Genomic DNA, 114,395 nt, shown 5'->3' on the forward strand with positions numbered 1-114,395 from the left:
ACGGCTCGACCTCGAAGTGGAGCCGTACGTGGGTGGTCCCCTCCGGCAGGGCCGGGAGGTCCTTGCACCGCCCGTCCGCGTCGGTCGCGGAGCCGCCGAGCGCCTGCCAGTCCGCGTCCCTGCCGCTGCGGGCGGAGAGGTGGACGGCGACGCCCTCGGCGGGGCGGCCCACGCTGGTGTCCAGGATGTGCGTGGACACGGAGGCGGTGGTCTCGGTGCTCATGGTTTCCTCTTCGGGCGTCTTCGAGCCGTGGGGCTCAGGCGTCGTCGAGCAGTCGGGCGAGCCGGATACGGTTGATCTTGCCCAGCTCGACGCGGACGATCTCCCGCTCCTGCTCCGGCGGGTTGCCGATCCGCTCCAGAGCCGCGTCCCGCATCTGCTCGCCGGTCCTGCCGGTGGCGCAGATGAGGAAGACATGGCCGAACTTCTCCTGGTAGGCCAGGTTCAGTTCGAGCATCTCCGCCCTGAGGTCCTCGGAGGCGCCGGCCATGCCGCTCTGTTCGCGGGCCGAGGCCGGGTCCCCGGGCTTGGGGCGGCCGATCGGCGGGTGGCCGGCCATCGCCTCCTCCAGGTCGGCCGTGGTCAGCTCGGCCATGGCGGCGTCACTGGCGGCGTAGAGGTCCTCGGGTCCGGCGCAGGGGCGGGCGGCGAGCAGCCGCTCCGCCCACGCCGTGGAGGCGCACGCCTCCAGGAGCGCGGCGCGGGCCGCGTCCTTGGGGAGGGCGTTGAAACGGGCGAGGCCCGACGGCGTGGAACTCGTAGTCACGGGAGCCTCCGTGGCCGCGAACGGCCTGTGTGCTGAACGGGCTGCGGATAGCTAACGCCCTCCGAAACGACACGTCAACACTTTGTTGAAAATTCTGGGTAAACCCAGGAGCCCCCGGGGACGGCACCGCTGCGGGCGGCTCAGGCCCCCTTCTCCCGGTTGAGGTAGTTGTAAACGGTGAAGCGGCTGACGCCCAGCGCGCCCGCCACGGTCTCCACCCCGTGCCGCACGGAGAAGGCGCCACGCGCCTCGAGGACCCGTACGACCTCCTGCTTGGCCTTGCGGTCCAGGTCCGCGAGCGGCATGCCCCGGCGCCGCTCCATGGCGGCCAGGATGTGGTCGAGGGAGTCGGCGAGCTGCGGCAGGCGCACGGCGACGGCGTCCATGCCCTCCCAGGCGAGCACGACGTCGTCGGGACCGGCCTCGTCGGGCGGGAGCAGCTCGCCGCCGATCGCGTCGACCAGCGGTTTCACGGCCGCGATGAAGGGCTCCTCCCCGGTCACCGCCCGTCCTCCCCGATCACGTTGACCTGGAGCGAGATCCGGGTGGCGCCGGCCTTCAGGGTCTTGCGCAGCAGCGCGTCCACGGCCGTCAGCACGGCGTCGGCGCCCCCTTCCGCGGTGTTGCCGAACGGGCCGACGTCCACGGCGTCCAGCTCGGCGGCCTCGACGACCTCGCGCGCCACCACCGCGTGCGCGGGCGCCTCGTCCAGGTCGAAGGGTTCGGTCGTGAACTCCACTCTCAATCGCACGCGCTCAACCTAACGCGCGGGGCCGGATTCCGGGCGGCCTCGGCCGGCCCGGAGCCCGCCGGCCACCGCCCCCTCTTGACAAGCCGCGACGCCCGACGGCAGTCTTCCATTACGCAGAAATAAACTTCCGTAATACGGAATACGAGAAACGGAAGGGAGCGCGGCCCTGATGCCGGCTTTTGAATCGAGCACAGCCGCAGACCAGCGCTTCAACGTGAACCTGTCGATCCTCTTCACGGAACTCCCGCTCCTGGAGCGCCCCGCGGCCGCCGCCGCGGCCGGCTTCACCGCGGTCGAGCTGTGGTGGCCCTGGATCGACACGCCCACCCCCGAGCGGTCCGAGCTCGGCGCCCTGAAGAAGGCGATCGAGGACGCGGGCGTCCGGCTCACGGGCCTGAACTTCTACGCCGGACGGCTGCCCGGCCCCGACCGCGGCGCCCTGTCCGTCCCCGGTGAGGAGTCGGAGAGGTTCCGCGCCAACATCGACGTGGCCGCCGACTTCGCCCGGTCCCTTGGCTGCACGGCGCTCAACGCGCTGTACGGCAACCGTGTGGAGGGGGTCGACCCGGCCGAGCAGGACGCGCTGGCCCTGGAGAACCTGGTGCTCGCGGCCCGCGCCGCCGACCGGATCGGCGCGATCCTGCTGATCGAGGCGCTGAACCAGCCCGAGTCGCCGCTGTACCCCCTGGTCAGCGCGCCGGCCGCGATCGGCGTCGTGGACAAGGTCAACCAGGCGACCGGCCTCGGGAACGCGAAGTTCCTCATGGACCTGTACCACCTGTCCATGAACGGCGAGGACCTGCCGTCGGTGATCGAGCGGTACGCCGCGAAGACCGGCCACGTGCAGATCGCCGACAACCCCGGCCGCGGCGCCCCCGGGACGGGTTCACTCCCGCTGGAGGAGCTGCTCGGCCTGCTGCGGAAGGCCGGTTACGACGGCTGGGTCGGCCTGGAGTACAAGCCGGGCGACCGCCCGAGCGCGGAGGCCTTCGAGTGGCTGCCGCGCGAAGCACGCGCGGCGCGCTGAACACCCCTGACTTGCACGGCAGCTGAGAGAGGCACCCTCACATGAGCAATCTTCCCGATTCCTCCCACCCGACCCGCCCGGCGATTGCATGGATCGGCCTCGGCATCATGGGCTCCCCCATGTCCGAGAACCTGATCAAGGCGGGCTACCAGGTCACCGGCTTCACCCTGGAGCAGGAGAAGCTGGACCGCCTGGCCGCCGCCGGCGGCACCGCGGCCGGCTCGATCGCCGAGGCCGTCAAGGACGCCGACGTGGTCATCACGATGGTGCCCGCCTCCCCGCAGGTCGAGGCGATCGCCTACGGCCCGGACGGCATCCTGGAGAACGCCAGGTCCGGCGCGCTGCTGATCGACATGTCCTCGATCACCCCGCAGACCTCGGTCGACCTGGCCAAGGCCGCGAAGGACAAGGGCGTCCGCGTCCTCGACGCCCCGGTCTCCGGCGGGGAGGCCGGCGCCGTCGAGGCCGTACTGTCGATCATGGTCGGCGGCGAGCAGGCCGACTTCGACGAGGCCAGGCCGGTCTTCGAGGCTCTCGGCAAGACCATCGTGCTGTGCGGTCCGCACGGCTCGGGCCAGACCGTGAAGGCCGCCAACCAGCTGATCGTGGCCGTGAACATCCAGGCGTGCGCCGAGGCCGTGGTCTTCCTGGAGAAGTCGGGCGTGGACCTCCAGGCGGCCCTGGACGTGCTGGGCGGCGGCCTGGCCGGCTCCACCGTGCTGACCCGCAAGAAGGACAACTTCCTCAACCGGGACTTCAAGCCGGGCTTCCGTATCGACCTGCACCACAAGGACATGGGCATCGTCACCGACGCCGCCCGCAACGTCGGCGCGGCCCTGCCGGTCGGCGCCGTGGTCGCCCAACTGGTCGCGTCGTTGCGCGCCCAGGGCGACGGCGGGCTGGACCACTCGGCACTGCTGCGGGCGGTCGAGCGCCTCTCGGGCGCCCGGCTGTAGAGACTTCCGGGCCGCGGCGCCGCTGACACCTGTTCTGTCGCGCCCAGGCGGCGCCGCGGCCCGGAATCCACTTCAACAAACTGTTGACGCACTGATCGCCCACTTCTAGGCTCCACGAAGCGGAAACAAGTTTCCGCTGCCCCTCGTACGGAAGGTCCCCGATGTCGAAGCGCGTGCTCACGACAGAGTCCGGCGCCCCGATCGCCGACAACCAGAATTCCGCCTCCGCCGGCATCGGCGGCCCGCTCCTCCTCCAGGACCAGCACCTCCTGGAGAAGCTGGCGCGCTTCAACCGCGAGCGCATCCCGGAGCGTGTGGTGCACGCCCGCGGTTCCGGCGCCTTCGGCCGCTTCGAGGTGACCGACGACGTCACGGGCTTCACCCACGCCGGCTTCCTCTGCGAGATCGGCAAGCGCACCGAGGTGTTCGTGCGCTTCTCCACCGTGGCCGACTCCCTGGGCGGCGCGGACGCGGTGCGCGACCCGCGCGGCTTCGCGGTGAAGTTCTACACCGAGGAGGGCAACTACGACCTCGTCGGCAACAACACCCCGGTGTTCTTCATCAAGGACCCGATCAAGTTCCCCGACTTCATCCACTCGCAGAAGCGCGACCCGTTCACCGGCCGCACCGAGCCGGACAACGTCTGGGACTTCTGGGCCCACTCCCCCGAGGCCACGCACCAGGTGACCTGGCTGATGGGCGACCGCGGCATCCCGGCGTCGTACCGCCACATGAACGGCTACGGCTCGCACACCTACCAGTGGACGAACGCCCAGGGCGAGGCCTTCTTCGTCAAGTACCACTTCAAGACGGACCAGGGCATCCGCTGCCTGACCGGCGAGCAGGCCGCTGAGCTCGCGGGCAAGGACCCCGACTCGCACCAGACCGACCTGCTCCAGGCGATCGAGCGCGGTGTGCACCCGTCCTGGACCCTGTACGTCCAGATCATGCCGGCGGCCGAGGCGGCGGACTACCGCTTCAACCCGTTCGACCTGACCAAGGTCTGGTCGCACAAGGACTACCCGCTCAAGCGGGTCGGGCGCCTGGTCCTGGACCGCAACCCGGACAACGTGTTCGCCGAGGTCGAGCAGGCCGCGTTCTCCCCGAACAACTTCGTGCCGGGCATCGGCCCGTCGCCGGACAAGATGCTCCAGGGCCGGCTCTTCGCCTACGCCGACGCCCACCGCTACCGGCTGGGTGTCAACCACACCCAGCTCGCGGTGAACGCCCCGAAGGCCGTGCCGGGCGGCGCGCACAACTACGGCCGCGACGGTCTCATGGCGTCCAACTCCCGGGGCCGGCACGCCAAGAACTACGAGCCGAACTCCTACGACGGCCCGGTCGAGACCGGCCGCCCGCTGTCCGCCCCGCTGGCCGTCACCGGCCACACGGGCACCCACGAGGCTCCGCCGCACACCAAGGACGACGACTTCGTCCAGGCCGGCGAGCTGTACCGGCTGATGTCCGAGGAGGAGAAGCAGCGCCTGGTCGCGAACATCGCCGGCGGCCTGTCCCAGGTCTCCCGCAACGACGTGATCGAGAAGAACCTCGCACACTTCCACGCCGCCGACCCCGAGTACGGCAAGCGCGTGGCGGAGGCGGTCCGCGCCCTGCGCGAGGACTGACCCGGCAAGCCGCGTCCGGCGCCCTGACGGGGAGGTCGGGCACCGGACGCGTACGCCCCGCGCGGGCGCCGGCCAACCCGGATGAGGGGTGGCCGGCCGGCGACGCGCGGTCAGGCGAGGACCGCGGCGGCGTGTGAGCCAGTGCGGTGGTGAAGGTCCCGGGGACCGCCTTCTCGACCAGAGGGAAGGCCTCCCGGCACCGTCGCACCCGCCGCGGTCCCAGCCGAACCACCTCGCGCAGCTAGGCACCCCCTCCCCGGCTCCATCCGGCGGCGCGAACGTCCTGTCGCGCCCAGCCTCGCGCCGTCGGACGGTCTCAGCAACCACATAGTTCACCGGGCCGAGGGGCGCCGGATGCGGACGGTCCCCGCATCCGGCGCCCCTCGCTTCGCTGCCGCGGTTCTTGCCGCCTCCGGGGTGCGGACGGGCCCCGCACGCAGGACGCTGAAGGCATGGACCACCTCACGCAGCATCCGCACATCGTGGTGCACGCGCCGGCCCTGGACGGCTCCCGGCGGGTCACCGAGGGCGACGTGACCCTCGGGCTGGCGTCGCACCTGGACGACGTCGTCGAGATCCTCCGGCTGGCCGACCTGGACCGTATCGAGGTCGAGGAGAGCGACCTCATCGAGTGGCAGGGCGGCGGCCCGGACGACTGGCCGGGCCTGTCGGAGCACGAGGACCGCTGAGCGGCGCCTACGACAAGGGACGTAGGGCCGCTACGGCATGCTCAAATCAAGCTCTGAAACCGGCTCGGGAGGTATCGAGCGTCCCCGCTCGCGGGCAGATTCCCTCACACGGGGCCCGCCGGCACGGGGGCGGCGGGCCCCGTCGGACGGCGGGGGCTCGCTCATGGACAGTGCCGACAGTGCCGCGACGGACCGGCCGGCGCCGCACGAGATCGCGTTCCTGCGCGGTGGTCGCCGCGCCGCCCTCACCGTCGCCGTCCTCACCCTGCGACTGAGCGGAAGCATCGGCCCCGGGCGTGGGGGCACGTTGCGCACCAGGAGACCGCTCGACGACACGGAAGCGGACCTCCCCGCCCTGACGCGGGCGGTGCACGCCTCCCTCCTCCACCAGCCAGCACACCTGCGGCAGTTGCTGGTCCGGGAGGCCGTCGCCCTCGCCCTCATCGATCTGCGGTACCAGCTCACGGTCGCCGGACTGGCGCCCGTCTTCCTGCCCGGCCGCACCCGGGCCGGCCGGCGCGTCCTGAGGACCCTGCGGGCCCGGCACCCGCTGCCCGGGAGCCGCAGGGGCCTGTCGGCCGAGGACCGGCTGCTCGCCGTGGCCCTGTACGGCGACCGAGCGCTGACCACGCTCATGCCCCGCTTCGCGCGGGAGGGCCGGCCGGTCGGGCGGCGCGGGAAGGCCACCGAGCAGAGGCGGGAGTACGGGCAGTCCTGGGGCAGCGGCGGCGGCTTCAGTTGCGGCGCCGTGTGACGCTCCGCGGACCGGCGCGGCGAAGCGACGAACAGCGGCACGACAAGGGGTGGCCCGTCCCTCGGACGGGCCACCCCTTGCCGGCGTTCCGGTGTGTCAGGCCTTCAGCGTCCTGATCGCCGTCGGCGCGTGGCCGGGCTCGGTGGCCAGTTCCTCGAACTCGACGACGTTGCCGATGTCGTTGGTGCCCGACATGGAGATGTTGGTGACCCGCTCCAGGATCGCCTCGACGACGACCGGCACCTGGAACTCGGCGGCGAGCTTCTTGGCCTCCTCGAAGGCGGCGCCCAGCTCGTTCGGGTCGGTCACCCGGATCGCCTTGCAGCCCAGGCCCTCGGCGACCTTGACGTGGTCGACGCCGTAGACGCCCAGCTCCGGCGAGTTGATGTTCTCGAACTCCAGCTTGACCTGGAAGTCGATGTCGAACGCCCGCTGCGCCTGGCGGATCAGGCCCAGGTAGGAGTTGTTGACGAGGACATGGACATAGGGGATCTTGTGCTGCGCGCCCACGGCCAGCTCCTCCAGCATGAACTGGAAGTCGTAGTCGCCGGAGAGGGCGACGACCGGGGACTCCGGGTCGGCCTTGGCGACGCCCAGGGCGGCCGGGATGGTCCAGCCGAGCGGGCCGGCCTGGCCGCAGTTGATCCAGTGCCGCGGCCGGTAGACGTGCAGCATCTGGGCGCCGGCGATCTGCGAGAGGCCGATGGTGGAGACGTAGCGCGTCTCGGGACCGAAGGCCTTGTTCATCTCCTCGTAGACGCGCTGCGGCTTGATCGGGATGTCGTCGAAGTGCGTACGGCGCTGGAGCGTGGCTTTCTTCTCCTGCGCGGCGGCGGCCCAGGCGGAGCGGTCGGGCAGCCGGCCGGCCGCCTTCAGCTCCGTGGCCACCTCGACGAACAGCTCCAGGGCGGCCCTGGCGTCGGAGGCGATGCCGTAGTCGGGGGCGAAGATCTTGCCGATCTGGGTGGGTTCGATGTCCACGTGGACGAACGTGCGGCCGGCCGTGTAGACGTCGAGCTTGCCGGTGTGGCGGTTGGCCCAGCGGTTGCCGATGCCGAGGACGAAGTCGGAATCCAGGAAGGTCGCGTTGCCGTAGCGGTGCGAGGTCTGCAGGCCCACCATGCCGGCGTTCAGCTCGTGGTCGTCGGGCAGGACGCCCCAGCCCATCAGGGTCGGCACGACCGGTGTGCCGGTCAGCTCGGCGAACTCGACGAGCAGATCGGCGGCGTCGGCGTTGATGACACCGCCGCCGGCCACGATCAGCGGCCGCTCGGAGGCGGTCAGCAGGGCGATCGCCTTCTCGATCTGGGCGCGGGTCGCGGCCGGCCTGTAGACGGGCAGCGGCTCGTAGGTCTCGGGGTCGAACTCGATCTCCGTCATCTGGACGTCGATCGGCAGGTCGATAAGGACCGGGCCGGGGCGGCCGGAGCGCATCAGGTGGAAGGCCTGCTGGAAGACGCCGGGGACCTGCGCGGCCTCCAGGACGGTGACCGCCATCTTGGTCACCGGCTTGGCGATGGAGGCGATGTCGACCGCCTGGAAGTCCTCCTTGTGGATCACGGCGGTCGGGGCCTGGCCGGTGATGCACAGGATCGGGATGGAGTCACCGGTGGCCGAGTACAGGCCGGTGATCATGTCGGTGCCGGCCGGGCCGGAGGTGCCGATGCAGACGCCGATGTTGCCGGGGTGCGTCCGGGTGTAGCCCTCGGCCATGTGCGAGGCGCCCTCGACATGGCGGGCGAGGGTGTGGGTGATGCCTCCGGAGGCCTTGAGCGCCACGTAGAAGGGGTTGATCGCCGCGCCCGGCACACCGAACGCGTCGGTGACGCCCTCACGCTTGAGGATCTCAACTGCCGCTCGGGCAGCGGTCATACGAGCCATCGAGTACTCCTGCTTCGGCTGTCTTCTGCTGTCTCGGCTGCCGGATTCGCACTCCCGTCGCGCCCTGCGGTGAGCTCTTCCGTACTTCCGTATAGCGGAAAGTAATTTCTACGATCTGGAAGCAATGTAGGGGGGTGCGTGAAACGCGTCAAGAGAGGGCAAGGGGCAGCCCGCCACGCGGAGAAGCAGCGGACAGCCGGGGGCCCGCCGGAGCACCATGGGACGGCTTCCTCGACGGCCGGCCCTGGGGCGGCCTCGAACGCGACCTCGATGCGACGCCTTGGAGTTGGGTCATGCCCGAGAGCGTGCCGGTGCGCTGCCCGGTCTGCCGACGCGAACTGGTCCGCGGCGGCCACGACCAGTGGCCCCGGCCGGAACTGGCCTGCCCCTGCGGCACGGCCCTGCGCATCCCGCCGGGCGGGTCCGACACGGAGGAGACCAGGGACCGGGCGGGGAAGGGGAGCGCGGTGCGGTCCGGGGACGGCATCCCCGGACGCGGCGACCGCGGGCGGCGGGGAGGAGAGGGGACGCAGCACGGCGACAACGGGATGCGCGCGCCCGGGACGGCGCACCCCTTCGGCCCCGGGAGCCGGGACGCGGCCGGGCGGCGCCCTCGTACCGGGGGGCGCGGGGTGTTCCGTCCCGTGGTGATCCGCACGGCGCGGGACGCGGTGACCGATGCCGTGCTCTATCTGCGGTGGCTGGGCTACGAGGACATCCGGCGCGCGGACCAGCGGCCGCCGTCCGGTATCGGGCTGGCCGCCCGGGGGCTGGTGGCGCAGGTGGACCCCGCGGCGCGGCGGGCCTCGCTGCGGGACGTGGAGTGCCTGTGGCTGACGGCGATGACGGAGTCCGCCGGCTGCGTGTACTTCTCGCTCACCGGCTACAGCGGCCAGGCCCGTACCCGCGCGGACGAGCTGGGCATCGCGTTGTTCGTCCCCGCGCCGGACGGCGTCCCGCGGCCGGTGAACGGCCCGGCCCACGCGCTCGGCGGCGCCCCCGGCGCCTGACGGGTCCTCGCACTATGCCCGCCCGGGTCGCGCGGCCTGGCACCGCACCTCGCCGCGTTGCCGAAACGCCCAGGTAGCTCCGCTACCAGGGCGCTCCGGCGCCTTGCGATGCTCCCCCGCTGCCTGAACGGCGCGGGAGGTACCCCCACCACCGGACCACGCGACCTGATCGGACGCTCATAGTGCGAGGACCCCTGAGACCGGGCGGCCGCCGCCGGCGCGGAGGTTCACGTCCCGTCAGGCACCGTACCTCTCGCGCAGCTCCACCTTGCGGACCTTCCCGGACACCGTCATCGGGAAGGAGTCGAGGATCCGCAGCCGGCTCGGGATCTTGTAGTGCGCCAACCGGCCCGCGCAGAAGGCCCGCAGCTCATCCAGCGTCAGCCGTTCCTCCGCGTCGAGCGGGATGACACAGGCGAGCACCTCCTCGCCGTACGTCTCGTGCGGTACGCCGACGACCTGGACGTCACGGATCTTCGGGTGGCCGTGGAGGAACTCCTCTATCTCGCGCGGGTAGATATTCTCCCCGCCGCGGATGATCATGTCCTTGATACGGCCGACGATCTCGACGTACCCGTCCTCGCGCATCACCGCGAGGTCCCCGGTGTGCATCCAGCGGCCGGGGTCGATGGCCTCGGCGGTCTTCTCGGGCTCCTCCCAGTAGCCGAGCATCACGCTGTAGCCGCGGGTGCACAACTCGCCCGCCGTGCCGCGGGGCCGGGTCGTCCCGGTGGCCGGGTCGATCACCTTCACCTCGATGTGCGGCAGCACCCGGCCGACCGTGCCGGTGCGGTGTTCGAGGTCGTCGTCCATCCGGGTCTGCAGGGAGACCGGGGAGGTCTCGGTCATGCCGTAGCAGATGGAGACCTGCTCCATGTGCATCTCGGCGACCACCCGCTTCATCACCTCCACCGGGCAGGGCGAGCCCGCCATGATGCCGGTGCGCAGGCTGGACAGGTCGTAGGCCGCGAAGCCGGGGAGGCCCAGCTCGGCGATGAACATCGTCGGGACGCCGTACAGCGACGTGCACCGCTCCTGCTGGACGGCGTCCAGGGTGGCCTTCGCGTCGAAGGACGGTGCCGGGATGACCGTGCAGGCGCCGTGCGAGGTGGCCGCCAGATTGCCCATCACCATGCCGAAGCAGTGGTAGAAGGGGACCGGGACGCAGATCCGGTCCTGCTCGGTGTAGGCGATCGACTCACCCACGAAATAGCCGTTGTTGAGGATGTTGTGATGGGAGAGGGTGGCCCCCTTGGGGAAGCCCGTCGTGCCCGAGGTGTACTGGATGTTGATGGGGTCGTCGCAGGACAGGGCCTCGTAGGAGACGTCCGGGGTGGCACGGGAGAGCAGTGCCTCCCAGCTCGGGTCGCCGATGTACACGACCTCGCGCAGCGCGGGGCACCTCCCGCGGACCTGGTCGACCATCGCCCGGTAGTCGCTCGTCTTGTGGCCGAGGGAGGCGAAGAGCAGCGAGATGCCGGACTGGTTGAGGACGTACTCGACCTCGTGGGTGCGGTAGGCCGGGTTGATGTTGACCATGATCGCGCCGATGCGGGCGGTGGCGTACTGGACCAGGACCCACTCCGGGCAGTTGATCGCCCAGATGCCGACCCGGTCCCCCTTGCCGACCCCGCTCGCGGCCAGCGCCCGCGCCAGCTCCTCGACGTCCGCCCCGAACCGGGCGTACGTCCAGCGCCTCCCGGACGGCACGTCGACGAGTGCCTCACGGTCCGGCCAGGCCGCGACGGCCCGGTCGAGGTTGGCGCCGATGGTGTCCCCGAGCAGGACGGTCCCGCTCGTTCCGTGCGTGTACGACAGCTCGGCGGTCACCGGAAATCCTCCTCGCGGTACTCGTTGTCCGACCCCGTGGCCGTGGCCTCGCGCAGCTCGATGCGGCGGATCTTGCCGGAGACGGTCTTGGGCAGATCTCCGAACTCCAGGCGGCGGACGCGCTTGTAGGGGGCGAGGACCTGGCGGGAGTGCTCGAAGAGCACCTTCGCGGTGTCGGGACCGGGCTCCCAGCCCTCCGCGAGCACGATGTACGCCTTCGGCACGGCCAGACGCAGCTCGTCCGGCGCGGGCACCACCGCGGCCTCGGCCACCGCCTCGTGCTCGAGCAGCGCGCTCTCCAGTTCGAACGGGCTGATCTTGTAGTCGGAGGCCTTGAAGACATCATCGGAGCGTCCGATATAGGTCAGATATCCGTCTTCGTCCCGTGCGGCGACGTCTCCGGTGCGGTAGTAGCCGCCGGCCATCGCCTCCGCCGTGCGGTCGGCGTCGCCGTGGTAGCCGGCCATCAGGCCGACGGGCCGTACGGACAGGTCGAGCGCGATCTCGCCCTCCGTCGCTCCCGGGGCGCCGGTCACCGGGTCGAGCAGTTCCACCCGGAAGCCGGGGCTGGGCCGTCCCATGGAGCCCGTCTTCAGCGGCTGGCCGGGGCTGTTGGAGACCTGGACGGCCGTCTCGGTCTGCCCGAAGCCGTCCCGGACGGTCACGCCCCAGGCCCGGCGGACCTGCTCGATGACCTCGGGGTTGAGCGGCTCGCCGGCGGCGACGGCCTCGCGCGGCGGGGTGGCGAGCCGGTTCAGGTCGGACTGGATGAGCATGCGCCACACCGTCGGCGGGGCGCAGAAGGTGGTGACGCCGGCGCGGTCCATCTCGGCCATCAGCCGGGCCGCGTCGAAGCGGGTGTAGTTGTGGATGAAGACGGTCGCCTCCGCGTTCCACGGGGCGAACAGGTTGGACCAGGCGTGCTTGGCCCAGCCGGGCGAGGAGATGTTCAGGTGCACGTCTCCTGGCCTCAGGCCGATCCAGTACATGGTGGCCAGGTGCCCGACCGGGTACGAGGTGTGGGTGTGCTCGACCAGTTTGGGGCGGGCGGTGGTGCCCGAGGTGAAGTAGAGCATCAGCGGGTCGTCGGCGAGGGTGGGGCCGTCGGGGACGAACGCGGCCGGGGCGGCGTAGGCGTCCTCGTACGGCTCCCAGCCCTGCTCGGGCGTGCCTCCGACGCAGATCCGGGTGTAGGAGCCTGGCACGTCCGCGAACTTGGCGGTGTCCTCGGCGCGAACGATCACGTGCCTGACCCGGCCGCGCTCGACGCGGTCGCGCAGGTCGGCGGGGCCGAGCAGCGGGGTGGCGGGGATGACGACGGCGCGCAGCTTCATCGCGGCGAGCGCGGTCTCCCACAGCTCGGCCTGGTTGCCGAGCATGACGAGGATGCGGTCCTCGGCGGCGATGCCGCGTGCGCGCAGCCAGTTGGCGGCCCGGTCGGAGCGCTCGGACATCTCGGCGAAGGAGAGCCGGGTCTCGGTGCCGTCCTCCTCGACGATGTGCAGGGCGGTGCGGTCGTTCCCGTCGGCGACGACGTCGAACCAGTCCAGCGCCCAGTTGAAGTGCTCCGGCCGGGGCCACTCGAAGTCGGCGCAGGCGGTGGCGTAGTCCTCACGGTGTTCCAGCAGGAAGTCCCGGGCCCTGCGGAAGCTCTCCGTCGCCGTCGTCATCTGTCCTCCATGGGTGGTCCCGGGTTGGCTCCGGACCATTGCGGGGCGGCTCTGTCACATCGTGTAATCCGTGATGCGGGTCTCACCACCCCCGAACGGGGGTGTGGTGGGCACAGGTCCGTGACGAAAGGGCGAGCAGGTGACGGCGAACGCGTCCGGGGCGGCGGAGATTCGGGGTGCGCTGGTGCGGCTGCGGCGCGCGACGGGCCTTCCGGTCGCCTTCGGCGGCCTGGTCGAGCCGGGCCGGCCGCGGATACGGATCAGCGAACTGACGGGCACGGCGACGCTCGCGCTCAGCGCGCTGGCGGTGACCTCCGGCAACGGGCTCGGCGGCAAGGCGGTCGCGCTGGCCCGGCCGTGCGCGGTGACGGACTACTCGCTGTCCCGGCAGATCAGCCACGAGTACGACGCGGCGGTGGCGGCCGAGGGGCTGCGGTCGGTACTGGCGGTGCCGGTGGTGGTGCGGCGCCGGGTGCGCGGTGTGCTGTACGGCGCCCTGCGCACGGCCCTGCCGCTCGGTGACCGGGCGCTCGGCGCGGCGGTGGCGGTGGCGCGGGACGTGGAGCAGGCGCTGGTGGTGCGGGAGGAGGCGCGGGACCTGCTGGCGGCTGCCCGTCCGGAGCCGGCGGACGGGGACGCGGCGGGCGGCGCGGCCTGGGAGCGGGTCCGCGAGGCCCACGCGGCGCTGCGCGCGCTGGCCCCCCGGATCGCGGACCCCGCCCTGCGCGCGGAACTCCTGGACGCGTGCGGCCTGCTCACCGCCGCCGCGGCCCCGGCCCGGGCCCCGGTCGCGGCGGAGGGCGTGACCCTGGCCCCTCGGGAGCTGGACGTCCTGACGTGCGTGGCCGCGGGCGCCACGAACGCGACGGCCGCCGCCCGCCTGGGCCTCAGCCCGGAAACGGTGAAGAGCTACCTTCGTTCGGCCATGCGCAAACTCGGCGCCCACACCCGCGGCGAAGCGGTGGCGACGGCCCGCCGGGCGGGCGTGCTGCCGTAGGGCCGCGGCCGCACGGCGTCCTGGTGCGGGGGCCGGGGGCCGGGCGGCCGCTGCAGTGGGTTCCCGTGAGCGGCAGTGGGGTCCCGTGATCGGCAGGCGGGAGGCCTCCCGGGTGCCGTGGGGCGCGGTACCTTCGAGGGGGCGCGCTTGCGGGTTGTCTATTCAATCCGGTGTGGTTTGAATTCGGTTCTGCCGGGAGTGCTGTTATTTCCCTCACCATGCCGGGAGTCCGAAATTCAGGGGCGCGTTGCCTAGAATTTGGCCAGAACACGACACGAGGGGAGCGGTGACCGTGCGACGGGACTTCAAGGGCCCTGCGGGCCGCCGCTCAGACCTGGTCATCGGCCAGGAGGAGCCGTCCGCGGCGGCGCGCGAGCAGCTCGGCCGCGGCGGCAGTGTGCTGCTGCACGGGCCGGCCGGAATAGGAAAGTCGACCGTGCTGCGGGCATTGGCCGCCGAATATGCCCCGCCGGGCCGCACCGTGTTGCGCTGCTCCGCCACCGAGTCCGAATCCCACCTGCCCTTCCTGGCACTGGCCGACCTCTTCGGTCTGGTCGTGGACGAGGTGGCCGGCAGCCTGCCCGCCGCGCAGCGCACCGCGCTGGAGTCGGCGCTCACCGGCCGCGGCGAGTCCACCCTCCAGCGCGACGGCCTCGCGCTGCGCCTGGCGGTGCTGTCGGTGCTGCGCGCGCTCGCGGCGAAGGGCCCCGTCCTGATCGTCGCCGACGACCTCCAGTGGCTGGACTCGGCCAGCTCGGAGCTGCTCGGCTTCGCCGCCCGCCGGCTGGGCGACACCCCCGTGCAGATGCTGTGCGCGGTGCGCACCGAGGACGAGGAGTACGACCGCCACCTGCGCGCCTGCCCGCCGGACACCCTCTCGGTGCGCCTCGGCCCGCTCTCGCGCGCCCAGGTCTCCACCCTGCTCGACCAGCGCGGCTACACCGGCCTGCCGCGTTCCACGGTCCGTGAGATCCACCGCACCAGCGGCGGCAACCCCCTGTTCGCCCAGGAGCTGGGCCGTGCCCTGGCCGAGAACCCCACTCCGCCCCGGCCGGGCGAGCCGCTGCCGGTGCCCACCTCGCTGCGCGCCCTGGTGCTCAGCCGCCTGGAGATGCTCTCCGCCGACGCCCGCCGCACCCTCCTCGTGGCCAGCGCCGGCGCCCGCCCCACCCCGGCCCTGCTGCACGCGGCCGGCCGGGAGAACGCCGAGGCCGAGTGCGCCCAGGCCGCCGAACTCGGGCTGCTGGCCACCGAACCGGAGGGTCCGGCCGTACGCTTCGCGCACCCGCTGATCTCGGCCGCGCTGTACGCGGAGGCGCCCGCGCAGGAGCGCCGCGCCGCGCACGCCGCCCTGTCCACCGCCGCCTCCGACCCCATCGAGCGCGCCCGCCATCTGGCCCTGGCCACCACCGGCACCGACCCGGACGTGGCCGCGCGGCTCGCCGGAGCCGCCGTGCTGGCCCGGGACCGCGGCGCCCCCTCGGTGGCGGCCTCGCTGGGACTGCTCGCCGCCCGGCACACCCCGGCCGACGGCGCGCCGGGCCCGGACGAGCGCCGGCTCAGGGCGGCCGAGGACGCCATCACGGCCGGCGAGGTGGACCTCGCCCGGGACATCGCCCGTGAGGTGCTGACCCGGGCCACCGTGCCCGCGCAGCGGGTGCGGGCCTGGATGGTGGTGATCGAGGCGGCCGGGCAGGCACTCGGCGACGTGGACACCGCCTTCCCGCAGGCGCTGGCCGACGCCGGCGACGACCCGGGGCTGCTCGCCCTGGTCCGCTACCAGCTGGCCTGGCGCGCCCTGGTCGTGCAGGGCGACTTCGCCGAGGCCCGCCAGGAGGCCGCGCACGCCGCCGAACTGGCCGCGCGCGGCCGGGACCGGCGCACCGAACTGATGGCGCTGGCCTTCCAGGCCTCCACCGAGACCCTGATGGGGCACCCCGACGCCCCCGCCACCATCGGACGCGCGCTGAAGGAGCCTCAGGACCCCTACGTCGCCTGCCACCACAACGGCGTCGGCTCCGCCCGCTTCCGCTGGCTGCTGATGAGCGACCAGCTGACCGAGGCGCGGGCGACCATCACCGCCCTGCTGCGCGAGGTGCGGCGGCGCGGCATGGTCGAGAGCGAGGTGCACTTCCTGCGTCTGCTCGCCGAGACCGAACTGCGCGCCGGGCACTGCGGCCGGGCCCTGGACCTGGCCCGGGAGAGCCTGCGGCTGGCCCGGGACACCGGCATCGGCGAGGGTCCCACCGCGATGCTGGCCTGCTTCGCCGAGGCCTCCGGCGGCGACACCGGGCGGGCGCTGGCACTGGCCCAGGAGGCCGTCCGGCACGCCGAGGAGGACGGCGACCAGATGTACCTCTCGCGCGCCCTGGCCGCCCTGGGCCACGCCCAGTTCGTGGCCGGTGACGCCCAGGCCGCCGTGGCGTCGCTGAGCCGGGTGCGGGAGCTGGAGCAGGGACTCGGCGTCACCGACCCCGCGCGCGGCCGCTGGCACGGCGACCTGGCCGAGGCACTGGTCCTGGTCGGCCGTCCGGACGAGGCCCAGCAGGTCGTCGACGCCGCCCGGAAGCACGCGCGGCGGCTGGGCCGGGAGAGCGTGCTGGCCGTCCTCGACCGGTCCGAGGCGCTGGTGCGCGCGGCCCGGGGCGAGACCGAGGCCGCCGTCACCCAGCTGACGTCCGCACAGGACCGGCTGGCGAGACTGGGCACCGGCCTGGAGGAGGCGCGGGCCGCCTTCGCGCTGGCCCGGCTGCGCACCCGGCGTCCGGGCCCGACCTCGTACGAGGAGGCGGCGCGGCTGTTCCGGCGCTGCAGGGCGCTGCCCTGGCTGCGCCGGGTGGAGGCCGCCGCCACCCGTCCGGCGCAGCCGGACGCCGCCCCGGCGGGACCGGAGGGGCCGGCCGTGCTGGACGGACTGGCGGCGATGGAGCGTCAGGTCGCCGCGCTCGTCATGGAGGGCGCGACCAACCGGGAGATCGCAGGACGGCTGTTCGTCAGTGTGAAGACGGTCGAAGCCACCCTGACCCGGGTCTACCGCAAACTGGGGATCCGTTCGCGGGTCGACATCGTCCGATTGGCGGCGGGCCGGCGCGCGAAGTGAGCGCGGCCCGGGTTGACTTACCGCGTGCATCCAGTGAGGGCCCCGGCCGGGGCGACCGAGGGTTTTCCCTGCCCAACTCCCCTAGGGGGTTCCCTCATTGGAGGCGGGTGCGCCGGACCCTAGCGTGAGGGACGTGCCGCTCGCCCGGGCACACGGGAGTCCGCGCACCGGATCCTTGGACTTCCGTGCTCCACCCCACCCGTGCGAACCCCCACCGGCCGGCCCCCGAGGAGACGCATGTTCGGCCCCACCCGCGCCAGACGGGCGCGCGGCAGACGGACCGCCGCCCCGCTCGCGGCCTGCGCCGCCGGCGCCGCGACCGTGCTGCTCACCGCCCCCGGCGCCGACGCGGCCTCCCGCCCCGCCCACGACGTCCCCCTGCCGGTCGTCGGCGGCACGCCCACCACGACCACCGCGTACCCCTTCGTCATGCAGGTCACGGACGCGTCCGGCAGTCAGTTCTGCGGCGGCACCCTGGTGGCGGCCAGGAAGGTGGTCACCGCGGCGCACTGCGTGGCCGGCGAGTCCGCCGCCGGTGTGCGGGTGGTCGGCGGGCGCACCTACCGCGACGGCACCGACGGCACGGTGAGCGAGGTCAGCGGCATCTGGACCGACCCGGGCTACACGGACGCCGCGAGCGGGGACGACGTGGCCGTCCTGACGCTGTCGACGGCGATGCCGTACGCCACGGCGCCGTACGTCTCCCCCACCGACACGGGCGCGTACGCGGCCGGCACCACCGCCCGCGTCCTCGGCTGGGGCACCACCTCGGAAAGCGGCAGCTCGTCCGACCAGCTGCGGACCGCGACCGTGCCGGTCGTGTCCGACGCCGACTGCGCGAGCGCCTACGGCTCCGACTTCGTCGCGAGCGACATGGTTTGCGCCGGATACTCCTCCGGCGGCACAGACACCTGCCAGGGCGACAGCGGCGGTCCCCTGCTAGTCGGGGGCGTCCTGGCAGGGATCACTTCCTGGGGCAACGGCTGTGCCAAGGCGGGTTATCCGGGTGTGTACACCCGGCTGACCACCTTCTCCCCGCTGGTCACGGCACAGATCGGCTCCTGAAGGCCCCCGAGGACCCCTCGGGTGAATGCCAGGGGGCGTTGCGAGCCACCACGAGCGGCCCGCAACGCCCCCTCTCCACGCCGGTGTTCCGCGCTCAGCGGCCGGCGGCGGACCTCCCGGTCCCGGCGGGGGCCGCGGCTCGCCCCACGACGGTGCCGAACCGGATGTCGTACGACGCACCCGGGTGCATGACGGACAGCGTCCGCCGCCCCTCCTCGGTCACGTCCCGGCGCTGGGCCGGTGTCAGCTCGCCGAAGGCCTCGACGACCAGCGCGTCGTCCGTCAGCTGCCACAACCCGGCCAGGAAGCCGTCGACGAGGAGGGTGCGGTGGGCCTGGTTGCCCGTCGCGGCGCGACCCTTGTACCCGTGCGGGACGACGCGGGTGCGGTCGGCGTGGGAGAGGAGCAGGTCGTCGTACTCGGGCAGGAAGCGGGGCGGGGCCGGGGTGCCGGGGTCGGGGCGGGGCGCGTCGGGGAGGTCGAACAGCTCGGTGCCTGCCTCGTCGCGAAAGGTGACCAGCCGCGGGCGCAGGCGTTCGAAGGCGTCGCGCAGCCGGGTCAGGCCCGCCCAGGTCTGCGTGTCCTTCACCGAGGCCGGGCCGAACGCGCCGAGGTAGCGCAGGACGGCGTCGTCGATGGTGGGTGTGTCCCCGGGGGACCGGCCGAACCAGTGTTCGGCGGTGGTCAGGGCCACCTGGCCGCTGCGGCCCCACAGTCCGCGCGGGGTGACCTGGACGAGCGGCAGCAGGCAGCGGGCGGCGACGCCGAGGGCCCGCGGGTCGGCGTCCGGCCAGGTCGCCGACAGCGCCTCGCGCAGTTGCCTCATGGTGCGCGGCTCGGCCTCGACGAGGTCGCGGGCGAGCGCGGCGAGCCGGTCGAGGTCGACGCCCGCGAGACCCCGGCGGAACAGGGCGAGTTCACGCTCGCGGGCGGGCTGGACGAGGGAACGCAGGGAGAGGCAGTCGTCGGCGGTGTGGGTGTGGATGGTCGAGCGCAGGGTGACGATGCGGGCGACCTCGCGGCCGGCCATCAGCCGCGACAGCTCCTCGGGTGCGAAGCCGTCGAGCCGGGCGGCCAGGGCGTAGTACGGCGGCCTGACGTTCTGCGCCTGGAGGCCGACGAGGTGCCGCACGGCGGCGCCGGCGTCCAGCGCGGAGCGGCGCAGCAGCAGCTGCCGGGCCAGGGTGGCCCGGTTGAGCGCGCGCACCCCGAGCACGGGGGCCGTCGGGGAGGTCTTCGTACGGCTCGTCGCAGTGGTCGTCGCCCTCTTGGTCATGCCCGGCACGGTAGCGCTGATCGAGGACAGGTTCTGTCCGCTTGTATCCGCCTCGTATCCGCTTGTCGGGCGTCACGGCGTCGGCGACTCCGGTCGGTCCGCCGTGCCGTCGAACTGTGGGTCCGCCGCGCCGCCGTGCCGCCGTGCCGTCGTGCCGTGGATGTGCCGTCAGTCCGCCTTCCGGATGTCCGCCAGGGTCGACTCCGGTTCCTCCGTGGCGGCGAGGTCGCCGAGGCTCACCATGCCGACGGGGCAGCCGCCGTGTTCGACGACGGGCAGCCGGCGCACGGCGTACTGGCGCATCAGCTCGGCCGCGCGGTCGGTGGTGTCGTCGGGCGACAGGGTGACGACCGGGGGCCTGGTGCAGACCGATCCGGCGGTGGTGGTGTGCGGGTCGCTGCCGTAAGCCACGGCCCGGATCACGATGTCGCGGTCGGTGAGGACGCCGAACAGGTCGCAGTCGTACACCACCAGGACGTCCCCCACGTGCTGCTCGCGCATCGCGCGGGCGGCGTCCTCCAGCGTGGCCATCGGCTCGACGGCCACCGCGCCGGGGGACATCACATCGCGTACTCGGTGGGTCATGGGGCACCTCCCGCAACGGGTCCACGGACGGCCTGCTGCCCGCCGCGTAGCCAGAAAGGACGGTCCCAAACCGGCCGCCGGCGCCATGAAGCCGTGCGGGCAAGCCCCCTGGGCCTTCCCTCGCGGGCGCCCCGGCGGCACGCCTCATCCCCCCGGGTCCGGCTCCGGTGCGGGGCCCGCCCGCCAGCCGGTCCAGTGGTGGACGGCGACCGCGATCACCGGTCCGTCCGGCGGGGCCTGCCGGTACTGCGGGTACTTGCGTCGCAGCCCGGCGAGGGCGGCCTCGTACTGCTCCCGGGTCCCGGCGTCCGGTGCGTCCGGCGGCAGGATCCGGGCGTCGCCGTCGGCGCGGGACCACCACAGGCGGTCCCAGTCCTCGTCGAAGGCGTCGGCGAGCAGGCAGACGGCCGGGTTGGCCTCGATGTTGCGCAGCCGTCTGAGGTGGGTCGTGCGCTTCGGCTTGCGGTCGACCGCCGTCACGATGCCGTCGGCGCCGTCGGTGGCGAACACCACCGGCACCAGGTGCGGGCGGCCCGTCTCGTCCACCGTAGCCAGCCGGGCCACGCGGGCGGCCGCGAACCGGCGCCGCGCCTGGTCGGGATCCATCCGTGGCACGGGCCTCACCTACGTCCTCGCCGCCGTGTCGGTGTCGGTGACCGTGTCGGTGTCACCGAACCGTGTCCGTGTCCGTGTCCGTGTCCGTGTCCGTCCGCCGCGCCGGGTACCCGTCCCGGAGCCGGTCGGCCACACAAGGGTCGGCGGAGGCCGGTGGGACCCCCCGACGAAGGGAGAGGCATGCCGTGACTTGCGGTTCCGCTGTGGGACGTGGCCAACGGTCAGGGTCTGCGCCAGCTGGCCGAGCTCGGGCCCGCGCTGCTGCTGTCGAGCCTGATCGGCTGGGAGAGGGAGGCACAGCAGAAGAGCGCGGGCCTGCGCACCCACACACTGGTCGGGGTCGCCAGCGCGCTGATGATGGAGGTGTCGCAGCACGGCTTCACCCATGTGCTCGGCCTGCCGAACGTGTCCTTCGGCCCGTCCCGCGTGGCCGCCCAGATCGTCTCCGGCATCGGCTTCATCGGCGGCGGTCTGATCTTCGTACGGCGCAGCGCGGTGCGCGGGCTGACCACCGCCGCCACCATCTGGCTGACCTGCGCGGTCGGCATGGCCTGCGGGGGCGGACTGCCGATCCTGGCCCTGGCGACGACCGCGCTGCACTTCCCCGTCGTACGCGGCTATCCCCATATCGCGAGGCGGTTCACCGGCGGCGGGGTGCCCGGCACGGTCGAGGTGCGGCTGACCCAGCGGGGTTTCCGCATCCTGCAGGTAAAGGCCGACCGGCTGCCCGGCCGCACGGACGCCGCCGCCCGCGTGCTGCTGCGTCTGGAGGGCACCGCCGACGCCGGACAGCCGGCCTCCGAACTGTTCCACGACGAGGGGGTCACGACGTGCGACTCGCTCTGGGCGAGGAGGACGACACGTAGGGGGTGGGTTCCGCCCGAGCGAGCGTGCGCGGTGCACGCGGTGCATGGCACCGGGCTCGGGAGGGCACCCGGGGCGCACTGTGCACCGGCGACAGGACGAGCCGCGGACTCTGCTGACGGGGTGGTTCAGCTTCCCGGACGGGGAGGCGACCGCCGGGGACGTGCTGGCGCTGCACCGGGTGGAGGACGTGCTGCGGCGGTCCGGGCCGGCGTACGACGTCGCCTGGAGCCCCGGGTTCCGGGCCGGCGGCCTGCATCTGGAGGACGTACGGCCCGAGCGGTACGGGTGGCTGGTGTTCGTGTGCGGACCACTGCACGGGCCGCAGATCGAGCGGCTGCACCGCAGGTTCGCGCACTGTGTGCGGATCGCGGTGGGCGTCTCGGTGATCGACCCCGGCAGCCCGGCCGTCACCGGCTTCCACCGTGTGCTCGCCCGCGACGCCCCGGCGGCCGAACCCGCCCTGGACCTGGCGGCGGGCGCCCCCGCCCTGCCGGCGCGGCCGGTGGTCGGTGTGGTCCTCACGCACGGGCAGCACGAGTACGGGCGGGCCCGCCGGCACGACGTGGTCGCCCGGGAGGTGACCGCCTGGCTGCACGGCAGGGACTGTGCGCGCCTGGAGCTGGAGACCCGGCTCGACACCCGCGACTGGCGGCTGTGCGCCACCCCCGCCCAACTCCAGTCGGTGCTGGCCCGCCTGGACCTGGTGGTCACCGACCGGCTGCACGGGATGGTGCTCGCGCTTCGGGCCGGTACGCCCGCGCTGGCCGTGGACCCCGTCGCGGGCGGCGCGAAGGTGACCGCTCAGGCGCGTGCCTGCGGCTGGCCCGCGCTGGTGCCCGCGGAGCGGCTGGCCACGGCAGAACTGGACCGCTGGTGGGACTGGTGCCTGACGTCGGGCCGGGCGGCGGCGCGGCGGCTGTGCGACGCGTTCGCGGCGGACGCCGGGCGGGACGGCGCCGAGGGCCTGCCGGCGGCACTGCGGCCGCCGCGCACCGGTTAGCACGAGGGCGTGCGGGCACTCGGAGCAGGACGCGGCAGGTAGCTCGGTCCCTGTAGGAGCAACAGTGTCGACAAGCCGACTCCCCGATCACGAACAGCGGATACTGGACGAGATAGAGCGCGCCCTGAGCCGTGACCGCCGGCTGGTCCGGCGGCTGCGCGTCTCGCGCCGCCGGGGCCCGGACCTCGCCAGAGTGGTCTCCCGGGTGGCGCGGTACGCGCCCCGGCCGTGGACGGTGGTGGCCCTGCTGGCCGTCTCCGTCGCCCTGATGACGGCGGGCATCGTCACCTCGGACCCCGGGGTGATCTGGGCCTTCGCCGTGGTGTGGCCGGTGGCGCTGTACGCCGTCCTCCGGCTGCTGTGCCGGCGAACGCGAACATCCTGAACGAGCCCGCCCCGGGCTCGTCAGCCTTGTTCGACCCGTTTGTCCACCGAGGTCGGGGGGGGACCCGCGTGGGCAGGAGGTGATGGTCGTGCCCGAGCCCGGAAGCAAGAAGTACGACGTCAAGCGCGCGAGGATGCGCAAGGAGGCGGAGCAGTCGGGTATCTCCGACCAGGACGCCGACAAGGCCGCGAACGAGGAACTCCAGCAGGACCCGAAGCTGCGCAGCAGCGGCCCGCGCACGGAACGCGGCCGGGGCCCGAAGAGCGAACGCTCCGGAAGGTCCGGCCGGTCCGGGAGGACGGGCTGAGTCCACGGTCGGCGCCGCGACGCCGAGTCCAGTGCTGTGGCCGGAAAGGCTTGCCGGGCGTCGCGAGCCGGTGAACCTTTCCGGTCGCAGCACCAGCGGCGCTGAGCCTTCGGTCCGCACCGCGGCGGGGCTTCCCGTCCCGGTGCGGACCGTCCCCTCCACACCCCGTCCGGCACACCCCGTCCGACCTACCCGCTTCAGCCCGTGTAGCGGCGGGCCTTCGACCGGCGCTGGCTGTCCTCCAGGAGCCGCAGCCGCCCCTCCACCTCGGGCGGCAGCACGCGCCGCTCGCGCAGCACCCAGGGCAGCGCGGCCGCCGCCGCGGCGAAGGCGCGCAGGGACGCCGTGTCGCGGGGCACCGTACGGGCCAGATGCAGGGTGCGGCGCAGCGCGGGCCCGGCCGGGCGGCGCAGCCAGGTGAACCACAGGGTGTTGCGGATGCCGTCCCGTCGGCGGCGGGTGGAGTCCCTTACAGGCGAGGGACGATGATGGGTCGTCAGCTGCTCGGCGTACGTCAGCCACCAGCCGTCGGCGGCCAGGTCCGCGGCCAGCAGTTCCTCCTCGCCGCCGAGCCACAGCCGTGGGTGGAAGCCGCCCGCGCGCCGGAACGCGTCGGTGCGCAGCACGGTCGCCGCGGCGAGGAACGAGCCGAGCGCCGGGCCGGGCAGCCAAGACGGCCCCGGGACGGGCGAGTTGCGCAGCTCCTCGACGATCGGGTCCTCGGTGCCGCCGGGTTCGACGAGGATCCGGGCGGTGACGGAGCCGAGCGCGGCGTGCCGGTCCAGGAGGTCGGCGGCGCCCGAGAGCGCGCCGGGCGCCCACCAGGAGTCGTCGTCGCAGAAGGCCACATACGGGGTGTGGACCTGACGCACGGCCAGGTTGCGGCCGACGGCGCCGAGGTTGCGGCCGGGGCGCAGCAGCCGTACCTGCGGGTGGTGGTGGGCCACGGCGGCGGAGGTGCCGTCGGTGGAGCCGTTGTCGGTGACGATCACCTCGGGCTGTTCGGGGAGCCGGGCGAGGTGGTCGAGGGTGCGCAGGAGTTCGGGACGCCGGTTGTGGGTGATGACCACGACGGTGGTGCGGGGATCGGTCACCGGGTGCCTCCGCGGTCCGTGTCCAGCAGACGGGCGGCGCGCTCGATGTGCGGGGGCAGGGCGCGGCGGGCGCGGAGGGCGGCGGGCAGCCGGGTGAGCGCCTCGTGCAGGGCACGCCGGGCCTGCGGGTCGCGGCGGGCGTCGGCGGCCAGGGCGCGGGTGCGGGCGAGGGCGTGCGGCAGGGGCCGGCGCAGCCAGGCGGTGAGGAGTTCGTTGCGGCGCATGACCGCGGGGCGGTCGGGGCGCGGGCCGGATGCCGGATGGTGGTGGGCGACCACGTCGGGGCAGTGGGTGACGCCCCAGCCGCGCGCGGCGAGGTCGTAGGCGAGCAGGGTCTCCTCGGCACCGAAGAAGAGCACGGGGTGGAAGCCGCCGGCGTCGAGGTAGGCGGTGCGGCGGACGACCGAGGCGCAGGCGAGGAAGCCGAGGACCTGGGTGCCGGGCAGGTCGGTGGCCTCGCCGAGCGGGGAGTCGGCGAACACCTTGTTCAGCGGGTCGGGTTCCTGCTCGGGGCCGACGAGGGTGCGGGCGGCGATCAGGCCGAGCCGAGGATGGTCGTCGAAGAGGCGGGCGGCCCGCGCCAGTGCGCCGGGGGCCCACCAGGAGTCGTCGTCGCTGAAGGCCACGTACGGGGTGTGCAGGGCGCGGACGCCGTGCGTGCGGGCGAGGGCGCCGCGGTTGAACGGCAGCGACAGGACCCGCACCTGCGGGAACTCCCGGGCGAGCAGGGCGCGGGTGTCGTCGGTGGAGGCGTTGTCCGCGACGACGATCTCGGGGTGTTCGGGGAGGGCGAGCAGGTGGCGGAGGGTGACGGCGAGGCCTGCGGAGCGGTTGCGGGTGGCGATGACCACGCCGACGGGTGCGTGTTCCATGGGTCTGGTCCACCTCGGTCAGCCCGGCGGCTCGGGGAGCGCGTCGAAGGCGTCCAGGACCTCTTCGGTGCCGATCCTGAGCAGCGCGGGGTCGGGGCCGCGGCCGTGCGGGTCGCCCTCCGGGCCGTGCCACAGGGCGCGGTGGCGGGGGTCGTCCGGGGGCGGTCCCCAGCGGCTGGGCGGGACGGGGCCGCACAGGGTGAGCGACGGGGTGGCGTGGGCGACGGCGAGGTGTGCGATGCCGGTGTCGCCGCTGACGACGGCGCGGGCGTGGGCGACCAGCGCGGAGAACCGTGCGAGGGGCAGACCGCCGCCGAAGACGTCGGTGTCGGCGAGGCGGGCCCTCTTGGCGAGGGTGGCGACCAGGTCGCCCTCGTCCGCTCCCCCGGTGACGACGACGCGGTGGCCGCGGGCGCGCAGGGCCTCGGCGGCGGCGGCGAACCGTCGTACGGGCCAGCGGCGGGCCGGTGATCCGGCGCCGGGGTGCAGCACGACCGCGCCGGGGGCCGGGGAGTGGGCGGTGGGCGGCGGGAGCCGCAGGTCGGTGGGGTCCGCGGAGACGCCGTACCACCGCAGCAGCCTGCACCAGCGGTCCCGCTCGTGCTCGTCGGCGTACCAGGGCGGCCCCTCGATGCCGGGTGTCTCCGGATGGGCGAAGGCGAACAGCCGCCCAGGGCCCAGGTCCGCGAGGAGCCGGTGGCTGGGCGGCCCGTTGCCGTGCAGGTCGACGGCGACCTGCGGGGGCGGGCCGGTCCAGTCGAGGGCGCTCGGTACGGCCCGTCCGGGCGCGGAGGCGGGAAGCAACCGGTCCACGGCCCCCGTCGCCGCCGCGAGCGGCCCGAGTCCGGCGGGCGCGGCCAGCACGATCTCATGCCCGGGAAACCCCCGACGCAGCCCCCGCAACGCCGGAACCCCGGCCAGCAGATCCCCGAGCCCGAGCGCCCGGAGCACCAGCAGCCGCCGCGCGCCGACCGCCCGGGTCCCAGCCCCCACCGCGGGCTCCCTCTCACCGGACCCGCTCGCAGGACCACCACCGACCACCGACCACCCGGCGCCGACCACCCGAGTCCCGACCCCCACCCCGGCTTCCCCCTCACCGGACCCACTCACAGGACCACCACCGACCACCGACCACCCGGCGCCGCGCGCACCCACCGACCCGCGGGCGCCGGACCCGCCCGTGGATCCGCGGCCACCGGCCACCGGCCCGCGTGCGCCGGCCGCGCCCGCGGGTGCCAGGCCCCCGGCGCCGGGCCGGTCGCCGAGGGATGTCCGGGGCCTCCCGGCACCGCGCACATCTCCGGCCCGAGGACCTTCCCCGGCTGCCGTCCGGGCCGTGGGTGGCCGCTTCCGGCGCACTCCCCCGGCGGGCACCCGGCCGCCTGTGCCGGGGGACCCGGCCGCACGGCCGCAGGCCGCACACAGCGCGCCGCGCACGTCTCCGGGCTCCGCACGCCCGAGGCCGGCCGCGCCCCCGGACCCGGACCCCGAGCCCATGGCGCCCGCGGGTGCCGAGGGCCCGGCTGCCGGGCTCGCCAGGGCGCCCACGCCTCCCCGCCCGGCCGCCGGGCGCCGCAGGCCGTCCCCGGCCCCGGTGCGGGCCGCCGCGGCCCGGGCCCCGGGCGTGTCCTCGGGCGTGGGTCGCGCGGGGCCGCGCAGGTGCCCACGCGGCCCCGTCGGCGCGTGTGCCGCCACGGGCCGCTCGGAAGGGATTCGGGTCATCGCGCGCCCTCCGCAGCCCTGGCCATCAGGGCCGTCGAGGAGCGGCCGTCGAGGTAGGGGAGCAGGACGGCCTGGCCGCCCCATTCGTCCAGGAGGGCCGCTTCGGGGAGTTCGGCGCCGGCGTAGTCGCCGCCCTTGACCCAGACGTCGGGGCGGAGTTCGGCCAGGAGGCGTTCGGGGGTGTCCTCGTCGAAGACGGCGACGGCGTCTACACAGGCCAGGGCGCGCAGCACCCGGACGCGGTCGGCGAGCGGGTTGACCGGCCGGCCCTCGCCCTTGCGGCGGCGTACGGAGGCGTCGGAGTTGACGCAGACGACCAGGCAGTCGCCGATCCTCCGCGCGGCCTGGAGCAGGCCGACGTGTCCGGCGTGCAGCAGGTCGAAGCAGCCGCCCGCGGCGACGACGGTGCCGCCGGTCGCCCGGACCTTGGCGACCAGGCCGGCCGGGTCGTCAGGGTCGTCCGGGTCGTCCGGGTCGTCCGCCGAGGGCGCGGTGCCGGCGGCGCGCGGGGGGCCGAGCAGGCCGGCCGCCCCGCCGGCGCCCACGAAGGCGGTCGCCGCGGTGACGGCGCCCTCCACGGCCTCCCCGACGAGCACGCCGTCCGCGAGCTGTCCCGCCGCCGTGGCGGCGAAGCGGTCGCCGGCGCCGCACGGGTCGCCGTGATGGGCGGCCGACACCGGCACCAGAAGGGGGTGTTCGCCGTACGACAGCAGGGCGCCGCGCGCGCCCAGGGTCACCGTGACCGCGGCGACCCGCCAGTGCCGTACGAGCGCGCAGGCCTCGTGGGCGACGGCGCGCAGGTCGCTGCGGGGCGCGTCACCGCCGCCCCGGTTCCGGTCCGCGGGCAGTGCGGCCGCGAAGCCGTGGGCCTCCGCGCGGGCCGGGGTGACCAGGCGGGTGCCCGCCACCGGCGGGCCGCCGCGCGGGTGCGGGTCCCAGACCTCCGGGGGGCGCCCGTGCAGCTCGGCCCGCAGGGTGTCCGCCGCGCCCCGGCCGTAGTCCGAGACGAGGACGGCGGAGGCGGCGGCGAGCGCGGCGCGGGCCTCGTCGGTGGCCTCGCGGGCGTGGCCGGCGCCGTGGTCGAGGCGGACGACCGGGCGGCCCTGGGCCAGGACCCGGGTCTTCTGCGGTACCTCGCCGCTCATCGGGAGCGGGACGACGGTGAGAAAGGGGTCGAGGAGCCGGCGCAGCTCCCGGCCGGCCGGGCCGTCGTCCAGGGCGGTGATCAGGGTGACGTCGCGGCCGTCGCGGGCGGCCAGGTACGCGGCGAGGGCGGCGCCGCCCGGCCGTACCCGCTCCGCGCAGTCGGCGACGACCGGGACGGGCGCGTCGGGCGCCAGCCGGTCCGCGTGTCCGGTCAGGTCGCGGTCGAGCAGGGCGTCGCCGACCACGACCAGGGGTGCCTTGCCCGTCATGTCACCTCCCGCCCCGTGCCAGCGCCGCGTCGAACGCCGCGCAGATCATGTGCACCGCGACCAGGTGGAGTTCCTGCACGGTGGCCGTGGAGGCGCCGGCCGCGCAGAGCGCCTCGTCGCTGCCCGCGCTCAGGGGGTTGGGCGCCGGCCCGGTCAGCGCCCACACACGCAGGCCGGCGGCCCGGCCCACGTCGGCGGCGGACAGCAGATTGGCGCTGGCACCACTGGTGGACAGCAGCATCAGGACGTCGCCGGGGCGGCCGTGGGCGCGCACCTGACGGGCGAACACCTCGTCCACGCCGTAGTCGTTGGCGATGGCGGTCGTGCTGGAGGTGTCGGCGTGCAGGGCGATCGCGGAGAACGGTGGCCGGTCGTCGCGGTAGCGGCCCACGAGTTCGGCGGTGAGGTGCTGGGCCTGGGCGGCGCTGCCGCCGTTGCCCGCGGCCAGCAGCCGTCCCCCGCCGCCGAGGACGGCGGCGAGCCCTTCGCCCCAGCGCTGGGTGATGTGCGCGCAGCCGCGGAACCGTCCGAGGGCGGTGAGGAGTTCGTCGCAGTGCCCGGCGACGGCCGGTGTGTCGACGCTCATGACGTCACCTCCGGGGAGTCGGTGCTCATCACGCCACCTCCGAGTCCAGTGCACCGTCGGCGGTGCCACTGGCCCGCCGGTAGACCTGTTCCACGCCGTCGGCGACGCGCCGCCAGGTGAAGCGGGCGAGGACGCGTTCCCGCCCGGCCGTTCCGCAGCGGCGGCGCAGCCGGTCGCTGCCGAGCAGTTCGCGGGCCGCGGCGGCGACGGTGACGGGGTCGGCCGCCCTGACCAGCCGGCCGGTGCGCCCGTCGGCCACCGAGTCGCGGTGGCCGCCGACGTCCGTGGCGAGAACGGGCACCGCGCACGCCATCGCCTCCAGCGGCACGATCCCGAACGGCTCGTACACCGGGGTGCACAGCACCAGGTCGGCGCCGCGCATCAGCGCGGGCATGGCGGCCGGGTCGACGGCGCCGAGGAGCCGTACCCGGTCGGCGACGCCCTCGGCCACGGCCAGTTTCAGCAGCCGTTCGGCCTCGGGTTCGGTGTGCAGCAGCTCGGCCGGCGGGCCGCCGGCGACGAGGAGTTCGGTGTGCGGGATCCGGCTGAGGGCGCGGATCGCCTGGTCGTAGCCCTTGCGGGGGACCAGCCGGCCGCAGGAGAGCAGCCGGTGGCGCTGGGCGCGGGCGGGCGCGGGGGCCGTGGCGGGGTCGGCGCCGGGGTGGAAGTGGCCGGCGTCGACGCCGCAGGGCACGACGGACACCCGGCGCGGGGAGATGCCCATGTCGGCGAGTTCGTGGACCTCGTCGGTGCAGGTCGCCAGGACGCGCTCGCAGGTGCGTCCGATCTGCCGTTCCACGCCGATGCGTTCGACCGGGCTGGTGTCGGCGCGGCCCTGGTGGCGGCGCTTGACGGTGCCGAGGGCGTGGAAGGTCTGCACGACGGGGATGCCGTGCTGGGCGGCGCCGAGCAGCGAGGCCATGCCGGACATCCAGAAGTGGGCGTGCACCACGTCGGGCCGCTCGCGGCGCCAGACGCGCGCCAGGTACGCACCGAAGGACGGCATGTGCTCGAACAGGGCGTCCTTGGGAAGGGCTTCCGGCGGTCCGGCCGGTACGTGTTCGACGACGGCGCCGCCGGGCAGCGGCACCCGGTCGGGCAGGCCCGGGGCGTCGCGCCGGGTGTAGACGGTGACGTCGTGTCCGCGGCGCGCCAGTTCCTCGGTGAGCCGGGCGACGTACACGTTCTGGCCGCCGGCGTCGACCCCGCCGAGCGCGGCGAGCGGGCTCGCGTGCTCGGACACCATGGCGATCCTCATCGGGTCACCTCCTTCAGCAGCCGCTCCCAGTCGTCCAGGAAGCGGGTCAGCCCGTAGCGGGCGAGCGCGGCGGTCCGCGCCCGCTCGCCGGCCGCGCGGGCGTGCGCCGGGTCGGCGACGAAGTCCCGTACGGCGTCGGTCAGTACGTCGATGCGGTTGGAGACCACTCCGGCGCCCGGCGGCACCGCCTCGGTGACCTCGGTGGTGGCGAGGGCGACCACGGGCATGCCGAGGTGCATCGCCTCCAGCAGGGACAGCCCGAGGGAGGTCCAGCGGACCGGGTGGAGGTACAGGCGGCGCCGGGCCATCGCCGTGTGGAGCTCGCGCTGGACCAGTTCGTGCGAGCGGCAGCGCCCGGGCGGCAGGCCGAGGTGGCCGGCGAGCCCGTCGGTGCCCATGCCGAAGACGTCCAGCGAGGCGGCCCGCGCGAAGGCGGGCAGGAGGTCGGTGCCGGTCGTACGGCCGCGCCGGATCGGCTCGTTGACGACGACCGCCGCGTGCGGCAGCTCCCCGGTCCACAGCGGGCCGGGGTCGACGATGCCGTGCTCGATCACGGCGGTCTCGGCGCCCGCGGCGTCCCACATCAGCCGGTTGAAGTGGGTGACGTGCACGAGCGGGATGTCGCCGGGCAGGCCGGCGACGGGGTGCCGGGTGTCGGGGACGTCTCCGTGGGGGGCGTTGTGCTCCAGGTACACCATGGGCGGGCGGCGCCCCAGCCACCGCCGTACGAGGTCGTACTCGTGCGGGCGCTGCAGGACGACGAGGTCGACGTCGGCGTCCCGCAGACGCTCCGGCGGGAGTTCGATCACCGACTCGGGCCAGTCGAAGGTGCGGGCGCGGCCGAGGCCGTCGGGGCCGCGGCCGGGGGTGACGGGCACGAGATAGGTGTGCGGGCCCTGGACGAACGCGGTGGTCCAGGAGCCGTGCACGTGCCAGATGAGGATCATCACGTCGTCATCACCTTCTCCACGGCGGCGAGCACGTCGTGCACGGTCACCGACTCCAGGCATGGGTGCCCGGGCACCGGGCAGGTCCGGGCACGGCTGCCGGCGCAGGGCGCGTCCTGGTTGCCGAGCAGCACGTACGGCACTCCGTAGGGGCGCCAGCGCTCGGCGGGGACGACCGGCGCGAACAGGGAGACGACGGGGGTGCCGACCGCGGCGGCCAGGTGCGCGGGCCCGGTGTTGCCGGTGACGACCGCGCCCGCGCCCGCCAGGACACCGGAGAGTTCGGCGGCTCCGGTGCGTCCGCCGAGGTCGAGCCCGCGCCCGCAGGCCACGTGCGAAGTCAGGGCCTTCTCCCCGCGGCCGCCGGTGACCACCACCCGGTGTCCGGCCGCGGCGAGTTCGCGCACGGCCTGCGCGCAGCGCTCCGGGCTCCAGGCGCGCGCGGGGACGCTGGCGCCCGGGTGCAGCACGACGTACGGCTCGGGGCCGGTCAGGCCGGTGGTGTCCGGCGGGGGCAGCACCCGCAGCCGTCCGTCGTCGGCGCGCGGGAAGCCCGCTGCCCCGGCGAGGTCGAGCGCGGCCTCGGCCTCGTGGGCGTGCGGGGCACGCCGGTGGCGTACGTCGAGCAGGGAGCCCGGGTAGTCCACGCTGTCGGCGGCGATGTGCGGGACGCCGGCCAGGCGCAGCAGCAGCGCGGTGGGCAGCGGGGACTGGTGGTGCGAGGTCAGCACGAGGGCGGTCTCGGCGTCGAGGGAGGCGAGGGAGTCGAGCAGCTTGTCGGTCTCGGCGCGGTCGACGGGCGGCGGCTCGAAGGAGGCCCAGGGCGCGTCCCACACGAGGATCTCGTCGACGCCGGGCAGCAGCCGGGCGGCGGGTTCGCCGCGCGGCCCGCACAGGAGGGTGACCTGTTCGGCGCGGGCGGCCACGGCACGGACGGCGGGCCCGGCGAGCAGCACGTCGCCGAAGCTGTCGAGTCGGGTGACCAGAGCCTTCATCGCGGCCTCCGGGTCTTCATCGCCGCCTCCGGCCTGCTCGTCCGGGCGCGGGACGCCCGGGGGCGGTGGTGGCGGGGGCGGCCTCGGCGGGGTGCTCGCCGGTCAGGTCGCGGCCCCACGGCGGGCCGGTGAGCACGGCGCGCGCGGCCGTCAGCAGGTCCGGGGCCACATGGTCGGCGGCGGCCGTCTCCCGCGGGCGGGTGACCGGGGTGGGGACGAGGATGCCGTGGGCGCCCGCGCGGCGGGCGGCCTCCATGTCGGCGCCGATGTCGCCGATCACCACGACGGCGTCGGGCGGGGTGCCCATCCGCCGGGCCGCCCGGAGGATCAGACCCGGCTCCGGCTTGCGGCAGCGGCAGCCGTCGCCGGGGCCGTGCGGGCAGACGGCCCACGCGTCGAAGGGGCCGAGGAGTTCGTCGACACGCTCGTCGACACGACGGACGTCCGCGGTGGAGATCAGCCCACGGGCCACGCCGGACTGGTTGGTGACGACACCGGTACCGATGCCGCCCGCGCGCAGCAGCTCCACGGCCTCGCGGGCGCCCTCGACCGGGCGGACCCGTTCGGGGTCGCCGTTGTAGGGGACGTCCTCGACGAGGGTGCCGTCCCGGTCGAACAGCACGGCCCTGACCGGGTGCACGGACCCGCCTGGGTTCACGGGCCTGACCGGGTGCACGGCCCTGACCGGCTGCACACGCCCGACCGGGTTCACGGGGCCACCTCCTGCCAGGCGGGGGCGGCCCGGTGGCGCCACATCCCGCTCAGCCAGTGCCAGCTGGCGGCGGGCGGGATGAGGACGCTGGTGACGGCCATGGTGGTCACCTCGTACCGGGTGCGCGGGCCGGGCGCGATCCGCGCCCAGGCGAACTCCGCGGTGCCCGCCGCCCAGCCGAGCCCGGCGACGGCGGCGGCCCGCCGCCCCCCGGCCGCGGCCAGCGCGCAGGCGGCCACGCCCGCGGCGGTGACGGCGAGGTGGGAGCGGATGCGTCCGCGCGGGGCGACCGCCTTGTGCCACCAGTCGGGGCCGTGCAGACGCAGCATCAGCGCGTCGTCGGCGTTGCCGCGTTGGGCGCGCAGGGACACCCAGCGGTCGGCCGGGCGGACGGGGTGGCGGGTGGTGCGGCGGCCCTGGCGGATGCGCCAGCCCGCGTCGAGGACGCGCAGGGCCAGGTCGGCGTCCTCGCGGAAGGCGCGCCGGAAGCGTTCGTCGAAGCCGGCGACGTGCTTGAGGGCGTCGGTGCGGTAGGCCATGTCGGCGGTGATCCAGCGGGCGCGGGCGAGAGCCGCGGTGCCCCGTTCCCAGTCGGTGGGCCGGCGTTCCCCGGGCAGGGGGACGGCGATCACACCCTGGACGGCCGCGGTGTCGGGGCTCGCCTCGGCCAGGTCCTGGACCAGCTGGTCGCACCAGTGCGGGCCCACCTGCACGTCGTCGTCGAGGAAGGCCACCCAGGGCGTGGTGACCGCGCGCAGCCCGGCGTTGCGGGCGGCGGCCGGTCCCCGGCCGCCGCTGGTGAGCACGGTGGTGCGGGCGCCCAGGTCGCCGAGCACGCTCAAGGGGTGCTCCAGGGCGTCCGGTCCGGGCTCGGGCCGGTCGTCGACCAGCACGATCTCGTCCGGCTGGGGGCCGTGCGCGGCGGCCAGCGCGGCCAGGCAGTCGGCCAGGGTGTCCCGCGCCAGGGTGGGGATCACCACGGCGTAGGCGGGTCCGGTGGTGCGGGGGCCGGCGGAGCTGTCGGGGCGGCTCACCTGTACGCCCTTCCCCTGCGCACCGCGTACGGTCCGATCGCCAGCAGGTCGACGGGCGCGGAACCGAAGCACTCCAGCGCGTCGCGCGGGTCGTCGACCATGGGCCGGCCGGCGGTGTTGAGGCTGGTGTTGACGACGACGGGCAGCCCGGTGCGCCGCTCGAAGCCGCGCAGCATGCGGGCGACCAGCGGTTCCTGCCGCTCGTCGACGGTCTGGATGCGGGCGGTGCCGTCGACGTGCACCACGGCGGGGACACGGTCGCGCCAGTCGCGGTGGACGTCGTGCACGAAGAGCATGTACGGGCTGGGCAGCGGCCCTTGGAACAGTTCGTGGGCGCGTTCGGCGAGCACCATGGGTGCGACGGGCCGGAACTCCTCGCGGCCCTTGACCCCGTTGAGCCGTTCGAGGTTCTCGGCGCGGCCCGGGTGGGCGAGCAGGGAGCGGTGGCCGAGGGCGCGCGGGCCGTACTCGCTGCGCCCCTGGAACCAGGCGACGATCCCGTCGTGGGCCAGCTCCTCGGCGACCGCCTCGGCGATGTCGCCGGGCCGCTCGTAGGGTACGGCGGCCCGCTCCAGCCATCCGCGCAGCTCGTCGTCGCCCCAGCTCCGTCCGAGGTCCGCGCCGGGCATGGGGGCGGGGACGTCGCCCTCGCTCGCGGCCAGGTAGAGGGCGCCGCCGAGCGCGGTGCCGGCGTCCCCGGCGGCCGGCTGGACCCAGATGTGCCGGTAGGGGCCCCGGGCGGCGATCTTCGTGTTGGCCACGCAGTTGAGGGCGACCCCGCCGGCCATGGTGAGCGCGTCGCCGCCCGCCTCGCGGTGCAGCCAGTGGACGAGTTCGAGGAGCACCTCCTCCAGGACCGCCTGGCAACTGGCGGCGAGGTCGGCGTGCTCCTGGGTCCAGGGCTCGTGCGCGGCGCGCGGCGGGGCGAGGGCGGCCCAGTCGACCCCGTGGGCGCGGAAGCCGCCGTCGCCGGAGGCGTGGACGTGCGTGCGCAGCCGGGACAGGAACCGGGGCTTGCCGTAGGAGGCGAGCGCCATGACCTTGTACTCGTCGCTGCTGCGCAGGAAGCCGAGGTGGTCGGTGAGCTCCTCGTAGACCAGGCCGAGGGAGTCGGGCAGGGCCTGTGCGGCGAGCGTGTCGAGCTTGTCGTCGTGGAAGCGGCCGGCGAGGTGGGAGGCGGCCTCGCCGCGGCCGTCGAGGACGAGGACGGCGCTGTCGGGGTGCGGGGAGGCGGGCCCGGCGGAGGCGGCGTGCGCGATGTGGTGCGGCACGAAGACCACCTTGGCGGGGTCGAGTCCGGGCAGCGCCTCGGCGAGGAACTCGGGGGCGCGGCGCGCGTACTCCAGGCGCAGCGGGTCCCAGGGGTCGAACAGGCCCATGTCGGCGGCCGGACGGGCCAGGGCGGGGTCGAAGGAGTAGGTGACGGCGTCCAGTTCGCCGGGCCGGACGCCCGCGTGCTCCAGGCACCAGCGGGCGGAGCGTTCCGGCAGTTCCCACGCGGAGAACGGCACCGGGCGCTTGCCGTGCTTGCGTCGGCTGAAGCGCTCTTCCTCGGCGGCCGCGACCGTGCGGCCGTCGACGACGAGGGCGGCGGCCGGGTCGTGGAACAGGGCGTTGATACCAAGGATCCGCATGGGGGGGCTCCGTCCCGTTCGGCGATGGTTCAGCGAGGGGGACCGCTCGGTGCGCCGGGCACTTCGGGCTTCTGGGTGCCGCGGCTCAGCTGTCTCAAACACGTGAAACCAACTGATGCCGGGAGAAGCCGAATATTCGCACTATGTCAGCATTTACACACTCAAAGTGAAGGATGCTGGCCAGGAGGCGGCAGTACGGTTCGGGACACCGTGGTCTACTGCTGCCGCGAGTCTGCTGCTGCCGCGGCGGCCTCAGGCGGCGGCCGCGCGGGCGAACCAGCCGACGGTGCGTTCCAGCCCCGCGCTCCAGTCCACGCGCGGCTGCCAGCCGAGCCGCTCCCGGGCCAGCCGGGTGTCGGGCCGGCGCCGTGCGGGGTCGTCGACGGGGCGGTCGACGAACCGGATGCGGGAGGCGGAACCGGTCAGCTCCACGATCCGGCGGGCCAGCTCCAGCACAGTGATCTCCTCGCCGCCGCCGATGTTCACCGGGCCGGTCTCCGCGGAGGCGGCCAGCGCGAGGACGCCGTGCACCGTGTCGTCGACGTAGCACAGCGACCGGGTCTGGCTGCCGTCCCCGGCGACGGTGAGGGGCGCGCCCTCCAGGGCCTGCGCGATGAAGGTGGGTACGGCACGGCCGTCGCCGCTGCGCATCCGGGGGCCGTAGGTGTTGAAGATGCGGACGATGGCGGCGTCGGTGCCGCGGGCCGCCCGGTGCGCGGTGACCAGGGCCTCGGCGAAGCGCTTGGACTCGTCGTAGACGCTGCGCGGGCCGACCGGGTTGACGTTGCCCCAGTAGCTCTCTCGCTGCGGGTGCTCCAGCGGGTCGCCGTAGACCTCGGAGGTGGAGGCGAGCAGGAAGCGGGCGCCGTCGGCGCGGGCGCGCTCCAGGGCGTTGCGGGTGCCGCTGCTGCCGGCGTCGAGGGTCTGCAGCGGCAGCCGCAGATAGTCGGCGGGCGAGGCCGGGCAGGCGAAGTGCAGGACCAGGTCGAAACGCCCGGGCAGGCCGCGCAGGACGTCGGGGTCGGTGGCGTCCGCGCGGACGAAGCGGAAGCCGCGCCGCCGCTCCAGTTCGGCGATGTTGGCGTGGGCGCCGGTGGACAGGTCGTCCAGGCACAGCACGCCGGTGCCGGAGTCGAGCAGCCGCGCGCACAGATGGGATCCCACGAAGCCGGCTCCACCGGTCACCAGCGCCCGGCGCCAGTTGCGTCCGCTCACGGGGCTCTCCTCCCTCTCGCCTTCACTTGCGTGTCGGCTGAGTAACCGCGTGGCCGTACGGGCACACATCGACCCCCATGGGCCGGCCGGACGGCCATCGATTACTTGTTCGACTCCATGGGGTGCCGCGTCTGCTCGGTGGCGAGGTCGCGCCGGTAGCCGATTCCGGGCCGCAGCCGCTGAGGGGCCGGCATGGCCGCGAGCGTACGGCCGGGCGAGTGACCCGTGAACGAACCTGCCGGTGCGGGGCCCCGGTTGCCTACGATCATCGCGTGGTCGACTTCTTCCTCGAACGTACGGCACCGCTCCCCCTCGACGAGGCCTGGCGGCGGCTCACCCGATGGCACCGCCACGGCGACGGGGTCCCGCTGACCCGTGTCACGGTGGTCACACCCGGACCGACCCGTGAGGGCACACGGCTCGTGGCCCGTTCGGGGATCGGCCCGTTCGGTGTCGACGACCGCATGGAGGTGACGGTGTGGCAGCCGCCGACCGGGGACGAGCCGGGCCGGTGCCGCCTGGAGAAACGGGGCCGCGTGGTCCTGGGCTGGGCGGAACTGGAGGTACGGCCGGGCCCCGGCGGCCGCACCCGGGTGCGCTGGCACGAGGAACTACGGGTGCGTTTCCTGCCACCCCTCTTCGACCCGATCCTTCGGAGCGCGGGGCGTACGGTGTTCGGGCGGGCGGTCAACCGGCTGCTGCGAACGCCTTGAGCCGGGAGACAAGTGAAGGCTGTTGCAGCTCCTTGACCTCGGCTCTGACCGCGGTCCCGTGAAGCTCCAGGTCAGGACAAGCGACGAAACCACCCCCGGACGGCAACAGAGCGTTGGCCCGGAAGGGTCCGCTCCGCCCTTTGACCGGTCTTGGTCGCGACCGCCGAAGGACCGGGCGGACCCGCTTCACCTACAACAGCCGGCTCGCGGGCCGGGAACCATGGCCTGCCCGCACGGTCGGATCTCGGGGGCGGCGGTCGGTCTCCTTCCTGCCCCGCAGGCGTGCGGTGGGCCCGTGGCGGGCCGAGGGTGGTGTCGGGGTGGAGGGGGTCCGGGGCGAGCGGTGCCCGTACCAGGCGTTCCGGGTCGGTGACGTGGTGTGGGGCGTGCGGTTCCATCCCGAGACCGAGCCCGGAGCGCAGCTCCGGGTGTTACGGCGAACGCGTTGGCGCGCTACAGCGTCGACCGGGACGCGCCGCACCGCGCGGCGGTACGCGACGCCCCGTCCGCCGCGCCGGTACGGCAGGCGGTGGCGGGGCGGTTCGCCGGGATGGTCACCAAGGGTGGCCGTGCGCCCGGCGCCTGACCACAGTTCAGGCCACTGAACCGATCCGGGACGCCGGCGCCGTCGCCTGGTCGTGGTGGATCGGGGTGTGGGCGCCGGTGAGCGAGACGCCACTGCCGCCGCGCCGGGCGGCGACGATCTCCGCGGCGATGGACACGGCCGTCTCCTCCGGGGTGCGGGCGCCGAGGTCCAGGCCGATCGGGGACCGGAGGCGGGCCAGCTCCAGCTCGCTGACGCCGACCTCGCGCAGGCGTTCGTTGCGCTCGAGGTGGGTGCGGCGGGAGCCCATCGCGCCGACGTACGCCACCGGCAACCGCAGCGCCAGCTTCAGCAGGGGGACGTCGAACTTCGCGTCGTGGGTCAGGACGCAGAGGACCGTGCGGCCGTCCACGTCCGTGCGCTCCAGGTATCTGTGCGGCCACTCGACGACGATCTCGTCGGCCTCCGGGAAGCGCGCTCTGGTGGCGAAGACGGGGCGGGCGTCGCACACCGTGACGTGGTGGCCGAGGAACTTGCCGGTGCGCACCAGCGCCGAGGCGAAGTCGATCGCACCGAAGACGATCATCCGGGGCGGCGGCACCGAGGACTCGACGAGCACGGTGAGCGGGGCGCCGCAGCGGGAACCCTGCTCGCCGATCTGCAGGGTGCCGGTGCGCCCGGCGTCCAGGAAGGCGGCGGTCTCCGCGGCCACGGTGCGGTCGAGCTCCGGATGGGCGCCGAAACCGCCCTCGTGGGAGCCGTCCGGGCGCACCAGCAGGGCCCGGCCCATGAGTTCGGACGGGCCGGACACGATCCGCGCGACCGCCGCCGCCTCCCCTCGGGCGGCGGCGGCCAGCGCGGCCGCGAGCACCGGCCGGGCCGGAGAGCCGGCCCGTACCGGTGTGACCAGGATGTCGATGACGCCGCCGCAGGTCAGGCCGACGGCGAAGGCGTCCTCGTCGCTGTAGCCGAAGCGCTCCAGGACCGGCTCGCCGTCCTCGAGAGCCTGTTGGCACAGTTCGTACACCGCCCCCTCCACACAGCCGCCGGAGACCGAACCGATGGCCGTTCCGTCGCTGTCGACGGCGAGGGCCGCGCCCGGTTGCCGGGGCGCGCTGCCGCCGACCGTGACCACGGTCGCCACGGCGAAGTCACGGCCCTGCTCGACCCACCGGTTCAGCTCCTCGGCGATGTCCAGCATCTGTCGGTCTCCTTGGCATCACGTGAGCGGTCGGGTGAAGGGGGTTGCCGGACGGGTCAGTGCACGCCGAGCCAGCCCTCGACGGGATTCAGGGCGAAGTAGACGAGGAAGATCACCGACAGCCCCCACATGAAGGCGCCGATCTCCCGGGCCTTGCCCTGAGCGATCTTGATGATCGTGTACGAGACCACGCCGGCGGCGACGCCTGGCGTGATGGAGTACGTGAACGGCATGATCACCACGGTCAGGAACACCGGGACGGCCGTGGCGCGGTCGCCCCAGTCGACGTGCCGGGCGTTCATCATCATCATCGCGCCGATGACGACGAGGGCCGCGGAGGCGACCTCCGACGGGACGATCGCGGTGATCGGGGTGAAGAACAGGCAGGCCGCGAAGAACAGACCCGTGACGACGGAGGAGAAGCCCGTGCGCGCGCCTTCCCCGACGCCCGTCGCGGACTCGACGAAGACGGACTGGCCGGAGCCGCCCGCGACACCGCCGATCACACCGCCGGCGCCGTCGATGAACAGGGCCTTGGACAGGCCCGGCATACGGCCCTTGTCGTCGGCGAGGTTCGCCTCGGTGCCGACGCCGATGATGGTGGCCATGGCGTCGAAGAACCCGGCGAGGACGAGGGTGAAGACGATCACCGTGATCGTCATGACGCCCACGTCGCCCCAGCCGCTGAACGACACATGGCCGAAGAGCGAGAAGTCGGGCATCGACACGGGGCTGCCGTGCAGTTCGGGGGCGCCGTTCACCCACTGCTTGGCGTCGATGACACCGGCGGCGTTCAGGATCGCAGCGACGACGGTGCCGCCCACGATGCCGATGAGGATGGCGCCGGGGACGTTGCGGGCCTGGAGTGCGAAGATCAGCAGGAGCGTGGCCGCGAAGAGGAGGACCGGCCAGCCGGCCAGCTCACCGCCCGGGCCGAGGATGACGGGGCCGCCGCCGGGGGCCGGGTTGCGGCCGACGAAACCGGACTTGACCAGGCCGATGAAGGCGATGAACAGGCCGATGCCCATGGTGATGCCGTGCTTGAGCGGCAACGGGATCGCGTTCATGATCATCTCGCGCAGGCCGGTGACGACCAGCAGCATGATCACCACACCGTAGGCCACACACATGCCCATGGCCTGAGGCCACGTCATGTGGGGCACGACCTGGGTGGCGATGACACCCGACACGGAGAGTCCGGCGGCCAGGGCGAGCGGCACCTTGCCGGCGAACCCCATGAGCAGAGTGGTGAACGCCGCGCCGAGCGCGGTCGCGGTGATCAGGGCCTTCTGGCCCAGGGTGTCACCCGCCACGTCCTTGCCGGACAGGATGACGGGATTGAGCAGCAGGATGTACGCCATCGCCATGAAGGTGGTGACGCCACCGCGCACTTCACGCGCGACGGTGGATCCCCGCTGGGATATGTGGAAGTACCGGTCGAGCCAGGACCGTCCCGCCGGGACGCGGCTGCCCGCGCCCGCGTCTTCGGCGGTGGTCCTGGGCTCCACTGACTGCTGGGTCATGGGGCCATCTCCCAAGGTTCATAGGGGCACCCGTGTGGAAGCCTTCCGGGGCACGGGATTTGGGAATGGACGACCCGGGGGACGGCCCGAGACGAACCTCACTGCTGGTACTTCAAGACCGCGAGCGGAGCGGAGCTCGAAGAGGTGGGGGGTGCTCCGGGCGGCGTGGTGGAGTGTGACGTTCCGTGTGCCGCCCGGAGGGCTTTCAGCGTTCCTCGCTCACGCCTTGCCGGTGAGGTGCTCCGGACGGACGGGTGTGCGCGGGAGTTCCAGCCCGGTCGCGTTCCGGATCGCCGCGAGGACGGCCGGCGTGGACGACAGGGTGGGGGCCTCGCCGATGCCGCGCAGCCCGTAGGGGGCGTGCTCGTCGGCGAGTTCGAGCACGTCGACCGGGATGGTCGGCGTGTCGAGGATGGTGGGGAGCAGGTAGTCCGTGAAGGAGGGGTTGCGGACCTTCGCCGTCTGCGGGTCGACGATGATCTCCTCCATGACGGCGATGCCCATGCCCTGGGTGGTGCCGCCCTGGATCTGCCCGATGACGGAGAGCGGGTTCAGCGCCTTGCCGACGTCCTGGGCGCAGGCCAGTTCGACGACCTTCACCAGGCCGAGTTCGGTGTCGACCTCGACGACGGCGCGGTGCGCGGCGAAGGAGTACTGGACGTGGCCGTTGCCCTGGCCGGTGCGCAGGTCGAACGGCTCGGTCGGCCGGTGCCGCCACTCCTCCTCGACCTCCACGGCCTCGTCCTCCAGGACGTCCACCAGGTCGGCGAGGACCTCGCCGCCGTCGGTGACGACCTTGCCGTCCTCCAGGAGCAGTTCGGCGGTGGCCCAGGCGGGGTGGTACGTGCCGAACTTGCGGCGGCCGATCTCCAGCACCCGCTCGCGGACGAGTTCGCAGGCGTTCTTCACGGCGCCGCCGGTGACGTACGTCTGCCGGGAGGCGGAGGTCGAACCGGCCGAGCCCACCTGCGTGTCGGCGGGGTGGATGGTCACCTGCGCGACGCCCAGCTCGGTGCGGGCGATCTGCGCGTGGACGGTGACACCGCCCTGGCCGACCTCGGCCATGGCCGTGTGCACGGTGGCGACGGGCTCGCCGCCGACGACCTCCATGCGCACCTTGGCGGTGGAGTAGTCGTCGAAGCCCTCGGAGAAGCCGACGTTCTTGATGCCGACCGCGTAGCCGACACCCCGTACGACGCCCTCGCCGTGCGTGGTGTTGGACAGACCGCCGGGCAGCTGCCGTACGTCCGGGCCCTCGGAGCTCTCCCACTGGCGCTCCGGCGGCATGGGCATCGCCTTGACCCGGCGCAGGAGCTCGGCGACCGGGGCCGGGGAGTCCACCGGCTGCCCGGTCGGCATGATCGTGCCCTGGCTCATGGCGTTGACCTGGCGGAACTCCACCCGGTCCATGCCGACGGCGTCGGCGAGCTTGTCCATCTGCGCCTCGTAGGCGAAGCACGCCTGGACCGCGCCGAAGCCGCGCATGGCGCCGCAGGGCGGGTTGTTGCTGTAGAGGGCGATCGCCTCGATCTCGACGTCGTCGACCTCGTACGGGCCGATGGACAGCGAGGAGGCGTTGCCGACCACCGCCGGGGACGCGGAGGCGTACGCGCCGCCGTCCAGCACGATGCGGCACTTGACGTGGGTGAGCTTGCCGTCCTTGGTGGCGCCGTGCTCGTAGTGCAGCCGGGCCGGGTGGCGGTGGACGTGCCCGAAGAAGGACTCGAACCGGTTGTAGACGATCTTGACGGGCTTGCCGGTGCGCAGCGCCAGCAGACAGGCGTGGATCTGCATCGACAGGTCCTCGCGGCCGCCGAACGCGCCGCCGACGCCGGCCAGGGTCATCCGCACCTTGTCCTCGGGCAGGCCGAGCACGGGCGCGATCTGGCGCAGGTCGGAGTGGAGCCACTGGGTGGCGATGTAGAGGTGGACGCCGCCGTCCTCCTCGGGCACCGCGAGGCCGGACTCCGGGCCGAGGAAGGCCTGGTCCTGCATCCCGAAGTAGTAGTCGCCCGTGACGACGAAGTCGGCGCGCCTCGCGGCCGCGTCGGCGTTGCCGCGGATGATCGGCTGGCGGTGGACGATGTTGGGGTGCGGGACGTGACCGGCGTGGTGGTCGGTGCGGTTCTCGTGGACGAGGACCGCACCGGGGGCGGTCGCGGAGGCCTCGTCGGTGATGACGGGCAGCTCCCGGTACTCCACCTTGATCCTGGCGGCGGCGCGGCGCGCGGTCTCCGGGTGGTCGGCGGCGACGAGCGCGACCGGCTCGCCGTGGTGGCGGACCTTGCCGTGGGCGAGGACCGGGGTGTCCTGGATCTCCAGACCGTAGTGCTTGACCTCGGCCGGCAGGTCGTCGTACGTCATCACGGCGTAGACGCCGGCCGTGGCGAGCGCCTCGGAGGTGTCGATCGAGACGATCTCGGCGTGGGCGACGGTGGAGCGCAGGATCTGGCCCCACAGCATGTCCTCGTGCCACATGTCCGACGAGTACGCGAACTCGCCGGTGACCTTGAGGGTGCCGTCCGGGCGGAGCGTGGACTCGCCGATGCCGCCCTTGGTCTGCGAACCCTGTGTGATCTTCGTAGGTGCGCCGTTGGCCGGCATGTCAGACCCCCTCGGACTGCCGGGCGGCCGCCAGGCGGACCGCGTCCATGATCTTCTCGTAGCCCGTGCAGCGGCACAGGTTGCCCGACAGCGCCTCGCGGATGTCCGCGTCGGTCGGGTTCGGGTTGCGCTCCAGCATCTCGTCGGCGGCGACCAGCAGACCGGGGGTGCAGAAGCCGCACTGGACGGCGCCGGCGTCGATGAACGCCTGCTGGACGGGCGAGAGTTCGGTGCCCTCGCCGGTCTGCGAGTCGGTGCCCTGGGCCTGCCGGCGCCGCACCTCGTCGAGCGAGGCGCTCTTGGTGCCGCAGGAGTCCGTGCGGCACGCGCGCTGCTTGGCGTACTCCGCCAGCCCCTCGACGGTGACGACCTCGCGGCCCTCGACCTGGCCGGCCGCGACCAGGCAGGCGCAGACCGGCACGCCGTCCAGGCGGACCGTGCACGAGCCGCACTCGCCCTGCTCGCAGGCGTTCTTGGAGCCGGGCAGGCCGAGGCGCTCGCGCAGGACGTACAGCAGGGACTCGCCCTCCCAGACGTCGTCGGCCTCCTGCGGACGTCCGTTGACGGTGAAGTTGACGCGCATTACGCAGCTCCCTCCGAGGCGTTGCGGGTGCCGCGGTACGACTCCCAGGTCCAGGTCAGCGTCCGGCGGGCCATGACGCCGACCGCGTGGCGGCGGTAGCTCGCGGTGCCCCGGACGTCGTCGATCGGGTTGCATGCGGCGGAGCACAGCTCGGCGAACTGCTTGGCGACCGACGGGGCGATGATCTTTCCGTTGTCCCAGAAGCCGCCCTCTTCCAGGGCCGCGTTCAGGAACTCCTCGGCCGCGCGGGCGCGGACGGGGGTGGGGGCGGCCGAGCCGATCCCGGTGCGGACCGTGCGGGTGCCGGGGTGCAGGGCGAGGCCGAAGGCGCACACCGCGATCACCATGGCGTTGCGGGTGCCGACCTTGGAGTACTGCTGCGGGCCGTCGGCCTTCTTGATGTGCACGGCGCGGATCAGCTCGTCGGGCCGCAGCGCGTTGCGCTTCACACCGGTGTAGAAGTCGTCGACGGGGATCAGGCGGGAGCCGCGCGCCGCCGACTCGACCTCGACCTCGGCGCCCGCCGCCAGCAGGGCGGGGTGGGCGTCTCCGGCGGGAGAGGCCGTGCCGAGGTTGCCGCCGACGCCGCCGCGGTTGCGGATCTGCGGGGAGGCCACCGTGTGCGAGGCGAGCGCGAGACCCGGCAGCTCGGCACGGAGGTCTTCCATGATCCTGGTGTAGGGCACCGAGGCGCCCAGCCGCACGCTCTCCTCGCCCACCTCCCACTCGTAGAGGTCGCCGACGCGGTTCAGGTCGAGGAGGTACTCGGGCCGGCGGTGGTCGAAGTTGATCTCGACCATCACGTCGGTGCCACCCGCAATCGGCACAGCGGTGGGGTGCTCGGCCTTCGCGGCGAGCGCCTCCTCCCAGCTGGCGGGGCGAAGGAAGTCCATGACCGGCTCTCTTCTTCGTCTCGTGGGTCGTACAGATTGAGCCAATCCGTGTGCGGCGGGCCAGGCTCGTTCATGTGGTGGTAGGGACCTGCCCGGCAGATCCTGCCGGACACGCGGGGTCTGACACGCGCATCTGCGGCGTTGTCGTCAGTCGCCGACGCTCCGCGTCGACTCCCTCCTCCGCCTTGCATCTGCACGCGCCAGACCCCGCTCCCGTTGCTCGGCGGGAAGCCGTTTCCCTCCTCCGGCATGATCTGCCGGGCAGGCCCCTACGTGGAGTGGCCTCAGTAGACCGCCGACTGCTCCGCCGGAGTCAGTCACCGAAAACATGAAGGGTTTGGCTGGCCAGCGCGGACATCTTGTAGATTCGTATGAACGGAGGTCCTCGGCAACCTCTTGGTTTCCCCCTGGAAACAGAGGCCACGGCCCCACCCGCGGCGGAGCTGCCGTCCGGCCGTACGCCGGGTCGGTGACACCCGTCGTCCGGCCGCACGGGCCGGATCCTCGCCCACAAGATTCATCGTAGTTTTCGAGACAAAGAACGGCGGCGACGAGAATGCGGCTGCGCGCACTACTGGACACCGATGCGCTGGGCCTGAAGCTGCTCGGCGGCGAGGAGGAGCTCGACCGCACCGTCCGGGGCGTGATGACCACCGACCTGCGCGACCCCAGCCGCTATCTCTCCGGCGGTGAGCTGGTGCTGACCGGCCTGGCCTGGCGCCGTGGCCCGGCCGACTCGGAGCCGTTCGTACGGATCCTGGTGCAGGCCGGGGTCGCCGGGCTGGCATCCGGCACGGCGGAGCTCGGCTATGTTCCGGACGATCTGATCCTCGCCTGTGCGAAGCACCGGCTGCCGCTGTTCGCGGTGGACGAGTCGGTGGCGTTCGCGACGATCACCGAGCACGTCGTACGGCAGGTCTCCGGCGAGCGGGCCGGCGACCTCGCGGCCGTGGTGGACCGGCACCGCCGGATGATGACCTCCGGGCCGGCCGGCGGCGGCCCGGACGTGGTACTGGACCTGCTGGGCTCGGACCTGGACCTGCGGGCCTGGCTGCTCTCCCCCGCCGGCCGGCTGATCGCCGGTCCCAGGGTGGCCGGCCCCGCCCTGCCCCCGGGCGTGTGCGCCGAGCTCGCCGCCGAGCACCTGGCGGCCGGCCGTACCGGCCGGCGCGGCCCGCACCGCGTCGCGCTCGGCGGGACGACGTACTCCCTGTTCCCCATCCGCAGCAGCAGCCGCTCTCCGCAGACCGCGCCGGACCTGCGCGAGACGGTGCTGTCGGAGTGGCTGCTGGCGGTGGAGGCCGACGCGGGCGACTGGCCGGAGGAGCGGCTCGACCTGCTGCACGGCGTCACCCAGCTGATCGCGGTCGAACGGGACCGCAGGGACGCGGCCCGCACGGTGCGCCGCCGGCTGGCCCAGGAGGTCCTGGAGCTGGTCCAGACGGGCGCGCCGCCCGCCGAGATCGCCGCCCGTCTCAGGGTCGCGGCGCCCGTGCTGCTGCCCGGCCTCGGCGCGGCCCCGCACTGGCAGGTGGTGGTGGCCCGCGTCGAGTGGGACGACGCACCAGGCGTGCCAGGCGTACCGGGCGGCCCCGCCGGGGTCCCGGCCGAGGGGCCCGGCGGGCGACGGCCGGGCGGCACGGCCGACGCCGGACCGGTGGCCCAGTCGCTGCTGGAGGAGATCCTCGTGGACCCGCTCAGCACCGGACCCGAGCCCTCCGACCGCATAGCGGTCGCCCACACCGGCGGCGAGGCCATCGCCCTGGTGCCGCTCCCCGCCGTCTCCAGCGAGCACGACGGCTCGGAGTCCGGGATCCTCGCGGACGCGCTCCTGGAGGCCGTACGGGACCCGCTGTCGGCCGGTCTCGACGACGACGGGCGGCTCACGCTCGGCGTCAGCGCGGCCGTGCACTCGGCGGAGGGGTTGCGCGGGGCGCTGGAGGAGGCCCGGCACGCCCGGCGGGTCGCGGCGGCCCGCCCGGGACGCGTCTGCGCGGCCGGCCACCAGGAACTGGCCTCCCACGTCCTGCTGCTGCCCTTCGTCCCGGACGACGTGCGCCGCGCCTTCACCGCCCGCCTCCTGGACCCGCTGAAGGACTACGACCGCCGGCACCGCGCCGAACTGATCCCGACCCTGGAGGCGTTCCTCGACTGCGACGGCTCCTGGACCCGCTGCGCGACCCGTCTCCACCTGCACGTCAACACACTGCGTTACCGGGTCGGGCGGATCGAGCAGTTGACGGGACGTGACCTTTCACGCCTGGAGGACAAGCTCGACTTCTTCCTCGCACTGCGCATGAGCTGAGGTCAGGGCGGTCGACGGCGGCCGGCGCCGCCACCGCCGACACACCAGGACTTTGTGAAATCCTTCACCCACCCTCTTGGCCGGGCCGCGGAATTCGTGCTGAGATGCCGCCACCACTCAAGGCTCGAAGGCGTGCTCGGGGAGGGCAACGTGGCGCATACCGCCATGTCTGGTAACGGAACGACCCCAGGTGACGATCCACTCCAGACCGCGGTATGGCGGCTGCGCTCACGCGCATGCTGGGCCGACGCGGCGGCACTGCTGCCGTCGGCCACCGCCGCCGCCGCGCTGCAGCGCACCGTGCTGCTGGTGGAACGCTGCCTGTACACCGAGTCCGGCTGGCAGGAGGCCGAGGACGCGCTGCGCACCGCGGAGGCGCTCGCGCACTCCGACGAGGAGCGGGGTGCGGCCGCTTGTGAACGCGGGTACTTGGCCTACTCGGCCACCCTGCACGGCGTACGGGACCGGGCCGACGAGGCGCGCGCCGCGCTCGGCCGGGCGGCGGCGCTGATCCCGCCGGGGGCTCCGGGGCGGGCGCTGCTGGACTTCCGGCGCGGGCTGATCGCCGAGAACCTGACGCGCTCCCCGCAGGCCGCGCGCGCCGCCTACCGCCGCGCCCACGCGGCCGCCACCGCCCACGCCGACCCGCTGCTGCTCTCCTTCACCTGGCGCCATCTGGCCGGACTCGCCCTGCGCGACGGGGAGTTGGCCGAGGCGCGGCACGGCTTCGCCGAGTCCCTGCGCATCCGCGAGGAGCTCGGCTACCTCGTCGGCACGGCCCCGGCGCTGGTGTCCCTGGCCGACACCGAGCCGGAACCGGAGGCCTCCCGCCTGCGCGAGGAGGCCCGGCGCCTGTTCCGGCTCCTGGGGGGCGTACCGACCTGGCTGGCCCGCCAGTTGGCGCCTCCGGCGGCGGGCGCGGCGACGGCCTGAGGAGTGGGCCGGGCAGGGGCAGACGACCCCGGGCGCACGGCTCGGGGCGGCCGGTCCGGCTCAGAGGAATCTGAGAGGTTGCTGTGCCAGGCTGGCGCGCCCGAACACGCGGACGGATCCCCGGCCCGCGCAAACCCCCCACGTCTTACGGAGGAGCGCCCCGATGAGCCTGCTCAACGGCCTGCCCGCGCACGTCCTGCTGGTCCATGTCGTCGTGGTCCTCGTGCCCCTCACCGCGCTGGTCCTCGTGATCTGCGCGCTGTGGCCGCAGGGCGCCCGGCGGCTGGGCCCGGCACTGCCGCTGCTCGCACTGGTCACGCTGGCGAGCGTGCCGCTGACGACCAGCGCGGGCGAATGGCTGGAGCGGCACGTGGCCGACGACCCGCTGGTGCGGCGCCACGCCGAGCTGGGCGACGGGATGCTCCCGTGGGCGCTGGGCCTGTTCGTGCTGGCGGCCGGCGTCTGGCTGGTCTCCCGGCGGACGCCCGCGGCACAGGCCGGGGCGCGCTCCGGCGCGGTGCTGCGGGTGGCCGCGGCCGTGCTCTCCGTGGTGGTGGCCGCGGGCGCGGTCGTGGAGGTGTACCGGATCGGCGACTCCGGCGCGAAGGCCGCCTGGCACGACGCCTACTCGAAGACCGCCACGAGGCCGGGCGACGGGGACTGACCGACGACGGCCGCCCGCACCGGCACCATCACCGCCGCCTTCAGCACGCGGCCGCGAAGTGCTCGCGCACGAGCAGGTGCACCACGTCGGTCTCGTGCGCGATCAGCGCGTCGAGCAGGGCCGTGTGCTGGGCGGCGTCGGCCACCAGCCCGGCCCGCGTGGGACGACAGGAGCCGCCGACCGGGGGCCACTGGGCCCGGCGGTGCAGATCCTCGGCGATCTGCACGAGCTGTTCGTTGCCGGCCAGGGAGAGCATCGCGCGGTGGAAGGCGCGGTCGGTCTCGGCGTAGGTGGCCCGGCACCCCGAGGACGCGGCCCGCACGGTGGCCTCGGCGAGCGGCCGCAGCTCGGCCCAGCGCTCGGCGGGCACGGTACGGGCCAGCCGCAGCAGCACCGGGACCTCGATGAGGGCCCGTACCTCGGCCAGTTCGGCGAGTTCGCGGGCGTCGCGCTCGACGACCCGGAAACCGCGGTTCGGCACGACCTCGACGGCGCCCTCCAGCGCCAACTGCTGCATCGCCTCGCGCACCGGGGTCGCGGAGACCCCGAACCGCTCGCCGAGCGCGGGCGCCGAGTAGACCTCGCCGGGCCGCAGCTCCCCGCTGACCAGCGCGGTGCGCAGGGCGTCGAGGATCTGCCCGCGCACGGAGGAGCGCCGGACGACGGGGCGGGGCGGCGGGACGGGCCGCTCGCAGTGCGTGTGCTCCCCGCGAGCACCGTCCGCCACCGGAGTGTCCCGTTCCCGCCGTACGTCCGCCACCGGAGTGTCCCGTTCCCGCCGTACGTCCGCCACCGGGGTGTCCCGCTCCCGCCGTACGTCCTCCGCCTGCGGCTGCCGGGGCACCCGTACCGCGCCGCCGGCCGGCGGGAACCGCGGTATGCCGGCCCCGGTGGTCCCGGCGGAGCCCTGCGCGCCCTGCTTCACGGTTCTCCTCCGGGCTTGTGGGTGCTTGGGGTCATTACGGCGGGTTGCTACTCGCCCGTCAAGCACCTTAGGCGCAACTGACGGCGGGTTCACATTCCGGTCAAGTGAAGTAAGGTAAGGCTTGCCTTCGATCGCCCCTTCAGTCGAGTGCGGATCGGTGGTCCGGCATGCCCGTCTCCCCGTCGGTCACCGCGGACGCCTACGCCCGCCTCACCGAGGCCTGTCCGGGCCTGGCGGTGACGGTGCTCGGCCCCGGCGACCGGGCCCCGCGGGGCGGCGGCTGGGTCACGGCGGCCTCCCTCGCGCGGGGCGGGCCCGGCCTGGAGGCATTCCTGGCCTGGGACGACGCCCAGGTACTGCGGGACTACGGGGTGCGCGCCCGCCCGGACGTGGTGGCGAGCTTCGGCCTGCACCGGTACGCCTGGCCGGCCTGCCTGCCTGCTGTTCACCGTGCCGTGGTTCCTGCACCGCCGGGTGCCCCGCCTCCCTGTGACCCACGTCACCTACGACCGCACCGCCGGCCGCATGGCCGTACGCCCCGTCTCCTTCGCCTGTCTGCCGGACGACCCGGCGGCGGGGCGGCCCGACGCCCGTGTGGTGCCCGACGAGGAGGCGCTGCGGGCCGAGGTCCGGGCGGCCGTCGCCGAGCACCTGGAGCCGGTCCCGGCCGCCTGCGGACCGCGCATGCGGCGGCGCGGCCGGGCCCTGTGGGGCATGGCGACCGACGAGATCGTCGAGGGCCTGTGGTACGTCGCCCATCCGCTCGGCGAGGAACGGCGGGCGATGCGCGAGCTGGAGCTGCTGCTTCCGGGTGCGACCCGGCCGTACGCCGGCTCGGCGGCGTACCGCGAGCTGACCGGCCCGGACGGCGAGGTGCTGCCCACCCGGGACCGGGTCAGCTGCTGCATGTTCTACACGGTGCGCCCGAGGACACCTGCGCCACCTGACCGCGCACCTGCGACGCGGACCGGGTCGCCAAACCGGCTGCCAGGGCCGCCGCTTGACTCTCCTGAGCAACCGTCAGCGTCCGGAACGGACCGCCCTCCCCCGCGTCGGCGCGTCCGCCCAGATCCCGTAAGATCATCGGCCAGTAGAACACCCGTACGGGTGCCGGGGATTCACAACTTCCTCACCCGTCGCGGGAACTTTCCGTGGAACCACCCGTACGGGTAGTCTTATTCGAACTCAACTCCCGCCCCTCAAGCGGCAGTTCGAGCAGAACGCCGTCCCCGGGCATCCCCTTGCATCTTCCAGGCGGCCTCTTGCCCCGAAACCCCCTGAGGGCCGGCGGGATTGGGCCACTATGGCGGGCGTTACGCCCTATCCCCATGCAAGGGACCCCAGATGAGACTGACCGACATATCGCTGAACTGGCTGCTTCCGGGCGCCGTGCTGCTCCTGGGCGTGCTGGCGGCGGTGGCGGTGCTCGCGCGCGGCAAGCGGTCCGACGGGAACGCGCGTGCCGACGACTCGTGGGAGCGCAGCGAGGAGCGCCGCAGGCGCAAGGAGGCCGTCTACGGCACCGCCTCCTACGTTCTGCTGTTCTGCTGTGCGGCGGTCGCCGCCGCCCTCTCCTTCCACGGCCTGGTCGGCTTCGGCGAGCAGAACCTCGGCCTGACCGACGGCTGGCAGTACCTGGTGCCGTTCGGCCTGGACGGCGCGGCCATGTTCTGCTCCGTGCTCGCGGTGCGCGAGGCCAGCCACGGTGACGCGGCCCTCGGCTCCCGGATACTGGTGTGGATGTTCGCCGCCGCGGCGGCCTGGTTCAACTGGGTGCACGCGCCCAGGGGCATCGCCCACGCGGGCGCGCCGCAGTTCTTCGCCGGTATGTCCCTGTCGGCGGCCGTCCTCTTCGACCGCGCGCTGAAGCAGACCCGCCGGGCCGCCCTGCGCGAGCAGGGCCTGGTGCCGCGTCCGCTGCCGCAGATCCGTATCGTCCGCTGGCTGCGGGCCCCCCGGGAGACCTACCGCGCCTGGTCGCTGATGCTCCTGGAGGGCGTGCGCAGCCTGGACGAGGCGGTCGAGGAGGTGCGCGAGGACCGGCGCCAGAAGGAGGAGAGGCGGCGGCTGCGGCGCGAGCAGGAGCGCGTCGAGCGCGCCCAGCTCAAGGCGATCAGCCGGGGCCACCGCGGCTTCGTCGGCCGGGGCGGCCGGCAGGGCGAGACGCAGGCCCTGGAGCCCGGTCCCTCCCAGGTCGGCGCGGAGCCTGCCATAGCGGCGGCGGAGCCGCTCCCGGTGCGCGCCCGGCCCTCCCTGCAGCCCGTTCGCAAGGCCTCGGACCCCATCACCGTGGACCTCACCACGGAGGACGACACGATGGCCCTGCCCCGCCTGGACTCGCTGGAGCGCAAGCTCAAGGACCTGGAGCAGCAGTTCGGCTAGGTCCGGAGCTGTGACGCCGTCATGTGCGCGAGGGGCACGGCCGTACGGGCCGTGCCCCTCGGCCGTGGCGGGGGGCGCATCGTCACACGGCTGCCCTTCGGCTGTGCCGGGGCCGCCTCGTCACGCCGCCTGGGCCCCGAGTTCGAACCACACCGACTTGCCCTCCTTGTGCGGCAGGACGCCCCAGGCGTCAGCGAGCGACTGCACCAGGACCAGGCCCCGGCCGTGGGTGTCCTCGCCCGCGACCGGTACGCGCGGCCGCGGTGTACGGGCCACGAAGTCCCGTACCTCCACGCGCAGTCCGTGCGACGAGACCGTCGCCGTCAGGATGGCGTCGTCGTCGGTGTGGACGAGCGCGTTGGTGACCAGTTCGCTGGTGAGCAGCTCCGCCACCTCCGAGGTTTCCGGTCGCCCCCAGTGGCGCAGCAGCTCCCGCAGCGCCCGGCGCGCCTCGGGCACCGCCCGCAGGTCGGCCCGGCCCAGGCGCCGTCTCAGCTGGGGCGCCGGAACGCGCTCGGCCACGCCGGCGGCCTCTGCCTCCACCGTCTCTCCCGAGGAGGCCCCGACCGTGACGGGACCGCCCCCTCGTGCCTGACTCTTCATCTCCCCCGCCCGCGTGCCGATGTCGGTTCCCCTCCAGCTCGAACACGTTCACGGGAATCCATGCCCCGTAGGACACGCGGCAGTCATGTCGAATCGTCAACGACCATATGTTCGGCCATGACCGCGGGAACTTGGCCGGAGGACGGCGCCCGCTTCCGGGACGGCCGCCTCGAGGACGGCCGCCTCTGAACGCCGGAACCTACGGCCGCGGTACGTTGCGCAGGTTGGAGCGGGCCATCTGCACCATCCGGCCCACCCCGCCCGCCAGCACGATCTTCGAGGCCGACAGGGCGAACCCGGACACCATCTCGGCGCTGATCTTCGGCGGGATGGACAGCGCGTTGGGGTCGGTGACGACGTCCACGAGGGCGGGCCCCTTGTGCCGGAAGGCGTCCTTCAGCGCTCCGGCGAGCTCCTTGGGTTTCTCCACCCGGATTCCATGGGCGCCGCAGGCGCGGGCCACGGCGGCGAAGTCGGGGTTCTTGTTCGCCGTACCGTACGAGGGCAGGCCCGCGACCAGCATCTCCAGCTCCACCATGCCGAGCGAGGAATTGTCGAACAGCACGACCTTCACCGGCAGGTCGTGCTGGACCAGGGTCAGGAAGTCGCCCATCAGCATGGAGAAACCGCCGTCCCCGGACATCGAGATCACCTGCCGGCGGCGGTCGGTGAACTGCGCGCCGATCGCCATCGGCAGCGCGTTGGCCATCGAGCCGTGCGAGAAGGAGCCGATGATCCGGCGGCGCCCGTTGGGCGAGATGTAGCGAGCACCCCAGACGTTGCACATCCCGGTGTCGATGGTGAACACCGCGTCGTCGTCGGCCACTTCGTCGAGCACGGCGGCCACGTACTCGGGGTGGATCGGGACGTGCTTGTCGACCCTCCTCGTGTATGCCTTGACGACCCCCTCCAGCGCGTCCGCGTGCTTCTTGAGCATCCGGTCCAGAAAGCGCCGGTTCGTCTTCTCCCGCACGCGCGGGATCAGGCAGCGCAGGGTCTCCTTCACATCGCCCCACACGGCCAGATCCAGCTTGGACCGGCGGCCGAGGACCTCGGGCCGCACGTCGACCTGGGCGATCCTCACGTCGTCCGGCAGGAAGGCGTTGTACGGGAAGTCGGTGCCGAGCAGGATCAGCAGGTCGCACTCGTGGGTGGCCTCGTAGGCGGCGCCGTAGCCGAGCAGACCGCTCATGCCGACGTCGAAGGGATTGTCGTACTGGATGAACTCCTTGCCGCGCAGGGCGTGTCCCACCGGTGACTTGATCTTCTCGGCGAACTCCATCACCTCGGCGTGCGCGCCCGCGGTGCCGCTGCCGCAGAACAGGGTGACCTTGCCGGCCTCGTCGATCATCCCGGCGAGCCGGTCGATCTCGGCGTCGGAGGGCCGGACGGTGGGCCGGGAGGTGACGATGGCGGCCTCGGCGGCCTTCTCGGGGGCGGGCTCGGCGGCGATGTCACCGGGCAGCGCCACCACGCTGACGCCGCTGCGGCCGACGGCGTGCTGTATGGCGGTGTCCAGCAGCCGCGGCATCTGCTTCGGGCTGGAGATCAGCTCGCTGTAGTGGCTGCACTCCTGGAACAGCCGGTCGGGATGGGTCTCCTGGAAGTACCCCAGACCGATCTCGCTGGAGGGAATGTGCGAGGCGAGGGCGAGGACCGGGGCCATGGAGCGGTGGGCGTCGTACAGGCCGTTGATGAGGTGGAGGTTGCCGGGGCCGCAGGAGCCGGCGCAGGCCGCGAGCCGCCCGGTGATCTGGGCCTCGGCGCCGGCCGCGAAGGCGGCGGTCTCCTCGTGGCGTACGGTGATCCAGTCGATGGCGGCGTTGCGTCGGACCGCGTCGACGACCGGGTTGAGGCTGTCCCCGACGACACCGTACAGGCGCTTGACCCCGGCGCGGACGAGGATGTCGACGAACTGCTCTGCGACGTTCTGCTTGGCCATTGCTCTCGGGTGCCCTTCGGTCTGCCGGAGACCGTGCGGTCTCCTGCGGGTCCTCTGGGTCCATGAATTCACAGACCTGGCGCTTACGCCTCCCAAACGGCCGCGGCCGTACGATCGTCGGCGTATCCCTTGACCCGCACCTGCGCGTCCGCGAGGAACGCGGCGAGGCCGGGCACCGGGGGAACGGACATGGTGGCGACGGGCGCGGAGGGGACGGACCACCGCCGGGCGAGATGCGCGCGCAACTCGGCCTCGCCGCGCAGGGGGTCGGCCAGGCCCGCCGTGCACATCAGCAGCGTGTCACCCGGGTGGGCGATGGAGGCGCGGAAGCGGAAGGGTTCGCGGGGCGGCTCCGCCGCGGGGGCGTGAGGGCCCGGGACGGGCGTGACGCCGAGGTCCATGGTGAGCCGGTCGCCCTCCGGGGTCTCGGCGGGCCCCGACAGCGGCCCCGGCGGCCACGGTGACCCTGGCGATCCGGGCGGCTCGGGAACGTCCGGCTCGATGTCCTCCCACTCGCCGTCGCGCAGCCGGAACAGCCCGCCCGCGCCGACGCCGAAGAAGACACGCGCACGGCACGCGGGGTCGGCGGGCAGCAGCAGGCAGCGCAGGGTGGCCGCGTATTCCTCGGGTTCGATGCCCTGTTCGGCGGCGCCGGCCCGGAGTCTGCCGAGGCTGCGGTCGGTGAGGCGGTGCAGGCCCGACTTGAGCTCGCTGCGCCGGGCGGCCCGGATGTCCTCGGCCAGCCGGGCGTGACTGCGGCCCACGGCCCGCGCGATCCACCGGCACACCTCGGCCGCCGCACGGTGTGCGGCCGGTGCGGCACGGGCGCCGGTCGCCATCGCGACGAGGACCAGCGCCTGCTCGCCCTGACCGAACCGGGCGGTGAGCAGCGCGTCCCGGCGCGGCTCGCCCCGGTAGCGGGGGGAGTCCCCCCGGATGGACACGGCCCGCAGCGTGCAGGCCCCGTAACGGGCCCCGTCCAGCACGGTGTCCGGCACCAGGTCGTCCAACTCGTCCGGGTCCGCTGCCGGAAGTGCGGTGGGTTCGGCGTCGTAGGTGGGCGGCCGGGAACCCACGTGGGCGACGGTGAGCGGTGCGGGAACGTCCAGGTCGGGGGCCGCCGCGGGCTCGGGCGGGGCGGAGTGGAAGTCGGCGTCGGCGAAGTCCGAGTCGAGACCGGAGTCGAGGTCGAGATCGAGATCGGTGCCGGTGTCTGTGTCTGTGTCGGCGCCGCCGGCTGCGTCGGTGTCTGTTTCTGTGTCGGCGCCGGTGTCGGGAGGGTCGGGCGTCGGGTCCGCGGAGGGAGGCGATGGCCGGTCCCAGGGGGTCTCCTGCCACCAGTCCGGGGCGGGGCCCGGCGTGCCGGGGGCGTCCGCCGGCGGGCGCCGTGGGTCCGGCGGTGCGTCCGGCTGCTCCGGTGCCGCAGTGGCGGCCGGTGCGTCGGGCGGCGGGGCGGCCGGTGGGGCGGTGCGCGGTGCGGGTACGGTCGCCGGTCGGGCCGGCGAGCGGGGACCGCCCTCGGGCGCCTCGGGCGCCTCGGGCATGTCGGGCGGCGACCAGTCCTCGGTCCGCTCGTCGGTCCCGCCGTCGGTCATGTCCGCTTCGGTGTCGGGCCGGTCCTCCGAGGGCGCTCCGCCGTCTCGTGCGGTCCCCGGTGTCCGTCCCAGTGTTCCAGCCGCCGAGGCGAACCGGTCGTCCAGGGAATCCGCCGCGGCCGTGGGGCCGGTGTCCTCCGTGGAGTCGTCGTACAGCTGTGCCCACCAGTCGTCCTCGCGACCGGTGGGCCTTCCCCCCTGCTGACTCATGCCGCCAATTGTCCACCGCACAGGCCCGTTGAAAACGGGGCAAGCGGAAAATCCAGCCGGTGGCGGGCCGCGAACGGCCCGCCGGGTGACATCTCGAACGTACGCACGAAGAGCGCGTACGGAACAAAGCCGCCGGGCGGTCCCGCCCCCCACGGGAGAACCGCCCGGCGACGCCAGGGTGACCCGGAGGCGAGTCACGTTCTGGACGGCCGAAACACCGCCGTTCGGCGCGCCCCGCGAGCACGGCCCCCGGGGTCGGGTCCGGGACGGCGCCCGCCCCGTCCGGCCGCGGCCCACCCCTCCCGGCCGCGGCCCGCTCCCCGCGTCCGCCCGCCGGATGCCGCTCGTGTCCGAGCAGGCCAGGCCCTCCGGACCGGGCACCGGGACGCCGCCGGATGCTTCGGTGCTGCCACCTTGTCAGGATCACCGGAGGTACGGCGATGATGTTCGGCGGCGGGTTTGCGCCGTGGCTGTTTTCCGCCACCGCCGACACGCGCCGCTGTCGGGTGTGCCGGAGGTCGGGAAAGGGAGGAGCGGCAGCTGATGCTGGCAGCGATAGGTCTGGACGAGAGGCACGAGTCGGCGTACCGGGCGCTGGTGTCCGTGGGCGCGGCCGACGTGCCGGATCTGGCGCGGCGGCTGGTGCTCGCCGAGCACGACACCGAACGGGCGCTGCGCCGCCTGGAGCGGCACGGACTCGCGGCCCAGTCCTCGGCCCGGCCCGGCCGCTGGGTCGCCGCGCCGCCCGCGGTGGCGCTCGGCGCACTGCTCACCCAGCAGCGGCACGAACTGGAGAAGGCGGAACTGGCCGCCGCCCTGCTCGCCGAGGAGTACCGGGCGGCGGCCGCCGAGCCCGCCGTGCACGATCTGGTGGAGGTGGTCACCGGCGCCTCCGCGGTCGCGCAGCGCTTCCTGCAGCTCCAGCTCGGCGCCACGGATGAGGTGTGCGCCCTGGTCACCGGCAACCCGGTGGTCGTGTCCGGGGCGGAGAACGAGGCCGAGGAGCAGGCGGCCGGACGCGGCGTGCGCTACCGGGTGGTGATCGAGCGCACGGTGCTGGACCTGCCGGACGGCATCACACAACTGACCGCCGCGCTCGGCCGCGACGAACGGGTCCGGGTCGTGGACCAGGTCCCGACGAAGCTGGTGGTCGCCGACCGGACGCTCGCGATGGTGCCGCTCACCTCGCACACCGCCGAGCCCGCCGCGCTCGTCGTGCACGCCAGCGGGCTGCTGGAGCTGCTGTCCGGGCTGTTCGAGTCGGTGTGGCGGGGCGCGCTGCCGCTGCGGCTCGGCGCCCGTGGAGTCGTCGAGGAGCGCCCGGACGGCCCCGACGCCACCGACTTGGAAGTGCTGTCCCTCCTCCTGGCCGGCCTGACCGACGCGAGCGTCGCCAAGCAGCTCGACCTGGGTCTGAGGACCGTACAGCGCCGGGTGAAGCGGCTGATGGAGCTGACCGGGGTGACCACCCGGCTGCAACTGGGCTGGCAGGCCTACGAGCGCGGCTGGGTGTCCCGGGAGCGCCCCTGAGTCAGGAGGCGAGCGCGCCCTCCAGGGTGAGCAGCCGCACCTTCCGTTCCAGGCCGCCCGCGTACCCGGTCAGGGAGCCGTCCGCGCCGATCACCCGGTGGCAGGGGCGCAGCAGCAGCAGCGGGTTGGCGCCGATGGCGCCCCCGACGGCCCGTACGGCGGCCCGGGAGGCGCCGATCCGGGCGGCGATCCCGCCGTACGTCGTGGTCGCCCCGTAGGGGACGCTGTCGAGGGCGGCCCACACCCGCTCCTGGAACGCGGTGCCGTGGGTGCGCAGCGGCAGGGAGAACTCCTCGAGGTCACCGGCGAAGTAGGCCCGCAGTTGTTCCTCGGCGGCGCGGAACCGACCGGGGTCGTGCACCCAGTCCTCCCGCACCGTGCGGCCGCCCTTCTGGTCCGGCACGGACAGGGAGGTGAGGGCGCCGGTCCGGTCCGCGATGAGGAGCAGCGCTCCGAGGGGGCTGTCGATCCGTGTCCAGTACGTCGTGGTGGCCGGGTCGGCGGGCGTGGTCATGGTCGCTGCCGGTGTCGGTGTCGCCGTCGTTGTCATGGTCTCTGTCGTGGTCGCTGTGGTGTTCAAGATGTCCTCGACTCCCCTGCGGTGAGCAGGTGTTGTGCGGCGTACGAACGCCAGGGGGCCCAGCGGCCGGAGGCGGGCACGCCGGGCGGGGCCACGTCGGGGTCGCCGAGGGCGCGGGTGCGGATGGCGGCGGCCGTGGTCGCGTCCAGTCCGGGCAGGGCGAGCAGCGCGCGGTGCGCCTCCTCCCGGTCGGCGCCCGGGTCCAGCCGTACGGTGCCGTCGGCGAGGGCGGCGGCCAGGGCGCGCAGCGTGCCCTCGGGCTCGGCGTCTGCGAGGGCGGCCGGCTCGGGGAACAGGTGGGTGAGGGTGCCGCAGGGGGCGTCGAGCGCCTTGCCGCAGCGCCGTACCAGTTCCTCCGCGGCCTGTGGGCTCAGCAGCGCCCGTACCGCCGCCTCGTCCGGGTCCGCGGCGCCCGGCGAGCGCAGTCCCGGGCGGGCCGCGACCAGCGGGGCCAGTCGCGGGTCCGCGCCGAGCCGCTCGTCCACGGCGTACGGGTCGGCGTCCAGGTCGAACAGCCGTCGCAGCCGCTGCACGGCCGTCGTCAGGTCGCGCGGGTCGGTCAGGTGCAGCCGGGCCTCCAGCCAGCCGCCGGGGTGCGCGCCGGAGCCCGCCCGGGGCCCGCCGGGCCGCTCGTCGACGGCGACGATGCCGGTGCCGTAGGGCAGGCGCAGGGTGCGCCGGTAGGTCCGGTCGCCGGGCGCGCCCCGCACCTCCTCGACGCCCGGTACGGCCTCGCGCTGGAGCAGGTCGAAGACCGGGCCGGCCTGGTAGGGGCCCCGGTGGGCGAGCCGCAGCGGGATCCCGGCGGTGGGCGCGGCGGTCCGGCGGTGCCGGGTCCGGGGTGCGGCGGCCCGCAGTTCGCTCGGGGTCGCCGCGTAGACGGTGCGGATGGTGTCGTTGAACTGCCGCACGCTGGCGAACCCGGCCGCGAACGCGATCTGGGTGACCGGGAGGTCGGTGGTCTGCAGCAGGACGCGCGCGGTGTGCGCCCGCTGCGCCCGGGCGAGGGCCACGGGGCCGGCGCCGAGCTCGGCGGTCAGCTGCCGCTGCACCTGCCGCGCGCTGTAGCCGAGCCGCGCGGCGAGCCCGGCGACGCCCTCCCGGTCGATGACGCCGTCGCCGATCAGCCGCATGGCGCGGCCGACGGCGTCGGCCCGCACGTTCCACTCGGCGGAGCCGGGCACCGCGTCGGGACGGCACCGGCGGCAGGCCCGGAAGCCCGCGCCCTGGGCGGCGGCGGCCGTGGTGAAGTACCGCACGTTGTGCGGCTTCGGGGTCACGGCCGGACAGCTGGGACGGCAGTAGATCCCGGTCGTCTCGACGGCGAAGAAGAACTCGCCGTCGAAACGACCGTCCCGGCTGCGCACCGCCTCGTACCTGGTGTCCTCGTTCATCACGCTGTCCAGTCTCCGCCCGCGGCGAGGGTGCCGCTGGCGGAAATCGGACATCACGCTGGGGCGCCCGCGGGTGGTCCGAGCCGGGCCCGCGGGCGCGGGCGATCACCGCTGCGTCAGCGCCACCGTCCCCGCTTCGCCTCCATCGCCGCCCGGCCCTGCGCGCCCTTGCGCTTCCAGTCCCGTTTGATCTCCGCGCGCACCCGCGCGTCGGTCTTGGCGACGATCCACTGGTTCTCGCGCATCAGCTTGCGGTAGCTCTCCAGCCGCCGCTCGGGCAGCTCACCGGCGTCGATGGCGGCGAGCACCGCGCAGCCGGGTTCGCTGCCGTGGGCGCAGTCGTGGAACCGGCACCGCTCGGCCAGCTCCTCGATCTCGGAGAACACCTGGCCGACCCCGCCCTCGGCGTCCCACAGTCCGACCCCGCGCAGTCCGGGCGTGTCGATCAGCACACCGCCGCCGGGCAGCGCGAGCAGGTTGCGGGTGGTGGTCGTGTGCCGACCCTTGCCGTCCATGTCCCGGGTGGCCTGGACGTCCATCGCGTCCTCGCCGAGCAGCGCGTTGGCGAGGGTCGACTTGCCGGCGCCGGACTGCCCGAGCAGCACGGAGGTGCCCTGCGAGACCGCGGCGACGAGCACGTCGAGGCCGTCCCCCGTCACCGCGCTGACCGGCAGCACCGTCACCCCGGGCGCCGTCGTCTCCACGTCCTGGACGAGATACGACAGCCCCACCGCGTCCGGTACGAGGTCGGCCTTGGTCAGCACGACCATCGGCTGGGCGCCCGACTCCCAGGCCAGCGCCAGGAACCGCTCGATGCGGCCGAGGTCGACCTCGGCGGCGAGGGAGACCGCGACGATCGCGTGGTCGACGTTGGCGGCGAGGATCTGCCCCTCGGACCGCTTGGAGGAGGTGGACCGCACGAAGCCGGTGCGGCGCGGCAGCAGCGTCCGCACGTACCGCGGATCGCCGCCGTCGGGATCCACGGCGGCCCAGTCGCCCGTGCACACGACCTTCATCGGGTCACGCGGAACGACGAACTCCGTGTCCGCGCGCACCGTGCCGGCCGGCGTGACGAGATCGCACTGGCCCCGGTCGACCCGGACGACCCGGCCCGGCAGGAGACCCCGCTCCGCGTGGGGAGCGAACTCGGCTTCCCAGCCCGCGTCCCAGCCGTACGAGGCCAGCGGGTGCGACGAAGCCGGACAGACCGAAGGAGAGGAGAGATTCAAGGGGAACCCTTCACAAGGGCGGTCCCGGCGCAGCGCTCAGTGGCGCGATGAAGGATGACGAGTGGTCAGCCGGAGACCGCGGAGGTGGAATGGATGGTCTTCTGGTCGCATGCAGCGCCCATCGCAAAGACAGTCATCGGTTCACACCTCCCGTTCCTCACACAGCCGGCAGCGGCGGCCGGCGGCCCCCGCGAGAAGCAGACATCACCTTAGATTCGCGCCCACCCCGGCGCCACCGTATTTCCGTCCGTGTCGCCGCGAAGACCACCGGGCCGCACACCGCCGCCACCGAGCGGTGATCCGCCGCGGTCCGCCGGTGTGTGCTACGGTGTCGCAGTTGCAGTTGCGGTACCCATGAACGTATGTGCGCCTGACCGGAATGTTTCTCCTTCAGGCGCATTATTTGTTTTCCGGCATCTCCGGATGGGGCCTCTGCCTACAGAAGGAGAAAGTCATGGCACAGGGAACCGTCAAGTGGTTCAACGCCGAAAAGGGTTTCGGCTTCATCGCGCAGGACGGCGGCGGCCCCGACGTCTTCGCCCACTACTCGAACATCCAGACCCAGGGCTTCCGTGAGCTCCAGGAAGGCCAGCGGGTCTCCTTCGACGTCACGCAGGGCCAGAAGGGCCCGCAGGCGGAGAACATCGTCCCCGCCTGATCGCCGGACGCGCATCCGCTCACCGTGGTCCGCACCCTCATGGTGCGGACCACGGTTTGTGCTGTTTCCAGGAAGGCAGACAACCGCATGTCCCGCAGGTCCCAGAAGTCGAACCGGCGCGCCTCGTCGCCCCCGTCGTCCGCGGCGTCGCCGAGGGAGTTCCGGCTGCCGGAAGGCACGACACCCGCACTCCCCGCCGTCGCGGACTTCGCCGATCTGGACATGCCCGCGGGGCTGCTGAAGACCCTCACCGCGCAAGGCGTCGTCACCCCCTTCCCCATCCAGGCCGCCACGCTGCCCAACTCGCTCGCCGGCCGTGATCTGCTGGGCCGCGGACGTACCGGCTCCGGCAAGACCCTCGCGTTCGGGCTCGCGCTCCTGGCCCGTACGGCGGGGCGGCGCGCGGAGCCCGGAGCACCCCTCGCCCTGGTACTGGTGCCCACCCGTGAACTCGCCCAGCAGGTGACCGATGCGCTGACCCCCTACGCGACGGCGGTCGGCCTCCGGCTGGCCACCGTGGTCGGCGGCCTGTCCATCACCCGGCAGGCCCAAGCGCTCCGGCGTGGCGCCGAGGTGCTCGTGGCGACTCCGGGCCGGCTCAACGACCTCGTGGAACGCGGGGACTGCGTGCTCGACGACGTTCGCATCACGGTGCTGGACGAGGCCGACCAGATGACCGACATGGGCTTCCTGCCGCAGATCACCAGGCTGATCGAGCGCGTACGGCCCGACGGGCAGCGCATGCTCTTCTCGGCCACCCTGGACCACAACATCGACCGGCTGGTGCAGCGGTTCCTGACCGACCCCGTGGTGCACTCCGTGGACCCGTCGGCGGGAGCGGTGACCACCATGGAGCACCACGTGCTGCATGTGCAGGACGAGACCGACAAGAAGGCGGTCACCACGCGCATCGCCGCACGTGACGGCCGGGTCATCCTCTTCCTGGACACCAAGAGGTCCGCCGACCGGCTCACCAAACGGCTCCTGGCCGTCGGTGTCCGCGCGGCGGCACTGCACGGGGGCCGCTCCCAGCCGCAGCGGAACCGCACCCTGGATCAGTTCAAGAACGGCCAGGTCACCGCCCTGGTGGCGACGAACGTCGCGGCCCGAGGCATACACATCGACGACCTCGACCTGGTCGTGAACGTCGATCCCCCCACCGACCACAAGGACTATCTCCACCGAGGCGGCCGCACCGCCCGTGCCGGCGGCTCCGGCAGCGTGGTCACGCTGGTCCTGCCCGACCAGAAACGGGACGTCACCCGGCTCATGTCGGACGCGGGCATCCGCCCCCGGACGGCCCGCGTCAGGTCGAGCGACGCGGAGCTGGCCACCATCACGGGCGCCCGCGAGCCTTCCGGCGTGCCCGTCACCATCGAAGTCCCGCAGCCGACGGCACCGGCGGCGTCCCGCCCGGACCGGAAGAGCGGGACCGAGCCCGGCAAGCGGTCCGGTGGCCGACGCCGCAGCCGCGGCGGGCCCGGCACGGCGACGGGTGCTGCCACCAGGACGGGGAGCCGGGGCTCGGACCGCCGGTCCGCCGCAGGTGCGGCGGCAGCTGGTGACACCTCCGCGACCAGCGGGCGCGGCTCTGCCCGCCGGGCCGGATCCGCCGGGTCCGCTGGTGGTGCCGTCGACACCGGCGGCCGTAATTCCGGCCGAGGTTCCGACCGCCGGGCCGCCGCCGGTGCGCCGGCCGGCACCGCATCCGGCAGGACGGCCCGAGGATCACGCCGCCGAACGGCGGCCGGCGGAACCACGGGCGGCGCTGCCGGCACCGGCGGTCGCAGCTCCGAGCGCCGAGGCGGCCGCGGCACCGCGGCCACCTAGGCCTGTTGTGCCAACAGGCGACGTTCGCCCTGCCTGCTCCCCCACCACGCTCGCCCGGCCGATCCTTCGCCCCCGCCCCATACGCACATAGGGCGTCCGCAACCGGGCAGGCCCCAGGTGAACCACCGAGGTGACTCTCCTGGGGCGATGGTGCACGAGCTCAGGGCCGGGTCACCGGCCCGCTGCCGTCGCCTGGCGTGTGGCCGCGGACTCCTGGTGCCGTCCGTCGGCGGTGAGTGCGCGCAGGATCTCCTCGACGCTCTGCTTGGCGTCGCCGAAGAGCATGCTGCTGTTCTCGCGGAAGAACAGCGGGTTCTGCACGCCCGCGTAGCCGGAGGCCATGGAGCGCTTGAAGACGATGACCTGTTCGGCTTCCCAGACGCGCAGCACCGGCATGCCGGCGATCGGGCTGCTCGGGTCCTCGGTCGCGGCGGGGTTGACGGTGTCGTTCGCGCCGATGACCAGGACGACCGAGGTGTCGGCGAAGTCGTCGTTGATCTCGTCCATTTCCAGGACGATGTCGTAGGGCACCTTGGCCTCGGCCAGCAGCACGTTCATGTGCCCGGGCAGGCGCCCGGCGACGGGGTGGACACCGAAGCGGACTTCGACGCCCCGCTCGCGCAGCTGCCGCGTCAGCTCCGCGACCGGGTGCTGGGCCTGGGCCACGGCCATGCCGTAACCGGGGGTGATGATCACGGAGCGGGCCCGGGCGAGCATCTCGGCGGCGTCCGCGGCGCGCACCTCGCGGTGCTCACCCTGCTCCTCCTTGCCACCGGACGGCGCCTCGATGCCGAAACCGCCGGCGATCACGGAGAGGAAGGAACGGTTCATCGCCTTGCACATGATGTAGGACAGGTAGGCGCCGGAGGACCCGACCAGCGCGCCCGTGACGATGAGCAGGTTGTTGTCGAGGAGGAAGCCGGCCGCGGCCGCCGCCCAGCCGGAGTAGCTGTTCAGCATGGAGACGACGACGGGCATGTCGCCGCCGCCGATCGAGGCGACCAGGTGCCAGCCCAGGGCCAGCGCCAGCACGGTGACCGCGATCATCAGCGGCAGGCCGGGACTGACCGTGAACCAGGTGGTCAGCGCGACGAAGGCGACGAGCGCGCCGATGTTGAGCGCGTTCTTGCCCGGCAGCATCAGCGGACGGGACTTGATGCGGGCGGAGAGCTTGAGGAACGCGACGACGGAGCCGGTGAAGGTGACGGCACCGATGAAGATGCCGATGAACACCTCGGCGTGGTGGATGGCCAGCAGGTCGGCGCCGATCCGGGTCTGTGCCGTGCCGTGCGCCTCCACCTCCAGGTAGCTGTTCCAGCCCACGAGCACGGCGGCGAGGCCGACGAAGCTGTGCAGCACCGCGATCAGTTCCGGCATCTGCGTCATCTCGACGCGGCGGGCCCGCCACAGGCCGATCGCCGCGCCGAGCGCCATGGCCAGCACGATCAGGGCCACTGCCCCGGCGGCGATGCTCTGCGCCGCCATCACGACCGTGGCGACCAGGGCGAGGGCCATGCCGGCGATGCCGTAGACGACACCGGAGCGGGAGGTGCGGTGCTGGGACAGGCCGGCCAGGCTGAGGATGAACAGCAGCGCGGCGACCAGGTCGGCAGCGTGGGAGGCTGTCAGGGAGGTCATCTCGCATCAGCCTTTCGAGAACATGGACAGCATGCGGCGGGTGACGGCGAAACCTCCGAAGATGTTGACGCTCGTCAGAAGGATCGCCACGAACGACAGCGCGGTGACGATTCTGCTCTCGTGCCCGATCTGCAGCAGGGCGCCGATCACGACGATCCCGGAGATCGCGTTGGTCACCGACATCAGCGGCGTGTGCAGCGCGTGGTGCACCTTGCCGATGACGTAGTAGCCGATCACCACCGCCAGGGCGAACACGGTGAAGTTCCCCGCGAGTTGGGCCGGGGCGAAGGCCACCAGCAGGAACGTCGCGAGCATGCCGAGCCCGATCAGCGCGAAGCGTCTCGTCGGCGTCGGCCCGGGTTGTCGCTCGGACGGCTTGGGCTCCGGCTCGCTGGTCGTGGTCCGCGCGGCGGGGGCGGCCGATACGGACACGGGTGGCGGCGGCCAGGTGACGTCGCCGTCCCGCACCACGGTCACGGCCCGCTGCACGACGTCGTCGAAGTCGATCACCAGCCGGCCGTCCTTGCCGGGCGTGAGCAGCTTCAGCAGGTTCACCAGGTTGGTGCCGAACAGCTGCGAGGCCTGCGCGGGCAGCCGGGAGGCGAGATCGGTGTAACCGATGATGGTCACGCCGTTGTCGGTGACCACCGCGCGCCCCGGCACGGTGCCCTCGACGTTGCCGCCCTGGGCGGCCGCCATGTCGACGATCACGCTGCCCGGCTTCATGACGGCCACGTCCCGGGCGGTCAGCAGGCGCGGCGCCGGCCGGCCCGGGATCAGCGCGGTGGTGATCACGATGTCCACGTCCTGCGCCTGGGCGTGGTAGAGCTCGGCGGCGGCGCGGTCGTACTCGGCGGAGGTCGCCCTGGCGTACCCGTCGGTGCTCGTCTCCTGGGCGACGTCGACCGGCAGGTACTCACCGCCGAGCGACTTCACCTGGTCCGCCACCTCCGGCCGCGGGTCGGTGGCCCGCACGACCGCACCGAGGCTGGAGGCCGCGCCGATCGCCGCGAGGCCGGCCACGCCCGCACCCGCGACGAGCACCTTCGCCGGCGGCACCTTGCCCGCCGCGGTGACCTGCCCGGTGAAGAAGCGGCCGAAGACGTGCGCGGCCTCGATGACCGCCCGGTACCCGGCGATGTTCGCCATCGACGACAGCACGTCCATCGACTGCGCGCGCGAGATCCGCGGCACCGCGTCCAGCGACAGGGCGCTGATCCCGGCGTCGGCGAGCGCCTGCAGCAACTCGGGACGCCCGGCGGGAGCCAGCAGGCCCACCAGGGCCGCGCCCTGCCGCAATCGGGTGATCTCCGGGCCGGCGGGGGCGTTCACCTTCAGGACGACATCCGCGGTCCAGGCCTCGCCGATCTCGGCACCGGCATCGACGTAGGCCTGGTCGCTGAAGCCGGAGGCCTCGCCGGCCTCGGGCTCCACCACGACCTGGTAACCGAGGCCCAGCAGCTGACGCACTGTCGCGGGGGTCGCCGCGACACGGGTCTCCCCGGAGGCGGACTCGGCCACGACGCCGATGCGCTGCGGTGAGTGGTGCGCGGGTTCACGTGAAGACATGTCTCGGGTTCTCTCCTCTGGGGAGGGTTGACGGGGCATCCGCGGTCAATCGGGCGTTCATCGGCCCTGTACCCGGCGGTACGGGCCGCAGGTACATGCCTACCCGTCCCCTCGAGGACGTCGTGCCCGTTTCCGGACAGGCCACCTGAGAAGGCGGTTCCCGCCTCCTCGGTGCGCCCCCGGTCGGGTGTGTGCCGTCACGTCGTGGTGCAGGCGCGTGCGTCGAGCGCGAAGTCGGCGGGTGGGGAGTTGCGGTCGTGCCAGGAGGCGATGAAGCCGAAGGAGAGGGTGCCGCCCGCGGGGACGGTGCGGTCGTAGTCGGCGGCGGTGGCGGTGACACGGGGACCGTCCTGGTGGACGGTGGCGTCCCACATCTGGGTGATGCGCTGGCCGTCGCGGAAGGTCCAGCTCGTCCGCCAGGTGTCGAGGGCCCGGGTGGTGGTGACGGTGACACGGGCCTGGAAGCCGCCGTTCCACTGGTCGGCCAGGTCGTAGTGGACCGTGCAGGTCGGGGCCGCGCTGCTGGACGGGGCGGGCGTGTCGGAGGGACGGGAGCCGTCGCCGGATCCGGTCGCGGTGGTGGACGACGAGGTGCCCTGGGGTTCCGGGTCCGGGTCGGCGCGGCCGGAGCCGGTCGCGGTGCCACTGCCGCTCGGGGAGGGCCGCCGGGACCGGGACGCCGGGGCGGTGGCCGCGGCCGAGCCACGGGCCGAGTGCGGTGAGGGGTCCGCGGAGGGCAGGGTGAATCCGCCGTCCGCGACCGGCCGGCCTTCCCCCTCGCCGCGGGCGGAGTCGCTCGCCGAGCCGCCGAACGGCATCAGTGACACGGTCAGTGCCAGCGCCGACAGCGCGACCGCCGCCGCGAGCAGGCTGCCGCGCACCACCCGGGCCCGGCCCGTGCCGGTCTCCGGCGGATCAGCGCTCTCGGTGCCGGGGGCGTAGCGCGGCGGGCCGAGGCGTACCTCGGCCGCCCGGCGGCGGCGCTCCAGGTAGGCGAGGCCGCCCCAGCCGATCACGCCGCCGGCGAGCGCGGCGGGCAGTCCGCCGCCGTGCGGCCGGAGGCAGGCGGCGGCCTCCGCGCACCGCACGCACGTGGCGAGGTGCCGGGACAGGTCCTCGGGCGCCTCGCCGGCGGACGCGGAGCGGCTGACGGCGTCCAGCAGCCGGGCGTAGCGGCGGCACTCCGCGTCCATCGGGGTGTCGAGGTGGTTGCGCCGGCAGCGGTCCCGGAACAGGGCCCGGACCTGGTCCAGTTCCTCGGAGACGGTCGCCGGGTCGAGCCCGAGCCGGCGGGCCACCACGACCAGCGGCAGCGCCTCCACCTCGGCCAGCCACAGCAGCGCGGCGTCCGCCTCCTGGAGGTCCCGCAGTCCGCGCAGCGCCAGCGGGCGGAGCGGCGGCGGGCCCGGATAGCGGGCGGCCCGGTCGGAGTTGAGCCACAGCCGCAGATCCGGGTCGAGCCGGTCACCGAGTCCGCCGGCCTCCCAGGCCGCGGCCGTGGTGCGTACCGCGGTCAGCATCAGCGGGATCGCGGGCAGCCGGGGCGTACGGCGGCCGCGGGACGCCCCGGCGTCGGCGGCGCGCACCTCGCGCAGGCCGAGCGCGAACGCCTCCGTGGCCAGTTCGTGCGCCGCGGCGGCGCCGGCCGTGCACAGGTCGGCGTAGGAGAGCACCGCGTCCCAGCACTCGGCCCACAGCGCTGCCTCGGTGGCGTCCTTGGGGCTCGGCTGCTCGGGCATGGCTCTCCTGCGTCCACGGGCGAGGTCGACTGACCTAGGGCCTTTCGTTTGGATCATGCCGGGCTCGCGGGGTCTGGCACCGCGCCTCGCCGCGTTGTCGTCGGTTGCCATGGCTCCGCCATGACGCCCTCCTCCGCCTTGCGATCCACGGCACCAGACCCCGCTCCCTAACCCGGCCTGATCCAAACGAAAGGCCCTGGTTCACAGCGGAGTTGGGGTGCGGCCCCCCGGCAGGGCCCGAGCTTCGCACGTCCCGGACACGGCTGACAAGCCGCGTATTCCGATGCCGTGGCACGCGCCGCCGCCCCCGGCTCCGCTCCGTCATGTCCGTGATACGGATCGGCGCCGCATCCGACTCACGGTGCCCGGAAACCCGCACCGGCGCCCGTCCGCCGCCGTCCCCTTCCCGCGTGCCGTCCCTCGCCCTCCTACGCGCCTTCCGGCGCCGTCTCCTTCTCGCGCGCCGTGTCGTCCGCCGCGTCGTCCGCGGGCAGGCTGTCCATGAAGGAGCTGACCGAGAAGACGGCGCGGCCGGGTCCGGGCGGGCCGTAGCCGGGGGGCGAGGAGAGACCGAAGTCGTCCATGGTGGCGCGGTAGGCCTCCAGCAGCCGGATGTGGTACTCCAGCGGCGCGCCCTGCGGATTGGCCTTGCCGAGCGGGGTGGTGGGCTCCGGGCACCAGGTGGTGAAGCGGGGCGTGATGCCATGCGACATGAAGAAGCGCAGGCCCTCGGTGGTGGAGGCGATGGCCTCGTCGACGGTGGTGAAGCCGAACGGCTCGGCCATCTCCACGCCCGCGACGAAGTTGGGGATCACGTTGCGCGCGCCGAAGACGTCCGCGGAGTCCAGGATGCGGCGGTGCCACTCGTCACGGCCGACGTAGCGCTCCTTGCCGGGGCAGTACAGCTCGAACAGGCGCCGGTCCCACACCTCGAAGTTGGGGTGGTAGATCTGCACGCCGTAGTCCTTGAACCGCTGCACGTCGTCCTTGGGCAGCGCCTGGGCGACGACCTTGCCGATCCAGCGGCCGGGGAAGCGCTCCTCGATGGCCTTGGCGTAGTGGCCGTAGAAGTCGGCCTCGTCGCGGCCCGCCACCTTGGACGTGATCGCGCCGCCGGTCAGCGTGTACGCGGTGGACGCCTTCTGGGTGTCGTACCGGTCGATGATCTCCAGGGCTTCGAGGACCTCCTCGACGTCCTTCACGCCCGTGTAGGGCCGGCCGGCGGCCTTGTGCTGGCGCCAGTTGTGGTTGATGTCGCAGTACTGGCACTCCTCCTTGGCGCCGAAGTACTGGCAGACCCGGAAGACCGTCAGGTAGATCAGGTAGCCCCACTGGATGGTGGGGGCCACCTCCATGACGGACTTCCCGCTTGAGAGGGTGTGCCGGTAGTACTCCGGCATGGGCGGCACCCCGACGTCGGCGATGCGCCGGCCGTCGAGGTAGAGCCCGAGCAGGCCCTCGTCGTCGGCGGCCACGCGGTAGGGCGAGGCGGGATTCACCCGGACGGAGACGACGGTGCGCCGCAGGTCGTACGGCCCGCCGGTGAGGATGATCTCCTCCGGCGGGCGCCTGAGCGCAGCCTCGCCCAGCTCGGGCAGGGTGCCGTGGTCGAAGGAGAAGATGAAGTACGACTTCGGCTTGACCTCGCCGCTCTCGTTGTCGCTCAGCGCGGAGGGGTCGAAGGCCACCCCGCCCCGCAGCAGGTCCTCCTTGAAGACGGCCTCCCGCGGCACATGCGGAAAGCGCTCCATCAGATCCTCGACCAGCGCGGTACGGCTGCCCATCCCGTCTCTCCTCCTGGCTCGGTGCGTACGACTCCTCACGGTATGCCCCCGGCCGCGGGGCGGCCGTGCCGGGTCCCCTCCATGCCTGCCGGCGGGCCGGTTCCCCGGGGCGGGACGGGGACGGGGACGGGGAGGGCGGGCGAGGAATTAGTATGTTGGCTTGACAAAATAAGACGACATCACCGACCGTCGGATAGGTTCCCTCGGCATGCGGGCGCACGACGGGAGTCCGAGACAGGCCTGGACGCCCCGGGGAGGGACGACGACATGAGCGGGACCGTGACCAACTGGGCGGGCAACATCGTCTACACCGCCGGGGAGGTGCACCGGCCGGACTCGGTCGAGGCGCTGCGGGCGGTGGTCGGGAAGAGCGCGGCGGTGCGCGCCCTGGGCAGCGGGCACTCCTTCAACGAGATCGCCGATCCGGGCGCCGGCGGCGTACTGCTCCGCCTGGACGCGCTGCCGGCCGAGGTGGACGTCGACACGGCGGCCCGCACGGTCCGGGTCGGCGGCGGGGTCCGGTACGCGGAGCTGGCCCGCCGGGTGCACGCGCACGGGCTGGCGCTGCCCAACATGGCGTCCCTGCCGCACATCTCGGTGGCCGGCTCGGTGGCGACCGGCACCCACGGCTCGGGGGTGGCCAACGGCCCGCTGGCGGCGGCGGTGCGCGAGGTCGAGCTGGTCACGGCGGACGGCTCCACGGTACGGATCGGGAAGGGCGACGCACGGTTCGGCGGCGCGGTGACCTCGCTCGGCGCGCTCGGTGTGGTCACCGCGCTCACCCTGGACCTGGAGCCCGCCTACCTGGTGGAGCAGCACCTGTTCACCGAACTCCCGCTGGAGGGACTGGACTTCGAGACGGTGGCGGGCGCCGCGTACAGCGTGAGCCTGTTCACCGACTGGCGGGACCCGGGCTTCAGGCAGGTGTGGCTCAAGCGGCGCACCGACCAGGTGCTGCCCGACTTCCCCTGGGCGGTGCCCGCCAAGGTCGCGCTCCACCCGGTGCCCGGGATGCCGGCGGAGAACTGCACGGAGCAGTTCGGCGTGCCGGGGCCCTGGCACGAGCGACTGCCGCACTTCCGGGCGGAGTTCACCCCGAGCAGCGGCGCCGAGCTCCAGTCGGAGTACCTGCTGCCCCGAGGGTGCGCCCTGGACGCGCTGCACGCCGTCCACCGGATCCGGGAGACGGTCGCCCCCGTCCTGCAGACCTGCGAGGTGCGCACGGTCGCCGCCGACGAGCAGTGGCTGAGCCCGAGCCACGGCCGGGACACGGTGGCGCTGCACTTCACCTGGATCGAGGACACGGCGGCGGTGCTCCCGGCGGTGCGGCGGCTGGAAGAGGCCCTGGAGCCCTTCGACCCCCGGCCCCACTGGGGAAAGGTGTTCGCCGTGCCGGCCGCCGAGCTGCGCGCGCGGTATCCGCGTCTGGACGGCTTCCGGGCGCTGGTGCGCGAGCTGGACCCGGCGGGGAAGTTCACCAACGCCTTCGTGCGGGACCTGCTCGGCTGACGACGACCTCGCACGGCGCCTGCGACTTTCTACAGCCCCTTTCCTAAGCCCTTGTCGAACGACCGCCGCAGGCCATAGCCTTGCGGCGGTCTCGGCGAGGAGATGGGGGCAGACGCAGTGAAGCGCACGTCACGGGACATTCGTACCGCGAACCGCTACGAGGTGCTGCGCCAGATCATCGCCCGGTCGCCCACGTCCCGCCAGGAGCTCGCGGCCGCCACCGGGCTCAGCCTCGCCACGGTCGCCACGCTCGTCGGCGAGCTGCTCGACCTGCGCATGATCACCGAGGTGGGGTTCGAGGACTCGGCGGGCGGCCGGCCGCGCGGCCTGGTGGCCGTCGATTCCGCGGGCGGCGCGCTGATCGGCGTGGACATCGCGGAGACGTATGTCAGGGTCGAGCTGTTCGACCTGGCGCTGAACGTCCTGGCCCGCGCCGACGAGGACATGCGGCCCGGCGAGAGCCGCCCGGAGCAGGTGGTCGGCCATGTAGCCGCCGCCGTCGGCTCGGTGGTGGCGCAGGCCGGCGTGGAGGGCGCCCGGGTGCTGGGCGTGGGCGTGAGCGTGCCGGGCCAGGTGGACCGCGACACCGGCATCGCCGAGTACGCGCCCAACTGGGACTGGCACGCCGTACCGCTCCTCGACCTGCTCGCCGAGCACATCGCCTACCCGCTCTACCTGGACAACCCGCTGCGCGCCTGCGCGGTCGCCGAGCTGTGGTTCGGGGCCGCGCGCGGGCGGGGGGACGCGGTGGTGGTCAACCTCGGCACCGGTGTGGGCGCCGGGCTGGCGCTGGGCGGCGGACTGCACCGGGGCGTCAGCAACAGCGCCGGCGAGTGGGGCCACACCACGCTCGTGCTCGACGGCCGGCTGTGCCACTGCGGCAACCACGGCTGTGTGGAGACGTACGTCGGCGCCCCCGGCATCATGCTGAACCTGCGCGAGCTGAGCCCGCAGAGCCCCCTGCTGCACCCCGGGGACCAGACGGCCACCATCGACGCGCTGGCCCGGGGCGTCGCCGCCGACGACCCGGTGGCCGTCAAGGTCGTCCGCGACACCGCCCGTTACCTCGGCGCGGCCATCGCCGACCTGGTGAACCTCCTCAACCCCGAGGTGGTGGTGCTCAGCAGCTGGGTCGCGGCCACGCTGGGCGAGCCGCTGCTGCGCGAGGTGCGCGAGACCGTCGCCCAGCACGCGCTGAAGCGGCCGTACGCCGCCACCGAGATCGTCCTCTCCGCGATCCCCACCGACCCCGTGTGCCTGGGCGCGGCCACGTTCGCGCTCGAGGGCGCGTTGCAGTCGGTCGGCCAGAGGAACCACAAGCGCACCGCCGCCCCCGCCAGGAGCCGTACCGCTCCGCCTTCCTGACGGGTACGGCCGGGCAGCCGCACCCCTTCCCCCGCGGCCGGGCAGCAGCCCCTCCCCCGCGGCCGGACAGCCATCCCTCCCCCATGACCGAGGGCCGCCGGACACCCTGACCCGGCGGCCCTCAACCGGCGTGCGCCGTGGGCGTGTTCGGTATCACGAACCGTCCGCAACGCTTCGAACAGACTTCGTCCAACCCCTTGCCGAAGCCTTAGCCGAAGATTAACGTCCCGCCACACCCCAGCCGCAATCGAGACAAGGACGTCAGTATGCCGCGACTGAGCAGCAGCAATTGGGACCGCCGATCGATCCTCCGGGCCGCCGCGGGCCTGGCCGCCGCCGGCACGCTCGCCGCCTGCGGCAGCAACAACGGCCGGGGCTCAGGGAGCGGGTCGGGCAAGAACCTCGCCCAGATGTTCCACGCCTACGGCGAGGCGGGGACCGAGCAGGCGATCAAGCGGTACGCCGCCGCGTACAAGGGCGCCCATGTGACCACGCAGTGGATCACCGGGTCGAACTTCGAGAGCAAGCTCTTCGCGAGCCTGCTCACGAAGAGCGCGCCGGACGTGTTCGAGTTCCACCCGCAGTACCAGCTCATCAAGAGCGGCCAGGTGGCCGACCTGACCGACCTCGTCGAGCCGGTCAAGGACGACTTCAACCAGGCGGACATCGCCTCGCACACCGTGGACGGCAAGATCTACGGCATCCGCATGCTCGACGACCCGCAGTTCTTCTTCTACCGGAAGTCGCTGCTCGAGAAGGCGGACATCGAGCCGCCCACGACCCTGGACGAGCTGATCGAGGCCGCCGCCAAGCTCACCACCGACAAGGTCAAGGGCGTCTTCCTCGGCAACGACCTGCACGCCGTCATCCAGCCGCTGTTCTACTCGGCCGGCGCCGACACCCTCACCGACGACAACAAGATCGCCTACCACACGGACGGCGTCGTCGAGGGCCTGAAGAAGCTGCGCAAGCTCTTCACCAGCGGCGACCTGCTGCTGGACGCCCCGGCCGACTACTGGGACCCCTCCGCGCTCAACCAGGGCCTGTGCGCCATCCAGTTCTGCGGCATGTGGGCCATGCCGCAGTTCCAGCAGACCCTCGGCGACGACCTCGGCGTCATGCCGTTCCCGAAGGTCGGCGCCGCCGGCAAGCCCTCCGTCTACAACGGCGGCTGGTCGGTCTTCGTCAACGCCAAAAGCGGGAACGTCGACGCGGCCAAGGAGTACGTGAAGTGGCTGTGGATCGACCAGAAGAAGTACCAGGAGGACTGGGCTCTGTCCTACGGCTTCCACATCCCGCCGCGCACCTCCATCGCCCGGTCCGCGACCAAGCTGAAGTCGGGCCTGCCGGCAGAGGGCGTGAAACTGTTCGACGAGTACGGCCACTTCGACAGGATCGGCTGGACCCAAGCCATGATCACCGCGACGGAGGACGTCTTCGCCGACTGCGTCCGCAAGAACGGTGACCCGGAGGCCGCCCTCGACAAGTGCGACAAGACGGTGAACGCCGAACTGAAGAAGCTCTTCGGATAGGCCGGCGGACGGATCACGACATGTCGACGACCACGACGCGTGGCCTGGCGGGCCCCGCCCCGGCCGAGGCCTCCCCGGCCAGGCCGCGGCGGTGGCTGCGGGGCAGCCGCACCTTCAACTTCTGGCTCTTCACCAGCCCGTTCCTCATCGGGCTGATCGTCTTCGTCTACGTTCCCATCGGCTGGAGCATCTACCTCAGCTTCTTCGAGGCCCGGTTCACGGTCGCGCCCAGCGACTTCGTCGGCCTGGGCAACTACCGGGAGATCCTGACGGACAGCAACTTCACCGGCTCCCTCGTCACCTTCACCGTCTTCGCCCTGTTCATCGTGCCCACGACATGGGCGCTCTCACTGGGCCTGGCGCTGATGGTGAACCGGCTGAGGTTCATGCGGGCCTTCTTCCGGTCGGTGTTCTTCCTGCCGACGGCGTGCAGTTACGTCGCCGCCTCGCTGATCTGGAAGATGTCGATCTTCAACGGGGTGCGCTTCGGTCTGGCGAACACCGTCCTCGCCCTGTTCGGTGTGGACAACACCGCATGGCTCGCCAATCCCAGCCCACCGTGGTACTGGCTGGTCATCGTCACCGCCCGCCTGTGGCTGCAGTCCGGCTTCTACATGATCCTCTTCCTGGCCGCGTTGCAGAACATCCCGCGGGAGCTGTACGAGGCCGCCGCCATCGACGGCGCCAGGCGCGGCTGGCAGACCTTCCGGTACATCACACTGCCGCAGCTGCGTGCCACCTCGACGGCCGTGATCCTGCTGCTGATCGTGGCCGCCTACCAGGCCTTCGACGAGTTCTTCAATCTGCTGTCCAGGACGACCTGGGGACGTCCGCCCCTCGTCGAGCTCTACTACACCGCCCTCGGACAGGACCAGAACTACGGCAAGGGCAGCGCCGGCGCGGTGATCCTCACGCTCCTGATCTGCGCCGTCACCCTGTTCCAGGGCAGGATCATGGGCTTCGGAAGGGGTGAGGAGTCCAAGTGACCACGACCGCACCCGAGGCCGGGAAGCCACGCCGCACGAGGCGCGGTGGCTCGATGATGAGCTCCTCCGGCCTCTACCTCGCCACCGGCATCGCCGCCGTCCTGTTCCTGGTCCCCTTCTACATCCTGATCCGCAACGCCTTCTCCACCGATCCCGAGATCACCGGCGAGAACTGGAAGTTCTTCCCCACCCACATCCAGTGGGGCAACATCACCGAGCCGTTCCGGGACGTGACGGTCGACTTCGGCCAGTCGATGCTGAACTCGCTGATCGTGGCCGTGCTGCACACGGCCGGCACACTGTTCGTCTGCTCGCTGGCCGGCTACGGCCTGGCCCGCATCCCGTACCGGCACGCCAACAAGGTCTTCTACGGCGTCCTGTTCACCCTGATGGTCCCGACCGCCGTCACCTTCGTTCCCAGCTTCGTGCTGGTGTCGTCCCTCGGCTGGGTGGACAGCTACCGGGGTCTGATCATCCCGGGCCTGTTCACCGGATTCACCTGCTTTCTGTTCCGGCAGTACTTCCTGGGGTTCCCGAAGGAGCTCGAGGAGGCGGCACGGGTGGACGGGCTCGGCTACTGGGGTGCCTACTGGCGCGTCGTCGTCCCGAACTCGCTGAACTTCTTCGCCGCCATCGCCACCATCACCTTCATCAACGGCTGGAACTCGTTCCTGTGGCCACTGGTCATCGGCCAGGACCCCAGCGCCTGGACCGTCCAGGTCGCACTGTCCTCGTACATGACCAATCAGACGGTCAACTACCACCTGATCTTCATGGCCACCGCCATTTCCATCCTGCCCCTGCTGTTCGTCTTCCTCTTCCTCCAGCGCCGGCTGGTGCAGGGGATCGCGCAGACCGGTATCAAGGGCTGAGCCAGGGCCTGTCCGGCGGATCATGGCGCAGACGCGGGGGCCGGCACGCCCTCCCCCACTGCCTCAACGGCGTGGGGGGACCCCCAGCGGCGTTGTCGTCCCTCGCCGACTCCCCCACGCTCGAACGAGCTCGCGCGGGGGCACCCCCATCGCGTCGACTCCCTTCTCCGCCTTGCGGCTGCACGCACCAGCCCCCGCTCAGCTGAGTTGATCAGCGTCGCTGCTTACCTGCACCTTGATCCGCCGGACAGACCCTAGGAGTCCGATGTCTTTCCGCAGTCGTCGCACCGTCACCGATCACGTCGAGGACGTCTCACCGGGCTCCGGGGTGCTGCCGCCCCGCGCCCGCTACGCGTCCTCGGACGCCATGTCACTGTCACTGAACGGAAGTTGGCGGTTCCGGCTGTCGCGCACGGCCGACGCCGAGGACGACTCCTTCGCCGAGCCCGGGTACGACGCCGGGGACTGGACGGAGGTCACGGTCCCCGGCCACTGGGTCCTCCAGGGGCACGGCTCGCCCATCTACACCAACCACCTCTACCCCTTCCCCGTCGACCCGCCCCGCGTCCCCACCGAGAACCCGACCGGCGACCACCTGCGCGTCTTCGACCTGCCCGCCGACTGGCCCGCGGACGGGGGCGCGGCGCTGCGCTTCGACGGTGTCGAGTCCTGCGCCCGTGTCTGGCTCAACGGCACGGACCTCGGCGAGTTCAAGGGTTCCCGGCTGCCGCACGAGTTCCCGGTCGGGCATCTGCTGAGGCCGGCCGGCAACGTGCTCGCGGTGCGCGTCCACCAGTGGTCGGCGGGCTCCTACCTGGAGGACCAGGACCAGTGGTGGCTGCCGGGCATCTTCCGGGACGTCAGCCTGCTGCACCGCCCGGCGGCCTGCGTCCAGGACTTCTTCGTGCACGCCTCCTACGACCACACGACGGGCGAGGGCACGCTGAGGGTCGACTCGGAGGTGGCCGGCCGGGTGACCGTGCCGGCCCTGGACATCGATGTCGCCACGGGCGAGCCGGCGACCGTGCCCGTCCGGCCGTGGACCGCGGAGACGCCGGTGCTCTACGACGGCGTACTGGCCACCGAGGGCGAGCGGGTGCCGCTGCGGATCGGCTTCCGCACGGTGGAGCTGTCGGACGGCCTGATCAAGGTCAACGGCCGCCCGGTGCTCTTCAAGGGCGTCAACCGGCACGAGTGGCACCCGGAGAAGGGCCGCGCGCTGGACCTCGAGACCATGCGCGAGGACGTGCTGCTGATGAAGCGGCACAACATCAACGCCGTCCGCACCTCCCACTACCCGCCGCACCCCGCCTTCCTGGACCTGTGCGACGAGTACGGCCTGTGGGTGATCGACGAGTGCGACCTGGAGACCCACGGCTTCGTCGAACAGGCCTGGCGGGACAACCCGGTGGACGACGACCGCTGGACCCCGGCGCTGCTCGACCGTGCCGCCCGCATGGTCGAACGCGACAAGAACCACCCCTCGGTGATCATGTGGTCCCTGGGCAACGAGGCCGGCACCGGCCGCGGCCTGACCGCCATGGCCGAGTGGATCCACGGCCGCGACCCCTCCCGGCCGCTGCACTACGAGGGCGACCGCGACTGCCGGAACACGGACGTGTACTCGCGGATGTACGCCTTCCACGAGGAGGTCGAGCGGATCGGCAAGGGCCTGGACGGCGGCACGCACCGGCGCCGCGAACTCCCCTTCGTCCTCTGCGAGTACGGCCACGCCATGGGCAACGGTCCCGGCGGGCTCGCCGACTACCAGCGGCTGTTCGAGCGGTACGAGCGCCTCCAGGGCGGCTTCGTCTGGGAGTGGATCGACCACGGCATCAAGGACGACCGCTACGGCTACGCCTACGGCGGCGACTTCGGCGAGGAGCTGCACGACGGCAACTTCGTCTGCGACGGCCTGCTGTTCCCCGACCGCAGCCCCTCCCCCGGCCTCATCGAGTACAAGAAGGTGATCGAGCCGGTCCGGATCGAGGGCGGCGGCGAGGGCTCCGACTCCACCGTGCGCGTGACCAACCTCCAGGACTTCGCCGATCTGTCGGCGCTCGCCTTCGAGTGGTCGTACCAGGTGGAGGGCGAGACCGTGGAGGCCGGCGCCCTGTCCGTGCCGGCACTCGCGCCGGGCGAGTCGGCCGACGTGAAGCTGCCCGAGCCACCCGAGGGTCCGGGCGGCGAGACGCACTGGACGGTCCGGGCGCTGCTGGCGTCGGACACCGCGTGGGCGCCGAAGGGGCACGTGGTGGCGTGGGGGCAGGCGGTCGTGGCTCCGCGGACTCCGCCGTCGGTGCCGGCGACCGAGCGCCCGGTGCCGGGGCCCGCCGGGGGGCTGATCACCCTCGGTCCGGCCGCCTTCGACGCGCGCACGGGAGCGTTGCGGCGCGTCGGCGAGGTGGAGGTCACCGGGCTGCGGCTGGACGTGTGGCGGGCCCCCACCGACAACGACGACGGCGCCGAGTGGCAGACCGACACCCGCTACGGCCTGCTGTGGCGGCGGCTCGGCCTGCACCGTATGCGGCACCGCCTGGATGCCGTGGAGGCGGGCGACGACGTGCTGACGGTACGCACCCGGGTGGCGCCCGCCGCCCGGGAGCTGGGCCTGGCGACGGTGTACCGCTGGACGTCGGACGGCGAGAGGCTGCGGCTGACCGTCTCGGTGACGCCCGAGGGCGACTGGACCGTGCCGCTGCCCCGGCTCGGCATCCGGTTCGGGCTGTCCGCCGCCGACGCGGTGCGGTGGTACGGCGGCGGTCCCGGCGAGGCGTATCCGGACACCCGGTCCGCGTCGCTGGTCGCCCGCTGGGACTCCACGGTCGGCGATCTGCAGACGCCGTACGTCCGCCCGCAGGAGAACGGTGCCCGCGCGGACGTCCGCTGGGCCCGGCTCGGCGGCCTGCGGATCGAGGGCGACCCCGAGTTCTGGCTGACGGCCCGCCGCTGGACCAGCGAACACCTGGACGCCGCCCGCCACCTCACCGATCTCACCCCCCTCGACACGGTGTGGGTCAACCTCGACCACGCCCAGCACGGAATCGGCTCCCAGTCCTGCGGCCCGGGCCCGCTGCCGCGGTACTTCCTGCGGGCCGAGCCCACGGAGTTCTCGTTCGTCTTCTCCGCGACGGGCTGACGGTTCCCGGTCCGCCCTCGAGGCGTCGCCTCCTGCCCTGCGGATGCACTAGGCTGCAACCTAGAGGCTCTAGGCAGGAGGAGGCGCCCGTGGGTCGAGCCGGTGTCAGTGTCGAGCGGCTGGTCGCGGCCGCCGCCGAGATGGCCGACGAGGTGGGCTTCGAGAACGTCACCCTGTCCGCGCTGGCGCGCGGTTTCGGGGTGAAGGACGCGAGCCTGTACTCGCACGTCAGGAACCTGAAGGAACTGCGCACCCGGCTCGCCCTGTTCGCCGGCGGGGAGATGATCGACCGGATCGCCGCCGCCGTGGCGGGCCGGGCCGGGAAGGACGCGCTGGCCGCCTTCGCCGGTGCCTACCGGGAGTACGCCCACCGCCACCCCGGCCGGTACGCGGCCACCCAGATCCGGATCGACCAGGCCCTCGCCGCCGGCTCCCCCGCCATGCGCCGCACCGCCGACATCACCTACGGCATGCTGCGCGCCTACGGCCTGGACGAACCCGACCTCACCGACGCCGTCCGCCTGCTGCGCAGCACCTTCCACGGCTACTGCGCCCTGGAGGCCACCGGCGGCTTCGGTGCGCCCCGGGACGTGGACGCCTCGTGGGACAAGGCCGTCGACGCCCTGCACACGGCGCTCACCCACTGGCCGCGAGAGGAACGCTGACGACATGAGCGACCCGTACTACGACGTGTGCGGCACGGGGCCCGTGCTGCTCGTCTTCCCCGGCGGGGCCGGGCACCCCATGGGGCTGGAGCCGATGACGCGGCGCCTGGCCCGCCGGTTCACCGTCGTCACGTACGACCCGCTCGGCCTGGCCCACGGCCGGCTCGGGCTGCCCGTCGCCGATCAGCGGGCCGAGGAGTGGAGCGACGGGGCGAGCCGGGTGCTCGCCGCGGTGCTCCCCGAGGGCGAGTCGGCGTACGTCCTCGGCACCAGCTCCGGCAGCGTCGCCGCCCTGGATCTGCTGGCCCGGCATCCCGGGCGGCTGCGGCACGTCGTCGCCCACGAGCCTGCGTGCGTGGCGGTGCTGCCGGACGGGGCGCGGCAGCGGGAGCGCTTCCGGGAGGTGTACGACGCCTATCGCGCGGCGGGGCCGCAGGCCGCCGGAGCGCGGATGGCCGCCGTGCTGACGGAACGGACCGTGGAGGACGGCGCCCCCGAGGGCCGACCCCTGACCCGTGAGGAGGAGCTGTCCTCGCCGATGGCCCTCTTCCTGGCCCATGTACTGCGCCAGTTCACCTCGTACGTGCCGCCCGCGGCCCCTCCGGCCGTCCCCCTCACCCTCGCCGCCGGCGTCGGCTCCCGCGGGCAGCTCCTGCACCGGACGGCCGTCTTCCTCGCCGAGCGGTGCGGCGCCGGCTTCGCCGAGTTCCCGGGCGGGCACATCGGGGCCGTCGAGCAGCCCGAAGCGTTCGCCGACCGGCTCGCCGACGTCCTCACCTCCCGGTGACAGCGGTCAGGACAGGTCACCGAGGGCGTCGGCGTAGTACGTGGATCCGGCGAGGTGGCGGGCAAGTTCGCGAAAGCTCCAGCCCTCGCCCGGCGAGTGGTCGAGCTCCTCGGCGGTGAGCGCGTCCAGGCGGTTCGCCCAGATCCGGGCCAGCCGGGTGAGACGGCTGCGGGCCTCGTCGAGGTCCTCCTCGGTGAAGGGTGCCCGGTCGGCCTCGGTCGTGATGGCGGAGGCGTGCCAGTGGTCCGGGCGCGGCTCCTCACCGGCCAGCCGTGCCTCCAGCTCCGCCAGGTGGTCGATCATGTGGTCGGCGACGCGGCGGATCGCCTTGTGCGGGGTGTAGACGCGGTCGTCGACGGGGGCGGGTGTGCCGTCCCAGGCCGTCCAGGTCGCGGCCAGGGCGAGCACGTGGTCGACCATGGCGGTCACGGAAGCGGCGGGCGTGTCGTGGGCGGTGTCGCTCATGCGGCTCACGTTAGGGGCCGGTCGCTTCGGCGCCGGCCGAAGTGTCCGGGGCACGCCCCGCGCACCGGCCCGCTCCTCGGCTCCTTCAGCCGCCCGCTCCCTCGGCCCGCCGCCCGTTCCCCGGCGCCGCGCTCCACGCAGAACGCCTTGCCCTCCGGGTCCGCGAGGGCCGCCCGACCGGTGCCGTCCGGGTTGCGGCGGTCGTCGACCAGCGTGGCGCCACGGGTCCGGCCGGGCCAACCGCGGCGAACACTCTCGACTAGCGTCGTCGTATGAGCAGGAACGGCACCTCCTTCCCCAGCCTCGCCGAAGCCCTCGCCGCCGGGACGGTGGTGCTCGACGGCGGGATGTCCAACCAGCTGGAGGCGGCCGGGCACGACCTGAGCGACGAGCTGTGGTCGGCCCGGCTGCTGGCCGAGCGGCCGGAGGCGATCACCGAGGCCCACCTCTCCTACTTCGAGGCGGGCGCGGACGTGGCGATCACCGCGAGTTACCAGGCGACGTTCGAGGGGTTCGCACGGCGCGGGATCGGCCGCGAGCGGGCCGCCGGGCTCATCGCGTCGAGCGTGGAGCTGGCCCGGACCGCGGCGCGGCGGGCGCGCGAGAAGGGTGTCGTACGGCCGCTGTGGGTGGCCGCGTCGGCGGGGCCCTACGGTGCGATGCTCGCCGACGGCTCGGAGTACCGGGGCCGCTACGGGCTCACCGTTCAGGAGCTGGAGCGCTTCCACCGGCCCCGCCTGGAGGTGCTGGCCGCGGCCCGGCCCGACGTGCTGGCCCTGGAGACGGTCCCGGACACCGACGAGGCGGAGGCCCTGCTGCGGGCCGTGCGCGGGCTCGGCGTACCGGCGTGGCTGTCGTACACGGTCGAGGGTCCGCGCACCCGCGCCGGTCAGCCCCTGGCGGAGGCGTTCGCCCTGGCCGCCGACGCGGAGGAGGTGATCGCGGTGGGCGTGAACTGCTGCGCGCCCGAGGACGCGGACGCCGCCGTGACGACGGCCGCCCGGGTGACCGGCAAGCCGGTCGTCGTCTACCCCAACAGCGGCGAGACCTGGGACGCCGGTGCCCGCGCCTGGAACGGCCGCTCCAGCTTCACGCCCGACCGCGTCGCACGCTGGCGCACCCACGGCGCCCGCCTCATCGGCGGCTGCTGCCGAGTGGGCCCGGCGGCTGTCGCGGACGTCGCACGGGCCCTGACGGCGCGCTGACCCCCGGCGGCCGTGTCCCGTCCCGGTGCCCCGCTCTCGCGGGTCAGGTGCCGCGGAGGTCGCCCGGGCGGCGCAGGCGCCGGATGACGGCGCGCAGTTCCGCGGTGCGGGCCGGGGAGGCGTCCTCGGTGGGGCGGGGCGTGGTGTCGGCCGTCCACAGGGCGAACTCCGCGTCGCGTGGGCCGTACACGGTGTGCGGGGGGCCGTCGCCGAAGACGTGCACCGGATGCGCCGGGTCCCACGACTCCCAGCCGGGGTCGCCCTCGGTGGCGAAGCGGACCCAGGCCGCGTGCATGGTGTCGGCCAGCTCCTGCGGGGCGCCCTCGCCCGCCAGCCTGCGGGACTCCGGTACGTCCCCGGTGTCGAAGACGAAGCCGAGTTCCAGGGCGTGGCAGGCGCCCAGGTCGGGCAGGCGGGACGGCCAGGCGAACTCGTAGACGTACGCGGAGCCGGGCCGGGCGTCGGCCAGGCGGTGCAGCGGGCGGCGCAGCAGGTGGTCGGTGACCATCTGGCCGACGATCTCGGCGGCGCCCGCCCGGGGACGCAGCGACCGGTAGCCGCGGACCACCTCGTGTCCGCAGTGGCAGCGGGCCATGGCACCGGCCAGCGCGACCGGGCCGAGCCGGTCGACGCGCTCCAGCAGGCCTCCGGGCACCAGCCACAGCAGGTACTCGTCGCGGGTCCAGCCCATGAGCAGGTCCGCGCCGCGTGCCGCGTCCCCGGCGATCAGTGCCTCCAGCGGGTCGCGGGGCACGAGGTCGCCGTCGACGACGATGCCGAAGGCGGGCCCGCCGAGGACCGGGCTGCTGAGCCGGCCGACCTCGGCCTGGGTGCGCAGCAGCAGGTCGCGGTCGACGGCGGCGAAGGCCTCGGCGGTGGCGGGCACCTTCAGCCGGGTCGCCATGCGGCGCACCATCCGGCGCACCTTGTCCCGGTCGGGCGCCTCCGGGGGCCCGCTCTGCAGGACGGCACGCCGGAACAGACCCTGGGCCTGCGGCGCGGCGATCAGGGCGCCGACACTGATGGCGCCGGCCGACTGGCCGCACAGGGTGATCCGGCCGGGGTCGCCGCCGAAGGCCTCGATCGCGTCGTGCACCCACCGCAGCGCGGCGAGCTGGTCGCGCAGGCCCGGGTTGGCGGGCGCGTCCGGGAACAGTCCGTAGCCCTCCACCCCAAGTCGGTAGTTGACGGAGACCAGGACGACCCCGTCACGGGCGAAGGAGTGCCCGGCGTACACGGGCACGGCGGACGAGCCGCGGGTCAGCGCCCCGCCGTGCAGCCAGACCAGGACGGGCAGCCGCGCGTCCGGGCCGGGCTCGGGCGTCCACACGTTCAGGTTCAGGCAGTCGTCGCCGGGCACCGACGGGTCCGACAGATACTGGGCGAAGGCCTCGGAGTACGGCGGCTTGGGCGCGGTCGGCCCGAAGGAGCCCGCGTCCCGCACCCCGTCCCACGGCTCGGGCGGCATCGGCGGCCGGAACCGGCGGGGCCCGAACGGGGGCGCCGCGTACGGAATGCCCCGGAACACCGCCACTCCGTGCTCGTATCGGCCGCGTACCGCGCCGTACGGCGTTCTGACCACGGGGTCCGTCTGGTCTGCCGTCATCTGCCCACCAGCCCTTCGCCGCGCACGTGCACCAGCACCGGTAACACCAGAGCACCACGACAGCGCCCCGTATTCCGGCGCAGAAGGCCGGGATGGGGCCGTTCGGCGTACACACTCGGGCACGGTCCGCCTCGGTGAAGGGGGCCGGTGAACGGCCGGGGGACGCCCCGCCCTTCACCGGCCCCCCATGCACCGGCCCCCCATGCACCGGCCCCCCATGCACCGGCCCCGCCGTGCACCGGCCGCGGCCGGCCGCCGCCTCAGCCGCCGTCCTCCTCGTCGGCGTGTGCCGCGCCCACGAGGGCCTGCATCAGGTCGACGGCGCTGCCGTCGTCGCTGCCGGCGGTGCCGCTGCCGGTCTGGACGTTCGCGGTGCGGTCGACCTCGAGGGCGCAACGGCTTCACCGGAGAAACGTCACCTGTTTCTTGCGAGGAGGCCCCGGCGCATCAGCCATACCCGGTCCTCCCGGACCGCCTCAATTCTTAAGGAATGGCATCCGTGTGTTGCGACTCGGTGCGTCGCCGCGTGGCGGTGCAGGGCGCGGAGCGACCGTACCGCTGTCGGGCACCGCCGGGGTGATGCGAACGACCCTCCACGGAGGGGAGGATTCAATGAAGCGCCACCGGAACGTCGCTGGTGGACGCGTCGCGCGGCACGGTCCGATTCGTTCAAGACCCGCGGCCGGGGCCATGCCTACCGTGCCCGCATGACGACTCCGCAGACTCCGAAGCCTTCAGCGACTCCGGCGACTCCACCGGTCCCATCGACTCCGCGATTCGCCGTGATCGGCCTGGTCGCCTCCGACCTGGCCGCCTCCCTCGCCTTCTACCGCCGCCTCGGGCTCGTCTTCCCCGAGGGGGCCGAGGAACAGCCGCACGTCGAGGCCGAGTTGCCCGGCGGCCCGACCCTCGCGCTGGACACCGAGGCGACCGTCCGCTCCTTCCACCCCGGGTGGCGGCCCCCGGCAGGCGGCGGCAGGGTCGCGCTCGCCTTCCGGTGCGCCTCGCCCGCCGAGGTGGACGCCGTGTACGAGGACCTGGTCGGCGCCGGGTACCACGGGGAGCTCAAGCCGTGGGACGCGTTCTGGGGCATGCGGTACGCGGTCGTGCACGACCCGGACGGCAACGGCGTGGACCTGTTCGCCGCGCTACCCGAGGGCGAGTAGGCCGCGCAGCGGCATGCCGGTCAGCTCCCGTACGTTCCGGGCGAGATGGGCCTGGTCGGCGAAGCCGGCCCGGGCCGCGGTCTCGGCGAACGGCACCCCGGCCCGCGCCAGCGCCAGGGCGCGCTGCAGGCGCAGGACGCGGGCCAGTGTCTTGGGGCCGTAGCCGAAGGCCGCCAGTGAGCGGCGGTGCAACCGGCGCGCGCCCAGACCGAGTTCGTCGGCGGTGGCGGCGACCGGGCGGCCGGCGTCCAGGGCCGCGACGAGGTGCCGCAGCAGCGGGTCGGGCGGCCCCGTCGCGGCCGCCAGCTCCAGGGCCACCTCATCGAGCGCGGCGGCCGGGTCCGGCGCCGCCTCCAGGCGTGCGCTCAGTCGCCGGACCCGCGCGGCGGGCCAGAGCTCGGCCAGTTCCACGCGCCGGTCGCGCAGCTCGTGTGCGGGCACTCCGAGGTAGCCGGGCGCCGTGCCGGGGAAGAACCGCAGCCCGGCCCAGTGCGCGGCCGGCCCCGCGGGGACGTACGCGCGTGTGTCCGGCCCGGCGACCAGCAGCCGCCCCTCGCTCCACAACAGGTCCATGCACCCGTCGGGCAGCACGGGCCGAACCCCGGCACCGGCTCCGGCACCGGCCTCGGGACCGGCTCCGGCACCGGCACCGGACCTCGCCGGGGCCTTCGTCCACACCACCGCGCCGGTCAGCCGGGAGGGCCGCTCCGCGTACCCGCCCCCGACCGCCCCCGCGGACGTCCCGACAGCCACGTAAGCCACGTACCCGAGGCTAGTGACCCCGCCGTCACTTCTCCCACTTCTGGGGGGAGGAACCGTTCTGGCTCTCCTTGTGGGGGCTGCGGGGCTGGGTGGCCCTGGCGTGGGCGCGCAGACGGGCGGTGACGTCCTCGGGGGGCAGGAAGCGGGACCAGCGCTCGGGAAACTCGGAGGGCATGTCGGGGTCGTCGCCGCCGTCGGGGTCGGCCTCGCGGGCGGCGGCGGCACGGGCGACGTACTCGGCGATCTGCGCCTCGCGCACCCGCTCGTTGGCGGCGCGGGCCGCGGCCGTCGCGGCGGCCGGCCAGACCCGGTCGATGGCGGCGTTGACCGCGGCCCCGACGAGCACGGCGAACGCGGACACACCGATCCACAGCAGCACGGCGACCGGCGCGGCCAGTGAGCCGTAGATGGTGGGGCCCTCGACGGTGCTGGTGAGGTAGATGCGCAGCACGAAGCTGCACACCACCCACATGGCCAGGGCGACCAGGGCCCCGGGCACGTCCTCGATCCACGGCGAGCGCACCGGCACGGACACGTGGTACAGCGTGGTCAGGAAGGCGACGGACAGCACGATGACCACGGGCCAGTACAGGACCTGGACCACGGTCGTCGACCAGGGCACGACGCGCACCACCGCGTCCGGTCCCGCGACCATCAGCGGCAGCGCGACCGAGCCGATCAGCAGCGCCACCACGAACAGCAGGAACGCCATCAGCCGGGTCCTGACGATGCCGCGCACACCGTCCAGGCCGTACATCACGGTGATGGTGTCGATGAAGACGTTCACCGCGCGGGAGCCCGACCACAGCGCGAACACGAACCCGATGGAGATCACATCGGGTCTGCCGCCCTTCATCACGTCCCGCAGGATCGGCTGGGTGATCTCCTTCACGCCCTGGTCGGACAGGACCGTGCGGGAGGCGTCGAGGATGTTGCGCTCCAGGCTGGCGATGGTGTGGGCGCCGGTCCAGCTGTCGACGTAGAAGAGCAGCGCGATGAGGCTGAGCAGCAGCGGCGGCACGGACAGCAGGGTGAAGAACGCGGCCTCGGCGGCGAGCCCGAGGATCCGGTACTCCATGCACGAGTTGACGGTGTCCTTGAGCAGCAGCCAGGCGGTCCTGCGTTTGGAGACGTTCCGGTAGAGGGCGCGGGCCCGGTGGAGGCGGCCGGACGGCCTGTCGGGGGTATCACTGGCTTGCTGCACGACCTAAAGGTATCCCTGTCCAGCCGGGTCCCTCTCGCCGGTGACCGTGTGGTGACCTGCGGCGTACCGCGAGGTAGGTTCCGTTCCATGGCAGCCAGCACTCACACCGTGACGAACCAGGCACCCCCGCTGGTCGGCTACGACGTCTTCACCGCCGACCGGGCCCTGGCCGAGGCGGTCGCCCGGCACGTCGATCCCGGTCTGCTCGACGAGGTGCGCGGCGAGCTTTCGGCGCTCGGACGCTCCGCCGGCTCCGCCCAGCTGCAGGAGTGGGGCGCGCAGGCCAACGAGAACCCGCCGCGCCTGCGCACCCACGACCGCTACGGCCACCGCGTCGACGAGATCGACTTCCACCCGGCCTGGCACCGGCTGCTCGGCAAGGGGGTCGCGGCGGGCCTGACGGCCGCCTGGGGCCGTCCCGCGGGACATGTGCGGCGGGCGGCCGGGTTCCTGGTGTGGTCGCAGGTGGAGGCGGGCAACGGCTGCCCGCTGTCGATGACGCACGCGGCGGTGCCCGCGCTGCGCGCCGACCCGGAGCTGGCCGCCGAGTGGGAGCCGCGGCTGACGTCCATGGTCTACGACCGTGAGCTGCGGCCCGCGCACCTGAAGGCCGGGGCCCTGTTCGGGATGGGCATGACCGAGAAGCAGGGCGGCAGCGACGTACGGGCCAACACCACCTCGGCGCGGCCGCTCGCCGAGGCCGGGGCGTACGAGCTGACCGGGCACAAGTGGTTCTGTTCGGCACCGATGTCGGACGCCTTCCTGGTGCTCGCCCAGGCCCCGGGCGGGCTCACCTGCTTCCTGGTGCCGAGGATCCTGGAGGACGGCAGCCGCAACGTGTTCCTCGTCCAGCGGCTCAAGGACAAGATGGGCAACCGGTCGAACGCCTCCGCCGAGGTCGAGTTCGCCGGGACCTGGGCGCGCCGGGTCGGCGAGGAGGGGCGCGGGGTGCGCACCATCATCGGGATGGTGGCGGCGACCCGGCTGGACTGCGTGCTCGGTTCGGCGGGGCTGATGCGGCAGGCCGTGGCGCAGGCGGTGCACCACTGCACGTACCGCGAGGCCTTCGGCGGGCCGCTCGTCGACAAGCCGCTGATGCGCAACGTCCTGGCGGACCTGGCGCTGGAGTCGGAGGCGGCGACCACGCTGGCGCTGCGGCTGGCGGCGGCCTGCGACGACGACGGCGAGCAGGAGCGGGCGCTGCTCAGGATCGCGGTGCCGGCCGCCAAGTACTGGGTGACCAAGCGGTGCGCGCCGCTCGCGGTGGAGGCCGCCGAGTGCCTGGGCGGCAACGGGTACGTGGAGGAGTCCGGCATGCCCCGCCTGGTGCGGGAGTCGCCGCTCAACTCGATCTGGGAGGGCGCCGGCAACGTGCAGGCGCTGGACGTGCTGCGGGCGCTGCGACGGGAGCCGCAGGCGTTCGACGCGTATCTGCGGGAGGTGGGCCAGGCACGCGGCGCCGACCACCGCCTCGATACGGCGATCAAGAACCTGCTCACGGAACTCGCCGACCTGGAGGGCGTCGAGGCCCGCGCCCGGCGCCTGGTCGAGCGGCTGGCGCTGGTGCTCCAGGGGTCGCTGCTGGTGCGGTACGCGCCGCCGGAGGTCGCCGACGCGTTCTGCGCGGCGCGGCTGGGCGGCGACGGCGGCGCGGCCTTCGGCACGCTGCCGCACACGCTGCCTCTCGCGGCGCTGGTGGAGCGGGCGCGCCCGGTGTCCTGAGGGGGCGACCGAAGACATCCGGCCTCTGTGGACGCCTGGCATCCGGCGTCCGGCATACGCCAGGTGTCCGAATGTCCGGTGTACGTCCTGGCGTCCGGCGCCCTCCGTAGAGCGGTTTCCGGACACCACGCGGGGGTGGTGCTGCGCCGACACGGCACCACCCCCGCCGCAGCCCCGTTGCAGGCCACGGACGCCGCGCGCGGCGGCGCTGAACAAGTTTCAACCATCGTGCGCCTGTTCACCAGGGTTGCAAGGGGTTGCAACTCGCCCGTCCGGTATGGCCGGAGCGCATCCTTCCGGCGCCGGTGGACGGCAGTATGAACCGCACAGTCGGGAAAGCCGCCGACACATGGCCGGAACATCCCGGGGAAACCGGTTACCGGTGGCCCCTTGTGGCGGGAGGACCCAGTGACGAAGGCGCCGTTGGACGTGGACGTGACGCGGATCGCCGCCGTCGACTCGGCGCGGGCGGCGCGGCTGCTCAGCGAGGTGCGCTCGGCGGCACTCGCGGGGCAGCGCACTCAGGTGGCCCCGCGTCCGGTGATCGGACAGTCCTGGGAGCGCGTGCAGCGCACCGGCGTCGATCCCGACCACGGCCTGAACTCCCGGCTGCTGCCCCGCGAGGAGGTGGAGCGACGGCGCGAGGCGTCCCCGCTGCGGCATGTGCTGCCGGTGCTGCGCGAGGGGCTGCTGTCGGTCGCGGACGTCGCCCAGCACATCATGGTCGTCGCCGACCAGGACGGCCGGGTGCTGTGGCGTGAGGGCCATCCGTCGGTGCTGCGCAAGGCCGACGGGCTCGGGTTCGAACTCGGCGCCGACTGGCGGGAGGACGTGGTCGGCACCAACGGCGTCGGCACCCCGGCGGTGGTGCGCCGGCCCGTGCAGGTCTTCGCCTCCGAGCACTTCGTCCGCTCGCACACCACCTGGACCTGCACCGGCGCCCCCGTCACCGACCCCCGGGACGGCCGGCTGCTCGGCGTGGTGGACGTCAGCGGGCCGCTGGAGACCATGCATCCGGCGACGCTGGCCTGGGTGGACTCGGTGGCCAAGCTGGCCGAGGCGAGGCTGCGGGAGTTGCATCTGAGCGCGCTGGAGCGGCTGCGCGCGGTGGCCGCGCCGGTGCTGGCCCGGCTGGACGGCCGGGCGGCGGTGGTGGACCGGGACGGCTGGACGGCGGCGGTGGCCGGAATGCCGTACACCCCGCGGATCCCGCTGCCCAAGTCGGTCTCGCCGGGCCGCCGATGGCTGCCGGCGGTCGGCCTGTGCTCCCTGGAGCCGCTGGCGGGCGGCTGGCTGGTGCGGGCCGACGAGGAGGTGGCCGTGCACGGCGACGCCCGGATCGTGCTGGACCTCACCCGCGCCCGGCGCTGGTCGGTGACCGTCTCGGGGGGCGCGGGCTCCTGGTCGCACGAACTGAGCCCCCGCCACGCCGAACTGCTCTTCCTGCTGGCCATGCACCCGGCCGGGCGCAGCGCGGCGGACCTGGCCGAGGCGGTGTTCGGCGATCCGGCCCGCACGGTCACCGTGCGGGCCGAGATGTCCCGGGTGCGGCGGTATCTGGGTGCCTTCCTCGAACACCGGCCGTACCGCTTCCGCGAGGACACCGAGGTCCGGCTGCTCCTCCCGGACGACCCCCGCGACCTGCTGCCGCACTCGACGGCCCCAGCGGTACGCCGAGCAAGCGTGACACCCTCCATACCCTGAACCGTCCGGGCACCGAGCGCCCTGACACCGAGCGCCGCGCGTCGGCCGGACGCGAGTGGCTGTGACGCGAATCGCTCTGCCACGAGTCGCCGTGACGCTGAGTCGCCCCGCCGCGGGCCCGCGTGCCGCGAGTCGGCGAAACGCGAGTGGCGTGACGCGAGTCGCCCCACCCCAAATCGCCGTGACGCCAGTCGCCCCGTCGCGGGTCCGCGTGACGTGAGTCGTCCTGCCGCGAGTGGGCGAGACGCAAGTGGCCATGGCGCGAGCCGCCGTGGCGCCAGTCGCCCTGCCACGGACCCGCGTGCCGCCAGTGGCCGTGACGCGAGTCGCCCTGCCACGGGCCCGCGTGCCGCCAGTGGCCGTGACGCGAGTGGCCCCGCCCCAAATCGCCGTGACGCCAGTCGCCCCACCACGAGCCTGCTGGACGCGAATCGCCGTGACGTGAGTCGCCGTGGCGCCAGTCGCCCCGCCGCGGGTCCGCTTGGCGTGAGTCGTCCTGTCGCGAGTCCGCGGGCCCGAGTAGCCCCGCCGTGGCATCTTCCGCATATTTGCGGGGTCTTCGTCCTGTGGCGGGCCGCACTGCCGTAGCATCGCCTGCGGGCCGCCACATCCGCTCCTCGGCCAACGCTCGGAACGTCCCGCGCAGTTGGACCGCCTCGGCCGGAGGGCGTCCGGAGGCGGACCGAGCCCTGATAAGGGGGGTTGGATGAAGCAACGCGGCAGACACCGCCGCCGCAGGCGGGGCAGGGCGTTGCGTGCGGTGCTGGCCGGAGCCGGGCTCGCACTGACCGCCGCCGCCACCCTGATCAGCGCCTCCCAGGCCACGGTCGCCGACGACCCCGGCGCCCTGAAACCGCTCACCTCGCCCGCCGAGCTGGGCCGGCTGCGGCTGACGGAGCAGCTGGTGCCGGAGCGTTCCCTGGACCGGCTCGAGGCGGCGATGGGCCGGCCGGCCGGTGTCGGCGCCGTGCTGGCCGACGCCGACCATGCGCTGCGCACCGAGGACGCCTGCACGGCCGGGGAGAAAAAGGCGCTGCCCGTCGAACCGGCGGCCACGCGCGCCTACTGCTGGGACACCGCCGACGCCGCCACACACCGCTGGCGGCCGGAGTCGGTGACCACGTCCGGGGACGCCGAGGCCCACGGCAGGTGGGGCGCGCACCGTGTGATCCTCTCCGGCTGGACCCGCGAGGGCGGTGGCGCCGCCGACCGCGATCTGGCCCGGGTGGCGTTCGTGAACGCCGACGACCCCGACCGCCTCACCTACACCTGGGCCCTGCTGGCCGTGCCCGTCGACGGCGGACGCGACTACCGGGGGCTCGCCTCGCACGTGTCGGGGATGGTCTGGTACCGGGACAAGCTGCTGGTCACCACCTCCGGCAGAGAACCCGACGCGCTGTACGTCTACGACCTGCGCCGCATCCAGCGCGCCACCGTCACCACCGATGCGATCGGCCGGGTGCCCGGCGGCTGGTCGGCGTACGGCTACCGGTGGGTGCTGCCCGCGGTCGCCTCCTACAGTCCGGCACAGGGGCAGTGCGGCGACGCGACCGGCCCGGCCCGCGCGGCCGGTACGACGGCCGGCTCCGGACTCCCCTGTCCCGACGGCCTCTCCCTCGACCGCACCTCCACCCCGGCCAGTCTTGTCGCGAGTGAGACGACGGCCAGGGGCAGTGGCGGGCACACGCGTCTGTGGCGGTACTCCTTCAGCACGGACCCCGCCCGCTCCGGGCTGCTGGCCGCCGACTCCACCGGGACGGTGACCGCCGGCGAGGCGTACCAGACGAAGACGGACGGCGTACGGGGGGTGCTGTCCCACCGCACGGGGCCGACCGGCGCCGCCCGCTGGTACGTGAGCCGGGCGGCCGGGCCGTCGGGCGGACACGGCACGCTGTGGCGGCAGGACCCGCACGGCGCCGAGGCGACGCGATGCGGATCGTCCGACGACACGCACCGCTGCTGGGGCGACGGCACCGGCTCCCTGTCCTACTGGGAGGCGACCGGCGAGCTGTGGTCGCTGTCCGGGCGGACCCTGTTCGCGCTGCCGATGTCCTCGCTCGAACGGGAACTGCGGTAGGACGGCCCAGGCGGAGGCGGAGGCGGGACGGGCCGGGGACGGGCCGGGGACGGGCCGGGGACGGGCCGGGGACGGTCCCGATCGACACGAGCCCGGCCCGGATGATTCCCTGACCGGCATGACGCACATCGCCGTGACCACCTGGTCCCTGGAGCAGACCGCTCCCACCGACCTCCTCCCGGCCACCGCCCCCGAGGGGGATGTCCGGATCGCCCGTTCCGAGGTACCGTCGCCCGAGTTCAGCCGGTTCCTGTACGCCTCGGTCGGCGGCGACATCCGCTGGACGGACCGGCTCGGCTGGAGCCACGCCCGGTGGCGGGAGCACCTGGAGCGTCCGGGTGTCGAGACCTGGGTGGCGTACGACCGGGGCACACCGGCGGGTTACGTCGAGCTGGAGGCGCAGGACGACGGGGTGGTGGAGATCGTCTACTTCGGACTGATCCCGGCCTTCCGCGGCCGCCGGGTCGGCGGGCACCTGTTGTCGTACGGCACGGCCCGCGCCTGGGACCTCGCGGACCGCTGGCCGGGGCTGGCCACGACCAAGCGGGTGTGGCTGCACACGTGCAGCAAGGACGGCGAGTACGCGATGGACAATTACCAGCGCCGCGGCTTCAGGCTTTTCGACACCAAGGTCGAGGAGGAACCGGAGGTGGCGAATCCGGGCCCCTGGCCGGGCGCCTACGCCGACTGACCCCGGCCCGACCCGGGCGGTCCCGGGCGGTCCCGGCCGCCTTCCGGCTATGTGATCAACGACACCCTTGTCTCCCATCGCGAGACAAGGGTGTCCGCATATTGGATAAAGCTGGACTGTGTCCAGATCGCCGTGCCACGCTGCGGTCATGTCTGGAACTGGAATCGCCTTGGTGAGTCGACGGCACGTCGACCTCGGCCGCATGTCCAGCGCCATCTGTCCGGCGAGCTGACCCGGCCACAGTGGCCTTGAGCCACGGGCCGTATACCGCCCGATCTTTCGTTTCCCCTCCCCGCGCAATGACGCGCACGCCTGCCTGTCTACCCGTGCGCTCGCATCCGCGCAGGTCAGAGCCGCATTCCCCGCTGTCCCGAAGGACGTATCGACCATGGCCGCCTCTTCGCAGAACTCCGTCGCGCCCCGCCGCAAGGTGAGCCGCCATCGTGGTGAGGGACAGTGGGCCGTGGGGCACCTGACCCCGCTCAACGGCAACGAGCAGATGAAGAAGGACGACGACGGTCTCAATGTGCGGACACGCATTGAGACGATCTACTCCAAGCGCGGCTTCGACTCCATCGACCCCAACGACCTGCGGGGACGCTTCCGCTGGTGGGGGCTCTACACCCAGCGCCGCCCCGGGATCGACGGCGGCCGCACCGGTGTGCTGGAGCCCGAGGAGCTCGAGGACGAGTACTTCATGATGCGCGTCCGCGTCACGGGCGGCCGGCTGACCACCGAACAGCTGCGGGTGATCGGCGAGGTCGCCGAGACGTACGCCCGGGGCACCGCGGACATCACCGACCGGCAGAACATCCAGTTCCACTGGGTGCGCATCGAGGACGTGCCCGCCATCTGGGAACGCCTGGAGGCGGTCGGCCTGTCCACCACCGAGGCGTGCGGCGACTGCCCGCGCGGCATGCTCGGCTCCCCGGTCGCCGGAGTCGCCGAGGACGAGATCATCGACGGCACGCCCGCGCTGAACGAGATCGTCCGCCGCTACATCGGCGACCCGCGCTTCTCCAACCTGCCACGCAAGTACAAGACGGCCGTCTCCGGCTCCCCGCTGCTGGACGTCGCCCACGAGATCAACGACATCTCCTTCGTCGGTGTGGTCCACCCCGAGCACGGCCCCGGCTTCGACCTGTGGGTCGGCGGCGGTCTGTCCACCAACCCCAGGTTCGGGGTACGCCTCGGCGCATGGGTGCCCGAGGCCGAGGTGCCGGAGGTCTGGGAGGCGGTCACCTCCGTCTTCCGTGACTACGGCTACCGGCGACTGCGCAACCGGGCCCGGCTGAAGTTCCTGGTCGCCGACTGGGGCGCGGAGAAGTTCCGTCAGGTCGTCGAGGACGAGTACCTGGGCCGCAAGCTCATCGACGGGCCGGCACCCGAGATGCCCGCGCAGCAGTGGCGCGACCACATCGGCGTGCACCGCCAGAAGGACGGCCGCTTCTACGTCGGCTTCGCCCCGCGCGTCGGCCGGATGGACGGCTCGCTGCTCACCAAGGTCGCCGCGCTGGCCGAGGAGCACGGCTCGGGCCGGGTGTCCACCACCGTCGAGCAGAAGATGATCATCCTGGACGTGCCGGAGGACAGGGTCGACTCGCTGGTCGACGGCCTGGAGGCGCTGGACCTCCGGGTCAACCCCTCGCCGTTCCGGCGCGGCACGATGGCCTGCACGGGCATCGAGTTCTGCAAGCTCGCCATCGTGGAGACCAAGGAGCGCGGCAGCGACCTCATCGACGAACTCGAGCGCCGGCTGCCCGGCTTCGACGAGCCGCTCACCATCAACATCAACGGCTGCCCGAACGCCTGCGCCCGCATCCAGACCGCGGACATCGGCCTCAAGGGCCAGCTGGTCGTCGACGCCGAGGGCAACCAGGTCGGCGGCTACCAGGTCCACCTGGGCGGCGCGCTGGGCCTGGAGCCGTCCTTCGGCCGCAAGGTCCGCGGCCTGAAGGTGACCTCGACGGAGCTGCCCGACTACATCGAGCGCGTCCTCAATCGCTACCTCGCCGAGCGCGAGACCGGCGAGCGCTTCGCGGCCTGGGCGGCCCGGGCTTCTGAGGAGGCGCTGTCGTGAGCTTGGCGAGTGAGCCGAAGGGGCGCGCCTCCGTCGAAAGGGAGAGCGCGCGGAGGCCGCGCAGCGGCCGAGCACGGTCGACCGTCGACGGAGGCTGGAGCGCCCCGGAGGCGAACCGAGCCACTAAAAGGGGGGCGACGCTGTCGTGAGCGAGCGTGCGGCGCCCTTCTACTGCCCGTACTGCGGCGAGGAGGACCTGCGCCCCGGTGAGCAGGGCCACGGCGCCTGGGAGTGCGCCGCGTGCAACCGGGCCTTCCAGCTGAAGTTCCTCGGGCTGCTGGCCCGGGGCCTTCCACAGGCGGCTGACAACGGAGGGGAAGAGTCGATATGACGACGGCTCAGCAAGAGCGCACCGCAGAGGAGTTGAAGGCGCTGGCCGAGCAGGCCGGACGCGACCTGGAGGACGCCTCCGCGCTGGAGATCCTCCGGTGGGCGGCCGAGACGTTCGGCAGCCGGTTCTGCGTGACCTCCTCCATGGAGGACGCGGTGGTCGCCCACCTCGCCTCCCGCGCGATGCCCGGCGTGGACGTGGTGTTCCTCGACACCGGCTACCACTTCCCGGAGACCATCGGCACCCGCGACGCCGTCGAGGCCGTGATGGACGTGAACGTCATCACCCTCACCCCGCGGCAGACGGTCGCCGAGCAGGACGCCGAGTACGGCCCCAGGCTCCACGACCGCGACCCGGACCTGTGCTGCAGGCTGCGCAAGGTGCTGCCGCTGGAAGAGGGGCTGAAGGACTACGACGCCTGGGCCACCGGCCTGCGCCGCGACGAGTCCCCGACCCGGGCGAACACCCCCGTGGTCGGCTGGGACGACAAGCGCCGGAAGGTGAAGATCTCCCCCATCGCACGGTGGTCACAGGAAGATGTGTCAGCGTACGTGGCCGAGCACGGAGTCCTCACGAACCCGCTGCTGATGGACGGCTATGCCTCCGTCGGCTGTGCCCCGTGCACCCGACGGGTCCTTCAGGGCGAGGACGCACGCGCCGGACGCTGGGCGGGCCGCGCCAAGACCGAGTGCGGGCTGCACGGATGACCACGACACACATTCAGGAGAACCACGTGACGACCGGAGCCACCGTATGGCTCACGGGTCTGCCGAGTGCCGGCAAGACCACCATCGCGCACGAGCTGGCCGGGCGGCTGCGCGAGGAGGGCCACCTCGTCGAGGTGCTCGACGGCGACGAGATCCGCGAGTTCATCTCGGCGGGCCTGGGCTTCAGCCGCGAGGACCGGCACACCAACGTGCAGCGCATCGGCTTCGTCGCCGAACTCCTCGCCCGCAACGGCGTCAAGGTGCTCGTCCCGGTCATCGCTCCGTACGCGGACAGCCGTGACGCGGTGCGCAAGCGGCACGAGGCGAACGGCACGACATACCTGGAGGTGCACGTCGCGACCCCGGTCGAGGTGTGCTCCGTACGCGATGTGAAGGGCCTGTACGCCAAGCAGGCCGCGGGCGAGCTGACGGGACTCACGGGCGTCGACGACCCCTACGAGGAGCCCGAGACGCCCGATCTGCGGATCGAGTCGCAGCACCAGACCGTGCAGGAGTCGGCGGCGTCCGTTCACGCGCTGCTCAGCGAAAGGGGACTGGCATGACGACCACCGTCGCCGAGGTCGAGGAGGGCACGGGCAGCCCGTACGCCCTCTCCCACCTGGACGCGCTGGAGTCGGAGGCGGTGCACATCTTCCGCGAGGTGGCGGGCGAGTTCGAGAACCCCGTGATCCTGTTCTCCGGGGGCAAGGACTCCATCCTCATGCTGCACCTGGCGCTGAAGGCGTTCGCGCCCGCGCCGGTGCCGTTCGCTCTGCTGCACGTGGACACCGGGCACAACTTCCCCGAGGTCCTGGAGTACCGGGACCGGACCGTGGCGAAGCACGGGCTGCGTCTGCACGTGGCCTCCGTGCAGGACTACATCGACCGCGGCGTGCTGCGCGAGCGTCCGGACGGCACCCGTAACCCGCTGCAGACGCTGCCGCTGACCGAGAAGATCCAGGCGGAGAAGTTCGACGCGGTCTTCGGCGGCGGACGGAGGGACGAGGAGAAGGCCCGCGCCAAGGAGCGGGTCTTCAGCTTGCGGGACGAGTTCTCCCAGTGGGACCCGCGCCGCCAGCGCCCGGAGCTGTGGAACCTGTACAACGGCCGCCACGCGCCTGGCGAGCATGTGCGGGTGTTCCCGCTGTCCAACTGGACCGAGCTGGACGTGTGGCAGTACATCGCCCGGGAGGGCATCGAACTGCCCGCGATCTACTTCGCCCACGAGCGCGAGGTTTTCCAGCGGGGCGGTATGTGGCTGACGGCCGGTGAGTGGGGCGGCCCCAGGGACGGCGAGAGTGTGGAGAAGCGGCAGGTGCGCTACCGCACCGTCGGTGACATGTCCTGCACCGGTGCCGTCGACTCCGACGCGGTGACGCTGGAGCAGGTCATCACCGAGATCGCCGCCTCCCGGCTCACCGAGCGCGGCGCCACCCGCGCCGACGACAAGCTCTCCGAGGCCGCGATGGAAGACCGCAAGCGCGAGGGGTACTTCTAGTCATGACCAGCACCACCGAACCCACCGAGCCGCTGTCGGTCGAGCAGTTGTCGGCCACCACCCTGCTGCGGTTCGCCACCGCCGGCTCCGTCGACGACGGCAAGTCCACGCTCGTCGGGCGTCTGCTGCACGACTCCAAGTCGGTCCTGGCCGACCAGCTGGAGGCCGTGGAGCGCGCCTCCGCGGGCCGCGGCCAGGACGCCCCGGACCTCGCGCTGCTCACCGACGGCCTGCGCGCCGAGCGCGAGCAGGGCATCACCATCGACGTGGCCTACCGCTACTTCGCCACCCCCCGCCGCCGGTTCATCCTGGCCGACACGCCGGGACATGTGCAGTACACGCGGAACATGGTCACCGGCGCCTCCACCGCCGAGCTGACGGTCATCCTGGTCGACGCCCGCAACGGCGTGGTCGAGCAGACCCGCCGCCACGCCGCCATCGCCGCCCTGCTGCGCGTCCCGCACGTCGTCCTCGCGGTGAACAAGATGGACCTGGTCGGCTACCAGGAGTCCGTGTTCGCCGCGATCGCCGAGGAGTTCACGGCGTACGCCACCGAGCTGGGCGTCCCGGAGGTCACCGCGATCCCGATCTCCGCGCTGGTGGGTGACAACGTGGTGGAACCGTCGGCGCACATGGACTGGTACGGCGGGCCGACCGTGCTGGAGCACCTGGAGACCGTCCCCGTCGCCCACGACCTGGCGCACTGCCACGCGCGGCTGCCCGTGCAGTACGTGATCCGGCCGCAGTCCGCCGAGCACCCCGACTACCGGGGCTACGCCGGGCAGATCGCCGCCGGCTCCTTCCGCGTCGGCGAGGAGGTCACCGTCCTGCCCTCGGGCCGGACGACCCGGATCTCCGGCATCGACCTGCTGGGCAACCCGGTCGACGTGGCCTGGACGACGCAGTCGGTGACGGTCCTGCTGGAGGACGACATCGACGTCTCGCGCGGCGACCTGATCGTGCCGAGCAAGGACGCGCCCGCGACCACCCAGGACGTGGAGGCGACCGTCTGCCATGTCGCCGACGCCCCGCTGACCGTCGGTCACCGGGTGCTGCTCAAGCACGGCACCCGCACGGTCAAGGCCATCGTGAAGGACATCCCGTCCCGGCTCACCCTCGACGACCTGTCCCTGCACCCGCACCCGGGGCAGCTCGTCGCCAACGACATCGGCCGTGTGAAGATCCGCACCGCCGAGCCGCTGCCCGTCGACTCCTACGCCGACTCCCGCCGCACCGGCTCGTTCATCCTGATCGACCCCTCCGACGGCACCACACTGACCGCCGGCATGGTCGGCGAGTCCTTCGCCGCACCCGAACCGGTCAAGGACGCCTCGGAAGAGGACGGCTGGGACTTCTGACCATGAACTCCTCCGATTTCTACTCGATGTTCGCCAAGGAGGGCGGCCGGGTCGGCAGCGGCGCCCTCGGCAGCGGACAGGGCGGGGTGGGGCGATGTGTGCGCTGACGAACGCGCACTGTCCGCGTGCCCTCACCCCCCGCCTGCGTAGACGAAGACCTGCCGATCTCCCGGCCACGACCTGAGAGACCGTGACCGCCGGGCCAACGAGAGGACAGCCTCCCGTGCCTGCCACCCGCTCATCCTTGTTCCGCCGCGGCCTCGCCGTGCTCGTCGCTCTTCCGCTCCTGACCCTGGCCGCCTGCGGCTACGGCTCGAAGGCCGCGAACGACACCGCCGAGCAGAAGATCGCCGCCGGCGCCAAGAAGATCGACGGTCTGGACTCCGTCAAGATCGGCTACTTCGGCAACGTCACCCACGCGACCGCGCTCGTCGGCCACCAGAAGGGCTTCTTCCAGAAGGCGCTCGGGGCCACGAGGGCCAAGTACCAGGTCTTCAACGCCGGGCCGTCCGAGATCGAGGCGCTGAACTCCGGGTCCGTCGACATCGGCTGGATCGGCCCCTCCCCGGCGATCAACGGCTACACCAAGTCGAACGGCAAGAACCTGCGGATCATCGGCGGTTCGGCCTCCGGCGGCGTCAAGCTCGTCGTCGACCCGAAGAAGATCAAGTCCCTGAAGGACGTCAAGGGCAAGAAGATCGCGACGCCCCAGCTGGGCAACACGCAGGACGTGGCGTTCCTCAACTGGGCCGCGGAGCAGGGCTGGAAGGTCGACCCGCAGAGCGGCAAGGGCGATGTGTCGGTGATCCGCACCGACAACAAGATCACCCCGGACGCCTACAGGTCCGGCTTTATCGACGGCGCCTGGGTGCCCGAGCCGACCGCGTCCAAGCTGGTCGCCGAGGGTGCGAAAGTACTGCTCGACGAGTCGACGCTGTGGCCGGAGAAGAAGTTCGTGATCACGAACATCATCGTGTCGCAGAAGTTCCTGAAGGAGCACCCCAAGGCCGTCGAGGCGGTGCTGAAGGCCTCGGTCGACACCAACAAGTGGATCAACGCCCACCCGGACGAGGCGAAGGCGGCGGCGAACAAGCAGCTGGCCGTCGACTCCGGCAAGGCGCTGCCCGCCGACGTCATCGACCCGGCGTGGAGGTCCCTCACCATCACCGACGACCCGCTGGCCGCGACCCTGAACACCGAGGCCGGGCACGCGGTCAAGTCCGGCCTGCTGCAGGACCCGCAGCTGGACGGCATCTACGACCTCACGCTCCTGAACAAGGTCCTCGAGGCCGAGGGAGAGCCGACTGTCAGCGACGCCGGTCTCGGCGCCGAGTAAAGCCCGTAGCCGAAGAGTCCCCAGGAGGTGACGACCATGGCCACGACCTTCGCCAAGGCCGCCGAGTCCGTAGCACACGCGGCGCGCCTTGAGAACGTCTCGAAGTCCTTCGCGGCTCCGGGCGGGCAGCAGCTCGTCCTGGACGACATCAGCCTCGATGTCGCCCCGGGCGAGTTCGTCACCCTCCTGGGTGCCTCCGGCTGCGGCAAGTCCACGCTGCTGAACCTGGTGGCCGGACTCGACCAGCCCACCACCGGCACCATCACCACCGACGGCCGCCCCGCCCTGATGTTCCAGGAACACGCCCTCTTCCCCTGGCTGAGTGCGGGCAAGAACATCGAACTCGCCCTGAAACTGCGCGGCGTGCCCAAGCCCGAGCGGCGCGGCCGGGCCGAGGAGCTGCTGGAGCTGGTCCGCCTGGGCGGCGCCCACGGCAAGCGGGTGCACGAGCTGTCCGGCGGGATGCGCCAGCGGGTGGCGATGGCCCGGGCGCTGGCGCAGGAGAGCCGGCTGCTGCTGATGGACGAGCCGTTCGCGGCCCTGGACGCCATCACCCGGGACGTCCTGCACGACGAGCTGACCCGCATCTGGCAGGAGACCGGCGTGTCGGTGCTGTTCGTCACGCACAACGTCCGCGAAGCCGTCCGCCTGGCCCAGCGGGTGGTGCTGCTGTCCTCCCGCCCGGGCCGGGTGGCCCGCCAGTGGACGGTGGACATCGACCAGCCGCGCCGGATCGAGGACGCCCCGGTCGCGCAGCTGTCCCTTGAGATCACCGAAGTACTGCGTGGGGAGATCCGCCGCCATGGCCGGCACTGACACGAACACGGCGCAGGGCGCCGAACTGGCCGGTGTCGAAGCCGGACTCGACGCACTGGAGACCACCGACAGCGGCCGCACCCCCTTCCGGCACACCCTCGTGCACAAGATCCTGCCACCCGTCGTGGCGGTCGTGGTGGTCCTGGCACTGTGGCAGGCACTGATCACCTTCAAGATCGTCGACGATCCCACCAGACTGCCCTCACCCGCCGACGTCGGCGGCGAGTTCAAGAACGCCTGGCTCGAGGGCACCCTGCTCGGCTACATCTGGACATCCGTCTCACGCGGCCTGCTCGGCTTCCTGCTCGCCCTGGCCATCGGCACCCCGCTGGGGCTGCTGGTCGCGCGGGTCAAGCCCGTCCGCGCGGCCATCGGCCCGATCCTGTCCGGCCTGCAGTCCCTGCCCAGCGTGGCGTGGGTGCCGCCCGCCGTGATCTGGCTGGGCCTGGACAACTCCATGATGTACGCCGTCATCCTGCTCGGCGCGGTCCCCTCCATCGCCAACGGCCTGGTCTCCGGCATCGACCAGGTCCCCCCGCTGTTCCTGCGCGCCGGCCGCACCATGGGCGCCACCGGCCTCAAGGGGGCCTGGCACATCGTCCTGCCCGCCGCACTGCCCGGCTACCTCGCCGGCCTCAAACAGGGCTGGGCCTTCTCCTGGCGCTCCCTGATGGCCGCCGAGATCATCGCCTCCTCCCCCGACCTCGGCATAGGCCTGGGCGCACTCCTGGAAAACGGCCGCAACGCCAGCTCCATGGCCATGGTCTTCCAGGCCATCATCCTCATCCTGTTCGTCGGCATCGCCATCGACCTGCTCATCTTCAGCCCCCTGGAGCGCTGGGTCCTGCGCAGCCGCGGCCTGTACGTGAAGAGCTGAACGCCCATGGTCTCCCGCCCCGTTCTCCTGGTCATCGCCCACGGCAGCCGCGATCCGCGCCATGCCGCGACCGTGCACGCCCTGGTGCGCCGGGTGCGGGCGATGCGCCCGGGGCTGCGGGTGGAGACCGGCTTCCTGGACTTCAACGTGCCGTCCGTGCAGGGCGTGCTGGAGTCCCTGGCCGCCGAGGGAGTGCGGGACGTGGTGGCGCTGCCGCTGCTGCTGACCCGCGCCTTCCACGCCAAGGCGGACATCCCGTCGGTGCTGCGCCAGGCTCCGGCCCGGCTGCGGATCCGGCAGGCCGACGTCCTCGGCCCGTCGCCGCTGCTGACAGCGGCCCTGGAGCGCCGGCTGCACGAGGCGGGGCTGTCCCCCGCCGACAAGTCCTCGACCGGGGTCGTGCTGGCCTCGGCGGGGTCCTCCGACCCGGAGGCGATCGCAGTGATCGCAGAAATCGCGCGGGAGTGGCGGCACACCGGTTGGTGCGCCGTGCGGCCTGCGTTCGCCTCCGCATCCCTTCCACGCACCGAGGACGCGGTGCGCGAACTGCGGGAGCTGGGCTGCGCGAAGGTCGCGGTCGCGCCGTACGTCCTGGCTCCCGGCTTCCTGCCGGACCGCATCGCGCGCGGCGCGGCCGGCGCGGACGTCCTCGCCGATGTGCTCGGCCCGGCGCCGGAGGTGGCACGGGTGCTGCTGGAGCGGTACGACGCCGCCCGGCAGCCGGTGATCACGGCCGTCGGCGCCTGAGCCGGGCCGGGGGCCGTGTCAGACACGCCCCCGGGCGCCGCGAGCCCGGCATGATCGACGGGACACCCCCTAGTCGAAGCGGAGCGATCCCGTGCGGGTGCGCTTGAGCTCGAAGAGGTCGGGGTGGCCGGCCAGCACGCGGAAGGCGTCGAAGAGCCGGGCCGCCTCGGCGCCGCGCGGGATCGACCGCAGGACGGGGCCGAACCACACCGTCCCGTCGACGTGAAGAGTGGGCGTCCCCACGTAGCCGCCCGAGTCGGGTTCGGCGCCCGTCTCGTGGCTGCGGCGCACGGCGGCGTCGTAGGACGGGTCGTGCGCGGCCTCGGCCAGATCGGCGGGGAGACCGAGTTCCGCGAGGGACTCGGTGACCACCGCGTCGAAGTCGGTCTCCGCGCGCTCGTGGATCCGTGTGCCGAGGGCGGTGTAGAGGTCGCGCAGCACCTTCTCGTCGCCGAGCCGCTCGGCAGCGGCCACGGCGACGCGCACCGGGCCGATCGACTTGTCGACCAGCTCCCGGTACCAGTCGGGCAGTTCGTTGCCGATGTTGTGCAGGTACAGGCTCATGACGTGGAACCGGAGGTCGAGCGGGCGCTCGCGCTCGACCTCCAGCAGCCACCGTGAGGTGATCCAGGCGAAGGGACAGGCGGGGTCGAAGTAGCAGTCGACCCGGGTGGGCGTGGTGGTGTCCTGACGGGAGTCGGTCATGCTGCCGACCCTAGGACCCCATTGGCGCATCGTCACGGTCCAATCAGCGACTGTTTCCTTGGTCCACTTCGTCCGCCGGCCGGACCAGTTCGGCCACCGGCAGCGAACCCGCGGCCCGGCGCTCACGGGCGAAGGTGTTGGCCAGGCGCTGAAGGAGTTCGTTGAGCGGGGTGGGCACCCCGTGCAGCCGGCCCAGGAGGACGATCTCGCCGTTGAGGTGGTCGGCCTCGATGGTGCCGGTGCCGCGTGTGAGGGACTGCCACGAGGAGCCGCCGCCCCGCGGGGTGCCGGGCAGCGAGACGAGGGTGATCTTGTCGCCGCGGGCCTCCTTCTGCTCCTCCGGGCTCGCGTACGCGATGCCCGCGGCGGCCAGCACGGCCTCGCCCTCGGCGCGCACACGCTCGTACAGTGCCCGGGCCTGCTCGCTCTCCAGGGGGCCGCTGAGGGCCTCGATCGCGTTGGCGAGGTTGCCGAGCAGCTTGGCGTACTGCCAGCGGGCCACGTCCGGTACGACGGGTGCCTCGAAGTGCGCCCGCTCGAGGTCGCCGGCGATCCGCCGGAGCGTGTCGTCGGTGCCGTACGGGTACCGGCCGAGGTGCAGCATGCCGGTGAGCGGGGTCCCGGCGGCCGAGACGACGCCGGGTTCGACATGGGTGGCGGGCAGCCAGACGCAGACGCCGTACACATGCCGGAAGCGGCGCAGCGCGAGCCGCTGCCCCTCCACGCCGTTCTGCGCGCACAGCAGCGGCAGCCGCTCGGCGGCGGTGCCGCCGCCCGTCACCGGTGCGGGGCCCCAGGCCGCCAGTGCCGCCTCGGTGTCCTGGGTCTTCACGGCCAGGATCAGCACGTCGTCGGCGCGCAGCTCGCCGAGCGCGTCCGGCCCGTCCACGGCGGGCAGCCGGTACGTCAGCTCGCCCTCGGGCACCCTGAGCCGCAGCCCGCCCGCGCGCAGTGCCCCGAGGTGCGCCCCGCGCGCGACGAGCACCACCTCGCGTCCGCTCTGCGCCAGCCGTCCCCCGACCGCTCCGCCGACCGCGCCTGCCCCGATGATGATGTAGCGCATGGGAGGAGCCTCCCACAGCCGGCTGTACACGCCATCGAGAGATCCGGGAGGATCGTGTGACCCAGGAGAGCCGAGTGGTCCAGGAGATGCTCACGCTCGGCGGGGACCTGTCCGTACGACGCCTCGGTTACGGCACCGCCCAGCTCACCGGGCCCGGCTACTGGGGGCCGCGCGGTGCCGCGGACGATGCGGTGGCCGTGCTGCGGCGTGCGGTGGAGCGCGGGGTGAGCCTGGTCGACACGGCGGACAACTACGGCCCGTCGATCGCGGAGGAGTTGGTGGCCGAGGCCCTGCATCCGTACCCGGACGGTCTGGTGATCGCCACCAAGGGCGGGGTGGTACGTACCGGCGACAGCGCCTGGCACGTCGACGGGCGGCCGGAGTCGCTGCGGGCGATGTGCGAGGCGAGCCTGCGCCGGCTGCGGCTGGAGCGGATCGACCTGTACCAGCTGCACCGGCTGGACCCCGCCGTGCCGATGGCCGAACAGCTGGGCGCGCTGGACGAGTTGCGGGCCGAGGGCAAGGTAGGACACATCGGCCTGGACACGGTCACCGCCGAGCAGCTCGCCGCCGCCCTGGAGTTGACGGAGGTGGTCTCCGTCCAGAACCGCTACAACCTCCTCGACCGCGCGTCCGAGCCGCTGCTGAAGCTGTGCGAGGAGCACGGCATCGCGTTCCTGCCTTGGTTCCCACTGGGCAACGGCGATTTGACCGGGCACCCGGTATGTGCGGAGATCGCCGCCGCGCACGGGGCGAAGCCGGGGCAGATCGCCCTGGCCTGGCTGCTGCACCACTCCCCTGTGCTCTGCCCAACTCCCGGCACCGGGACCCTCGCTCATCTGGAGGAGAACCTGGACGCGGCGGACGTACGGCTCTCGGCGTCCGAGCTGTCCCGGCTGGATGCCCTGACCTGACCCGGACCACGCGGCCACGCGTCACTCCACGGTCATCTCCACGAGCTTGACGACCGTGTTCCAGTTCCGGGTCGTGGCGATCAGGTCCTTGTTCAGCGAGCGCCTGGACAGGTGCTCGGCGAGCTTGGAGCGGCCGAGGCCGTCCGGCGCGTACAGGTACAGGGCGCGGTCGCCGAGCCTGAACTCCTCCGGCAGACAGGCCGCCTGGTCGAGCTCGGCGTAGCGGGCGGCGTCCACGGGGGCGGAGAAGTAGGTCACGTGCAGCTGTCTGGCCTGGAGTTCGGCGGCCGGGAACGGGCAGGCGTCGGCGACGGCCCGCAGATAGGCGTGGTCGCGCACGATCACGTCCACCGTGAGGCCGAACCGCTTCTCGATCGCGGCGACGAGCTCCGCCGACAGGGACTCCTCGTCGCCGTGGCCGGAGGCGAAGACGGCCTGGCCGCTCTGGAGGTAGGTACGGACCTCGCCGTGGCCGAGTTCCTGTATGAGGGTGCGCAGCTCGGCCATCGGCAGCTTCCGGTTGCCGCCCACGTTGATCCCGCGCAACAGCGCCGCGTACATCGTCATCCGCCCACCTTAGGGCCTGTCCGGCGGATCAAGGAGGGCGTGCCGGCCCTCGCGCCATGATCCGCCGGACAGGCCCTGGAGCGGTCACCCTGATCACCGCCCCCGAGAAGGGCGGGTATTTGTAGGGGGCCGCCGTCCTCCCCAGTGCGGAGACGCCGGGATACGAGGGGAGGAGTGGCGGCCGTCCCACTTCACCGGTCAGCACGACGAGCTGCGCTTATGCAGCCCATACCGTCGTTGCGGAAGGTGGCGGCAGGAGGTCGCCGCCGTGCACGAGGGCCTGACGAGAGGGCCTGGAGGGGGCAAGCCCGTCATGGGGAACGGAGAGACACGGGTGCGGGGCCTCGCCGCGCGGGCCGGCGGCTGGTCCGCGCGGCACCGATGGGCGGCGGTCGGCATATGGGTGCTGTTCGTCGTGCTGGCGATGGGGCTGGGGTCGGCGGCGGGCCGGGTGGACGTCAAGGACAGCGACCAGCTCAAGGGCGAGACGCACACCGCCGCGAAGATCATCGAGGACGCGGGGATCAAGGAACCGGCGAGCGAGAGCGTCCTGGTCCAGGCGAAGGACGGCACGACCAAGGCCACCGACGCCGCCTTCCGGGCCGCCGTCGCCGACGTGGTGAAGGCGGTCGGCGCCACCGGCCGGGTCACCGACGTGACCTCGCCGTACGACACGAAGACCATCTCCCGGGACGGCCGCAGCGCGCTGGTGCAGTTCGACATGCGCGGCGAAGCGGAGACCGCGGGCGACAGGGTCGAGCCGGTGCTGAAGGCCGTCGAGGGCGTCCAGAAGGACCACTCTGCGCTGCGGATCGAGGAGATCGGCGGCGCCAGCATGAACAAGCAGTACTCGGACGCCTTCGGGGACGACTTCAAGCAGGCCGAGTACTCCGCCGTGCCGGTCGCCCTGGGCATTCTGCTGATCGCCTTCGGAGCGCTGGTGGCCGCGCTGCTGCCGGTGGCGCTGGCCGTCACGGCGATCATGGCGACGATGGGCCTGATGGGCATCGTCAGCCATCTGCAGCCGATGAGCGACACCGCCAACTCCGTGATGCTGCTGGTCGGCATGGCGGTCGGCGTCGACTACTGCCTGTTCTATCTGCGCCGGGAGCGCGAGGAGCGGGCCGCCGGGCGTGACGCCGGTACGGCGCTGCGCATCGCCGCGGCGACCAGCGGCCGGGCGATCGTCGTCTCCGGTATCACGGTGTGCGTGGCGATGGCGGGCATGCTGTTCACCGGGCTCGCCGAGTTCGAGGCGATGGGCCTGGCCTCGCTGATGGTGGTCGCGGTCGCCATGGTCGGGTCCGTCACGGTGCTGCCGGCGCTGCTGTCGCTGCTGGGCGAGCGGGTGGAGAAGGGACGTCTGCCGTTCCTGAAGCGGCGTCGCCGCGGCGGTGGCGGGGAGAGCCGGTTCTGGACGGCCGTGCTGCGGGGCGTGCTGGCAAAGCCGGTGGTCTCGGTGGTCGTGGCGGTGGGCGCGCTGCTCGCCGTGGCGGCTCCGGCGCTCGGCATGAAGACCTCGCAGCTCACGCTGGACCAGGAGTTCGGGCACTCGCTGCCCATCGTGCAGACGTACAACCGTGTCAACGACGCCTTCCCGGGCGGCTCCGAGCCGGCCCAGGTGGTCGTCAAGGCCAAGGACATCAAGGCGCCCGAGGTCAGGTCCGCGCTGGCGCGGTTCGAGGAGCAGGCCGTCAGCTCGGGCGCCTCGCGCGGCCCGGTGGACGTCAAGCTGTACGAGGACAGGAACGTCGCCGTCGTCTCCGTGCCGCTGGTCGGCGGCTCCGACTTCGACAAGGCCGGCAAGAGCCTGGAGAAGCTGCGCGACCAGGTGCGGCCCGCCACGCTCGGCAAGGTCGAGGGCGTGCAGGCGCCCATCACCGGTCAGGTCGCCGGCTCGCACGACTTCAACGACCAGCTCATCGGGTCCGTCGTCCCGGTCTTCGCCTTCGTGGTGGTCTTCGCCTTCCTGCTGATGCTGCTGTCGTTCCGCTCGCTGACCGTCGCGATCACCTCGATCCTGCTGAACCTGCTGTCGGTGGGCGCGGCCTACGGCATCCTCGTCGCCGTCTTCCAGCACGGCTGGGGTGCGTCGCTGGTGGGCGCGGAGGGCGTCGGTGCGATCGTGACCTGGCTGCCGCTGTTCCTCTTCGTGATCCTGTTCGGGCTGTCGATGGACTACCACGTGTTCGTGGTCTCCCGGATCCGCGAGGCACGGCTGCGCGGCCGGACCACGAGGGACGCCATCCAGCACGGTGTGGTCACCACGGCGGGCGTGGTCACCAGCGCCGCCGTCATCATGGTCGCCGTGTTCGCGATCTTCGGGACGCTGTCCATGCAGTCCATGAAGCAGATGGGCGTGGGGCTGGCGGCCGCGGTGCTCATCGACGCGACGGTCATCCGCGGTGTGCTGCTGCCGGCCGTGATGGCGCTGCTGGGCGAGCGCAACTGGTACCTGCCGAAGTGGCTGCACCGGCTGCCCGACCTCACCCACGACGAGACGCCGGAGGTCGTGGTCGCCTCCTCGGTGCCGGAGCAGGGTGAACGGCTGAGGGTCTGATCCGTCCCGCAGGCCGGAGGGCCCGTCGGCCAAAGGGCCCGTTGGTGTCCCTCGGGGAACCGACGGGCCCTCACTCATGCCCCGCTCATGCCCGTGCGGCCCGCAGTTCGGCCTCGATCAGGTCGGCGGCCCGGCGCGTTCCGCCCTCCTTGGACATGTCGGCTTGGATCTCCTTGAGGCGGCGGGCCACCTCGGGGTCGTCGACGAGGCCGAGCGCGGTGGCACGCAGGGTCTCGGCGGTCGCCTCCGCCATGGGCAGGTGGCGGGCCACACCGAGGTCCTGAAGGATGTCCGCGTTGCCGAACTGGTCGACGGCCTGCGGCACGGCGATCATCGGGGTGGCCGTCGCCAGCCCCTCCTGGCTGCCGCCGGCCCCGGCGTGCGTGACGAACAGGTCGGCCTTGCGCAGGATCGCCAACTGGGGCACCCAGGCCCGCACTTCGACGTTCGCCGGTACCGCACCCAGCTCCGCCGGGTCGACCTGCTTGCCGATCTGGAGCACCAGGTGCCAGCCCGGCAGCTCGCCGAAGGCCTGGACGCACTCCCGGTAAAAGGCCGGCTGATCGGTGAAGGTCGAGCCGAGCGAGACGAGCGCCACCTTCTCGGCACCGGCGGGCCGCTGCCAGTCGCCCTGCGTCGCGCGGTCGCCCTGGCAGGCGCCCACGAAGGTGTACACGGACTCGTCGACCCGGTCGGCATGGGGCTGAAGCGCCCTCGGGATCAGGACGAGCGAGCGGGCGGGGCGGCCCGCGAAGGGATCCGGGTGCTGGGTGATCCCGTTCTGGGCGAGCCAGGCCTCGAAGCGGGCGTAGTAGGCCCGGCCCCGCTCGGTCCGGCGGGGCTCCGCCCACATCGGGTCGGCGACCTCCTCCTCGTACCCCTCCCAGGCGACCAGGTTCGGTGAGAGGGAGACGGCGGGCACGCCCCAGCGGTGGGCGAGGACGCGGGCCGGGTAGGAGGTGATGTCGTGCAGGACGAGGTCCGGCTCGTCCCCGGCGTAGGCCTCGACGAGCTGGGGCAGGGCCTGGATGGCGTCGTCCAGGAACCGCTCGACGTGGTCCAGCAGCGTGCTCCCCCAGGCCGACGGGTCGTCGTCGGGCGAGGGCAGCGTGGAGTGCCACGGCTTCACCTCCGCGCCGGTCTCCGCGACCTTGTCGGCGAACACGGGCGGAATCGCGTACGTGACCCGGTGCCCGCGAGCGACAAGCTCGCGGATCACCTCCAGGCTGGGGTTCACGTGCCCGTGGGCGGCGACGGAGAACATGGCGACATGCGCGCGACTGGTCATGCCGACGACCCTAAACGAGACGAGACGTCTCGTACAAAGCAATATCCGCCCACGGCCCCCACCTGGACGGATGCGACACTGGCCGTCCACCGGCGAAACGCGAACGGCGGACACCGACGCGGAACGCCGGGCACGTACGACGAGCCCGGCACCGGGCTCACGCACCGACCACGTGCGCCGAACTCGGGCAGGGAGCACCGGCACGTGCGCCACCCACCGCCCCGGACCACGGACGTGGACCCCACCCACGCGCCACATGCGCGGCCCACCGGCCCGGGTCACGCGCACGGGCACCAGCGCGGAGGTCCGGCACGGGTACGGGCCACGGGCACGCGGACCGCGAGCAGGAACCACGGGCATGGACCCTGCTCGCGGAGCACGAGCCGTGGCACGGGCCAACGGTCCCCGGCGCGGGCCACGCGCACGGGCACCAGCCCGAGCACGGGCGCGCACGCACCACCGGTGCGGAGCCCCCGCGCGCACCACAGCAGGAATCACGGACACCGACAACGGAGGCGGACGACATGGACGAGGCGCGGGCGCGGGATGTACTGGCCGGTGCGGGGGTGCTGCCGGGGCCGGTCGGCGAGGCTCGGCTGCTCGCACTGGGGGAGAACGCGGTGTTCGCCGCCGGTGGTCTCGTCGTCAAGGTGGGTCGCGACGCCGAGCTGCTGGACCGGGCGCGGCGGGAGCTGCGGATCGCGGGGTGGCTCGCCGAGGCCGGCGTCCCCGCGGTGCGCGCCGCCGAGCCGGAGGCGCTGCTGGTGGACGGGCACCCGGTGACGATGTGGCACCGGCTCCCCGACCCCGTACGACCCGCCGAACCCCGGGACCTGGCGGAACTCCTGCGCACCGTCCACGCGCTGCCCGCCCCGGACTTCGGGCTGCCGCCCCGCGAGCTGCTGGGCGGGGTGGAGCGCTGGCTGCGGCTCGCGGGCGACGCGATCGACCCGGCGGACGCGGCGTATCTGCGCCGGCGCCGGGACGGCTTCGCCTCGGCCGCCGCCGCGCTCACCCCGCATCTGCCGCCGGGTCCGATCCACGGCGACGCGCTGCCGCGCAATGTGCACATCGGCCCCGACGGACCCGTCCTGGTCGACCTGGAGACCGTCTCCGCCGATCTGCGCGAGCACGACCTGGTGGTCATGGCCCTGTCCCGGGACCGCTACGGCCTGCCCGCCGAGGCGTACGACTCCTTCACCGCGGCCTACGGCTGGGACGTGCGGGAGTGGGAGGGCTGCCCGGTGCTGCGCGGCGCCCGCGAGACGGCGAGCTGTGCCTGGGTCGCGCAGCACGCCCCGGGCAATGCCAAGGCCCTGGCCGAGTTCGAACGCCGGGTGGCGTCCCTCAGGGACGGCGACGAGACCGTCCGCTGGTACCCCTTCTGATCGCCGCCCGGCTCAGGGTGTGTCGCCCCGCGGTCAGACCGGTTCGCCCGCCGGCTGCCGCAGGGGCCATGTCCCGTCGACCACCGCCGCCGCGTCGCCCTTGCGGCGCAGGAAGGCCTGGAAGTCGGCCGCCCAGGCGGCGTACCACTCGATCTGACGGCGGTGCAGTTCCGCCGGGCCGAGGGCCGCGACCTTGGGGTGCCGCCCGGCTATCGCCCCGGCCAGCCGGGCCGCGGCGAGCGCGTCGGCCGAGGCGTCGTGGGCGGCGTCGAGCACGATGCCGTACTCGGAGCAGACCGCCTCCAGGGTGCGCTTGCCGCGGCGGTAGCGGTCGACCTGGCGGTCGATGGTGTACGGGTCGATGACCGGGCCCGGCGCCGCGCCGCCCAGGCGGTCGCTGAGCGAGGGCAGGCCGTGGCGCCGCAGCTCGGCGGAGAGCAGCGTCAGGTCGAAGGCCGCGTTGTACGCCACGACCGGTATGCCCGCCTTCCAGTAGCCGGCCAGGACGTCCGCGACGGCGTCGGCCACCCGGTCGGCCGGGCTGCCCTCGGCGGCGGCCCGCTCGTTGCTGATCCCGTGCACCGCGACCGCGTCCGGAGGGATCTCGACGCCCGGGTCGGCCAGCCATTCCCGGTGTCCGACCGGCTCTCCCTCCCTGACCTCGATCACGGCCGCCGTGACGATGCGCGCCTCCCGCGGATCCGTCCCGGTCGTCTCCAGGTCGAAGCCGATCAGCAGCTCCCGGTGCCAGCCCATGGCGGCCCCCCTTCTCGTGGTGCTCTCCCCCAGTGGTCTTCACCTTCGCATGCGCCACTGACAATCAGAGGACCGCGTTCCGCTTTCCGCCCTGAGGGCATTTCAGGACACCGGCCGTGAATCCACCCACATGGTCTCGAATTCCTCCCGATAGGCGGCGAACAGCCCGCCCTCGTCGACCTGGTCCGACCTGACCACCTTGGTGCCGTTGCGCAGCACGAACACCGGCGCCTCCATGCCCCGGCTGCGCCGCAGATAGGACTGGACGACCCCGACGCCGTCGGAGCCGTCGCCGTCCACCAGGTAGGCCGTGACGCGCGGTGTCTCGTCGTAGACCTGGATCTCGAAGGCGCCCGGGTCGCGCAGCCGGGAGCGCACCCGGCGCATGTGCAGGATGTTCATCTCCACCGAGCGGCTCAGCTCACCCCGCTTGAGCCCGAGTTCGCGCTCACGCCGCTTGACCGCGCTGGAGGCGGGGTTGAGGAACAGCAGCCGTACCCGGCAGCCGGACTCGGCCAGGCGCACCAGACGGCGGCCGGAGAAGTTCTGCACGAGCAGGGTGAGGCCGATGCCGATGGCGTCCAGGCGGCGGGCGCCGCCGAAGATGTCCTCGGCCGGGAACTGACGCAGCAGCCGCACCCGGTCCGGGTGCACGGCGACCACGTCCGCGTACCGGTCGCCGACCAGGTCCTCCACCGCGTCCACCGGCAGCCGCCGGGCGGAGGGCACGTCGCCGCCGGTGCCGAGCACCTCCAGCAGCCGGGCGGAGGCGCGTTCGGCCTGACCCAGCACCGCCTCGGACAGCGCCCGGTTGCGGGAGACGACGTTCCGGGTCACCTCCAGCTCGTCCAGGGCGAGTTCGACGTCCCGGCGCTCGTCGAGGTAGGGCTCGAAGCAGGGCCAGTGCTGCACCATCAGCTCGCGCAGCTGGGGCAGGGTGAGAAAGCTGATCACGTTGTCGTCGGCCGGGTCGAGCAGATAGCCCTTGCGGCGGCTGACCTCGCGGACCGCGACCGCGCGCTGCACCCACTCCTGTCCGGCCGGTCCGGCGGCGGCGACCACCCAGTCGTCGCCGTGGACGGGCTCGTAGACGGGCCGCAGCACGGCGGAGACGACGGCGCGCAGCCGCTGTTCGACGAGGTTCAGCCAGATGTAGGCCCGGCCGGCGCGCTGGGCGCGGGTGCGCACCTCGCGCCAGGCGTCGGCGTCCCAGTCCAGCTCCGGCCCGATGGCGCCGGCGTCCATGGGCCGGGCCAGGGACACCGCGCCGGGCGGGACGTCTGTGGAGCGCCCCTCGTGACCCTCGTCACCAGGGGGCAGCTCCAGGCCTCCCGAGCCCACCCGTGCACCGCCTTCCGCTCCCCCGAGCACTCCCCGTCCCAACGATCAAGGAAGGGTACTCCGGGAGCGGTGCGCGGTGCAGCCGGATGGGCGGCTCCTTTCCCAACTTCCCCCACTCGTCTCTGTGTTCCAAGGGTCACAGGGGCGGCCCGAGTGAGCGGATTCATAGCACCGGCCGCCCCTGGCGGCCCCGCGGCGTCCCGGCGGCCCCGCGGCGTCCCGGCGGCCCCGGCGCGCCCCGGCGACGCACCCGGCCCGGGGGACACCCGCGGGTTTTCTCACTTTCGGGGAGACTCGGAGGCCGAGGCGCCACCGGCGGCGCCGCACACCTGAAAGAGTCGTGTCCATGCAGGTCTGGCCTGGAGAGGCGTATCCACTCGGCGCCACGTACGAC

General features: G+C 73.2%; 98 protein-coding genes and 2 pseudogenes (2 of these 100 running past the window's edge). 52 read left to right on the top strand and 48 right to left on the bottom strand.

Annotated features, from left to right (window positions below):
- From uraH to R2S09_RS10495, 4 genes are all read right to left on the bottom strand, one after another.
- Positions 1-223 carry the 5' portion of a hydroxyisourate hydrolase gene (gene uraH / locus R2S09_RS10480; RefSeq protein ID WP_030180884.1) on the bottom strand. The gene continues 179 nt to the left of window position 1, outside the view, so the window shows 223 of its 402 coding nt (coding positions 1-223); it begins with the start codon at positions 221-223; its stop codon lies beyond the left edge, outside the window.
- 34 nt (positions 224-257) lie between these two features.
- Complete coding sequence (gene uraD / locus R2S09_RS10485) at positions 258-767, bottom strand: 2-oxo-4-hydroxy-4-carboxy-5-ureidoimidazoline decarboxylase (protein ID WP_316740545.1); 510 nt, start codon at positions 765-767, stop codon at positions 258-260.
- Between the two features lie 140 nt (positions 768-907).
- A complete protein-coding gene (locus R2S09_RS10490) occupies positions 908-1,270 on the bottom strand; it encodes a helix-turn-helix domain-containing protein (RefSeq protein ID WP_306184148.1) in 363 nt (120 codons plus the stop codon).
- The gene (locus R2S09_RS10495; RefSeq protein WP_306184150.1) at positions 1,267-1,518 is read right to left on the bottom strand and encodes a hypothetical protein; all 252 of its coding nucleotides are present in this window, start codon (positions 1,516-1,518) and stop codon (positions 1,267-1,269) included. Before R2S09_RS10495 ends, R2S09_RS10490 begins: the two co-directional genes overlap by 4 nt.
- A gap of 169 nt (positions 1,519-1,687) precedes the next feature.
- On the opposite strand from R2S09_RS10495, the gene R2S09_RS10500 reads away from it, so the two are divergent.
- From R2S09_RS10500 to R2S09_RS10520, 5 genes are all read left to right on the top strand, one after another.
- The gene (locus R2S09_RS10500; RefSeq protein WP_306184151.1) at positions 1,688-2,545 is read left to right on the top strand and encodes a TIM barrel protein; all 858 of its coding nucleotides are present in this window, start codon (positions 1,688-1,690) and stop codon (positions 2,543-2,545) included.
- Positions 2,546-2,586: 41 nt separating this feature from the next.
- Positions 2,587-3,501 (top strand): 2-hydroxy-3-oxopropionate reductase, encoded by a 915-nt coding sequence (locus R2S09_RS10505; RefSeq protein WP_306184153.1) that lies wholly within the window; start codon positions 2,587-2,589, stop codon positions 3,499-3,501.
- 161 nt (positions 3,502-3,662) lie between these two features.
- Positions 3,663-5,126 (top strand): catalase, encoded by a 1,464-nt coding sequence (locus R2S09_RS10510; protein ID WP_316740546.1) that lies wholly within the window; start codon positions 3,663-3,665, stop codon positions 5,124-5,126.
- A 452-nt stretch (positions 5,127-5,578) separates the two neighbouring features.
- Entirely contained in the window at positions 5,579-5,815 is a 237-nt protein-coding gene (locus R2S09_RS10515; RefSeq protein WP_306184157.1) for a hypothetical protein, read from the top strand.
- Positions 5,816-5,978: 163 nt separating this feature from the next.
- On the top strand, positions 5,979-6,569 hold the full coding sequence (locus R2S09_RS10520) for a TIGR04222 domain-containing membrane protein (RefSeq protein ID WP_316740548.1): 591 nt from the start codon (positions 5,979-5,981) through the stop codon (positions 6,567-6,569).
- Positions 6,570-6,665: 96 nt separating this feature from the next.
- Here R2S09_RS10520 and gcl read toward each other — a convergent pair whose 3' ends face one another.
- On the bottom strand, positions 6,666-8,450 hold the full coding sequence (gene gcl / locus R2S09_RS10525) for a glyoxylate carboligase (RefSeq protein WP_316740549.1): 1,785 nt from the start codon (positions 8,448-8,450) through the stop codon (positions 6,666-6,668).
- A 293-nt stretch (positions 8,451-8,743) separates the two neighbouring features.
- Here gcl and R2S09_RS10530 point away from each other — a divergent pair, with 293 nt between their 5' ends.
- A complete protein-coding gene (locus tag R2S09_RS10530) occupies positions 8,744-9,460 on the top strand; it encodes a hypothetical protein (protein WP_316740550.1) in 717 nt (238 codons plus the stop codon).
- 237 nt (positions 9,461-9,697) lie between these two features.
- Here R2S09_RS10530 and R2S09_RS10535 read toward each other — a convergent pair whose 3' ends face one another.
- Both R2S09_RS10535 and R2S09_RS10540 read right to left on the bottom strand, forming a co-directional pair.
- On the bottom strand, positions 9,698-11,290 hold the full coding sequence (locus tag R2S09_RS10535) for an AMP-binding protein (RefSeq protein WP_316740551.1): 1,593 nt from the start codon (positions 11,288-11,290) through the stop codon (positions 9,698-9,700).
- Positions 11,287-12,960 carry an AMP-binding protein gene (locus R2S09_RS10540; RefSeq protein ID WP_316740552.1) on the bottom strand — a complete coding sequence of 558 codons (1,674 nt, stop codon included), beginning with the start codon at positions 12,958-12,960 and terminating at the stop codon, positions 11,287-11,289. The genes R2S09_RS10535 and R2S09_RS10540 overlap by 4 nt, the downstream gene beginning before the upstream one ends.
- A gap of 139 nt (positions 12,961-13,099) precedes the next feature.
- Here R2S09_RS10540 and R2S09_RS10545 point away from each other — a divergent pair, with 139 nt between their 5' ends.
- The 3 genes from R2S09_RS10545 to R2S09_RS10555 all read left to right on the top strand — a co-directional run bounded on the left by R2S09_RS10545 (position 13,100) and on the right by R2S09_RS10555 (position 18,122).
- Positions 13,100-13,957 (top strand): helix-turn-helix transcriptional regulator, encoded by an 858-nt coding sequence (locus R2S09_RS10545; RefSeq protein WP_316740553.1) that lies wholly within the window; start codon positions 13,100-13,102, stop codon positions 13,955-13,957.
- 286 nt (positions 13,958-14,243) lie between these two features.
- Positions 14,244-17,057, top strand: a complete 2,814-nt coding sequence (locus tag R2S09_RS10550) for an AAA family ATPase (RefSeq protein ID WP_316740554.1) — start codon at positions 14,244-14,246, stop codon at positions 17,055-17,057.
- A 237-nt stretch (positions 17,058-17,294) separates the two neighbouring features.
- Complete coding sequence (locus R2S09_RS10555; protein ID WP_316740555.1) at positions 17,295-18,122, top strand: serine protease; 828 nt, start codon at positions 17,295-17,297, stop codon at positions 18,120-18,122.
- A 94-nt stretch (positions 18,123-18,216) separates the two neighbouring features.
- Here R2S09_RS10555 and R2S09_RS10560 read toward each other — a convergent pair whose 3' ends face one another.
- From R2S09_RS10560 to R2S09_RS10570, 3 genes are all read right to left on the bottom strand, one after another.
- A complete protein-coding gene (locus R2S09_RS10560) occupies positions 18,217-19,398 on the bottom strand; it encodes a winged helix DNA-binding domain-containing protein (protein ID WP_316740556.1) in 1,182 nt (393 codons plus the stop codon).
- Between the two features lie 168 nt (positions 19,399-19,566).
- Entirely contained in the window at positions 19,567-19,983 is a 417-nt protein-coding gene (locus R2S09_RS10565) for a CBS domain-containing protein (protein WP_316740557.1), read from the bottom strand.
- 144 nt (positions 19,984-20,127) lie between these two features.
- Positions 20,128-20,598, bottom strand: a complete 471-nt coding sequence (locus R2S09_RS10570; protein ID WP_306184178.1) for a TIGR03668 family PPOX class F420-dependent oxidoreductase — start codon at positions 20,596-20,598, stop codon at positions 20,128-20,130.
- 201 nt (positions 20,599-20,799) lie between these two features.
- Here R2S09_RS10570 and R2S09_RS10575 point away from each other — a divergent pair.
- The 4 genes and pseudogenes from R2S09_RS10575 to R2S09_RS10590 form a co-directional block, all read left to right on the top strand.
- Positions 20,800-21,426 (top strand): annotated as a pseudogene (locus R2S09_RS10575) (MgtC/SapB family protein); the annotation flags it as partial.
- 82 nt (positions 21,427-21,508) lie between these two features.
- Positions 21,509-22,465: a polysaccharide pyruvyl transferase family protein gene (locus R2S09_RS10580; RefSeq protein WP_372337612.1), complete on the top strand. Its 957-nt coding sequence runs from the start codon at positions 21,509-21,511 to the stop codon at positions 22,463-22,465.
- 64 nt (positions 22,466-22,529) lie between these two features.
- Positions 22,530-22,850: a DUF3040 domain-containing protein gene (locus R2S09_RS10585; RefSeq protein ID WP_306184182.1), complete on the top strand. Its 321-nt coding sequence runs from the start codon at positions 22,530-22,532 to the stop codon at positions 22,848-22,850.
- An 88-nt stretch (positions 22,851-22,938) separates the two neighbouring features.
- Positions 22,939-23,157, top strand: a complete 219-nt coding sequence (locus R2S09_RS10590) for a hypothetical protein (RefSeq protein ID WP_372337613.1) — start codon at positions 22,939-22,941, stop codon at positions 23,155-23,157.
- 197 nt (positions 23,158-23,354) lie between these two features.
- Here R2S09_RS10590 and R2S09_RS10595 read toward each other — a convergent pair whose 3' ends face one another.
- The 12 genes from R2S09_RS10595 to R2S09_RS10650 all read right to left on the bottom strand — a co-directional run bounded on the left by R2S09_RS10595 (position 23,355) and on the right by R2S09_RS10650 (position 36,641).
- Positions 23,355-24,251 carry a glycosyltransferase gene (locus tag R2S09_RS10595; RefSeq protein ID WP_316740560.1) on the bottom strand — a complete coding sequence of 299 codons (897 nt, stop codon included), beginning with the start codon at positions 24,249-24,251 and terminating at the stop codon, positions 23,355-23,357.
- A complete protein-coding gene (locus R2S09_RS10600; RefSeq protein ID WP_306184189.1) occupies positions 24,248-25,123 on the bottom strand; it encodes a glycosyltransferase family 2 protein in 876 nt (291 codons plus the stop codon). Before R2S09_RS10600 ends, R2S09_RS10595 begins: the two co-directional genes overlap by 4 nt.
- An 18-nt stretch (positions 25,124-25,141) precedes the next feature.
- Entirely contained in the window at positions 25,142-26,116 is a 975-nt protein-coding gene (locus R2S09_RS10605; protein WP_316740564.1) for a glycosyltransferase family 9 protein, read from the bottom strand.
- Positions 26,117-26,841: 725 nt separating this feature from the next.
- The gene (rfaE2, locus tag R2S09_RS10610) at positions 26,842-28,260 is read right to left on the bottom strand and encodes a D-glycero-beta-D-manno-heptose 1-phosphate adenylyltransferase (protein ID WP_316740565.1); all 1,419 of its coding nucleotides are present in this window, start codon (positions 28,258-28,260) and stop codon (positions 26,842-26,844) included.
- A gap of 1 nt (position 28,261) precedes the next feature.
- A complete protein-coding gene (locus tag R2S09_RS10615; protein WP_306184192.1) occupies positions 28,262-28,846 on the bottom strand; it encodes an SIS domain-containing protein in 585 nt (194 codons plus the stop codon).
- A 28-nt stretch (positions 28,847-28,874) separates the two neighbouring features.
- Positions 28,875-30,104, bottom strand: coding sequence for a glycosyltransferase (locus R2S09_RS10620; protein WP_316740569.1), 1,230 nt, complete (start codon positions 30,102-30,104; stop codon positions 28,875-28,877).
- Positions 30,101-31,054: a glycosyltransferase gene (locus tag R2S09_RS10625; protein WP_316740570.1), complete on the bottom strand. Its 954-nt coding sequence runs from the start codon at positions 31,052-31,054 to the stop codon at positions 30,101-30,103. The genes R2S09_RS10620 and R2S09_RS10625 overlap by 4 nt, the downstream gene beginning before the upstream one ends.
- Positions 31,051-32,046, bottom strand: coding sequence for a glycosyltransferase family 9 protein (locus tag R2S09_RS10630; RefSeq protein ID WP_316740571.1), 996 nt, complete (start codon positions 32,044-32,046; stop codon positions 31,051-31,053). The genes R2S09_RS10625 and R2S09_RS10630 overlap by 4 nt, the downstream gene beginning before the upstream one ends.
- A gap of 16 nt (positions 32,047-32,062) precedes the next feature.
- On the bottom strand, positions 32,063-32,686 hold the full coding sequence (locus R2S09_RS10635; protein ID WP_316740573.1) for an HAD family hydrolase: 624 nt from the start codon (positions 32,684-32,686) through the stop codon (positions 32,063-32,065).
- Positions 32,687-32,754: 68 nt separating this feature from the next.
- Positions 32,755-33,792 (bottom strand): glycosyltransferase, encoded by a 1,038-nt coding sequence (locus R2S09_RS10640; protein WP_316740575.1) that lies wholly within the window; start codon positions 33,790-33,792, stop codon positions 32,755-32,757.
- Entirely contained in the window at positions 33,789-35,426 is a 1,638-nt protein-coding gene (locus R2S09_RS10645) for a carbamoyltransferase C-terminal domain-containing protein (RefSeq protein WP_316740576.1), read from the bottom strand. The genes R2S09_RS10640 and R2S09_RS10645 overlap by 4 nt, the downstream gene beginning before the upstream one ends.
- 252 nt (positions 35,427-35,678) lie before the next feature.
- Positions 35,679-36,641, bottom strand: coding sequence for an NAD-dependent epimerase/dehydratase family protein (locus tag R2S09_RS10650; protein WP_306184203.1), 963 nt, complete (start codon positions 36,639-36,641; stop codon positions 35,679-35,681).
- A 272-nt stretch (positions 36,642-36,913) separates the two neighbouring features.
- Between R2S09_RS10650 and R2S09_RS10655 the strand changes: the two genes are divergently transcribed.
- Both R2S09_RS10655 and R2S09_RS10660 read left to right on the top strand, forming a co-directional pair.
- A complete protein-coding gene (locus R2S09_RS10655; RefSeq protein ID WP_306184205.1) occupies positions 36,914-37,354 on the top strand; it encodes an SRPBCC family protein in 441 nt (146 codons plus the stop codon).
- A gap of 445 nt (positions 37,355-37,799) precedes the next feature.
- Positions 37,800-37,940 (top strand): hypothetical protein, encoded by a 141-nt coding sequence (locus R2S09_RS10660; RefSeq protein ID WP_306184206.1) that lies wholly within the window; start codon positions 37,800-37,802, stop codon positions 37,938-37,940.
- Positions 37,941-37,947: 7 nt separating this feature from the next.
- Here the strand turns inward: R2S09_RS10660 and R2S09_RS10665 are convergent, their stop codons facing one another.
- The 5 genes from R2S09_RS10665 to R2S09_RS10685 form a co-directional block, all read right to left on the bottom strand.
- Positions 37,948-39,099 carry an XdhC/CoxI family protein gene (locus tag R2S09_RS10665; protein WP_316740578.1) on the bottom strand — a complete coding sequence of 384 codons (1,152 nt, stop codon included), beginning with the start codon at positions 39,097-39,099 and terminating at the stop codon, positions 37,948-37,950.
- Positions 39,100-39,155: 56 nt separating this feature from the next.
- Positions 39,156-40,622 (bottom strand): NCS2 family permease, encoded by a 1,467-nt coding sequence (locus tag R2S09_RS10670; protein WP_306184209.1) that lies wholly within the window; start codon positions 40,620-40,622, stop codon positions 39,156-39,158.
- 219 nt (positions 40,623-40,841) lie between these two features.
- On the bottom strand, positions 40,842-43,226 hold the full coding sequence (locus R2S09_RS10675; RefSeq protein WP_306184211.1) for a xanthine dehydrogenase family protein molybdopterin-binding subunit: 2,385 nt from the start codon (positions 43,224-43,226) through the stop codon (positions 40,842-40,844).
- A 1-nt stretch (position 43,227) separates the two neighbouring features.
- On the bottom strand, positions 43,228-43,809 hold the full coding sequence (locus R2S09_RS10680; RefSeq protein WP_316740580.1) for a 2Fe-2S iron-sulfur cluster-binding protein: 582 nt from the start codon (positions 43,807-43,809) through the stop codon (positions 43,228-43,230).
- Entirely contained in the window at positions 43,809-44,702 is an 894-nt protein-coding gene (locus R2S09_RS10685; RefSeq protein WP_316740581.1) for an FAD binding domain-containing protein, read from the bottom strand. The genes R2S09_RS10680 and R2S09_RS10685 overlap by 1 nt, the downstream gene beginning before the upstream one ends.
- 556 nt (positions 44,703-45,258) lie before the next feature.
- Here R2S09_RS10685 and R2S09_RS10690 point away from each other — a divergent pair.
- The 3 genes from R2S09_RS10690 (at position 45,259) to R2S09_RS10700 (ending at position 48,604) form a co-directional block, all read left to right on the top strand.
- A complete protein-coding gene (locus R2S09_RS10690) occupies positions 45,259-47,007 on the top strand; it encodes a PucR family transcriptional regulator ligand-binding domain-containing protein (protein ID WP_316740582.1) in 1,749 nt (582 codons plus the stop codon).
- Between the two features lie 165 nt (positions 47,008-47,172).
- Complete coding sequence (locus R2S09_RS10695) at positions 47,173-47,940, top strand: hypothetical protein (RefSeq protein ID WP_030181009.1); 768 nt, start codon at positions 47,173-47,175, stop codon at positions 47,938-47,940.
- A 163-nt stretch (positions 47,941-48,103) separates the two neighbouring features.
- Complete coding sequence (locus R2S09_RS10700; protein ID WP_306184216.1) at positions 48,104-48,604, top strand: DUF2231 domain-containing protein; 501 nt, start codon at positions 48,104-48,106, stop codon at positions 48,602-48,604.
- Between the two features lie 40 nt (positions 48,605-48,644).
- On the opposite strand, the gene R2S09_RS10705 is transcribed toward R2S09_RS10700, so the two are convergent.
- Complete coding sequence (locus R2S09_RS10705) at positions 48,645-49,529, bottom strand: GntR family transcriptional regulator (protein WP_306184217.1); 885 nt, start codon at positions 49,527-49,529, stop codon at positions 48,645-48,647.
- 167 nt (positions 49,530-49,696) lie between these two features.
- Here R2S09_RS10705 and R2S09_RS10710 point away from each other — a divergent pair.
- Positions 49,697-50,476 (top strand): annotated as a pseudogene (locus R2S09_RS10710) ((2Fe-2S)-binding protein).
- 397 nt (positions 50,477-50,873) lie between these two features.
- Entirely contained in the window at positions 50,874-51,911 is a 1,038-nt protein-coding gene (locus R2S09_RS10715) for a DUF2637 domain-containing protein (RefSeq protein WP_316740583.1), read from the top strand.
- 120 nt (positions 51,912-52,031) lie between these two features.
- Here R2S09_RS10715 and R2S09_RS10720 read toward each other — a convergent pair whose 3' ends face one another.
- The 3 genes from R2S09_RS10720 to R2S09_RS10730 all read right to left on the bottom strand — a co-directional run bounded on the left by R2S09_RS10720 (position 52,032) and on the right by R2S09_RS10730 (position 56,261).
- Positions 52,032-52,514: an ATP-binding protein gene (locus R2S09_RS10720; RefSeq protein WP_316740584.1), complete on the bottom strand. Its 483-nt coding sequence runs from the start codon at positions 52,512-52,514 to the stop codon at positions 52,032-52,034.
- A gap of 199 nt (positions 52,515-52,713) precedes the next feature.
- Positions 52,714-54,456, bottom strand: coding sequence for a pyruvate dehydrogenase (locus tag R2S09_RS10725; RefSeq protein ID WP_306184221.1), 1,743 nt, complete (start codon positions 54,454-54,456; stop codon positions 52,714-52,716).
- 83 nt (positions 54,457-54,539) lie between these two features.
- On the bottom strand, positions 54,540-56,261 hold the full coding sequence (locus tag R2S09_RS10730; RefSeq protein ID WP_316740585.1) for a protein phosphatase 2C domain-containing protein: 1,722 nt from the start codon (positions 56,259-56,261) through the stop codon (positions 54,540-54,542).
- Between the two features lie 543 nt (positions 56,262-56,804).
- Here R2S09_RS10730 and R2S09_RS10735 point away from each other — a divergent pair.
- Entirely contained in the window at positions 56,805-57,791 is a 987-nt protein-coding gene (locus tag R2S09_RS10735; protein ID WP_306184223.1) for a LuxR family transcriptional regulator, read from the top strand.
- Position 57,792: 1 nt separating this feature from the next.
- Here R2S09_RS10735 and R2S09_RS10740 read toward each other — a convergent pair whose 3' ends face one another.
- From R2S09_RS10740 to rsgA, 3 genes are all read right to left on the bottom strand, one after another.
- Positions 57,793-58,305: a methylated-DNA--[protein]-cysteine S-methyltransferase gene (locus R2S09_RS10740; protein WP_306184435.1), complete on the bottom strand. Its 513-nt coding sequence runs from the start codon at positions 58,303-58,305 to the stop codon at positions 57,793-57,795.
- A 62-nt stretch (positions 58,306-58,367) separates the two neighbouring features.
- Positions 58,368-59,765 carry an AlkA N-terminal domain-containing protein gene (locus R2S09_RS10745; RefSeq protein ID WP_316740588.1) on the bottom strand — a complete coding sequence of 466 codons (1,398 nt, stop codon included), beginning with the start codon at positions 59,763-59,765 and terminating at the stop codon, positions 58,368-58,370.
- 116 nt (positions 59,766-59,881) lie between these two features.
- Positions 59,882-60,994, bottom strand: coding sequence for a ribosome small subunit-dependent GTPase A (gene rsgA, locus R2S09_RS10750; RefSeq protein ID WP_316740589.1), 1,113 nt, complete (start codon positions 60,992-60,994; stop codon positions 59,882-59,884).
- A 454-nt stretch (positions 60,995-61,448) separates the two neighbouring features.
- Here rsgA and R2S09_RS10755 point away from each other — a divergent pair, with 454 nt between their 5' ends.
- Both R2S09_RS10755 and R2S09_RS10760 read left to right on the top strand, forming a co-directional pair.
- Complete coding sequence (locus R2S09_RS10755) at positions 61,449-61,652, top strand: cold-shock protein (RefSeq protein ID WP_030180551.1); 204 nt, start codon at positions 61,449-61,451, stop codon at positions 61,650-61,652.
- Positions 61,653-61,739: 87 nt separating this feature from the next.
- Complete coding sequence (locus R2S09_RS10760) at positions 61,740-63,482, top strand: DEAD/DEAH box helicase (protein WP_306184227.1); 1,743 nt, start codon at positions 61,740-61,742, stop codon at positions 63,480-63,482.
- A 171-nt stretch (positions 63,483-63,653) separates the two neighbouring features.
- Here the strand turns inward: R2S09_RS10760 and pntB are convergent, their stop codons facing one another.
- The 4 genes from pntB to R2S09_RS10780 form a co-directional block, all read right to left on the bottom strand.
- A complete protein-coding gene (gene pntB, locus R2S09_RS10765; RefSeq protein WP_306184229.1) occupies positions 63,654-65,120 on the bottom strand; it encodes a Re/Si-specific NAD(P)(+) transhydrogenase subunit beta in 1,467 nt (488 codons plus the stop codon).
- 6 nt (positions 65,121-65,126) lie between these two features.
- Positions 65,127-66,689 (bottom strand): Re/Si-specific NAD(P)(+) transhydrogenase subunit alpha, encoded by a 1,563-nt coding sequence (locus R2S09_RS10770; RefSeq protein WP_306184230.1) that lies wholly within the window; start codon positions 66,687-66,689, stop codon positions 65,127-65,129.
- A 197-nt stretch (positions 66,690-66,886) separates the two neighbouring features.
- The gene (locus R2S09_RS10775; RefSeq protein WP_316740591.1) at positions 66,887-68,428 is read right to left on the bottom strand and encodes a cellulose binding domain-containing protein; all 1,542 of its coding nucleotides are present in this window, start codon (positions 68,426-68,428) and stop codon (positions 66,887-66,889) included.
- Between the two features lie 428 nt (positions 68,429-68,856).
- On the bottom strand, positions 68,857-70,212 hold the full coding sequence (locus R2S09_RS10780) for a radical SAM protein (RefSeq protein ID WP_306184232.1): 1,356 nt from the start codon (positions 70,210-70,212) through the stop codon (positions 68,857-68,859).
- Between the two features lie 267 nt (positions 70,213-70,479).
- On the opposite strand from R2S09_RS10780, the gene R2S09_RS10785 reads away from it, so the two are divergent.
- From R2S09_RS10785 to R2S09_RS10820, 8 genes are all read left to right on the top strand, one after another.
- A complete protein-coding gene (locus tag R2S09_RS10785; protein WP_306184233.1) occupies positions 70,480-71,721 on the top strand; it encodes an FAD-binding protein in 1,242 nt (413 codons plus the stop codon).
- A 102-nt stretch (positions 71,722-71,823) separates the two neighbouring features.
- The gene (locus R2S09_RS10790) at positions 71,824-73,086 is read left to right on the top strand and encodes an ROK family protein (protein WP_306184234.1); all 1,263 of its coding nucleotides are present in this window, start codon (positions 71,824-71,826) and stop codon (positions 73,084-73,086) included.
- Between the two features lie 266 nt (positions 73,087-73,352).
- Positions 73,353-74,618: a sugar ABC transporter substrate-binding protein gene (locus R2S09_RS10795; protein ID WP_316740593.1), complete on the top strand. Its 1,266-nt coding sequence runs from the start codon at positions 73,353-73,355 to the stop codon at positions 74,616-74,618.
- Between the two features lie 20 nt (positions 74,619-74,638).
- Entirely contained in the window at positions 74,639-75,604 is a 966-nt protein-coding gene (locus tag R2S09_RS10800; RefSeq protein ID WP_316740594.1) for a sugar ABC transporter permease, read from the top strand.
- Positions 75,601-76,476 carry a carbohydrate ABC transporter permease gene (locus tag R2S09_RS10805; RefSeq protein ID WP_316740595.1) on the top strand — a complete coding sequence of 292 codons (876 nt, stop codon included), beginning with the start codon at positions 75,601-75,603 and terminating at the stop codon, positions 76,474-76,476. Before R2S09_RS10800 ends, R2S09_RS10805 begins: the two co-directional genes overlap by 4 nt.
- Positions 76,477-76,741: 265 nt before the next feature.
- Positions 76,742-79,615, top strand: coding sequence for a glycoside hydrolase family 2 TIM barrel-domain containing protein (locus R2S09_RS10810; protein ID WP_316740596.1), 2,874 nt, complete (start codon positions 76,742-76,744; stop codon positions 79,613-79,615).
- Between the two features lie 89 nt (positions 79,616-79,704).
- A complete protein-coding gene (locus R2S09_RS10815; protein WP_306184240.1) occupies positions 79,705-80,280 on the top strand; it encodes a TetR/AcrR family transcriptional regulator in 576 nt (191 codons plus the stop codon).
- Between the two features lie 4 nt (positions 80,281-80,284).
- The gene (locus tag R2S09_RS10820) at positions 80,285-81,067 is read left to right on the top strand and encodes an alpha/beta hydrolase (RefSeq protein WP_316740598.1); all 783 of its coding nucleotides are present in this window, start codon (positions 80,285-80,287) and stop codon (positions 81,065-81,067) included.
- Between the two features lie 6 nt (positions 81,068-81,073).
- On the opposite strand, the gene R2S09_RS10825 is transcribed toward R2S09_RS10820, so the two are convergent.
- Positions 81,074-81,532: a hypothetical protein gene (locus tag R2S09_RS10825; protein ID WP_306184242.1), complete on the bottom strand. Its 459-nt coding sequence runs from the start codon at positions 81,530-81,532 to the stop codon at positions 81,074-81,076.
- Positions 81,533-81,804: 272 nt separating this feature from the next.
- On the opposite strand from R2S09_RS10825, the gene mmuM reads away from it, so the two are divergent.
- Positions 81,805-82,737 carry a homocysteine S-methyltransferase gene (mmuM, locus tag R2S09_RS10835; protein WP_316740600.1) on the top strand — a complete coding sequence of 311 codons (933 nt, stop codon included), beginning with the start codon at positions 81,805-81,807 and terminating at the stop codon, positions 82,735-82,737.
- 43 nt (positions 82,738-82,780) lie between these two features.
- On the opposite strand, the gene R2S09_RS10840 is transcribed toward mmuM, so the two are convergent.
- On the bottom strand, positions 82,781-84,343 hold the full coding sequence (locus R2S09_RS10840; RefSeq protein WP_316740601.1) for a carboxylesterase family protein: 1,563 nt from the start codon (positions 84,341-84,343) through the stop codon (positions 82,781-82,783).
- Positions 84,344-85,050: 707 nt separating this feature from the next.
- On the opposite strand from R2S09_RS10840, the gene R2S09_RS10845 reads away from it, so the two are divergent.
- A complete protein-coding gene (locus R2S09_RS10845) occupies positions 85,051-85,509 on the top strand; it encodes a VOC family protein (RefSeq protein ID WP_316740603.1) in 459 nt (152 codons plus the stop codon).
- On the opposite strand, the gene R2S09_RS10850 is transcribed toward R2S09_RS10845, so the two are convergent.
- Both R2S09_RS10850 and R2S09_RS10855 read right to left on the bottom strand, forming a co-directional pair.
- Entirely contained in the window at positions 85,492-86,271 is a 780-nt protein-coding gene (locus tag R2S09_RS10850; RefSeq protein WP_316740605.1) for a helix-turn-helix domain-containing protein, read from the bottom strand. The two genes, R2S09_RS10845 and R2S09_RS10850, sit on opposite strands and share 18 nt — an antisense overlap.
- Before the next feature lie 25 nt (positions 86,272-86,296).
- Positions 86,297-87,475, bottom strand: coding sequence for a YihY/virulence factor BrkB family protein (locus R2S09_RS10855; protein WP_306184247.1), 1,179 nt, complete (start codon positions 87,473-87,475; stop codon positions 86,297-86,299).
- An 87-nt stretch (positions 87,476-87,562) separates the two neighbouring features.
- Here R2S09_RS10855 and R2S09_RS10860 point away from each other — a divergent pair, with 87 nt between their 5' ends.
- The 15 genes from R2S09_RS10860 to R2S09_RS10930 all read left to right on the top strand — a co-directional run bounded on the left by R2S09_RS10860 (position 87,563) and on the right by R2S09_RS10930 (position 103,419).
- Positions 87,563-89,197 carry an acyl-CoA dehydrogenase family protein gene (locus R2S09_RS10860; protein ID WP_316740606.1) on the top strand — a complete coding sequence of 545 codons (1,635 nt, stop codon included), beginning with the start codon at positions 87,563-87,565 and terminating at the stop codon, positions 89,195-89,197.
- 408 nt (positions 89,198-89,605) lie between these two features.
- Positions 89,606-90,901, top strand: a complete 1,296-nt coding sequence (locus R2S09_RS10865; RefSeq protein ID WP_316740607.1) for a GAF domain-containing protein — start codon at positions 89,606-89,608, stop codon at positions 90,899-90,901.
- A gap of 706 nt (positions 90,902-91,607) precedes the next feature.
- Positions 91,608-92,978: a hypothetical protein gene (locus R2S09_RS10870; protein WP_316740609.1), complete on the top strand. Its 1,371-nt coding sequence runs from the start codon at positions 91,608-91,610 to the stop codon at positions 92,976-92,978.
- 118 nt (positions 92,979-93,096) lie between these two features.
- Positions 93,097-93,669, top strand: a complete 573-nt coding sequence (locus tag R2S09_RS10875; protein ID WP_306184252.1) for a GNAT family N-acetyltransferase — start codon at positions 93,097-93,099, stop codon at positions 93,667-93,669.
- Positions 93,670-93,817: 148 nt separating this feature from the next.
- Positions 93,818-93,901, top strand: coding sequence for a putative leader peptide (locus R2S09_RS10880; protein ID WP_309486338.1), 84 nt, complete (start codon positions 93,818-93,820; stop codon positions 93,899-93,901).
- A 156-nt stretch (positions 93,902-94,057) separates the two neighbouring features.
- The gene (locus R2S09_RS10885; RefSeq protein ID WP_306184253.1) at positions 94,058-95,749 is read left to right on the top strand and encodes a nitrite/sulfite reductase; all 1,692 of its coding nucleotides are present in this window, start codon (positions 94,058-94,060) and stop codon (positions 95,747-95,749) included.
- 145 nt (positions 95,750-95,894) lie between these two features.
- Positions 95,895-96,080, top strand: a complete 186-nt coding sequence (locus R2S09_RS10890) for a hypothetical protein (RefSeq protein ID WP_306184254.1) — start codon at positions 95,895-95,897, stop codon at positions 96,078-96,080.
- On the top strand, positions 96,077-96,787 hold the full coding sequence (locus R2S09_RS10895; RefSeq protein ID WP_316740610.1) for a phosphoadenylyl-sulfate reductase: 711 nt from the start codon (positions 96,077-96,079) through the stop codon (positions 96,785-96,787). Before R2S09_RS10890 ends, R2S09_RS10895 begins: the two co-directional genes overlap by 4 nt.
- 26 nt (positions 96,788-96,813) lie before the next feature.
- Positions 96,814-97,350: an adenylyl-sulfate kinase gene (cysC, locus tag R2S09_RS10900; RefSeq protein WP_306184257.1), complete on the top strand. Its 537-nt coding sequence runs from the start codon at positions 96,814-96,816 to the stop codon at positions 97,348-97,350.
- Positions 97,347-98,285 carry a sulfate adenylyltransferase subunit CysD gene (cysD, locus tag R2S09_RS10905; protein WP_306184258.1) on the top strand — a complete coding sequence of 313 codons (939 nt, stop codon included), beginning with the start codon at positions 97,347-97,349 and terminating at the stop codon, positions 98,283-98,285. Before cysC ends, cysD begins: the two co-directional genes overlap by 4 nt.
- Before the next feature lie 2 nt (positions 98,286-98,287).
- Positions 98,288-99,643 (top strand): sulfate adenylyltransferase subunit 1, encoded by a 1,356-nt coding sequence (locus tag R2S09_RS10910; protein WP_306184259.1) that lies wholly within the window; start codon positions 98,288-98,290, stop codon positions 99,641-99,643.
- Positions 99,644-99,866: 223 nt separating this feature from the next.
- A complete protein-coding gene (locus R2S09_RS10915) occupies positions 99,867-100,979 on the top strand; it encodes an aliphatic sulfonate ABC transporter substrate-binding protein (protein WP_316740612.1) in 1,113 nt (370 codons plus the stop codon).
- 36 nt (positions 100,980-101,015) lie between these two features.
- Positions 101,016-101,795: an ABC transporter ATP-binding protein gene (locus R2S09_RS10920; protein WP_306184261.1), complete on the top strand. Its 780-nt coding sequence runs from the start codon at positions 101,016-101,018 to the stop codon at positions 101,793-101,795.
- Positions 101,782-102,672 carry an ABC transporter permease gene (locus R2S09_RS10925; RefSeq protein ID WP_306184262.1) on the top strand — a complete coding sequence of 297 codons (891 nt, stop codon included), beginning with the start codon at positions 101,782-101,784 and terminating at the stop codon, positions 102,670-102,672. The genes R2S09_RS10920 and R2S09_RS10925 overlap by 14 nt, the downstream gene beginning before the upstream one ends.
- Before the next feature lie 6 nt (positions 102,673-102,678).
- Positions 102,679-103,419: a sirohydrochlorin chelatase gene (locus R2S09_RS10930; RefSeq protein ID WP_306184263.1), complete on the top strand. Its 741-nt coding sequence runs from the start codon at positions 102,679-102,681 to the stop codon at positions 103,417-103,419.
- Positions 103,420-103,488: 69 nt separating this feature from the next.
- Here the strand turns inward: R2S09_RS10930 and R2S09_RS10935 are convergent, their stop codons facing one another.
- A complete protein-coding gene (locus R2S09_RS10935; RefSeq protein ID WP_306184264.1) occupies positions 103,489-104,124 on the bottom strand; it encodes a DsbA family protein in 636 nt (211 codons plus the stop codon).
- 43 nt (positions 104,125-104,167) lie between these two features.
- On the bottom strand, positions 104,168-105,187 hold the full coding sequence (locus R2S09_RS10940; RefSeq protein WP_306184265.1) for a ketopantoate reductase family protein: 1,020 nt from the start codon (positions 105,185-105,187) through the stop codon (positions 104,168-104,170).
- Between the two features lie 86 nt (positions 105,188-105,273).
- On the opposite strand from R2S09_RS10940, the gene R2S09_RS10945 reads away from it, so the two are divergent.
- The gene (locus R2S09_RS10945; RefSeq protein WP_316740730.1) at positions 105,274-106,101 is read left to right on the top strand and encodes an aldo/keto reductase; all 828 of its coding nucleotides are present in this window, start codon (positions 105,274-105,276) and stop codon (positions 106,099-106,101) included.
- Between the two features lie 21 nt (positions 106,102-106,122).
- Here R2S09_RS10945 and R2S09_RS10950 read toward each other — a convergent pair whose 3' ends face one another.
- Positions 106,123-106,668 carry a DUF1697 domain-containing protein gene (locus tag R2S09_RS10950; protein ID WP_306184266.1) on the bottom strand — a complete coding sequence of 182 codons (546 nt, stop codon included), beginning with the start codon at positions 106,666-106,668 and terminating at the stop codon, positions 106,123-106,125.
- 313 nt (positions 106,669-106,981) lie between these two features.
- Here R2S09_RS10950 and R2S09_RS10955 point away from each other — a divergent pair, with 313 nt between their 5' ends.
- Positions 106,982-109,228 carry an MMPL family transporter gene (locus tag R2S09_RS10955; protein ID WP_316740619.1) on the top strand — a complete coding sequence of 749 codons (2,247 nt, stop codon included), beginning with the start codon at positions 106,982-106,984 and terminating at the stop codon, positions 109,226-109,228.
- Between the two features lie 85 nt (positions 109,229-109,313).
- Here R2S09_RS10955 and mgt read toward each other — a convergent pair whose 3' ends face one another.
- Entirely contained in the window at positions 109,314-110,516 is a 1,203-nt protein-coding gene (mgt, locus tag R2S09_RS10960; RefSeq protein ID WP_399143936.1) for a macrolide-inactivating glycosyltransferase, read from the bottom strand.
- A gap of 524 nt (positions 110,517-111,040) precedes the next feature.
- On the opposite strand from mgt, the gene R2S09_RS10965 reads away from it, so the two are divergent.
- Positions 111,041-111,904, top strand: a complete 864-nt coding sequence (locus R2S09_RS10965; protein WP_316740622.1) for an aminoglycoside phosphotransferase family protein — start codon at positions 111,041-111,043, stop codon at positions 111,902-111,904.
- Between the two features lie 33 nt (positions 111,905-111,937).
- Here the strand turns inward: R2S09_RS10965 and R2S09_RS10970 are convergent, their stop codons facing one another.
- Positions 111,938-112,660, bottom strand: coding sequence for a 3'-5' exonuclease (locus R2S09_RS10970; RefSeq protein ID WP_306184270.1), 723 nt, complete (start codon positions 112,658-112,660; stop codon positions 111,938-111,940).
- Between the two features lie 102 nt (positions 112,661-112,762).
- On the bottom strand, positions 112,763-114,001 hold the full coding sequence (locus R2S09_RS10975) for an SAV2148 family HEPN domain-containing protein (protein WP_306184271.1): 1,239 nt from the start codon (positions 113,999-114,001) through the stop codon (positions 112,763-112,765).
- 346 nt (positions 114,002-114,347) lie between these two features.
- Between R2S09_RS10975 and glgX the strand changes: the two genes are divergently transcribed.
- A protein-coding gene (glgX, locus tag R2S09_RS10980) for a glycogen debranching protein GlgX (protein ID WP_306184272.1) crosses the window boundary here: on the top strand, positions 114,348-114,395 show its beginning. The gene runs 2,070 nt beyond the window's last position; the window shows 48 of its 2,118 coding nt (coding positions 1-48); its start codon is at positions 114,348-114,350; its stop codon lies beyond the right edge, outside the window.

The sequence above is a fragment of the Streptomyces sp. MK7 genome, from assembly GCF_032658145.1.
GTDB classification, from domain to species: domain Bacteria; phylum Actinomycetota; class Actinomycetes; order Streptomycetales; family Streptomycetaceae; genus Streptomyces; species Streptomyces spiralis.

Coding starts and splice junctions, on each gene's coding strand:
- R2S09_RS10500 (WP_306184151.1), top strand. CDS start 1,688: ATGCCGGCTTTTGAATCGAGCACAGCCGCAGACCAGCGCTTCAACGTG.
- R2S09_RS10505 (WP_306184153.1), top strand. CDS start 2,587: ATGAGCAATCTTCCCGATTCCTCCCACCCGACCCGCCCGGCGATTGCA.
- R2S09_RS10510 (WP_316740546.1), top strand. CDS start 3,663: ATGTCGAAGCGCGTGCTCACGACAGAGTCCGGCGCCCCGATCGCCGAC.
- R2S09_RS10515 (WP_306184157.1), top strand. CDS start 5,579: ATGGACCACCTCACGCAGCATCCGCACATCGTGGTGCACGCGCCGGCC.
- R2S09_RS10520 (WP_316740548.1), top strand. CDS start 5,979: ATGGACAGTGCCGACAGTGCCGCGACGGACCGGCCGGCGCCGCACGAG.
- gcl (WP_316740549.1), bottom strand. CDS start 8,450: ATGGCTCGTATGACCGCTGCCCGAGCGGCAGTTGAGATCCTCAAGCGT.
- R2S09_RS10530 (WP_316740550.1), top strand. CDS start 8,744: ATGCCCGAGAGCGTGCCGGTGCGCTGCCCGGTCTGCCGACGCGAACTG.
- R2S09_RS10540 (WP_316740552.1), bottom strand. CDS start 12,960: ATGACGACGGCGACGGAGAGCTTCCGCAGGGCCCGGGACTTCCTGCTG.
- R2S09_RS10555 (WP_316740555.1), top strand. CDS start 17,295: ATGTTCGGCCCCACCCGCGCCAGACGGGCGCGCGGCAGACGGACCGCC.
- R2S09_RS10560 (WP_316740556.1), bottom strand. CDS start 19,398: ATGACCAAGAGGGCGACGACCACTGCGACGAGCCGTACGAAGACCTCC.
- R2S09_RS10565 (WP_316740557.1), bottom strand. CDS start 19,983: ATGACCCACCGAGTACGCGATGTGATGTCCCCCGGCGCGGTGGCCGTC.
- R2S09_RS10580 (WP_372337612.1), top strand. CDS start 21,509: ATGGCACCGGGCTCGGGAGGGCACCCGGGGCGCACTGTGCACCGGCGA.
- R2S09_RS10600 (WP_306184189.1), bottom strand. CDS start 25,123: ATGGAACACGCACCCGTCGGCGTGGTCATCGCCACCCGCAACCGCTCC.
- rfaE2 (WP_316740565.1), bottom strand. CDS start 28,260: ATGACGGGCAAGGCACCCCTGGTCGTGGTCGGCGACGCCCTGCTCGAC.
- R2S09_RS10615 (WP_306184192.1), bottom strand. CDS start 28,846: ATGAGCGTCGACACACCGGCCGTCGCCGGGCACTGCGACGAACTCCTC.
- R2S09_RS10620 (WP_316740569.1), bottom strand. CDS start 30,104: ATGAGGATCGCCATGGTGTCCGAGCACGCGAGCCCGCTCGCCGCGCTC.
- R2S09_RS10630 (WP_316740571.1), bottom strand. CDS start 32,046: ATGAAGGCTCTGGTCACCCGACTCGACAGCTTCGGCGACGTGCTGCTC.
- R2S09_RS10645 (WP_316740576.1), bottom strand. CDS start 35,426: ATGCGGATCCTTGGTATCAACGCCCTGTTCCACGACCCGGCCGCCGCC.
- R2S09_RS10665 (WP_316740578.1), bottom strand. CDS start 39,099: ATGCTGGACATCGCCGAGGAGCTGAACCGGTGGGTCGAGCAGGGCCGT.
- R2S09_RS10670 (WP_306184209.1), bottom strand. CDS start 40,622: ATGACCCAGCAGTCAGTGGAGCCCAGGACCACCGCCGAAGACGCGGGC.
- R2S09_RS10675 (WP_306184211.1), bottom strand. CDS start 43,226: ATGCCGGCCAACGGCGCACCTACGAAGATCACACAGGGTTCGCAGACC.
- R2S09_RS10680 (WP_316740580.1), bottom strand. CDS start 43,809: ATGCGCGTCAACTTCACCGTCAACGGACGTCCGCAGGAGGCCGACGAC.
- R2S09_RS10685 (WP_316740581.1), bottom strand. CDS start 44,702: ATGGACTTCCTTCGCCCCGCCAGCTGGGAGGAGGCGCTCGCCGCGAAG.
- R2S09_RS10690 (WP_316740582.1), top strand. CDS start 45,259: ATGCGGCTGCGCGCACTACTGGACACCGATGCGCTGGGCCTGAAGCTG.
- R2S09_RS10695 (WP_030181009.1), top strand. CDS start 47,173: ATGTCTGGTAACGGAACGACCCCAGGTGACGATCCACTCCAGACCGCG.
- R2S09_RS10700 (WP_306184216.1), top strand. CDS start 48,104: ATGAGCCTGCTCAACGGCCTGCCCGCGCACGTCCTGCTGGTCCATGTC.
- R2S09_RS10715 (WP_316740583.1), top strand. CDS start 50,874: ATGAGACTGACCGACATATCGCTGAACTGGCTGCTTCCGGGCGCCGTG.
- R2S09_RS10720 (WP_316740584.1), bottom strand. CDS start 52,514: ATGAAGAGTCAGGCACGAGGGGGCGGTCCCGTCACGGTCGGGGCCTCC.
- R2S09_RS10725 (WP_306184221.1), bottom strand. CDS start 54,456: ATGGCCAAGCAGAACGTCGCAGAGCAGTTCGTCGACATCCTCGTCCGC.
- R2S09_RS10730 (WP_316740585.1), bottom strand. CDS start 56,261: ATGAGTCAGCAGGGGGGAAGGCCCACCGGTCGCGAGGACGACTGGTGG.
- R2S09_RS10735 (WP_306184223.1), top strand. CDS start 56,805: ATGCTGGCAGCGATAGGTCTGGACGAGAGGCACGAGTCGGCGTACCGG.
- R2S09_RS10740 (WP_306184435.1), bottom strand. CDS start 58,305: ATGACCACGCCCGCCGACCCGGCCACCACGACGTACTGGACACGGATC.
- R2S09_RS10745 (WP_316740588.1), bottom strand. CDS start 59,765: ATGAACGAGGACACCAGGTACGAGGCGGTGCGCAGCCGGGACGGTCGT.
- R2S09_RS10755 (WP_030180551.1), top strand. CDS start 61,449: ATGGCACAGGGAACCGTCAAGTGGTTCAACGCCGAAAAGGGTTTCGGC.
- R2S09_RS10760 (WP_306184227.1), top strand. CDS start 61,740: ATGTCCCGCAGGTCCCAGAAGTCGAACCGGCGCGCCTCGTCGCCCCCG.
- pntB (WP_306184229.1), bottom strand. CDS start 65,120: ATGACCTCCCTGACAGCCTCCCACGCTGCCGACCTGGTCGCCGCGCTG.
- R2S09_RS10770 (WP_306184230.1), bottom strand. CDS start 66,689: ATGTCTTCACGTGAACCCGCGCACCACTCACCGCAGCGCATCGGCGTC.
- R2S09_RS10775 (WP_316740591.1), bottom strand. CDS start 68,428: ATGCCCGAGCAGCCGAGCCCCAAGGACGCCACCGAGGCAGCGCTGTGG.
- R2S09_RS10780 (WP_306184232.1), bottom strand. CDS start 70,212: ATGGGCAGCCGTACCGCGCTGGTCGAGGATCTGATGGAGCGCTTTCCG.
- R2S09_RS10785 (WP_306184233.1), top strand. CDS start 70,480: ATGAGCGGGACCGTGACCAACTGGGCGGGCAACATCGTCTACACCGCC.
- R2S09_RS10790 (WP_306184234.1), top strand. CDS start 71,824: ATGGGGGCAGACGCAGTGAAGCGCACGTCACGGGACATTCGTACCGCG.
- R2S09_RS10795 (WP_316740593.1), top strand. CDS start 73,353: ATGCCGCGACTGAGCAGCAGCAATTGGGACCGCCGATCGATCCTCCGG.
- R2S09_RS10800 (WP_316740594.1), top strand. CDS start 74,639: ATGTCGACGACCACGACGCGTGGCCTGGCGGGCCCCGCCCCGGCCGAG.
- R2S09_RS10810 (WP_316740596.1), top strand. CDS start 76,742: ATGTCTTTCCGCAGTCGTCGCACCGTCACCGATCACGTCGAGGACGTC.
- R2S09_RS10820 (WP_316740598.1), top strand. CDS start 80,285: ATGAGCGACCCGTACTACGACGTGTGCGGCACGGGGCCCGTGCTGCTC.
- R2S09_RS10825 (WP_306184242.1), bottom strand. CDS start 81,532: ATGAGCGACACCGCCCACGACACGCCCGCCGCTTCCGTGACCGCCATG.
- mmuM (WP_316740600.1), top strand. CDS start 81,805: ATGAGCAGGAACGGCACCTCCTTCCCCAGCCTCGCCGAAGCCCTCGCC.
- R2S09_RS10840 (WP_316740601.1), bottom strand. CDS start 84,343: ATGACGGCAGACCAGACGGACCCCGTGGTCAGAACGCCGTACGGCGCG.
- R2S09_RS10845 (WP_316740603.1), top strand. CDS start 85,051: ATGACGACTCCGCAGACTCCGAAGCCTTCAGCGACTCCGGCGACTCCA.
- R2S09_RS10860 (WP_316740606.1), top strand. CDS start 87,563: ATGGCAGCCAGCACTCACACCGTGACGAACCAGGCACCCCCGCTGGTC.
- R2S09_RS10870 (WP_316740609.1), top strand. CDS start 91,608: ATGAAGCAACGCGGCAGACACCGCCGCCGCAGGCGGGGCAGGGCGTTG.
- R2S09_RS10875 (WP_306184252.1), top strand. CDS start 93,097: ATGACGCACATCGCCGTGACCACCTGGTCCCTGGAGCAGACCGCTCCC.
- R2S09_RS10880 (WP_309486338.1), top strand. CDS start 93,818: ATGTCTGGAACTGGAATCGCCTTGGTGAGTCGACGGCACGTCGACCTC.
- R2S09_RS10885 (WP_306184253.1), top strand. CDS start 94,058: ATGGCCGCCTCTTCGCAGAACTCCGTCGCGCCCCGCCGCAAGGTGAGC.
- R2S09_RS10895 (WP_316740610.1), top strand. CDS start 96,077: ATGACGACGGCTCAGCAAGAGCGCACCGCAGAGGAGTTGAAGGCGCTG.
- cysD (WP_306184258.1), top strand. CDS start 97,347: ATGACGACCACCGTCGCCGAGGTCGAGGAGGGCACGGGCAGCCCGTAC.
- R2S09_RS10910 (WP_306184259.1), top strand. CDS start 98,288: ATGACCAGCACCACCGAACCCACCGAGCCGCTGTCGGTCGAGCAGTTG.
- R2S09_RS10920 (WP_306184261.1), top strand. CDS start 101,016: ATGGCCACGACCTTCGCCAAGGCCGCCGAGTCCGTAGCACACGCGGCG.
- R2S09_RS10925 (WP_306184262.1), top strand. CDS start 101,782: ATGGCCGGCACTGACACGAACACGGCGCAGGGCGCCGAACTGGCCGGT.
- R2S09_RS10930 (WP_306184263.1), top strand. CDS start 102,679: ATGGTCTCCCGCCCCGTTCTCCTGGTCATCGCCCACGGCAGCCGCGAT.
- R2S09_RS10935 (WP_306184264.1), bottom strand. CDS start 104,124: ATGACCGACTCCCGTCAGGACACCACCACGCCCACCCGGGTCGACTGC.
- R2S09_RS10940 (WP_306184265.1), bottom strand. CDS start 105,187: ATGCGCTACATCATCATCGGGGCAGGCGCGGTCGGCGGAGCGGTCGGG.
- R2S09_RS10945 (WP_316740730.1), top strand. CDS start 105,274: ATGCTCACGCTCGGCGGGGACCTGTCCGTACGACGCCTCGGTTACGGC.
- R2S09_RS10950 (WP_306184266.1), bottom strand. CDS start 106,668: ATGACGATGTACGCGGCGCTGTTGCGCGGGATCAACGTGGGCGGCAAC.
- R2S09_RS10955 (WP_316740619.1), top strand. CDS start 106,982: ATGGGGAACGGAGAGACACGGGTGCGGGGCCTCGCCGCGCGGGCCGGC.
- mgt (WP_399143936.1), bottom strand. CDS start 110,516: ATGACCAGTCGCGCGCATGTCGCCATGTTCTCCGTCGCCGCCCACGGG.
- R2S09_RS10965 (WP_316740622.1), top strand. CDS start 111,041: ATGGACGAGGCGCGGGCGCGGGATGTACTGGCCGGTGCGGGGGTGCTG.
- R2S09_RS10970 (WP_306184270.1), bottom strand. CDS start 112,660: ATGGGCTGGCACCGGGAGCTGCTGATCGGCTTCGACCTGGAGACGACC.